The 115,343-nt window shown below is 42.0% G+C and carries 103 protein-coding genes and 1 other RNA gene (1 of these 104 running past the window's edge); 21 read left to right on the top strand and 83 right to left on the bottom strand.

Features of this window, described 5'->3' with window-relative positions; translation table 11 throughout:
- The 22 genes from DW121_RS12100 to DW121_RS11985 form a co-directional block, all read right to left on the bottom strand.
- On the bottom strand, positions 1-189 hold the start of the coding sequence (locus tag DW121_RS12100) for a DUF4783 domain-containing protein (RefSeq protein WP_118323903.1). 204 nt of this gene lie to the left of the window's left edge; the window shows 189 of its 393 coding nt (coding positions 1-189); it begins with the start codon at positions 187-189; its stop codon lies beyond the left edge, outside the window.
- 525 nt (positions 190-714) lie between these two features.
- A complete protein-coding gene (locus DW121_RS12095; RefSeq protein WP_118323902.1) occupies positions 715-2,025 on the bottom strand; it encodes a DegT/DnrJ/EryC1/StrS family aminotransferase in 1,311 nt (436 codons plus the stop codon).
- Positions 2,026-2,051: 26 nt separating this feature from the next.
- Positions 2,052-2,645, bottom strand: a complete 594-nt coding sequence (locus DW121_RS12090; RefSeq protein WP_118323901.1) for a sugar transferase — start codon at positions 2,643-2,645, stop codon at positions 2,052-2,054.
- Positions 2,646-2,649: 4 nt separating this feature from the next.
- Complete coding sequence (locus tag DW121_RS12085) at positions 2,650-3,426, bottom strand: glycosyltransferase family 2 protein (protein WP_118323900.1); 777 nt, start codon at positions 3,424-3,426, stop codon at positions 2,650-2,652.
- Positions 3,427-3,748: 322 nt separating this feature from the next.
- Entirely contained in the window at positions 3,749-4,828 is a 1,080-nt protein-coding gene (locus DW121_RS12080; protein WP_118323899.1) for a glycosyltransferase family 4 protein, read from the bottom strand.
- 415 nt (positions 4,829-5,243) lie between these two features.
- Positions 5,244-5,834 carry an acyltransferase family protein gene (locus DW121_RS12070; protein WP_118323897.1) on the bottom strand — a complete coding sequence of 197 codons (591 nt, stop codon included), beginning with the start codon at positions 5,832-5,834 and terminating at the stop codon, positions 5,244-5,246.
- The gene (locus DW121_RS12065; protein ID WP_118323896.1) at positions 5,831-6,865 is read right to left on the bottom strand and encodes a glycosyltransferase; all 1,035 of its coding nucleotides are present in this window, start codon (positions 6,863-6,865) and stop codon (positions 5,831-5,833) included. Before DW121_RS12065 ends, DW121_RS12070 begins: the two co-directional genes overlap by 4 nt.
- Before the next feature lie 2 nt (positions 6,866-6,867).
- Positions 6,868-7,779, bottom strand: coding sequence for a D-glucuronyl C5-epimerase family protein (locus tag DW121_RS12060; protein WP_118323895.1), 912 nt, complete (start codon positions 7,777-7,779; stop codon positions 6,868-6,870).
- Complete coding sequence (locus DW121_RS12055; protein WP_118323894.1) at positions 7,770-8,858, bottom strand: glycosyltransferase; 1,089 nt, start codon at positions 8,856-8,858, stop codon at positions 7,770-7,772. The genes DW121_RS12060 and DW121_RS12055 overlap by 10 nt, the downstream gene beginning before the upstream one ends.
- Positions 8,858-9,919, bottom strand: coding sequence for an EpsG family protein (locus DW121_RS12050; RefSeq protein ID WP_118323893.1), 1,062 nt, complete (start codon positions 9,917-9,919; stop codon positions 8,858-8,860). Before DW121_RS12050 ends, DW121_RS12055 begins: the two co-directional genes overlap by 1 nt.
- A gap of 2 nt (positions 9,920-9,921) precedes the next feature.
- A complete protein-coding gene (locus DW121_RS12045) occupies positions 9,922-11,109 on the bottom strand; it encodes a glycosyltransferase (protein WP_118323892.1) in 1,188 nt (395 codons plus the stop codon).
- Positions 11,106-12,107 carry a hypothetical protein gene (locus tag DW121_RS12040; protein WP_118323891.1) on the bottom strand — a complete coding sequence of 334 codons (1,002 nt, stop codon included), beginning with the start codon at positions 12,105-12,107 and terminating at the stop codon, positions 11,106-11,108. Before DW121_RS12040 ends, DW121_RS12045 begins: the two co-directional genes overlap by 4 nt.
- 542 nt (positions 12,108-12,649) lie before the next feature.
- Entirely contained in the window at positions 12,650-14,080 is a 1,431-nt protein-coding gene (locus DW121_RS12030) for a lipopolysaccharide biosynthesis protein (protein ID WP_117712310.1), read from the bottom strand.
- Positions 14,081-14,086: 6 nt separating this feature from the next.
- Complete coding sequence (locus DW121_RS12025) at positions 14,087-14,827, bottom strand: LicD family protein (RefSeq protein WP_118323890.1); 741 nt, start codon at positions 14,825-14,827, stop codon at positions 14,087-14,089.
- A gap of 8 nt (positions 14,828-14,835) precedes the next feature.
- Positions 14,836-15,969 carry a phosphonoacetaldehyde reductase gene (locus DW121_RS12020; RefSeq protein WP_117712306.1) on the bottom strand — a complete coding sequence of 378 codons (1,134 nt, stop codon included), beginning with the start codon at positions 15,967-15,969 and terminating at the stop codon, positions 14,836-14,838.
- Between the two features lie 12 nt (positions 15,970-15,981).
- On the bottom strand, positions 15,982-17,109 hold the full coding sequence (aepY, locus tag DW121_RS12015; RefSeq protein WP_117712304.1) for a phosphonopyruvate decarboxylase: 1,128 nt from the start codon (positions 17,107-17,109) through the stop codon (positions 15,982-15,984).
- Between the two features lie 9 nt (positions 17,110-17,118).
- Entirely contained in the window at positions 17,119-18,432 is a 1,314-nt protein-coding gene (gene aepX / locus DW121_RS12010) for a phosphoenolpyruvate mutase (RefSeq protein WP_117712302.1), read from the bottom strand.
- Positions 18,433-18,577: 145 nt separating this feature from the next.
- Complete coding sequence (wecB, locus tag DW121_RS12005) at positions 18,578-19,753, bottom strand: non-hydrolyzing UDP-N-acetylglucosamine 2-epimerase (RefSeq protein WP_117712300.1); 1,176 nt, start codon at positions 19,751-19,753, stop codon at positions 18,578-18,580.
- Between the two features lie 81 nt (positions 19,754-19,834).
- Complete coding sequence (locus DW121_RS12000; RefSeq protein ID WP_118323964.1) at positions 19,835-21,223, bottom strand: UDP binding domain-containing protein; 1,389 nt, start codon at positions 21,221-21,223, stop codon at positions 19,835-19,837.
- 604 nt (positions 21,224-21,827) lie between these two features.
- Positions 21,828-22,013, bottom strand: a complete 186-nt coding sequence (locus DW121_RS11995) for a hypothetical protein (protein WP_118323889.1) — start codon at positions 22,011-22,013, stop codon at positions 21,828-21,830.
- A 304-nt stretch (positions 22,014-22,317) separates the two neighbouring features.
- Positions 22,318-22,806, bottom strand: a complete 489-nt coding sequence (locus DW121_RS11990; protein WP_118323888.1) for a UpxZ family transcription anti-terminator antagonist — start codon at positions 22,804-22,806, stop codon at positions 22,318-22,320.
- A gap of 56 nt (positions 22,807-22,862) precedes the next feature.
- A complete protein-coding gene (locus tag DW121_RS11985; protein WP_118323887.1) occupies positions 22,863-23,399 on the bottom strand; it encodes a UpxY family transcription antiterminator in 537 nt (178 codons plus the stop codon).
- A gap of 787 nt (positions 23,400-24,186) precedes the next feature.
- Here DW121_RS11985 and rlmH point away from each other — a divergent pair.
- Positions 24,187-24,660 (top strand): 23S rRNA (pseudouridine(1915)-N(3))-methyltransferase RlmH, encoded by a 474-nt coding sequence (rlmH, locus tag DW121_RS11980; RefSeq protein ID WP_117713006.1) that lies wholly within the window; start codon positions 24,187-24,189, stop codon positions 24,658-24,660.
- Between the two features lie 14 nt (positions 24,661-24,674).
- Here rlmH and DW121_RS11975 read toward each other — a convergent pair whose 3' ends face one another.
- The 9 genes from DW121_RS11975 to DW121_RS11935 form a co-directional block, all read right to left on the bottom strand.
- Complete coding sequence (locus DW121_RS11975; RefSeq protein WP_118323886.1) at positions 24,675-25,022, bottom strand: MarR family winged helix-turn-helix transcriptional regulator; 348 nt, start codon at positions 25,020-25,022, stop codon at positions 24,675-24,677.
- A gap of 8 nt (positions 25,023-25,030) precedes the next feature.
- Complete coding sequence (locus tag DW121_RS11970; protein ID WP_118323885.1) at positions 25,031-27,487, bottom strand: FAD-dependent oxidoreductase; 2,457 nt, start codon at positions 27,485-27,487, stop codon at positions 25,031-25,033.
- A gap of 244 nt (positions 27,488-27,731) precedes the next feature.
- Positions 27,732-28,952, bottom strand: a complete 1,221-nt coding sequence (locus DW121_RS11965; protein ID WP_117713068.1) for a clostripain-related cysteine peptidase — start codon at positions 28,950-28,952, stop codon at positions 27,732-27,734.
- Positions 28,953-28,981: 29 nt separating this feature from the next.
- Positions 28,982-29,374, bottom strand: coding sequence for a hypothetical protein (locus DW121_RS11960; protein ID WP_117713009.1), 393 nt, complete (start codon positions 29,372-29,374; stop codon positions 28,982-28,984).
- Positions 29,375-29,486: 112 nt separating this feature from the next.
- Positions 29,487-30,347: an RNA polymerase sigma factor RpoD/SigA gene (locus DW121_RS11955; protein WP_002561589.1), complete on the bottom strand. Its 861-nt coding sequence runs from the start codon at positions 30,345-30,347 to the stop codon at positions 29,487-29,489.
- Between the two features lie 190 nt (positions 30,348-30,537).
- Positions 30,538-32,067 carry a Do family serine endopeptidase gene (locus tag DW121_RS11950; protein ID WP_118323884.1) on the bottom strand — a complete coding sequence of 510 codons (1,530 nt, stop codon included), beginning with the start codon at positions 32,065-32,067 and terminating at the stop codon, positions 30,538-30,540.
- A 308-nt stretch (positions 32,068-32,375) separates the two neighbouring features.
- Positions 32,376-33,710 carry a transglutaminase-like domain-containing protein gene (locus DW121_RS11945; protein ID WP_118323883.1) on the bottom strand — a complete coding sequence of 445 codons (1,335 nt, stop codon included), beginning with the start codon at positions 33,708-33,710 and terminating at the stop codon, positions 32,376-32,378.
- 27 nt (positions 33,711-33,737) lie between these two features.
- Entirely contained in the window at positions 33,738-34,904 is a 1,167-nt protein-coding gene (locus DW121_RS11940; RefSeq protein WP_117713011.1) for a dipeptide epimerase, read from the bottom strand.
- An 18-nt stretch (positions 34,905-34,922) separates the two neighbouring features.
- Entirely contained in the window at positions 34,923-36,125 is a 1,203-nt protein-coding gene (locus tag DW121_RS11935) for an SH3 domain-containing protein (protein WP_118323882.1), read from the bottom strand.
- A 172-nt stretch (positions 36,126-36,297) separates the two neighbouring features.
- Here DW121_RS11935 and rnpB point away from each other — a divergent pair.
- Together rnpB and DW121_RS11925 are read left to right on the top strand one after the other, a co-directional pair.
- Positions 36,298-36,681, top strand: an RNA gene (gene rnpB / locus DW121_RS11930) — RNase P RNA component class A.
- Positions 36,682-36,772: 91 nt separating this feature from the next.
- A complete protein-coding gene (locus DW121_RS11925; protein WP_117713013.1) occupies positions 36,773-38,092 on the top strand; it encodes a YihY/virulence factor BrkB family protein in 1,320 nt (439 codons plus the stop codon).
- A gap of 12 nt (positions 38,093-38,104) precedes the next feature.
- Here the strand turns inward: DW121_RS11925 and DW121_RS11920 are convergent, their stop codons facing one another.
- From DW121_RS11920 to DW121_RS11905, 4 genes are all read right to left on the bottom strand, one after another.
- Positions 38,105-38,644, bottom strand: coding sequence for a nitroreductase family protein (locus tag DW121_RS11920; RefSeq protein WP_117713070.1), 540 nt, complete (start codon positions 38,642-38,644; stop codon positions 38,105-38,107).
- Positions 38,645-38,654: 10 nt separating this feature from the next.
- Entirely contained in the window at positions 38,655-39,257 is a 603-nt protein-coding gene (locus tag DW121_RS11915; protein ID WP_117713014.1) for a riboflavin synthase, read from the bottom strand.
- Positions 39,258-39,366: 109 nt separating this feature from the next.
- Positions 39,367-43,515 (bottom strand): response regulator, encoded by a 4,149-nt coding sequence (locus DW121_RS11910; protein ID WP_118323963.1) that lies wholly within the window; start codon positions 43,513-43,515, stop codon positions 39,367-39,369.
- Positions 43,516-43,744: 229 nt separating this feature from the next.
- The gene (locus tag DW121_RS11905) at positions 43,745-44,374 is read right to left on the bottom strand and encodes a DUF5033 domain-containing protein (protein WP_117713015.1); all 630 of its coding nucleotides are present in this window, start codon (positions 44,372-44,374) and stop codon (positions 43,745-43,747) included.
- 447 nt (positions 44,375-44,821) lie between these two features.
- On the opposite strand from DW121_RS11905, the gene DW121_RS11900 reads away from it, so the two are divergent.
- The 7 genes from DW121_RS11900 to DW121_RS11870 all read left to right on the top strand — a co-directional run bounded on the left by DW121_RS11900 (position 44,822) and on the right by DW121_RS11870 (position 54,823).
- The gene (locus DW121_RS11900; RefSeq protein WP_117713016.1) at positions 44,822-45,391 is read left to right on the top strand and encodes a DUF3575 domain-containing protein; all 570 of its coding nucleotides are present in this window, start codon (positions 44,822-44,824) and stop codon (positions 45,389-45,391) included.
- 22 nt (positions 45,392-45,413) lie between these two features.
- Positions 45,414-46,859, top strand: coding sequence for a DUF3868 domain-containing protein (locus DW121_RS11895; RefSeq protein ID WP_117713017.1), 1,446 nt, complete (start codon positions 45,414-45,416; stop codon positions 46,857-46,859).
- A gap of 748 nt (positions 46,860-47,607) precedes the next feature.
- Positions 47,608-48,906 carry an Mfa1 family fimbria major subunit gene (locus DW121_RS11890; protein WP_117713018.1) on the top strand — a complete coding sequence of 433 codons (1,299 nt, stop codon included), beginning with the start codon at positions 47,608-47,610 and terminating at the stop codon, positions 48,904-48,906.
- A 152-nt stretch (positions 48,907-49,058) separates the two neighbouring features.
- On the top strand, positions 49,059-50,159 hold the full coding sequence (locus tag DW121_RS11885; RefSeq protein WP_118323881.1) for a FimB/Mfa2 family fimbrial subunit: 1,101 nt from the start codon (positions 49,059-49,061) through the stop codon (positions 50,157-50,159).
- A gap of 12 nt (positions 50,160-50,171) precedes the next feature.
- Complete coding sequence (locus tag DW121_RS11880; RefSeq protein ID WP_118323880.1) at positions 50,172-53,204, top strand: BACON domain-containing protein; 3,033 nt, start codon at positions 50,172-50,174, stop codon at positions 53,202-53,204.
- A gap of 37 nt (positions 53,205-53,241) precedes the next feature.
- A complete protein-coding gene (locus DW121_RS11875) occupies positions 53,242-54,531 on the top strand; it encodes a hypothetical protein (protein WP_118323879.1) in 1,290 nt (429 codons plus the stop codon).
- A gap of 40 nt (positions 54,532-54,571) precedes the next feature.
- The gene (locus DW121_RS11870) at positions 54,572-54,823 is read left to right on the top strand and encodes a hypothetical protein (protein ID WP_117713022.1); all 252 of its coding nucleotides are present in this window, start codon (positions 54,572-54,574) and stop codon (positions 54,821-54,823) included.
- A 455-nt stretch (positions 54,824-55,278) separates the two neighbouring features.
- Here the strand turns inward: DW121_RS11870 and phoU are convergent, their stop codons facing one another.
- The 4 genes from phoU to pstC form a co-directional block, all read right to left on the bottom strand.
- On the bottom strand, positions 55,279-55,974 hold the full coding sequence (gene phoU / locus DW121_RS11865; protein WP_118323878.1) for a phosphate signaling complex protein PhoU: 696 nt from the start codon (positions 55,972-55,974) through the stop codon (positions 55,279-55,281).
- A gap of 179 nt (positions 55,975-56,153) precedes the next feature.
- Positions 56,154-56,909 carry a phosphate ABC transporter ATP-binding protein PstB gene (pstB, locus tag DW121_RS11860; protein ID WP_410492041.1) on the bottom strand — a complete coding sequence of 252 codons (756 nt, stop codon included), beginning with the start codon at positions 56,907-56,909 and terminating at the stop codon, positions 56,154-56,156.
- A gap of 21 nt (positions 56,910-56,930) precedes the next feature.
- Positions 56,931-57,791 (bottom strand): phosphate ABC transporter permease PstA, encoded by an 861-nt coding sequence (pstA, locus tag DW121_RS11855; protein ID WP_117713024.1) that lies wholly within the window; start codon positions 57,789-57,791, stop codon positions 56,931-56,933.
- A 7-nt stretch (positions 57,792-57,798) separates the two neighbouring features.
- Positions 57,799-58,986 carry a phosphate ABC transporter permease subunit PstC gene (gene pstC, locus DW121_RS11850; protein WP_117713025.1) on the bottom strand — a complete coding sequence of 396 codons (1,188 nt, stop codon included), beginning with the start codon at positions 58,984-58,986 and terminating at the stop codon, positions 57,799-57,801.
- A 181-nt stretch (positions 58,987-59,167) separates the two neighbouring features.
- Between pstC and DW121_RS11845 the strand changes: the two genes are divergently transcribed.
- The 4 genes from DW121_RS11845 to DW121_RS11830 all read left to right on the top strand — a co-directional run bounded on the left by DW121_RS11845 (position 59,168) and on the right by DW121_RS11830 (position 64,106).
- Positions 59,168-59,986, top strand: a complete 819-nt coding sequence (locus DW121_RS11845; RefSeq protein WP_187120032.1) for a PstS family phosphate ABC transporter substrate-binding protein — start codon at positions 59,168-59,170, stop codon at positions 59,984-59,986.
- Positions 59,987-60,095: 109 nt separating this feature from the next.
- Positions 60,096-61,835, top strand: coding sequence for a glutamine--tRNA ligase/YqeY domain fusion protein (locus tag DW121_RS11840; RefSeq protein ID WP_118323877.1), 1,740 nt, complete (start codon positions 60,096-60,098; stop codon positions 61,833-61,835).
- A gap of 172 nt (positions 61,836-62,007) precedes the next feature.
- Positions 62,008-63,423, top strand: a complete 1,416-nt coding sequence (locus DW121_RS11835) for a tetratricopeptide repeat protein (RefSeq protein ID WP_118323876.1) — start codon at positions 62,008-62,010, stop codon at positions 63,421-63,423.
- A 35-nt stretch (positions 63,424-63,458) separates the two neighbouring features.
- Positions 63,459-64,106: a DedA family protein gene (locus DW121_RS11830; RefSeq protein ID WP_117713028.1), complete on the top strand. Its 648-nt coding sequence runs from the start codon at positions 63,459-63,461 to the stop codon at positions 64,104-64,106.
- A gap of 16 nt (positions 64,107-64,122) precedes the next feature.
- On the opposite strand, the gene tpx is transcribed toward DW121_RS11830, so the two are convergent.
- Positions 64,123-64,623, bottom strand: a complete 501-nt coding sequence (gene tpx, locus DW121_RS11825) for a thiol peroxidase (protein WP_117713029.1) — start codon at positions 64,621-64,623, stop codon at positions 64,123-64,125.
- A 125-nt stretch (positions 64,624-64,748) separates the two neighbouring features.
- On the opposite strand from tpx, the gene DW121_RS11820 reads away from it, so the two are divergent.
- The gene (locus tag DW121_RS11820) at positions 64,749-65,324 is read left to right on the top strand and encodes an HdeD family acid-resistance protein (RefSeq protein WP_117713030.1); all 576 of its coding nucleotides are present in this window, start codon (positions 64,749-64,751) and stop codon (positions 65,322-65,324) included.
- A gap of 131 nt (positions 65,325-65,455) precedes the next feature.
- Here the strand turns inward: DW121_RS11820 and DW121_RS11815 are convergent, their stop codons facing one another.
- From DW121_RS11815 to DW121_RS11695, 25 genes are all read right to left on the bottom strand, one after another.
- Complete coding sequence (locus DW121_RS11815) at positions 65,456-66,052, bottom strand: master DNA invertase Mpi family serine-type recombinase (protein WP_117713031.1); 597 nt, start codon at positions 66,050-66,052, stop codon at positions 65,456-65,458.
- A gap of 208 nt (positions 66,053-66,260) precedes the next feature.
- Entirely contained in the window at positions 66,261-67,505 is a 1,245-nt protein-coding gene (locus tag DW121_RS11810; RefSeq protein WP_118323875.1) for a DegT/DnrJ/EryC1/StrS family aminotransferase, read from the bottom strand.
- A gap of 117 nt (positions 67,506-67,622) precedes the next feature.
- The gene (locus DW121_RS11805; RefSeq protein WP_118323874.1) at positions 67,623-68,828 is read right to left on the bottom strand and encodes an acyl-CoA reductase; all 1,206 of its coding nucleotides are present in this window, start codon (positions 68,826-68,828) and stop codon (positions 67,623-67,625) included.
- Positions 68,812-69,897: an acyl-protein synthetase gene (locus DW121_RS11800; RefSeq protein ID WP_118323873.1), complete on the bottom strand. Its 1,086-nt coding sequence runs from the start codon at positions 69,895-69,897 to the stop codon at positions 68,812-68,814. Before DW121_RS11800 ends, DW121_RS11805 begins: the two co-directional genes overlap by 17 nt.
- The gene (locus tag DW121_RS11795) at positions 69,897-71,297 is read right to left on the bottom strand and encodes an AMP-binding protein (protein WP_199677369.1); all 1,401 of its coding nucleotides are present in this window, start codon (positions 71,295-71,297) and stop codon (positions 69,897-69,899) included. Before DW121_RS11795 ends, DW121_RS11800 begins: the two co-directional genes overlap by 1 nt.
- A complete protein-coding gene (locus DW121_RS11790) occupies positions 71,287-72,264 on the bottom strand; it encodes a transketolase family protein (RefSeq protein WP_118323872.1) in 978 nt (325 codons plus the stop codon). Before DW121_RS11790 ends, DW121_RS11795 begins: the two co-directional genes overlap by 11 nt.
- A gap of 3 nt (positions 72,265-72,267) precedes the next feature.
- Positions 72,268-73,092, bottom strand: coding sequence for a transketolase (locus DW121_RS11785; RefSeq protein WP_118323871.1), 825 nt, complete (start codon positions 73,090-73,092; stop codon positions 72,268-72,270).
- Positions 73,076-73,825: an SDR family NAD(P)-dependent oxidoreductase gene (locus tag DW121_RS11780; RefSeq protein WP_118323870.1), complete on the bottom strand. Its 750-nt coding sequence runs from the start codon at positions 73,823-73,825 to the stop codon at positions 73,076-73,078. Before DW121_RS11780 ends, DW121_RS11785 begins: the two co-directional genes overlap by 17 nt.
- Positions 73,825-74,565, bottom strand: coding sequence for an SDR family NAD(P)-dependent oxidoreductase (locus tag DW121_RS11775; RefSeq protein ID WP_199677367.1), 741 nt, complete (start codon positions 74,563-74,565; stop codon positions 73,825-73,827). Before DW121_RS11775 ends, DW121_RS11780 begins: the two co-directional genes overlap by 1 nt.
- 7 nt (positions 74,566-74,572) lie before the next feature.
- Entirely contained in the window at positions 74,573-74,812 is a 240-nt protein-coding gene (locus DW121_RS11770) for an acyl carrier protein (RefSeq protein ID WP_118323868.1), read from the bottom strand.
- A 37-nt stretch (positions 74,813-74,849) separates the two neighbouring features.
- Complete coding sequence (locus tag DW121_RS11765; protein WP_118323867.1) at positions 74,850-75,500, bottom strand: NeuD/PglB/VioB family sugar acetyltransferase; 651 nt, start codon at positions 75,498-75,500, stop codon at positions 74,850-74,852.
- A 13-nt stretch (positions 75,501-75,513) separates the two neighbouring features.
- Positions 75,514-76,122, bottom strand: coding sequence for a sugar transferase (locus DW121_RS11760; RefSeq protein ID WP_118323866.1), 609 nt, complete (start codon positions 76,120-76,122; stop codon positions 75,514-75,516).
- Between the two features lie 2 nt (positions 76,123-76,124).
- Positions 76,125-77,330, bottom strand: coding sequence for a glycosyltransferase family 4 protein (locus DW121_RS11755; RefSeq protein WP_117713179.1), 1,206 nt, complete (start codon positions 77,328-77,330; stop codon positions 76,125-76,127).
- 10 nt (positions 77,331-77,340) lie between these two features.
- Positions 77,341-78,525, bottom strand: a complete 1,185-nt coding sequence (wecB, locus tag DW121_RS11750) for a non-hydrolyzing UDP-N-acetylglucosamine 2-epimerase (protein WP_117713180.1) — start codon at positions 78,523-78,525, stop codon at positions 77,341-77,343.
- 3 nt (positions 78,526-78,528) lie between these two features.
- The gene (locus tag DW121_RS11745) at positions 78,529-79,677 is read right to left on the bottom strand and encodes a capsular polysaccharide biosynthesis protein CapF (RefSeq protein ID WP_118323865.1); all 1,149 of its coding nucleotides are present in this window, start codon (positions 79,675-79,677) and stop codon (positions 78,529-78,531) included.
- Between the two features lie 21 nt (positions 79,678-79,698).
- Positions 79,699-80,772 carry a polysaccharide biosynthesis protein gene (locus DW121_RS11740; protein ID WP_118323864.1) on the bottom strand — a complete coding sequence of 358 codons (1,074 nt, stop codon included), beginning with the start codon at positions 80,770-80,772 and terminating at the stop codon, positions 79,699-79,701.
- A 15-nt stretch (positions 80,773-80,787) separates the two neighbouring features.
- Complete coding sequence (locus DW121_RS11735; protein ID WP_118323863.1) at positions 80,788-81,549, bottom strand: glycosyltransferase; 762 nt, start codon at positions 81,547-81,549, stop codon at positions 80,788-80,790.
- Positions 81,539-82,735, bottom strand: a complete 1,197-nt coding sequence (locus tag DW121_RS11730; protein WP_118323862.1) for a hypothetical protein — start codon at positions 82,733-82,735, stop codon at positions 81,539-81,541. Before DW121_RS11730 ends, DW121_RS11735 begins: the two co-directional genes overlap by 11 nt.
- Positions 82,736-82,764: 29 nt before the next feature.
- A complete protein-coding gene (locus tag DW121_RS11725) occupies positions 82,765-83,469 on the bottom strand; it encodes a CDP-alcohol phosphatidyltransferase family protein (RefSeq protein WP_118323861.1) in 705 nt (234 codons plus the stop codon).
- A 243-nt stretch (positions 83,470-83,712) separates the two neighbouring features.
- Positions 83,713-85,230, bottom strand: a complete 1,518-nt coding sequence (locus DW121_RS11720; protein WP_118323860.1) for a hypothetical protein — start codon at positions 85,228-85,230, stop codon at positions 83,713-83,715.
- A 100-nt stretch (positions 85,231-85,330) separates the two neighbouring features.
- Positions 85,331-86,449: a 2-aminoethylphosphonate aminotransferase gene (locus DW121_RS11715; RefSeq protein ID WP_233555805.1), complete on the bottom strand. Its 1,119-nt coding sequence runs from the start codon at positions 86,447-86,449 to the stop codon at positions 85,331-85,333.
- 25 nt (positions 86,450-86,474) lie between these two features.
- Positions 86,475-87,605, bottom strand: coding sequence for a phosphonopyruvate decarboxylase (aepY, locus tag DW121_RS11710; protein WP_118323859.1), 1,131 nt, complete (start codon positions 87,603-87,605; stop codon positions 86,475-86,477).
- Between the two features lie 13 nt (positions 87,606-87,618).
- On the bottom strand, positions 87,619-88,920 hold the full coding sequence (gene aepX / locus DW121_RS11705; protein WP_118323858.1) for a phosphoenolpyruvate mutase: 1,302 nt from the start codon (positions 88,918-88,920) through the stop codon (positions 87,619-87,621).
- Between the two features lie 19 nt (positions 88,921-88,939).
- Positions 88,940-89,662 (bottom strand): phosphocholine cytidylyltransferase family protein, encoded by a 723-nt coding sequence (locus tag DW121_RS11700; RefSeq protein ID WP_118323857.1) that lies wholly within the window; start codon positions 89,660-89,662, stop codon positions 88,940-88,942.
- Positions 89,663-90,056: 394 nt separating this feature from the next.
- Entirely contained in the window at positions 90,057-90,572 is a 516-nt protein-coding gene (locus tag DW121_RS11695; protein WP_118323856.1) for a UpxY family transcription antiterminator, read from the bottom strand.
- 376 nt (positions 90,573-90,948) lie between these two features.
- On the opposite strand from DW121_RS11695, the gene DW121_RS11690 reads away from it, so the two are divergent.
- The 3 genes from DW121_RS11690 (at position 90,949) to DW121_RS11680 (ending at position 93,144) form a co-directional block, all read left to right on the top strand.
- On the top strand, positions 90,949-91,413 hold the full coding sequence (locus tag DW121_RS11690) for a DUF4494 domain-containing protein (protein ID WP_118323855.1): 465 nt from the start codon (positions 90,949-90,951) through the stop codon (positions 91,411-91,413).
- A gap of 66 nt (positions 91,414-91,479) precedes the next feature.
- Entirely contained in the window at positions 91,480-92,148 is a 669-nt protein-coding gene (locus tag DW121_RS11685; RefSeq protein ID WP_118323854.1) for a YggS family pyridoxal phosphate-dependent enzyme, read from the top strand.
- A gap of 18 nt (positions 92,149-92,166) precedes the next feature.
- A complete protein-coding gene (locus tag DW121_RS11680) occupies positions 92,167-93,144 on the top strand; it encodes a dihydroorotate dehydrogenase-like protein (RefSeq protein WP_117713047.1) in 978 nt (325 codons plus the stop codon).
- A 101-nt stretch (positions 93,145-93,245) separates the two neighbouring features.
- Here the strand turns inward: DW121_RS11680 and DW121_RS11675 are convergent, their stop codons facing one another.
- Complete coding sequence (locus tag DW121_RS11675) at positions 93,246-95,150, bottom strand: polysaccharide biosynthesis protein (RefSeq protein ID WP_117713048.1); 1,905 nt, start codon at positions 95,148-95,150, stop codon at positions 93,246-93,248.
- A 78-nt stretch (positions 95,151-95,228) separates the two neighbouring features.
- Positions 95,229-96,554 carry a PhoH family protein gene (locus DW121_RS11670; RefSeq protein WP_117713049.1) on the bottom strand — a complete coding sequence of 442 codons (1,326 nt, stop codon included), beginning with the start codon at positions 96,552-96,554 and terminating at the stop codon, positions 95,229-95,231.
- Positions 96,555-96,707: 153 nt separating this feature from the next.
- Here DW121_RS11670 and DW121_RS11665 point away from each other — a divergent pair, with 153 nt between their 5' ends.
- Positions 96,708-97,961 (top strand): bifunctional folylpolyglutamate synthase/dihydrofolate synthase, encoded by a 1,254-nt coding sequence (locus tag DW121_RS11665; protein WP_118323853.1) that lies wholly within the window; start codon positions 96,708-96,710, stop codon positions 97,959-97,961.
- On the opposite strand, the gene DW121_RS11660 is transcribed toward DW121_RS11665, so the two are convergent.
- The 7 genes from DW121_RS11660 to dnaN all read right to left on the bottom strand — a co-directional run bounded on the left by DW121_RS11660 (position 97,929) and on the right by dnaN (position 106,039).
- On the bottom strand, positions 97,929-98,303 hold the full coding sequence (locus DW121_RS11660) for a RidA family protein (protein ID WP_117713051.1): 375 nt from the start codon (positions 98,301-98,303) through the stop codon (positions 97,929-97,931). The two genes, DW121_RS11665 and DW121_RS11660, sit on opposite strands and share 33 nt — an antisense overlap.
- Positions 98,304-98,548: 245 nt before the next feature.
- Entirely contained in the window at positions 98,549-100,252 is a 1,704-nt protein-coding gene (locus DW121_RS11655) for a tetratricopeptide repeat protein (RefSeq protein WP_118323852.1), read from the bottom strand.
- 2 nt (positions 100,253-100,254) lie between these two features.
- Entirely contained in the window at positions 100,255-100,995 is a 741-nt protein-coding gene (rlmB, locus tag DW121_RS11650; RefSeq protein WP_118323851.1) for a 23S rRNA (guanosine(2251)-2'-O)-methyltransferase RlmB, read from the bottom strand.
- A 29-nt stretch (positions 100,996-101,024) separates the two neighbouring features.
- Positions 101,025-102,686, bottom strand: a complete 1,662-nt coding sequence (gene recN, locus DW121_RS11645; RefSeq protein WP_118323850.1) for a DNA repair protein RecN — start codon at positions 102,684-102,686, stop codon at positions 101,025-101,027.
- A 43-nt stretch (positions 102,687-102,729) separates the two neighbouring features.
- A complete protein-coding gene (coaBC, locus tag DW121_RS11640) occupies positions 102,730-103,950 on the bottom strand; it encodes a bifunctional phosphopantothenoylcysteine decarboxylase/phosphopantothenate--cysteine ligase CoaBC (RefSeq protein WP_118323849.1) in 1,221 nt (406 codons plus the stop codon).
- A gap of 37 nt (positions 103,951-103,987) precedes the next feature.
- A complete protein-coding gene (locus DW121_RS11635; RefSeq protein ID WP_117713056.1) occupies positions 103,988-104,758 on the bottom strand; it encodes a 3'-5' exonuclease in 771 nt (256 codons plus the stop codon).
- 156 nt (positions 104,759-104,914) lie between these two features.
- Positions 104,915-106,039: a DNA polymerase III subunit beta gene (dnaN, locus tag DW121_RS11630; RefSeq protein ID WP_117713074.1), complete on the bottom strand. Its 1,125-nt coding sequence runs from the start codon at positions 106,037-106,039 to the stop codon at positions 104,915-104,917.
- 164 nt (positions 106,040-106,203) lie between these two features.
- Between dnaN and DW121_RS11625 the strand changes: the two genes are divergently transcribed.
- Complete coding sequence (locus DW121_RS11625) at positions 106,204-106,572, top strand: DUF3127 domain-containing protein (RefSeq protein WP_117713057.1); 369 nt, start codon at positions 106,204-106,206, stop codon at positions 106,570-106,572.
- A gap of 53 nt (positions 106,573-106,625) precedes the next feature.
- On the opposite strand, the gene DW121_RS11620 is transcribed toward DW121_RS11625, so the two are convergent.
- The 5 genes from DW121_RS11620 to DW121_RS11600 all read right to left on the bottom strand — a co-directional run bounded on the left by DW121_RS11620 (position 106,626) and on the right by DW121_RS11600 (position 111,958).
- On the bottom strand, positions 106,626-108,281 hold the full coding sequence (locus DW121_RS11620; protein WP_117713058.1) for a DUF3352 domain-containing protein: 1,656 nt from the start codon (positions 108,279-108,281) through the stop codon (positions 106,626-106,628).
- Positions 108,282-108,353: 72 nt separating this feature from the next.
- Positions 108,354-109,118 (bottom strand): MBL fold metallo-hydrolase, encoded by a 765-nt coding sequence (locus tag DW121_RS11615; protein WP_118323848.1) that lies wholly within the window; start codon positions 109,116-109,118, stop codon positions 108,354-108,356.
- 25 nt (positions 109,119-109,143) lie between these two features.
- The gene (gene murB / locus DW121_RS11610; RefSeq protein ID WP_118323847.1) at positions 109,144-110,127 is read right to left on the bottom strand and encodes a UDP-N-acetylmuramate dehydrogenase; all 984 of its coding nucleotides are present in this window, start codon (positions 110,125-110,127) and stop codon (positions 109,144-109,146) included.
- Positions 110,128-110,132: 5 nt separating this feature from the next.
- Positions 110,133-110,981 carry a DUF4348 domain-containing protein gene (locus DW121_RS11605; protein WP_118323846.1) on the bottom strand — a complete coding sequence of 283 codons (849 nt, stop codon included), beginning with the start codon at positions 110,979-110,981 and terminating at the stop codon, positions 110,133-110,135.
- A gap of 20 nt (positions 110,982-111,001) precedes the next feature.
- Positions 111,002-111,958: an NAD-dependent epimerase/dehydratase family protein gene (locus DW121_RS11600; RefSeq protein WP_117713062.1), complete on the bottom strand. Its 957-nt coding sequence runs from the start codon at positions 111,956-111,958 to the stop codon at positions 111,002-111,004.
- Between the two features lie 156 nt (positions 111,959-112,114).
- Between DW121_RS11600 and kbl the strand changes: the two genes are divergently transcribed.
- Complete coding sequence (kbl, locus tag DW121_RS11595; protein WP_117713063.1) at positions 112,115-113,302, top strand: glycine C-acetyltransferase; 1,188 nt, start codon at positions 112,115-112,117, stop codon at positions 113,300-113,302.
- A 43-nt stretch (positions 113,303-113,345) separates the two neighbouring features.
- Here the strand turns inward: kbl and DW121_RS11590 are convergent, their stop codons facing one another.
- From DW121_RS11590 to DW121_RS11575, 4 genes are all read right to left on the bottom strand, one after another.
- Positions 113,346-113,756, bottom strand: coding sequence for a DUF2442 domain-containing protein (locus DW121_RS11590; protein ID WP_117713064.1), 411 nt, complete (start codon positions 113,754-113,756; stop codon positions 113,346-113,348).
- Positions 113,757-113,762: 6 nt separating this feature from the next.
- The gene (locus DW121_RS11585) at positions 113,763-114,002 is read right to left on the bottom strand and encodes a DUF4160 domain-containing protein (RefSeq protein ID WP_117713065.1); all 240 of its coding nucleotides are present in this window, start codon (positions 114,000-114,002) and stop codon (positions 113,763-113,765) included.
- A gap of 157 nt (positions 114,003-114,159) precedes the next feature.
- Positions 114,160-114,642, bottom strand: a complete 483-nt coding sequence (locus tag DW121_RS11580) for a ferritin (RefSeq protein WP_117713066.1) — start codon at positions 114,640-114,642, stop codon at positions 114,160-114,162.
- 121 nt (positions 114,643-114,763) lie between these two features.
- Entirely contained in the window at positions 114,764-115,258 is a 495-nt protein-coding gene (locus tag DW121_RS11575) for an HU family DNA-binding protein (protein WP_117713067.1), read from the bottom strand.
- Positions 115,259-115,343 lie beyond the last annotated feature (85 nt).

The following is a 115,343-nucleotide window of genomic DNA, read 5'->3' as shown; positions in this document are numbered from 1 at the left end:
CGCTTGACGGTCTACATTGACTGAGCGGTTCTCAAGAATCAGCTCTACCTTATCACTCAGATACCCGTTCAGCTCCTGAGAATTCCCTTTGTTAAAGGCCGTAACCACCCCTGTCGGCACATCCTGCGCCATGAGCGAAACCGCCCAAAACAAGAGACAGCCCCATAATATTACTACTCGTTTATTCATTTTCACAAGTATTAATGATAGGCAAAGGTAAGCAAATCTTGCAAATAACAAGAAAAAAAGACTACTTTCTTTAGTTACTATACAAATTCAAATATTATGGAAAAAATATTGGCATTAATATAAAGACATAATTTTTCTCCTTCACATTTTTAATTAAACTACTTTTTAAGTTCTCGTTTCGTTGACAACGATGTAAAGGTGAGAAGATAGGTCAGCATAAACAAAGAAAACAGCCCGGGGAAGGCTGTTTTCTGAGAATGATTTATAATAAGCTTATAGACTGTAAGTTATCAAACCATTGTTCTTCTTACGGTATAATAGTTACAATCTAATCAATTTTACTTTTCATCGTCTATGTCGATGACACCTTGTCTTATCCGACCTCTGAGACCAGAAAAAATAAGAAACAAATTGCCAAATGTTTTTTTAAAAGCTTTATCACTGTTTATTCATCTATCAATCGTTGTGGGGGAACACGTCCTAATATCCGCAGGTCAAACTTCATGCGTTAAAGGAAAGAATGTATTAAAGCGACTTAACAATGTCAACAAAGTTCTCCATTACATACTCAACATCTTCTTTTGTCATACGAGTGTTGAGAGGAAGAGTTATTTCATTCTCAAACAAATGATATGCGTTTGGATAGTTCTTGATGTCAAAGCCAAGCGCCTTGTATGCCGTCATCATTGGTAGTGGCTTGTAGTGCACATTGGTAGCAATACCGCGCTCGGCCATCTGCTCAATTACCTTGTTAGTCTCTTCACGGGTACAACCCCGAAGACGGACAAGATATAAATGATGAGATGAGCAATGATTCTCTGCCTTGTGGTTTAGATAAGCTACCTTATGGTCAGTATCAAGATTTGCGTTAAGGGTATCAATCTTCTTGTTCATGTATTCTACATACTCAGCACGTTTCTGGAGCATTACAGGATAACGGTCGAACTGAACGAGCCCCAAAGCTGCCATGATGTCGGTCATGTTGCACTTGTACCAGGGACCGATGATATCGTATTCCCAGGCACCAAGCTTTGTCTTTGCCAAAGCATCCTTGTTCTGACCATGGAGAGAAAATAACTGAGAGAGACGGTAAATGAACTCATTCCAAGTCTCACCCTCAATGAAAGGAACCGAGCTTCCACAATATACCTGCTGACGCTCTACTTTCTCATTACCAAAAGACAGATTCCAAGTCATCGCACCACCCTCTGCGGTAGTAAAGTTCTTAACAGCATGGAAACTGAATGAAGAGAAGTCTGCAATCTCACCCGCCATTTTACCATTACGAGAGGCACCAAACGAGTGGGCACAATCATTTGAAACAACGATACGTCCCATTAGCCTTTGGATATCGTTCTTTGGTGAATATTTTGCAAGAATCTCAGGACGATTCACTATCTCCTTAATCTTATCCACATCAGCACATATACCAGCGATATCCACAGGTACGATAACCTTTGTACGCTCAGTGATAGCTGCTGCCAACTTCTCATAGTCCATCTCCACATTATCCTTCTGTGAGTCCACCATCACTATGGTTGCCCCCATATGTTGAACAACAGAAGCAGAAGCGGTATAAGTGTATGCAGGCATGATCACCTCATCACCAGGTCCCACACCCAGTACATGGAGCACCATCTCCATGGCAGCAGTAGCCGAATTCAAGCACACAGTTTTCTCGGTGTGAACATATTCTGAAATAATCTGTTCCAGTTTTTTAGTGCGAGGACCAGTTGTAATCCATCCGGAGAGGATTGCATCCCTCACTTCATTTACCTCCGCCTCCGTCATGTCTGGTGGGCTAAAAGGTATATTTTTTTTCAAATCTATACTCATACTTAATCTTTGAATATATAATCGTTTTATCGTTCTGTTATAATCACTTTAAAAGTCAGGAAGACAAGTTTTATATCATACCAAAAAGATGCATTCTGTACGTACTCCAAATACAATTTAATCTTCTCTTGCATAATTACATTGATGTAGTAATCTTCAGGATCCTCTGCTTTTTCCATTAATTCGTTCTCATTGCGAAACTTGATAGAAGCAGGATCCGTAATACCAGGGCGAACATCCAATACATGCATCTGTTCCTCTGTCCAGAAATTTACATAGTGACGCACCTCAGGACGAGGACCAACAAGACTCATTTCACCCAAAAATACATTAATCAACTGGGGCAACTCATCCAATTTATATTTACGGATAAAATATCCAGAGCGAGTGATACGCGGGTCACGACCACCGATGGTTACAAGACTACCTTTATCTGCACCTACTCGCATTGAACGGAACTTAAAAATATGAAAATCCTTGTTGTTGCGTCCCACACGTACCTGACGGTAAAACACTGGACCTTCTGAGTCCATCTTGATCCATATTGCCATTACTAAGAAAACTGGAATCAACACTAACAATCCACATCCACTGGCAATAATGTCAAATAATCGTTTCATATATCTACTTGATTTTCTTCACATAAAAGATCTTTTTCATCGCATTGCCCACCACATTCATCAGCACCCAGAATGTAGCCTGCACTGGATTCATCTTCTCCGCCACACGAAACAATGGATAATGCGCCCAAATACGCATATAGATAGGTTTTGGTGTAATCGAAACTGTACGTCTACGGTAACGAGCCAAATTTTCCTCCAGCATATAGCAGGGAGCCTTCTTCACCACCTTCAACCACATCGCAGTATCGTTATTCTTGCGTATATCTTTTACTTGAATAAGACCAATCTTCTCTGCATCATACATCACAGACAAGCAACCAGGCCAGCAGCATGCATACATATCAAACTCTGAAACTTTCTTCTTTCCCGATACGAACACCCCTAGCTCCTTCCCATCCTCACTTATCTCCGTATACTCATGATAAGTGAACGCATAAGTATTCTTCACCATAAACTTCAACTGGTGCTCCAGTTTCTCAGGCAGCCAAAGGTCGTCCGAATCAAGGAATGCAATCCATCTACCTTTTGCACGACGAAGAGCATTGTTACGCGTAATAGCTGCACCAAAGTTCTTCTCGTTACATATATACTTGATACGAGTATCCTCACAAGCATAAGATTCCACTACTTTATCTGTATTGTCGGTAGAACAGTCATCCTGAATCAAGAGTTCCCAGTTCTGATATGTCTGAGCCTGTATACTCTTAATAGTTTCTCCTATAAATTTGGCACAAGCCCAAGTAGGAGTGATAATAGATACCAATCCGTAGTCTTGCATAAAATATGTTTTTCTAATTTATCTTATATGTACATTCCATCTGTCTCATCCAGATTTCTAGGCGGATTCTTACTATTGGTATATGCAAACAATCTATTATTCAAACATTCGAAATGCACGCATCTATCTTCGCCTGTAATAACTGATGAAGCAACTGAAAATCTACAGTCGGGAATACTGTTGGTGAGTTTATAGAAATAAATTAATATTCACGCTCCTTCGCAAAATATACCTGCAATATGTCATCTTTCCAAGGATTCGATCTAAGTTTAGCCGGAATATTATACTGATACCTGAATTAGTTCAAAAAGGATGTTTGTCATCAATCGAAAAGCTGATACCATTTCTTAGCGATTGCATCACCTGCAAAATCTTTTACAGATTCCACCGCTTTTAAACCCATCTTCTTTCTTTCCTCAGGGTGTTCAATCATGTAGCAAATAGCATCTGCCAATGCCTGCTTATTCTGGTTCTCAACTAATATGCCATTAATATCTGTCTTTACAATATCAGAAGGACCAGTAGGGCAATCAAAGCTAACAGCTGGTAAACCTTGGGTCATAGCTTCGGCTATCACCATCCCAAATCCTTCAAAACGAGATGAAAGTACAAACATTGAAGCTTCGCGCATTGCAATTGGCACATTATCAGTTCTTCCTTTCAGTATAACCACATCCTGCATTCCCTTTTCTTTGATGTAATTACCAATCTCGTCACGATAGTTTCCGTCACCATAGATATAGCACTTCCAGTCGGGATACTTCTCATTTACTAATACAAAAACATCTACGAGAGTATCAAAGCCCTTCTGGTACTGAATTCTTCCCATAGCAATAGCAATCTTATTGTCCAAAGAAGAGTGATAATACTCAGGCACAACTACTGGATTCGGGATTAAGACAGTATGCTCCAAAGCAAAGTGCTTATCATAGCACCCCTTATCCAATGAAGTTAGAACAGTAATCTTCTTACATCTCTTATATATATGAAGACGAATTTTCTTTATTAATGAATTATAATAATCGTAATATACATGTTCTGTTGCAATTACTCTACTCATATCCACTCCAGCTAAATAGAGCACAAATACATTAGGGAACGACTGGCCAATAATCACATCATAATGGTTCTCCTTAAAGAACTTTCGTACAGTGAAGACATTACTGAACATCTTAAGCATTCGCCTAAACGAATGAGGCTTTGCATCATAGTTCTTTTCGGACAAGAACTTGATTGCGCAATTATCAAAAGGATACCACAATTTTTCACCTGATTTGAATTGTGAAACAATCTCGATTTCAAGATCATTTCTGTCCTTTAAAAACTGTGATATAAGGTTTGATGTCACTCTTTCGATACCTCCAGTATGAGTGATGTCATCAATAAAGAAACAAATATTCATATCGTGTATTATTTAGGTTTACTACCAATAAGTAGTTGTGTTAATCTATATTGATTACAAATTATACTTAACAACCACGAACTAACGAATGTTGTAGAAAACAAGAAGAGTACTCCAAGATAGCAATTTGTCGTATCGAGCCAATCTTTTATAGCGGGCGTCATCATCAAGCATGCTACGATTATCTGGTGAAAAAGATAGATACCCATTGAATTGTCTGATATATTCTTAACCTGCAACTTTACTCCCACCGGAATAGCAAAGTTCGGAATTAACGTAACAACAATGATTACCAAAAAGCTTGCATACTCCTTTATCACCTTATCCATAAAAAGAGATTGAGGACACAAAGCAAACAACAATGCAAAAGATCCTATCAGACTCAACCAGAATTTCCAATCTTTATATGTCTCAGTCAGACCTCTTCGTGCAGGATATAGCCTAAAAGAAAAAATGGCAGGAAGTAGAATATTTTTGTTATCTCTAAGAAATTAATTTCCGCAAAAAACGGAAAAATCAAGAAACTTGCCGTAACTAAGCCTGTAGCCAATCGGTCACTTTTTACAGTTTCTAACAGATACCACAGACCTGGGGATAAAATAAACAAGCCAAACAACATCTGCAAAAACCACAAATGACAAATTCCATACAAAAGCTGTTCTATTCGATACAAATCACTGAATATCAACAAAACGCCACCCCCTATTACAAAATAAGGGACAAGCAGTCTCAAAGCTTTATTCTTGTAAAAAAGTAGAAGACTATCATAATGTCCCTTGTGCTTCAGCCCCCAGTACAAATAACCAGATATAAATACAAATACCGGCATATGGATGCCTCCCATCAATGTAGTCAGCACCTTCATAATAGAGTTATAAGGGCCCTCGCCAAAAGGCCATGTGGGACTTGCGTAATAACAAGTACAATGATAGAAAACCACCATTGTCATTGCAATAACTCTATATAATGTCAGGTTGTCTGACGAGATTTGATTACAGGTTTTCATTTGATACGATTGAACAATGGTTTAATCGCATTTTCTGGCAGAAAATTCTCTGCTTTTTTTATACAATTTTCTTTTAGTCTAATTATCTTGTTGGGGTTGTCGACAATTTTATCTAGGATGCTTTCAAATCCTGAATTGGTATTAAAGTCATAACCTAATCCCGTTTCATCTTCTATAACTACATCAGAATAACTCTTCCATTTTGCAGATATTACAGGTACACCAGCTGCATACGAATCAATGATTGTCCCTGGGATTCCCTCGGTGTAGTACTGAGTAGGAAAGAGTAGAGCGAAATAGTCTGAAAGAATCTCAACGCTTTTATCAAAAGGAACATTACCTTTGTAGCAGATTGAGTCATCAAAATGTTTCTTTAGTTCAGTGAACCAAGCTTCGTCCTCCCCTGGATCTACAGGACCATAGATATCAAGTAAATAAACCTTACGGCCATATTTCCTATTCAGTTTCATCACAAGTTCAACTGCAGTACCGATACCCTTCTTCTCTGTAACCCGTGAGAAGGTGGCCAACTTATATGGTTCTGAGTAAATTGTTGGCAAATCCTCCTTTTTTTCAATTTTCAGAGGCTTGCAGTTAGGCATCACACAAACATTATTAAATCCAAGTTTGTGCAATGCATTCATCATAGTTTGCGTTTCCACATAGATGCCAGAAAACTGATGGAGTGCTTTAATAACCTCTGTTTTTCCGGGGAGGAGATCTTGAAGCCAACCACCAATCACAGAATAATGTAGCCTACGGTGGAAGATTTTATTGAGTTTTGTCATCAGTTTAGCCAGAACCACCAATCCGTTATGCGCGGGAAGAATGACAATATCCGTACAAGTCATCATTGCCCACACTAATTGAAACGTCAGCAAAAATCTGCTATACTTTGCTAACGTGTCTATTCTATAAATCTTACCATATTTTGCTTCCAAAGCATCTGCCAAGATACAGGTCTTAACCTCTTGCCCACCCTTGGGAACACCCCACAGACGAAAGGCTCCACACACACATATTTTAGCCATAATTACTCTCTGATTTTTTGAATAGCTTTAACTATAAAAGCTAATGATTTGCAAAGAACATTTCTACATTGCTTCCTCCAACAATCTGCATATTCTTGAAATACTATATCTCCCGTTATATCATACATTGCTTGCATTTGAGCAATGTGCAAGTTATGATAAAACGGGGATGCAAATTTACCATTGAAGTCATACAAACTCCAGTATGAATTTTTGAATCGAGGAAGGACGGCTAATAAACTTCTTTGTGATTTATCGAGCTTTGCCTTATATAGCCCTTTGTCTTTAGTAGCTAAAACATAATCATAAAGCCCCCACCATGCAAAAATCCATCCATTCATTACGACAGGTTGGTTTGTGTACTCCCAGAAAACTACATTTTCACCAAAATATTCTGTGGTTCCTCCATCACGAAGGTCTGTAAGCATAAAGTCTATTGCTTTTTTTGCCGCTTCAAGGTATTTACTGTCTCCCGAATAGATATACGCTCTAACCAAAACAGAAGTTCCTTCTCCTTGTGCCATTGCTCCATAAGGAGCTTCTGGATAAACGTGTGAAAAATTGTCCCACCTTCCTTCATCATCCAATTTATTAAGAGCCCATTCAGCACATTGTATAAATTTGTCAATATAAACTTCATTATTCTCAATCAACCACAAATCATAACACCCCAAAGCATACTGAAATATAGCTACAGGAAAATGTATACTTTGTCCATCAAGTTGCTTAATCAAAGGAAGGTCGTTGTTATTAAGAAAGCTTTTGTCCATAGTTACCTTTCCGGTTAAGTCATTGTAATAGCCTTTTATTTCGTTTTTACTATACACCTTCCCGATACCTTGATTGACATGCTCAACACTTCTTCCTACGAGCATTTTTGTCCATCGTTGTATTTGTATAATATTTATTGCCATTTACTCATATAGATTTTGTCGTAACCTTCATACATCTGTTCAGCCGAGAATTGTTTCGATCTATTTCGAGCATTCTTTCCTATTTGCTCTCGAAGGACATCGTCAATAATCAATTTTTTGATTGCGGATACAAGATCAGTTGCTGTAGGTTGTATTAAAAGACCAGAAACACCATCCTCTATCATATCAGGAACGCCACCGACAAACGATGCAATAATGGGCATACCACACCCCATTGCCTCTACAAGTGTAATAGGCATGCCCTCATAAAAAGATGGTAATATAAAACAATCTGCCTCCTTGAGGAAAGGATATACATTACTCTGAATGCCAGAGAACTCAATCATATCGGTTAAATCTTTTTGCTTAACTTCCAATTTCCAGCTCTCTTCATTACCAGCGCCACCGATAAGATTAATATGGATATCAATTCCATCTTTTTTGAAAATTTCTGCAGCTTCAATTATTGCACCATGATTTTTCTGAGGATTAAACCGCCCAATATGCACAATCCTAAATGGCTTTGAAGCAACATAATCATTCTTAACAAAACAACGGTGTAAATCAGAACCATTATAAACGACAGGTGTCTGCGATTTTGTGATGTGATACTGCTCCACCACAGTATTTTGAATGAGTGGACTAATGCTTACAGGAACCACATTGTTGAATTTGTAAAACCAATAAGCCAATTTCTTACGATATCCTTCAACCTCCTTAGATGCTATATTATGAACTGTATGAATTCGAACCTTCACTCTTGCCAAAATAGCTGCAGGAATAGCATATTGCATTACATACCTATGGGTATGTACAATTTCAATACGATAATCCTTCATCACACGATATAACTTTTGTATGACGGAAAGATCCAATCCTTGTTTTTTTCCCAAATAGAGAATCTTAATACCTCTATCTTCCATCCTATCTGTAATAGAAGAATGGAAGTCGAACAAACTTACAACAACTACATTATATTTACCAGAAGCCTGTAGTTGATAACAAAGAGTCTCACACATTGTCTCTGCACCAGCAAGCCCAAATTCAGGCATTACTTGAAGGATGTTTACTTTATTCATTAGAATAATAGTTTAAAGTCTTTAATCCACTCAGACATCGAGCCACAAAAGATTGATATTGTATTAAGTAACAGGATTGCTCCGAAGAAACCGAATCTAAACACTTTATTTCGAATATTTTTCATAGCAATTGGAACCATAATCATAACTGCAGGAGTGAAATATCTTACCAGTCTTCCTAACAAACTAAATGAGGTTCCAAAGAATGCCAAAATTGTTGAAAACAACAAAATAACCAACAGGAGACGATTGATACCTTCTTCAAAGACCTTTCCTTTAAAGATGTAAACAAACGATATTAGGTAAGCAGATCTCATAATGAAGTCTGTCATGTTTGATAAACCAGACTTTGTACCAGTAATGTAATTATCATAAGAAAGACCTAAACTGTCATTTAACTGACCAAGATATCCAAAGACGAAAACACATGCTGCTACCATTAACAAAATAGTAATTGCAAGTTTCTTTTTATCCGACATTCCGTAAAGAAAGTATATAGGAAAAAATAAAACTGATGTCATATGCATTGAAAATGCAACCAAGCCAATTAAACAGAATCTTTTCAGATCTCTACTGATTATATACGGGTAAGCAAATAACCAAATAGCCATAGCAATATGCTGCCTCAACACAAAAAGAGACTGCGGAAATTCAGTAACTAGCAACAACAAGATAGGTACTACATAATACGGAGAATACCTTAAAAAGAACTTGTGATACGAAACTGCCCAAATTATTCCAATACTACAGAACAGTAGCTGATAATTATTAGATACTTCTAAACATAATTTATTAAGAATCAAATAACCATATTCACTAACAACAATTGCTTCACCCTTCAAAACTTCTGACCAAGTCAATTTTTGGGTAAATTCGAAAATTTGTAGATAAGTATCTAAATCTGGAAGGCTGTTCGGATCAACAAATGTTCTCAACACAAAGAAACCACTAAATGCTATCAGACAGTAAGCCTTTCTTTTAGTAACAAATTTACCAGGTAACCCAGAGATAATGAATGCAAGAAATATGCACCACACTAAATTCCATATAAGAATTTGCATAATTATTTCAGGCTGGAATACATTCGCACAATATTTTCAGAGTCGATTTCCAAAGAGAAACTATTTTTTGCATGTTGACGAATCTGTTCTCTATTGCAGTTCTTAACATTATCAACCAAAAGCTTCAGATTAAATCCTTTTTCAAAGCAAATGATTGTATTATCTTCAATCATTGACTGCTCCACCCAACAAGCAGCGACTTTTGAGCTAATTACAGGAAGACCACATGCCATATATTCTGCAAGTTTTGTAGGGGAAGCCACTTGGTTCATCACAACATTATCTCTAAGCAGGAAAGCCACATCTGCAGCATTCAAATAGTCCGATACCTTGTCAAATGGAGAAGACAAAGCAATTACATCATTTGATAAGTATTCCAGATTTAATTGCTTAAGTAGCAGCTTGAGTGTATCTACCTCTCGTGTCAGGATTAAGAACTTACAGTCATCAACGATTTTTTGAGTATCTGCAAATATCATCAACGACTCCTCAATTTTCTGCCACTTCATCAATCCGCCTACATATACAAATACAAAGCTATTATCCGAAATACCTAACTGCTTTCTTATCACAGATTTCTTATCCGCTTCTAGTTTGAACATATTTGTATTTACTCCACACTTATAAACAAATATTCGTTCCTTATTGACTGAGTATTTTTTGGCTATATGCCTCTTCATTTCCTCCGATTGGCAGATTATATAATCTGCCTTCTTCGAAGTCAATGTTTCCAAACGAGTAATATAGTCCAAACGCCATTGCACAATATTGGGATTGTTATATGCATACTCTTCAGGAAGAGCTCCATGCATATCGGCAATATACTTGCAATTCAACAAATTTTTCATTTTCATTGCCGAATAACTTGTCGAATATTCGCCAACAATCATTTCCGGCCTATGCCTTAAATATATAAACAGGATGGCAATCGAAGTCCACAAATCACAAATCCACTGAATAAAGCTTGAATTTCCTGTAAAGGGAAGGAGTGGTACGTAATATTTACGCACCACATTATCTGTAAGATTGAAACGCCAAGTTTTCTTAACCAGTTTTCTATCTCTTAATGAATAGAATTCTACCTCTATACACTTGGTTTTTGCGATATTGCAGATTTCATTGTCTATATTTCGAATTCTCCTTATCTCACCAGAGTTGGGATTTGGAGAATAATGAAAATGAATAATCATAATTCCAGTAAGTCTTTATAGGTTATTGAAGCACAGAGACTGTTCAACGCTTTGATACTCTTATTCGTCATACCTGTTTGATCTTTAGGATGTTGGATGAAGCACAACAAATCTCTATCTTTATACATATTAATAACGATTGGTATGCTGTACGGACTAAGGTAGAGCGAAAGCATTTTCAAATCATTATCCATCTTATAGCTTTCATCGCACGGATCGTTATCGTTGCTTCTATGATGTGTTCCGTCTGTAAGGTACTCGCAATTGTTAGTTAGCAACTGATACAATCTCTCAATAACTTTCACTACAAATGGGCGTTTCAAAGGTGTAATTGGAATCTCAAGGAATTCCCCAGCTGGATCTTCCTTACACACATCGTTGCTAAAATGGTAGATAGAAGAATCTGACATTACTCTAAAATCATAAAAAAAGTTGGTATGCTTTGCACAAAATCCTTTGCAAGGTGATGAGTCAATCTTGATTCCCGCTTTTTGGAATCCTTTCTTCAGTTTGTCAAAAGGTTGTACTGCCCATCCACCTGCTCTGAAGGCAACGATCTTGTACTCAGAATCAACCTCACGCGCAATGTTTGTGAGCAGATTTGTTCCCTCCACAAACATATCTACAATCTCCTTCTCAGAAAAGCTATTAAGACTGTAGTGACGAAATTCGGAAAAGTCCCATGTACCATCGCCATTATATTTGGCATCTACCCAATGAGGGTGAATATGCAATTCTATGCGGTGACCTCGGTAAACCATATCCTTGAGTTGATCAATTATGAGTTGATGGTCTGCTAAGGTACGTTCAGTATTCGCTTCTTTCAAATACTTTAGCATCTGCCAATCTACGAAAAAGTTACCCTTAAAGCTAACGGAATCCATTGCATCGAGCAGGAGGTTAGTAGGTTCTATCAAGGACCTCAAAACCGTCCCTGATCTATCGCCAAAGAACAGCTCGTAGTCGTATGAGAGGATGATTTCTTTCTTCTGAAACATAAATTATCTGTTACCTGTAAGAACAGGCATTATGGGTTTGAACAATTTATTTAGTACGTGGTAGTATACTACAGATATTCCATATACCATGAATGGACTCAACAAATACAATAAGCATAGTAGCCATTCATTCTGGAGAGAAAAACATTGCTCAAGCTTAATACAAATTGTAGTAGGAGCAATAAACAATCCGCATGCATGTATGGCATATACAAAGAACGAGCTTTTATCGATTATGCTAGGGATGGTAATGCTGTATCTTTCATTGATTGATTTTGCCAGCCATATCATCGCTATTGCCACTAGTATGGTTGTCATCTGCTGTATGTATCTTAATCCTTCCTGAGACTGTGGATACTGATATAGTCCAATGACAATAGATGTTACAGCCAAGAAAACAATAAGCCAATTGAGCCACTCTGAATTTATCAGGCAAAACTCCTTTTTGTCAACAGCCATATAGGCTCCCAAAGTAAAGAACAGAAATGGACGTAAGTTGGATATAACTGTCAGTTTGCTTGAGTTCATTATTGTTTGTGTTTTCAAAGTTTCTTTTTAACAATATCTATTATTTCTTTCAACGAATCATTTTTCGCTATTATTGACAGACCTACATAGCATACAAAAAACATAAATCCTCCAACAAAGAATTGCATGTACATATTATCAAAACTATAGACAGGAATTGAAGCAACGAGTACCCCTATGACACCCAATACCAAGCTAGGGGTGAAGTCTTTTATCTGTTCCCAGATAGATACTCCGATTAGTTTTTTTGTATATGCAGAGTTTAGCACCATAGCCAATAGCCCGTAGCTTGCCTTACCAACACAAAGGCCTATTAGGCCAAAAGGCACGGATACTATAAGAATCAGGAAGGCAGTAATCTTTTTAATCACCTCCAGTTTGAGGGCTAGATCTGCTCTACCTTTGACATAAATCAGATTGCGGTTTATGCTGCTAATATGTTCTAACAAAAAGCCACAGCAAAGAATTTGCATAAGCACAATGATATCTGCCCATTTTTCTGTAAGAAGAATTAGCACCAAAGGTTTTGCAAGAACGAGTAGACCAAGTAACAAGGGCATTATTATGTAGCTGGACAATGATATATATTTGCGATAAACAGAAACCAATTGGCGTTCATCGCTTATCTTGCTCATGATTGGAAACGTGACACGCGAAAAAACCTCAATGCAAGTGTATGCAGGCATCGAAGTAAACTGTTCGGCGCGTGAGTAGTAACCCAACTGAACTGGAGTGCAGAATTTTCCGATTATTATAGGATAGAGATTGGCGTAAATTCTATCAATGATATTGGCTACCATTAAGCGCATACCGAATGGAAACAAACGGCAAAATGATGATACATCAAAAAAGCATACTGGTTTCCACCTTTGAGTGATGGCATACATACCGGTCATCATAACTGCAGAAGTTAAATATTGTCCTACCAGAGCCCATACTCCGAACCCCTTATAAGCAAATATAATACCTACTACACCTGAGAATAATGCTGAAATGACAGTAACTTTAGCAACAGCCTTAAAGTTGACGTCAACAGTCATTCGCACTTTATGTATGGCAGAGAATGAAAATATTATAATTCCCAAACTCTGAATCCTCAGATATAATGTAACATCGTTATTGTAGAACAACGATATATAAGGAGCCGCAAAGAACAAAATAAAGTAACAGCATACAGACAGTAAAACATTGAACGTGAATATTGTCGAATAATCACGTTCAGTCTTATTCTTGTCCTGAATCAGTGCTGTAGCAAAGCCTCCGTCTATAAAGACTTGCGATATTGTGATAAACACAAAGATGATGGCAACGATACCATAATCCTCAGGCATAAGGAGGCGAGCCATTATGACACTAATCACAAATTGGACCACCTTTGTTGACGCAGACTCTACGAAGGACCATATTACTCCCTTTACAGATTTGCTTTTAAGATCTTCTGCCATATTAAGTTAGTATCTTCCCACTTTTATAATTTGTTCCCAAAAGTTACTTTCTTTACATAATTCTATAGGAATACTCCTGAAATTGCGTTCATAAAGCGGTGTCTGATAAACGTTAGGATCAGCATGCGCATTTTTTTTTGGCGTCATGAAATCCTCTCCATAGAGAGTTTTCAAGATTTCTACTGAGTTACATGGAATTTTAATTTTCTTATTTCTGAACTTCCAAGTCATAGTTGAAGTTTCATAGGGCACAACAACATCTTTTGCTCTAAAGAGATTCATACTGCTTGAAAACAACCAGTCATATCCCGTGATAGCCAATGGGAGAAAAATGTGCGTTTGTGACCCTACATCTATATATGAGAAATAAATATCACATGTTAACCCTTTGAACTTCATAGGAAGTTGGCATCCTTTAAAATCAGAAGCGACAAAAATATTACTGAACTCAAATCCGTGCTTTTTCAAAGAAATCAGAAGATTATCTGACAAGCTTCTGATATCAAGTGCCATATCAATATCATCATCATGAGGGATAAAATCATTATTTCTGTATATTCCCAACAAAGTTCCAAACATAGGAATAAAAGTGATACTAAGTTCGCTAGCTACATCGTAATAAGCTTGTAATGCTTCACCACCAACGTTCTGTAGTAATGTACACGCCTTTTTTATCTTTCTCTCTTTTTTTATCTTATCTATTCCTGTAAATTTTAAAATGGAACGAATTAATGTTTTTGCAATCATATCAATTATTACTTTACTATGATGTTATACAGTAGGCGTACAGTGTTTTTATCAAGCACAATAGGATTATTCTTAAGCCTTGTTGTGTTTATTGAGTTTGTCAGTATTTGTATTGAAGCATTGCGTTCGTTATCAACTGGATTTACTAATACTAATTTTGACAACATGTCCTTAAATTTACTTATTGCTTCTTGTGTTGTATCACAATTCATTGCCTTAGCTATATCATTGAATATACAAATAAGATGTTCTGTTCCTCTTGTATCTACACAATAGTTCTCGTGATACAAATTATCAAGCATATATTTCCATATAACAGGTAAACACACTGCTACTGCATGCCCATGAGGGAATCCATAAAGAGAAGTAATCTTGTAGCTCATGGCGTGAGCAGCTGTGGTTTGAGTGATGTTGATGGCGCGACCGCTGTAATTAGCTCCCAACATGATATTGGCAGCTGCCTGATCATCGTTCTCAAAGATATACTTCTCCCAGTTCTGCATGATGAGTTCAATCGTCTTACGACTGTACTCATAGCTTTCTTCAGTAGAGTTGACTGACCACCAAGATTCAATACCTTGACAAAAGGCATCCATCATAGTGCACTTCTTCTGATACTGAGGAAGCGATTTCAGAACAGATGGCTCCAAAAAGGCGTAATTTGGTAGAATACCATCGTTTGTGACGGTCTGTTTTGCTCCCTCGTAATACATAACAGCATTGTGTGTGCTTTCACTACCGGTTCCCGCAGTGGTTGGAATGGCGATGAAAGGAATCTTAGTGCCATCAATTTCTACACGTGTATTCACCAAAGGAGGAAGGATTGCGTCATTTCCCTCTTTAGCCAGTACTGCAAGTTTGATACATTTTGCCACATCTATCGGGCTACCGCCTCCGATAGCCAGAATACCATCGCAGGCCTCTGATTTGAATAGTTCAATACCTTTACTTATCTGTTCATACAACGGATTAGGCGTAAATTCGGTGAAATAAATCCTCTCGATATCCAGCAACTTAATCATATCCTTGAAATTGAGCGATTGATAAGAACGAGAACCGGTAACAATAAATAACTTCTTGCTACCACTCTCATTCAATATCAGAGGCAATTTATTGATTCCCTGAATGATATTCTGCTGCATAACTTAGTTCAATTACTTCTGAAGAAAGGCCATAAGAGCCTCTTTGTTTTGAATAGGAGTCGTAGTAGGACGACCGAGATCCTTGCGGTTGCCCTTCTTAACACAAATCTGCAGAAGTACAGGACCTTCTGCATTCTTTATTTCAGCAAGTTTTGCTTCGAGTTCCTCCATGGCCTCTACCGAATAGGTTACCGCATAACCCACTGCTTTAGCAACGGCACAAAGGTCAATCTTGAGACCAACAGTAGGCTGGCCACCTACAGAGTCGTGTGCACCATTATTGAATACTATATGCACATAGTTTTTACACTTCATGCTAGCAGTAATGGCCATATTACCCATATGCATGATGCTAGCACCATCTCCATCAAAGCAATATACTCTACGTTCAGGTTTCTGGAGTGCGATACCGAGAGCAATCTGTGAAGCGTGCCCCATAGAACCTACAGTAAGGAAATCACGCTCATGACCCTGGTTCCATGCGGTACGTGCCTCAAAAAGCTCGCGCGAAATCATACCGGTGGTTGATACGATGCAGGCGTTATCCTCGATGCTCGAAGTTACCTTCCGTATTGCTTCCTCGCGAGACATGGTGAGGTCGTTCACCTCAATATTCTGAAGTTTGTAGGCATCGAAGGTATCCTTCTCGATAACAAGCGCATAGCACTCGTTGGTAACCTTCATAAAGTCGACAGCAATCTTGATCTGCTTTGCAACACTCTCTTCGTCCTTAGGCAGGATAGCATAGTTGATACCCATGGTGTTTAACAGACCGGTAGTCACCTTACCTTGCTTTATATGCTGAGGCTCATCATGTACACCGGGGCGGCCTCTCCAACCGATAACGAGCAGTACAGGAATATTGTATACCTCCTTATCGGTAAGCGAAGCTAACGGATTGATTATGTTGCCCTCACCGGAGTTCTGCATATAAACTACAGGTACTTTGCCTGTTGCCAAATGATAACCAGCAGCAATACCCATAGCACCACCTTCGTTAGCAGTAATGATGTTCTGCTCAGCAGGAAGATTGTCGGTAATGTAGGCACAGATATTCTTGAGCAGTGAGTCAGGAACACCAGCATAGAAATCTATGCCGTGTTCCTTAAGCGTATTTACGAAAAATTCAGGTCTTATCATCGTCGCTGATTAGTTCTTAGTTCCAGGGATAAGTTCGAGAATCTCCTTGATAGGCATGCAGTACTCAGCAACAGCCTCCTTCGAACGAGAGTGCATAAGGATAGACTTGGCGCAGTTCATCATTGCAGGATAAGAAGCACGAAGCATATGGTTAGCATAGATTACTACATTGATACCCCAAGATGCGAGTTCCTCCTCGGTAAACTGGTTGTAAGTGGTAGGTACTACTACAATAGGTACATCGGCATACTTAGTACGGAACTGGTGACAAAACTCTTTGATGTCCTCACCAGTTTTCTCTTTCGAGTGAATCATGATGCCGTCAACACCAGCCTCAACATAGGCAAAGCAACGCTTGATAGCATCAGAAATAGGCTTGCCAGCGATGAGCGACTCACAACGAGCAATGATCATAAAGTCATCGGTGATCTGAGCGTTCTTACCAGCCTTGATCTTAGCACAAAAGCTTTCGATGGTATCCTGAGTTTGGACGGCATCTGTACCGAAGAGCGAATTCTGCTTCAGACCCACTTTATCCTCGATGATAACTGCCGATACACCAAGACGCTCAAGAGTACGTACGGTAAATACGAAGTGCTCGAGTTTGCCTCCGGTATCACCATCATAGATGAAAGGCTTGGTAGTTACCTCAAGAGCATCGTTCAGACCGTGGAGACGAGTAGTCAAATCAACAGCCTCGATATCAGGCTTTCCCTTAGAAGTAGAATCAGTGAGCGAAGAAGCCCACATACCATCAAACTCACGCCTTACGTTATTCACCTCTACGCAAGTATTCTCAGCGATCAGACCTGTAAGTCCAGAGTGCGACTCAAGTATGCGTACAACAGGTTTAGCAGCAATGAGACGGCGGAGACGTTTCATACGAACCTCAGGAGTAGTACCGATTTCCTTCAGACGCTGGTTAAGCATAGAGCTGGAGATACCTTGGGTGTAAGGAATGTCGATTACCTTACCACCCCACTGCGAGATGCAGTCTATAACGCGCTGGCGAGTTTTCTGCTGAACCCCCTGTTTCCAATCATCACCATGGAGTACGTAATCAGGACGTACCTTTTCAAGGTTAGGAACGTAATCAAGAGTAGTTTGAGGTATTACCTCATCAACACCCTTGAGATTAGCAACGATCTCACTTCTCTGCTCGTAAGTGAGGTAAGGCAGACGTTTATAGCTAGCGATAGCCTCATCAGTAAGGATACCTACCACCACACGACCAAGTTTCATTGCCTCGTGAATGATGTTCAAATGACCTGTATGAATGATGTCAGCAGACATACCAACATAGACTGTTTTTTTGTTGTCCATAATATTTGTTATTGTAAGTACTCTATTTAGGACACACCCCTTAATTAAGGCACTTTGAAGTGTCCTAATTAATGGGTATGTTAAATAATAAGTTTTGAAATTAACATTGCCTCATTGCCAAAGTGATTTAGTTGTTACTATTGAATTACACCTCATAACGGTCAGTGTCTTTGTCTGCGAGCACATCGGCTATGCGGCGGCAAGCTTGACCATCGCCATAGGGGTTGACAGAATGTGACATCTGTTTGTAGGCAGTTGCATCATCAAGGAGGGTGCTGACCTCACCCACGATCTTATCATAATCGGTGCCGACAAGGTGAACGGTACCCGAAGCAAGAGCCTCGGGACGTTCGGTGGTGTCACGCATAACAAGAACAGGTTTACCAAGCCCCGGGGCTTCTTCCTGAATTCCACCCGAGTCGGTAAGTACAATAGTAGCTTTAGCCATTAGATGTACGAACTCGAGATACTGCAAGGGCTCAATGAAGAAGAAGTTAGGACGGGTGAGATCTTCACCAAACACCTCGTGAATTGGCTTACGCACATTTGGGTTGAGGTGCATTGGATATACAAAGTCTACCTCTGGATACTTCTCACTGAGGTCCTTCATGGCGGTGACCATGCGGATGAAGCCGTCGCCGAAATTCTCACGTCGATGGCCGGTGATGAGGACGAGTTTCTTACTGCCATCAAGGCGGGTGACGTCATAACCGGTATTAAGCAGTACTTGGTTCTGCTCCTGAGCAAGAACGGCATCGGTGTTGAGTTTGTCAACGACCATGTGGAGGGCATCGATCACGGTATTGCCGGTGACATAGATATTGCCGTGGACTTTCTCCTCCTGCAGATTCTTCTCGGAGAGTGGGGTCGGCGAGAAGTTATAGGTGGCAATGCGTCCGGTGATTTGACGATTCATCTCCTCGGGCCACGGGCTGTAGATATTGTGCGTACGGAGACCAGCCTCAACGTGCCCCACAGGAATCTGTGCATAAAAAGCGGCCAAGGCTGCGACGGTGGAGGTAGTAGTATCGCCATGAACGAGGACTACATCGGGGCGGCATTCTTTGAACACGTCGCACATACCAGTGAGAATGCGTGAGGTGATGTCGGTGAGATTCTGACCTTGCTTCATGATGTTGAGGTCGTAATCGGGACGAACGTCAAAAATGGTGAGTACTTGGTCAAGCATTTCGCGATGCTGACCGGTGACGCACACGACGGTTTCAAACTCGGTACGGCGCTTCTGGAATTCCTTGACCAAGGGACACATCTTGATAGCTTCCGGTCGGGTTCCGAAGACCAGCATAATTTTCTTTGCCATATTAATAAGCAGTATTATCTAGTACTATTAGTGTTGGGGGTATTCAGTAAAAATTCAATTATGAGTATACTCCAATAATTTTTAATCTCTGCGGAAAACGTCGCGTGTGTATACTTTATCCTCTATATCTTTGAGGCAATCGTCAAAGCGGTTGGCGATGATTACATTCGACTGAGATTTGAACCGGGCGAGATTGTTGACTACCTTGCTTCCGAAAAAGAATTCGCCATCGGAAAGGGTGGGTTCGTAAATGATAATATTAGCACCTTTGGCTTTCACACGTTTCATGATGCCTTGAATAGCACTCTGACGGAAATTGTCTGAATTCGACTTCATGGTAAGGCGGAAGATACCGATGGTAACAGGTTCCTTCGAACCGTCGTACTGGTTGTTCTCGCTATAACTATACCAACCTGCCTTGCGGAGTACGGCATCAGCAATGTAGTCCTTACGGGTTCTGTTACTCTCCACGATAGCGGACATCATATTCTGAGGCACGTCTTGATAGTTAGCAAGGAGTTGTTTGGCGTCCTTTGGCAGACAGTAACCGCCATATCCGAAACTGGGGTTGTTGTAGTGTGTACCGATGCGTGGGTCAAGACCGATACCGTTAATGATGGCGGCAGAATCAAGACCTTTAACCTCGCTATAAGTGTCCAACTCATTGAAGTAGGATACACGAAGGGCAAGGTAAGTGTTGGCAAAGAGTTTCACAGCTTCCGCTTCTTTCAAACCCATATAGAGTACAGGAATATTCTTGGTGCCCCTGTATTGCTCCATAATAGGATTCTCGGCAGAAGGACCTTCTGCACTTTCCACAAGAAGTTGGGCAAATGTCTTGGCAGCCTCCTTCATGTGGTTGCCTTGAATCTGACGGATGGCTTCATTCTCCTCTTCCCATTCTGCTCCCATCATCTTGGGATAGCCTACAATGATGCGGCTTGGATGGAGATTATCGTAAAGAGCCTTACTCTCACGCAGGAACTCGGGAGAGAAAAGAAGTCGAAACTCACGACGTTTACCGCCCGCTAATGGTTCCATCTGTGCAAACGTCCGTGCGTATTTCACATACAATGAACGGCAATAACCCACAGGGATAGTTGACTTGATAACCATGGTTGCCTCAGGATTCACACTCAGTACAAGGTCGATGACATCCTCGATGTGGTGGGTATCGAAGAAGTTTTTCACAGGGTCATAGTTAGTGGGGGCGGCAATAACCACAAAATCGGCATCTTTATATGCTGCAGCACCATCAAGCGTAGCAGTAAGGTTCAGTTGTTTCTCTGCAAAGAACTTCTCAATATACTCGTCTTGAATAGGACTGATACGATGATTAATCTTCTCAACCTTCTCTGGAATTACATCTACAGCGACTACTTCATGGTGTTGCGAAAGCAATGCAGCCATGCTTAGACCAACATAACCAGTACCGGCTACGGCAATTTTTAATTCTTGGTATTCTCTCATCTTTGTAAGCACTCTATTACTTCTACCTTGCTTATTCTTAATAAAGTAGAAGATTAAAACTTCTTAAATTGATATGATTTTATTTCAGCATTTGTAAGCATTCTATTTGGACCATCCATTAGCATCCAACTTTAGCGTCACCCCAAGGAAAGCCGCTACAAGGCGGTTGCCTAATAAATAACGTCAAAAAGGACATTGGCTTTTAAGATTTATTAGAAGTTCTTGAAATAATCCAATACTGATACACACTGCATCTTACAGGTTGAGATTTTTGAGCACTAACTTTGTAAATATTTACATCTATTTTTATCAAAATTTGCTTACTAATCATAGGGTCTTGTGACACCCTGCCACCACTCTTGCGTAACTTTTCTTTCACGCCTACGCGCGCAGGAAGGAAAAAACATCTGAAACAAACAAACTCAGAACGTGTGTATTTCTGCACGTGCGCATAAAGGAAAAGTTGCGCAACTAAGGTGGCAGGGTGTCAAACGGCACTACCTGTTACAATAATCCAGCCGGAGACGTTCGCACAATTCCTTCAGTACAATCAGTAACGTCTCATCATCTTGCCGGAACTGGAGTTCGTCTATGTAGCAACGGATTACGGCATAGTACAGATAGAAGTCTGAATTGAAGCCCTTTTTAAGTTTACATAAGTTTTACTGCTCATACCGGTGCAGCGGCACACTGCGCGATCGGTCAGACGGACGCCGCATACCTCTATCGTTTCCTGCAACAAGACCAGGAAATCCCCCAATTCGGCATTGGGACCAAATTTACTCTTCATTGTCATTTCAAATTTAAACAGTTTTAATATTCGCGCGTAACAGCTCATGCCAATGAAGTTAAATTCATTTAAATATCCATGATTTGTTTTCCTTGTATAGAGGGAAAACAAGCAATTATAAAATGCGGGAAATTATCCCCAACTTTGCGGTATGTTTATAACGAAATATCACAAAAAACACTCAATAATGGAAAATCACTCAACAAGATCTGTCAGTCCAACATTCTGCATTGCAATTCTAAAGAGCCTCTTTACGATGCTAAAGTGCCACTCTACAACGCCAAAGTGCCACTCTACGAAAGCTCTATTCTTTCATTTCTTCCCACGGATAGGGATTATCCACTACATTCTGAAATTCATCGATGGCTTCCCGCTGCTCGGTGGTGAGCGATGCGGCATCCCAAGATGCAATAATCGCACGGGCAACATCCGCCAAAGGCTCATCGTAAACCTCACCATAGCAAGCCGTAAGTAAACGGAGTTTCAGCAACGAAGCGGGAAGAGCTTCAAGAATATCCCAACAGCGGTTCAAAATCTCCTGAATATGTTCCTGCTTTTCACCGTGGTCGATAAATGAAGCATTATAACCCATCAGAAGAGCAAGGCAGACATTAGCCTGTTCTTCGACGGTGGAACCTTTGGCAACGGAATGATACAAAGCTGTAGTCAGGCGGTAAACCTCACCGTTACGACGGGAAAGGTCATCGCTGTAGACGGGACTTCCGTCCATACCCAAATACATCAGGTCGTGCGCGGCACGCTGAAGGGCAAGAGTTTCTTCAGAAAGAGACATAATGAATTATAAATTATGAGTTATGAATTGACAACTGTAAAATTATCTACTATCAACTATTTGATGACTTCTATCAGTTCAGGGTGGATGGTAGCCATGGCAACGGCAATGACACCCTGAATCTCGATGACAACACGGCGGTCGCGCGCTCCTTTCACCTTCAGAAAGACACCCTCCTGACCTTCAAAGTCACCGCCGGTGATGCGAACCCTGGCACCTTTGGATAAATTCAACTCTTCAGGTTGGAAGTACAGGAGCTGGTCACTATAGCTACCGGCTACAGCGATGAAACGCCGCATCTCATTATCCGGGATGATGATTTTCTGACCGCTGCGGGTATCGGTGATATATTGCAAATAAGTGACTTTAGACTTTACACGTTTCAAATCAGAAGGACAGGCATGGACAAAAATCAGGTTGTGTATGACAGGAACCAGAATACGAACCTTCTTACCTTTCTTCACCGTTACCTTATACTGCATGGGGACGAAACAGTCCAGATTCTCCTTCTCAAGCAAGCGTACGGCATCAGGCTCTCTGCGGTAGGTGGCACGCATGGCATACCATAATTCGGTCTCTTTCTCTGTTTCCATTTATATGCCTGTTTCAGAAAAGGGCGTTCTCCCGGGGCTTTGAAACCCTTGCATATGCTTGAATTCCAATCAATTGCAGACACTCTATGTAGAATACGGCAAGTATTGTGTCCCTCTTACCTGTGGATTTTTTGTAGTTGTACATTAGTGACGGGTAAACTACTGTAAACAAACGGATTATAACACAAAAACTGTTTTTTAGACGTTCGTTTAAAAAACGTCAAAATTTCAGAAAGACATAGGGAAAGGAATACCTAAAAAATAGCAAAAAATAAAGATGAACAAGGAGTTAGTCAATAGATTGATAAACAATGTATTACTTATAGATTTTATGATTCATAAGAATATTTTTATTGAACATTTTGCTCATTTCAAAAACAACACGTATCTTTGCGCACATTAAACGAACGTTTAAAAAACACTTCTATTTTCAGCGCATATTCCCCTATATCACAACACATTACAAGGTTTTTTTTCGATAATATATTTTTCATTTTGTGCGTAGTTCGCCAGCAATGCACGCTCTTTTTTCATAAGGCGGGAATTCAAGTCAGCCGGTTTCGGCACCCGTGAAGGAAAAGAAGAAAACGGGAAGTTAACATCGTTACCGGAATGAAGTTAACTAAGTAAATGCTATCAAGTTAACTTAATAGATAGTAAGAAGTTAACTAATTACATACAGCTAAGTTAACTTCATTCCGGTAATAGTATAAGGTAATTGAATATGCTTAAAAAATGAAATTATCACAAGAAAAAACTATTTTTGCAAGAAAATAAAAAAATTCACATGAAAACGACTTTACTCGTTGTAGGACGAACCGTAGAACAGCACTTCATCACAGCCATCAATGACTATATACAACGCACGCGGCGCTATCTCTCATTTGATATGGAAGTTATCCCGGAGCTGAAAAACACCAAAAGCCTTTCCATGGAAATACAAAAAGAAAAAGAGGGAGAACTCATTCTAAAAGCTCTCCAACCGGGAGATGTAGTGGTATTGCTGGATGAAGGTGGAAAAGAAATGCGCTCCATAGAGTTTGCAGACTATATGAAGCGCAAAATGAACACCGTAAACAAACGGCTGGTTTTTATTATTGGAGGGCCTTACGGATTCTCTCCCAAAGTTTATGAAGCGGCACACGAGAAACTGTCTCTTTCGCGTATGACTTTTTCACATCAGATGATAAGACTTATCTTCGTGGAGCAGTTATACCGTGCCATGACGATATTAAACGGCGGACCGTACCACCACGAATAAACCGAGAAGTCTCTCTAAACAATCTCCTGCAACAGAACCGGAATTTCGGGAGTACTGTTTTTTATAACTGTAATACGGTGCTTCCCCTCCGGCGTTAGGGCAAAGTGCATCTGACGCTTATCCGTTTTTCCTACCAAGCGGGTTATCAGCTTCTTCTCCTCTACCGAACGAATAACTTTAGAAGCATTGGAAGCTGACAGTCCGAGTGTTTCCGCTATCTCGCTGGAAGTGAGTTTGGGAGTATTGAGCAGGGTACACAACAGCATACCCTCATTCAACGACAAGTCAAACTCTTGCATAAATTTTACTTCAAACTCGGCTATTGCCCGGTAAATATCACGGATTCTACATAAAGTTTCCATTATTCCTGTTATATAAATAAATTCACATTCGCTTTGTCCGCACGCTCCATATAAGTTGCCACACCACCTATGGTAACCTCGTCCAGCAATTCTTCGCGCTGAATTCCCATCATATCCATAGACATCTGACAAGCAATAAACTCGACACCTTGTGCTAATGCCTGAGAACGTAACGATTCCAAAGAATCTATACCTTTCCGTTTCATAAGAAAACGCATCATCCGGCTACCCAACCCCATCATATTCATCTTAGACAGTTTCAATTTCAATGAGCTGGACGGAAGCATCATACCGAACATCTTTCCGAAAACATCTTTCTCCGTCCGGGGCTTCTGCATTTTTTTCAATACATTCAATCCCCAAAAGGTAAAGAATATCGACACTTTCTGTCCGGTTGCCGCCGCACCGTTAGCGAGTACAAAAGTAGCTAAAGCCTTGTCTAAATCATCACTAAAAAGAATTAAAGTTTTTCCCCTTCCACCTGCTGCCGGAAGAGACGATGGACAAGCACAAGCCTCATCACCTTTCTCAAGCAACACTGTGTAACGCCCCTTTTCTTCTTTTTTCTCTATCAGCTTATTGCCCGTAGTAGCACACCAGGCAGAAGCGTCGCGTGCGAAACCCGCATCGGTCGCTACTATTTCCACCCGCTCACCCGGGGCAATGCTATCCATAGCTTTTTTTACTTGCATGATAGGTCCGGGACATTGTAATCCGCAAGCATTAACTTTCAAAGGCTCTTTTGTCACGCAATTCTGCATTGATTGAGACGAGACAGAAGCCGTAGACAGTGCTTCCGAGAATACTTCAGGGGTTGGAACTGGAGCCACCGCCGTTGAATAGGTTTTGTATCCACCTATCAAGTTAGCCGTATTACGATAACCGTGTCCTATCAGAATACGTTGCGCCAAATAGCCACGCAAGCCTACTGCACAAAAAAGTACAACGGGTTTATCCAGCGGTATTCTGGATAACTGATTACGCATCTCATCCAGTGGAATATTGACGGCTCCCGGAATAGTGCCAAATGAGAACTCCTCAGGTGTACGGGTATCTATCAGCATCACTTCACCTTTCTTTTCAGCCAGCTCACGCCATGAGATAACCGGCATTGCACCACTGATAATATTGGAAGCCACATATCCGGCTATGGCAATCGGATCCTTTGCCGATGAGAAAGGAGGTGCATAGGCATGTTCTGTCTCCATTAAATCATAAACAGTTCCTCCATGTTTAATTAATCCCGCTATCTGGTCAATGCGTTTATCTACTCCCTCATAACCTACACATTGCGCTCCATAAAGTTTTCCGGTTTTCGGATGAAAGGTCAGCTTCAGGGTCAAAGGCAGTGCATCGGGATAATAACCGGCATGAGAAGCGGAATGGGTCACCGAACTTTGATACTCCATTCCCCATTGTTTCAAACGCTTTGCAGCAAGCCCTGTAGAAGCCACTGTCATATCAAATACTTTGGCTATGGACGTACCGATAGCGCCTTCATAAGATGTGGTATTACCCAATGCCATATTGTCGGCAACAATACGTCCCTGACGATTGGCCGGATTAGCCAGATAGTTGAGCCACGGCTTTCCGGTCAGCGGATGAGGATACTCGATGGCATCACCCACAGCATAGATATCTTTAACAGAAGTTTCCAAGTGCTCATCTACCCAGATACCACCCATTTCACCCAACTTCAAACCTGCCTGTTGTGCCAATACAGTTGCCGGGCGCACACCGATAGAAAGTAATACCATGTCGGCAGGAATCGTTTTTCCGCTTTTCAGAAAAACAGTAATGCCTTGTTCTGTGCGCTGAAAATGTGTAACGCCTTCTTCCAAGTAAAGAGAAACTCCTTTTTGAATTAAATGCTGATGGATATACGCAGCCATGGAGAAGTCAATAGGAGCCATAACCTGATTACCCATTTCTACAACAGAAACCGCAATACCTGCATGATGAAGATTTTCCGCCATTTCAAGTCCGATAAAACCGGCTCCCACAACTACTGCACGTTTCACTCTTTTATCTGTGATATAAGCTTTGATTCGGTCAGTATCTTCCACATTGCGAAGCGTAAAGATACCTTCAGAATTAATTCCTTCCAAAGGAGGCTTTACGGGGTTAGCTCCCGGAGAAAGCAGAAGCTTATCATAAGTTTCTTCATATTCCTTTCCGTCAACTTTACGGATAGTCAGTGCTTTGCTTTCCGGATTAATAGCAATGACTTCATTCTCCACCCGCACATCAATGCGAAAGCGTTGACCGAAAGATTCGGGAGTCTGAACCAATAACTTCTCACGTTCAGCAATAACACCACCTATATAATAAGGCAATCCGCAATTGGCATACGAAATGTATTGCCCCTTTTCCAATAAAATGATTTCAGCTTGTTCGTCTACTCTTCTTAACCGGGCAGCAGCTGTGGCTCCACCTGCAACGCCACCAATAATTACATATTTCATACTTCTTTCTTTTAGTTCGATACTGCAAAGTAAGCAATAATTTCCAATACAAAATAGTTTCCGTAGGAAAATAATGTTAAATAGCCAAATTTTAAAGGAATAAAAGTGTTATACACAAACAAACGCAGTCTCCTATTCCTATATTGAAAGATACAAAAAAACACCTTTCTCTTTTTACAATATATGAGAGAAAGGCGTTATAATAATAATCTTTCAGGAGTTTGTGTACGATTACAGAAGTATATTACCACCCTATCTTATCAAGACCGGCAGCAGTATACCATGCAGTAGAACGATATGCAGCAGCTGCAGCAGAGGTAGTAGGGTATGGTATATAATGAGAGACGCCACAGGTAGTTTCCAACGGAAGCGGAAACATAGATTGTATAACACCTGAAAAGTTCTTCGGTGTTGATTTCCAATAAACGATAGCATCATCAGCTGCAGAAGTCCATGCACTTACATTGGCGGACAATTGTTGCATCAGCTGTTTCATATCATAATACCCTATATAATACGGACTGTATTTACTACGCTTATCATAATTAAATAAATCACTGTTTAAAAGTATATCCCACTCCACTTCGGTGAGAGTTTGTTTTGTTATGGATGCCAGATTTTCCAATGCGGCACAATTTATAACGGAAACAGAAGCACCACCAGTCCAATTATCATTACTGGTAGAATAGCCCGTGTATTTAGCTTCGTAAGGCTCATAATACGCTTTACCAACCTTTACTCCCACATTCTCTGAAGCGAACATAGCCGGTACAACTTTATCATAAGAAGCACCCGGTCCCGGTATTTCCGTCGGTGAACCGATAATATAACTAACATTATTACGCAGTTCATATGCCACTTCTATAGACTGTCCGAAACAAGCATCAAATAAGATAAAATCCAAATGACACCCTACTGCTTCAAATACAGAAACCATATCAGTTATATTCAAATAGTGCCCACCGTCTTGACCTATCCAACGCGTAGAAGCATTCTTTACAATCGGCAAAGGACTGGGTATCCATCCTTCTCCATGTGACCAAACAACCAACCCATAACTCTCTGCCGGATACTCTGTAAACGCACGCTTCATAACTTCCTGCATAACAGAAGGATCTGTCGATACTTGCTCCTTATATTCCCTTATAATTTCTTTTGTCACATTTCCTCTTTTATCTTTTGACAAACGATAGAGCGTAGGAAAACTATAAGATTGAGAATTCTCACTACTCGCATCATCCACATATACTAAAAGATTATATAACGATGCATCAACCGTCGACATACCTTTCATCATCTCATCAATATCAGATGATGCAAAACCAGACAAGCTATTATCTGCCATTATATACGCCAATACTGTCCGTGTAACTTTTTCCGCAGGTACAGGGTCATCATCTTGATTACAAGCTGTAAACAAAATGAGAAAAGATATACACAGCAAGGTATAGAACTTCAGTCTCATAATCATTGGTATAATTCCGGATTCAACAATTACTCTTCCGGCTTTTTAAAACTGAACTTACCCGATTCAATAGCTTGCAGCACCATTGTGCCCTTCTTATATTTCGCTTTTACTTTCACAGCTTCCTTTTCCAGTTTTTTCTTACTCTCACTGAAATAAACCATACATGTATAATCAGGCTTCTTCAAATCGTATTCCAAATAATTCTTCAACTGATAACTGTATAAATCACGTTTGGGCAGAAAACCATTCTTATCCAAAGCTGTACTATCCAAAACTTGAATCTCCGTACAATATACTATTGAGTCATTGAAAGACGCCGCTATACCAAAAGCATAAACAGGCTTATGACTTTTCATTGTAAATGCCGTACAGAGAGTAAATACGAACATTACTGCAAATACTATTTTTACGTACTTCATAACTTCTATATATTTATTTAATGTGGGCAAAGATAATAAAAAAACCGGCTATCCACATTGGACAAACCGGTTTTCTTAATTTCTTTTATTTGTCAGAAACTGATATTCTTATTTATCCCAAATAAGATTTGAGCAATTTACTACGATTACTTTGTCTTAATCTTCTGATTGCTTTTTCCTTAATCTGGCGGACGCGCTCACGTGTGAGCCCAAATTTGTCGCCGATTTCCTCTAATGTCATTTCCTGCTGTCCGATACCGAAAAACATCTGTATGATTTCTTTTTCTCTATCGGTTAACGTAGAAAGAGCTCTATCAATTTCCCTCGCAAGAGACTCGTTCACCAAAGAGCGGTCGGCCATAGGAGAGTCATCATTGACCAACACATCGAGCAAGCTGTTGTCTTCTCCTTCAACGAAAGGTGCGTCCACTGAAATATGGCGGCCCGAAACCTTCAACGTATCAGATATTTTATCAACAGGGATTTCCAGTTCATCAGCAAGTTCTTCGGGAGACGGACGACGTTCGTTTTCCTGCTCGAACTTAGAGAAAGCCTTACTGATTTTATTCAGCGAACCCACTTGGTTCAAGGGAAGACGTACAATACGCGACTGTTCTGCCAAAGCCTGCAAAATGGACTGACGTATCCACCATACTGCATAACTGATGAACTTGAAACCACGTGTTTCATCGAACTTCTCGGCAGCCTTAATCAGTCCTAAATTGCCTTCGTTAATCAAGTCGGGCAAACTCAAACCCTGGTTCTGGTACTGTTTGGCTACAGATACAACGAAACGCAGATTGGCACGTGTCAATTTCTCCAATGCAACACGGTCACCCTTGCGGATGCGCTGAGCGAGCTCTACCTCCTCCTCGACTGTAATGAGGTCTTCGCGACCGATTTCCTGCAAATACTTGTCAAGAGAAGCACTCTCTCTGTTAGTGATACTTTTGGTAATTTTTAATTGTCTCATTCTTATAATACAGATTTGGGTTGCAAAGTTACGACAAATTATTTGTTACAAACAAACTTGCCGGAACTTTTTCACCTTATTTATATCTTACCTATATAACAAAATAGGTGTCGACAAATATTTGCCGACACCCTCTTTTTCGTCTTTGTTTGCTAATATTACAATCTTCTTACCTATTTACCTTCTTTTGTTATTCTTGAGTTAAATCAACGGCATACATGGCTCGTTTTCCCGACGGGAACATACCGGTGATGAACAATCCTTGCTCCGGAGATTTTCTTGCCTCTTTCATTGTCTTCTCCAAATCATCCACCGTCTTCATCGGCACGCCATTAGCTTTCAGGATAATGAAACCCTTACGGATACCCGCATCGGCCATCTTACCATTGGTAACGCCGGTAACTTCCAGGCCATAGCCTAAATTCAACTGTTTCTTCAGTTCAGAAGACACAGGCTTGAAGGCTGCGCCCAAAATTTCCATTCCGGCATCTTTTACCACTTTCGTAGTTCCCTGTTCGTTCTTCAGAGTGATTTCAAATTCCTTTTCTTTCTTATCGCGAACAACAGTTACTTTCACCTTATCACCCGGACGATGCTTAGCCAAGATTTCCTGTAAATCCGAGAACTTATGAATCTTCTTGCCGTTCAACGCTACAATCACGTCATTTTCCTTCAATACACCTGCTGCTGAACCGCCTTCAACGACTTCGGCAACGAAAACGCCTTCTTTCACACCAAGTTCATCTGCTTTCTTCTTCAGCTCTTCAGTCCAACGTTCGTCCATCTGCAAGTCTGTGCTCAAGTCGCTACCCTTTATTCCAAGCAATGCGCGTTGCACTGTGCCAAACTGTTTCAAGTCGGCTACCACTTTTGTCATAATACTGGTAGGAATGGCAAAGCCATAACCGGAATAAGCGCCTGTAGGCGAATAAAGCATGGCGTTGATACCAACCAACTCACCTTTGGCATTCACCAGTGCACCTCCACTATTACCTTGATTGATGGCTGCATCTGTCTGGATAAAAGATTGGATGTTTGCAGCTTGTCCGTTAGAAGCGGTAGAACCTATAGAGCGAGCTTTTGCACTGACAATACCGGCTGTAACGGTAGAATTCAAATTGAACGGGTTACCTACTGCCAATACCCATTCACCTACCTTCAACTCATCGGAGTTGCCAACCGGAATAGTCGGGAAATCATCTCCTTCAATCTTAATCAGGGCCAAGTCCGTACTGGGATCGGTACCGATAATACGTCCTTTCAGTTCACGGTCATCATTCAATTTGACAGTAATTTCGTCAGCGCCTTCCACTACGTGATTGTTCGTCACAATATATCCATCTTTGGAAATAATAACTCCGGAACCAAAACCTACGCGTGGCTGGGTTTGTATCTGACGTTGACGTCCACGACCGTCTCCAAAGAAAAAGTCAAAAATATCCGGCTGGTCTTGTACCGTTTGTGTCTTGCTCAACTGTGTAGCACGTATATGTACCACAGCGTGCAGAGAACTCTCTGCAGCTTGTGTCAAATCCACAGGCTGGGCATCTGTTGCATGGAAAGCCGCCAATTGCAGATTATTCGGGTTCTGCTGGAACAACTCGCTAAATGTAGCAGGTTTTTCTTTATTCAGCATTCTATAGGTTGTAACACCAGCTACTCCTGAACTAAGAATTACAATAGCTGCAACTCCAAGGAAGTTTTTTGTTGTCTGTTTCATACTATTTTCTATTCTCTTTAATTGTTAATATTCAAATCTCGTTTAACATTCTGACGTTAAAATAACGACAAAAATCATTCAGTTATTCCGCTTGTCACTCTTTTTTGTTCTCTTTTAACAGTGAATATTTAGGACTTAACAGCGGTTAACGACAAAGACTGACAAATTAGCATTTATGTACGATTGCTATCTGTTAAAAGACTGACAGAGAAGATATATAAGAATGAGGAATGAAAAATGAAGAATGAAGAATTATGGCTGCGCAATGATACCGCAAGGCAAATTCTTCATTTTTCATTCTTCATTTATTAGTAATTCAGGTAGTCAATATCCATATGATAACTCCACTGTGGAAAATACAAGTTTCCACCCTCCCACTCTACTTCACCACGCTGAAAGTCCACGGTTTCACTACGTGGATATTTCTTTTCGGGCACCAACGGCATACCGTAATCACTATTCACAATCATACGCCAAGAGTCAATACCTCCAAAAAAGAAATACTCTTCATCGGCATTACGGGCAAAAGTCGGTATTCCAAATGACTGGTCAACCGGTATCCACCCCACACCCTCAAAGTATATTTCCGCCCAATCGTGCAGATTCCAGGCATACGGATGCATCATAAATCCACTTTGAAAATGCGCAGGAATACCGCTGATACGACATAATGTAATAAATAAAAGGCTGACTTGGCCACAATCACCGTGATGATTATCCAATACATATTCCGGAATATTTTCAATCGTGGAATACTCACGTGCAGATGCCCAAGGGAAATTATCGTTAATCCAACGGAAGATACGTTTTGCCTTTAAATAAGGATTCGTTTCGCCTGCTGTCAATTTGGCAGCCAACGCTCGCAAACGTGGAGAGAAGACAATGTGTTTCTCTCGTTCGGAAGTATATTCTTTATAAAAGGTAGTAGTAGTATCATAAGGCAAAACATCTTCAGCCTGTAAATTGCGCCATTCTCCACAAGATGTATATTCAAATGTTTCAGAGAATACGGTAGGCTCACCTTTCACTGCACGTTTTTCCATATAGAGCGTGCTATGCCGACACTCCTGAGGAGAAAACACACATTCCGGTTCACTGGCAGAAACAAACTTCACATCCAGTTGACGAGCCTGATCTTTACGAGGATAGGGCAACCAACAACGAATTAGTTTTCCGGCAGGCACTGCATTGGTATCTACAGTCAATGTGTAAGTAACACGCATGCGCTTAGGAGCGACAATAGTCTTGCCATCCTTCTTTACAGCGGCAATGATTTCGGGCAAGTTTTCTTTATTCACTTTCTCACTCCCACTCAATGCTGTACCCTCTTTGGCTATTTTTATATTATAACAAGCTGAGTCTACACGGAACAAATTAGGACCGGCATTACGGAAATAGCGTTTTTCACCATCCAAAATCATACACTCCAAAGCATCAGATGCTTCCCATTGCCGCATTTGCTCATCCGTTACATCAGGAATATATTTTCTGATATAGTCTCTAACCTGAGATTCAGTCAGACAAAAATCCGTAAGCAGCCGTTGGTGCAAGTCATCTTCCCAATTATAGGAAGTATTTTCCTGCTTTGTACTACAGGCAGAAGCAATGACAAACAAAAATACGATATATAACAGCTTCTTCATGATGAAAATCTATCGTTGATAATTCATTTAAATTCTTACAACTCCGATACCCGGTAAATCCGGTAATGTAACCTTCCCTTTTACAACTTCCATACCTTTGAAACGGTCATTGGCAATTAGCAAACTACCATCCAAATCGGCAAAGTCCACCGCAGGAGAAAATTGCGAGGCTGCAGAAATAGCACATGAAGTCTCAGTCATACACCCCACCATCACCTTCATACCCAAAGCTCGTGCCAACGTCACCATTTTCCATGCTTCACGCATACCGGTACATTTCATCAGTTTGATATTGATACCGCTAAAAGCATCTTTCAACCCTACTATATCTTTTAAGCGCTGGATGGACTCGTCCGCGAATATCGGCAACGGGCTTTGTCCGGTTACCCAAGCAATATCATCCAGCTGTTCTTTGGGCATGGGTTGTTCTATCATAACAATTCCTTTCTCCTTTAACCAATGAATCATATCAAGTGCATGGTACTTGTCTTTCCAACCCTGATTGGCATCGACAGCAATGGGAAGATCCGTCACAGAGCGAATGGTTTCAATCATTTCCTTATCATTATCACGCCCCAATTTCACTTTCAGTATGTTAAACTGTTCGGCACACTCCTTGGTCTTTTCACGTACCACATCAGCAGTATCAATACCGATGGTAAAGGTGGTAGATGGTGTCTTTTCTTTATCTAACCCCCATATTCTATACCATGGAGCCTGCAACATTTTACCCACCAAATCGTGTAAAGCAATATCCACAGCCGTCTTTGCAGCTGCATCTCCTGCAGAAAGACTATCTATATAGCCAAGAATATCTTCCAACCGGAAAGGATCGGAAAACTGTCCGATAACATCCTGCACCTTCTTCAGGAAAGCCATCACACTATCCATCGTACCCAATTCATGTTGCAAATAAGGAGGCATGGAAGCTTCGCCGTAGCCGATGATACCGTCATACTCCAATTCAACCTGTACATCAGGAGTAGTGGTACGCGAATAAGTAGCTACCGTAAACACATGGCGCAACTTCAATTCATACGGAAAGAAACGCAGTTTCATTTTAGGAGTAGCACCGCTTTTATTGATATTGAACACAGGCATCGCGCCTTCACCGGCCAATACACGATTAATAGCCATACCCGAACCCAAAGCGGCAAAGGCGGCAGTCTTTAAAAAATCCCTTCTGTTCTGCATATTATTAGGGTTTACACATCATTTATAATATTCATTCACTTCTGTTGTATTCAATCCCTCCTCCTTATTTATATAGGGTAACACGCGCGTAGCAAACAACAACCGCCCGAGGTTGTATTCATCAAACAATTCATCGGCCGGATTGAAACTACTGATATGTACATCTCCCTGAGAATGGATAAAGCGCTTGTCACCGATATACATTCCTACATGTACAACACGTTCTTTGCGCTCCGAAGTTGCTTTGCGACCAAAGAATATCAAATCACCCGGTTGCAGGTTAGAGAAATCAGGCGCAATATCGATATGCTCACCTACGTAAGCCTGCTGGGAAGCATCACGCGGAATGATAATATCATGCATAAAAAGTATAGTACGCATAAATCCGCTACAATCCACACCCTTTGATGAAGTACCCGCCCAAAGATAAGGTATTCCCATCATTGTATACGCAGTACGGATAATGCTGGCTGCATCCTGCTTTAAACCGGACCGCCATTTCTTTTCAGGCATTGCTATGGATTTGGAGATATATCCCTCACGACCGTCAGGATAAACCACTTTATAAAAAGCTCCTTTAGTTCCATCCCATTTCAAACGATTACCCGCTACAACGTCCGAAATCGTCTGTGAATTTTGACTCGGTTCGGAATAAACAAAACCGTAATGAGCAGTTACCACAATCTTTTCCGCATCATTCCATGTGGTCATTTCCTCTTTAGTGACAGGATATACACCTACACGATGTACCCATGCAATATAATCATCGGGGGTCTGAATACGTACCCAGCCATCACGCTGCAACACACGTACAGGCATTCCCATTAACCCTTGCGTCATCATCTCCGACGAAAAATCGGGAGCTACACGCAAGTTCGCCACAGATACGTTAATAATACCATATGTCTTACCTTCCATCCCCCCTTCGTCAGGAAGCACTTGAAGGCAGTCCATCACGATATATCCTTTCCTCGCCAGTTCCTTCAATAAAACCACTTTTGCTTTTGTCGAAGTAGTAACTCCACGCAACATTACGTTTTTACCCGCAAAAGAATAATCAACATCCAGCAAAGCCACACGTTTATCCGGTGCGAATTGTTGTTTCAGGCTGTCAGTGAGTTGAGCTATTTCTACCGGTATACTGCGGTCTCCAACTTCTGAAGCGACAGTAGGAAGAATGATTGAAAGAAATAAAAAAAAGAGCAAGGCTAACTTTTTCATGGACTATATAAATTGGGGAATTATTAATGTTAGCAAAGTTAATAATTTATTCTAAAAGAGATACATTTTTTCAGTGTTTTTAAGAAACCACGCAAATAAGCTGCTGAAAACAAACAAATCACCGATAACCAACCATCAATCACCAAAAAAATTCCTATCTTTGCAGCATAAAGCAGTTGGTCGGTTTGTCGCTTGCGCCTCGCGCGTATGAGGAAAGTCCGGGCAACACAGAGCATCCTACTTCCTAACAGAAAGCTGTCCGTGAGGGTAGAGTAACGTAGAAGAAAATAACCGCCATATTCTTTGGATTATGGTAAGGGTGAGAAGGTAGGGTAAGAGCCTACCAGTCTTGTGGCGACACAAGAGCTGTACGTCTTAGGAGTTGTAAGGTCATGTAAACCGACGTTATGAGAGTTGCTCGCTCCATGTCGGAGGGTAGACCGCTAAAGCTCGTATGGTAACATACGGCTCAGATAAATGACAGACACCTTGATTTAATTTTTATATTATGAATTCAATCGAGGAACAGAACCCGGCTTACAGACTGACTGTTTTTTTATTTTAAATTAAAAGTTGAGAATTGAGAAATAATGCTCTTTCGGCATACTGTCATTTTTCAATTCTCAACTCTCATTTTTCAATTTATCATGAACAAGCGTATCGCCACCCTTTGGAAATTCCTGACATACGACATTTGGCGTATAACGGAAGATGAAGTCACCAAAACGACTTTCTCTTTATACAATATCATTAAGACCATTTATCTTTGCATCAACCGCTTTACCAAAGACAGACTTGTAAATAAAGCATCCGCTTTGACGTATAGTACATTACTGGCGATTGTACCCATTCTGGCCATTGTATTTGCCATTGCACGCGGATTCGGTTTCGATAATTTAATGGAGAGCCAAATAGTCAACGGATTCGGCGGACCGTCGGAAACCACGGAAGTTATCTTCCAGTTTGTCAATTCCTATTTGTCGCAAACCAAAAGCGGCATATTCATCGGAGTGGGCTTAATCATGTTGTTGTGGACAGTACTCAACCTTATCAATAATATGGAAATCACGTTCAACCGCATTTGGCAGGTTAAGAAAGCAAGGAGTATGTACCGCAAAATCACAGACTATTTTTCCATGCTCTTGCTGATTCCTATTCTATTGGTAGTATCAGGCGGTCTTTCCATCTTCATGAGCACCATGCTGAAGAATGTAGCCGACTTCACCTTACTCGCCCCTATCGGCAAATTCCTAATCCGCCTTATACCGTTTGTATTGACGTGGTTCATGTTTACAGCGTTGTATGCCTTTATGCCCAATACGAAAGTAAAACTCAAACATGCGTTGATTTCGGGGATTCTGGCCGGTACGGCACATCAGGCTTTTCAGTTCCTCTACATCAGCAGCCAGTTGTGGGTATCCCGCTATAATGCCATTTATGGCAGTTTCGCAGCACTCCCCATGTTCCTGTTATGGTTGCAAATATCATGGACCATCTGCCTATTCGGGGCAGAATTGACTTATGCCGGACAAAACATACGGAATTTCAGCTTTGACAAGGATGCGCGCAATATCAGCCGCCGTTACCGTGACTTCATTTCTATTCTCATCATGTCCCTTGTAGCCAAGCGTTTTGAGAAGAATGAGCCACCCTACACAGCGGAAGATATATCCGAAGAGTGCCAAATCCCTATACGTCTGACTAATCAAACCCTTTATGAATTGCAGGAAATTAATCTTCTGCACGAAGTAGTGACCGATACCAAGAGTCAGGACATTGCCTACCAACCCTCCATGGACATCAACAAACTAAACGTTGCCCTTCTGTTGGACAAATTGGATACTCACGGTTCCGAAGACTTCAAGATAGATAAGGACAAAGAATTCCACGGACAATGGGAAACGCTGATGAAAGCACGGGAAGAATACTACAAGAGCGCAAGTGAAGTACTTCTGAAAGACTTATAATGCTTCTTTCTATTAATAATGGTTGTATGAAACGACCTTATCTTTAGACTTCCTCGATTTCTTCCGCTTATCTTTCGCCGGATAACCTATCGTTATATCAAGCAACAGACGCTTATTGGCAGGAATACCGGTAAGTTGCTTAATTTCCTTTTCATCAAACCAGCCCAAGATACATGAACCCAGTCCTTCGCTTTCTGCAGCCAGTGTGATATGTGCAGTAGCAATGCCAATATCTATCAATGGGAAATATTTATCCTTTATCTTGGCTCCTAAAAAAGAAGTGATATTCATTGATTCTTCCACTACCAGAATATGCACCGGAGCATCTTTGGCAAACTTATTCATCCCCAAACCGGCAGTAGCTTTACCTACTTTTACAGAAAGCTCCGGGTCAGTGACTACCACAAAACGCCACGGCTGGGCATTGCAAGCCGAAGGCGACAATCTGGCCGCTTCCAAAATACGTTCCAACTTCTCCGGCTCTACCGCACGGGACATATCATAAGCCCGGTCACTTTGACGCGAAGCAACCAATTGCAAAAAATCATTCATCATCTTTCATTCACTTATACTGTATCATTCTACTAATATACTTACCGATAATATCAAACTCAAGATTCACCACACTGCCTACCTTGAAAGCATGAAAATTAGTATGCTCAAAAGTATAAGGAATAATGGCTACCTGAAAAGTATCATCAGTAGGATTGCACACCGTCAGACTGACACCGTTAACTGTTACGGAGCCTTTATCTACTGTAATATAACCGCGCTTCGCCATTTCCTTATCGAACTCATACTGAAACGTAAAGTAATAGCTGCCTTCGGCATCCTTTATATCAATGCAAGTTGCGGTCTGGTCTACATGACCCTGTACAATGTGTCCGTCCAAACGGCCGTTCATCATCATGCTGCGCTCTACATTCACTTCATCACCCACACCTAATAAGCCGAGATTGGAACGGTCTAAAGTCTCCTTCATTGCCGTCACCGTATAGGTATCATCCGTCATACTGACTACCGTAAGACATACACCGTTATGAGATACACTTTGGTCTATCTTTAACTCATTCACGAATGAACACTTAAAAGTAAAGTGCACATTTTCTTGGTCTTTGACCATAGCCACCAGTGTGGCACATTCTTCTACTATTCCGGAAAACATATCAGTACTTACTATTTTACGTTTTACTATTTACAAATTCTTCATCGCAAAGATAGAAAAAAGGTTCTTATTATACTATGCACTTTAAAAGAAAATGGGAAATAGTAACTTATGTATTCTCCGAATTAGGATAGGTAGAAGGAGTCGTCCCGAATGTATCTACAAAGTGTTTGCGGAAAGTAGGAATATCATTATAGCCCACCATTTCGGCGACCTCTTGCACTGCATACATCTTCTGTTTCAGTAATACGGCAGCTTTGCGCATACGCACGCCGCGAATCAATTCTATAATGGTAAAGTCCGTACTTTGCTTCACCTTCCTGTAAAGGGTAGGCTGGCTCATGTTCAATTCCTGAGCCAGTTTCCTCACACTGAAATCGGCCTCACACATATTGTCCTCTATAATCTTCACTACAGAAGCTATAAACGGATCTTCTTTCTTCACTTTCTCTTCCACGTCATCCACTTCGCCGACATTATCTCCCGGAGGCATCAGCAAATTAGTGTACATCTGTTTCAGGCTCATGCGCGCGTTTATCTGGTTGCGCACCTTTGCCTGCAAAATACCCGGTGTGAAGGGCTTCAGTATATAGTCGTCCGCTCCCAATTCCAAACCATGAATTACATCTTCATCTTCTACTTTGGCAGTCAGCATGATGAAAGGTATATTACAAGTATCCAGATTCTCTTTCACTTCGCGGCAACATTCAAAACCGTCTTTCACAGGCATCATTATATCGCACAATATCAAGTCCGGAAGTTCTTTGATTGCCATGTCCACACCTTCCTGCCCGTTCGTAGCAATCAATAAATCATATTCTTTACCGAAAAGAATCTTCAAGTAAAGACGAATATCCTTGTGGTCTTCTATAATAAGAAGCGTTTTCCTCTCTTTACAGACAGGGGGTGTTGCCGACGGTTCGGATACCGATGCCATTCGTCTAACCGTATCTTCCGGCACGGGCACAGGCACTTCCTGTAATTGTTCGGGCGCTAACGAATCCTTTTCTTCTTGTACATCCTCAGCTTCCGGCTCTATAAACAGGATATTCGAATCATCCTGAAGAATTTCCTTAGTGGCAGGAAGTTCCACAATAACTTCCGTCCCTTCTCCTTCGGAGCTCTTCAAAGTAATAGCCCCATGATGAAGCTGAAGGATTTTTTCCATTACACCGTAGCCCAACTCAACATCCGCAAGGCCGGGGCGCAATCCTTTATCCACTGTACTCACCCGGCTTTTTCCATTATCTTCAACCGTGATTATGCAGTAGCGCACGCCGTCACGTACTATCTCCTGCAACAAGAGACGTACCACTCCCGAAAAGCGTATATGATTAAAAGCATTTGTCAGCAAGTTGCGTAACACAAAATTTATACGCTCGCGATCCACCCATACTTCCATGTCCTTTTTAATCCTCTTGTCACACTTAAAATCTATTCTGTTAATCCTCATCAACTCACTTACTGCAAATATAACCTTATCCACCAACCTGTCTACAGCATAGGGTGCAACTTTCAACTTATCAGACAGAGAGCCCTGAGTATAGATAGCCAGCAACTGGTCGCAAGCATCAAGCATACCTAATGAATTGCGATACGCCACATGCAATTTCGACAAAGTACCTGCGGGCAAATTCTGTTCTCTCGACATCTCCTTCAGAGGAGCCATAATCAAGGACAACGGAGTGCGTAATTCTTCCACAAACCTTCTGAGCAATTGATTTCTCATCATTTCTATTTCAGACTCTTTCTCCCGCCTTACTCGCACCAGATTCAGTTTCTCTCTCAACGCCCGCTCACGGGCACGGTGTATATTCCGTCTCTTTCCCTTGCGTACTATATAGTTATAGATGCCATACGACAGCAGCAATACACTAAGCGCACCAAACAACTTAATCCAGAAAGAATTCCACCAATAAGTCCTCACCGAAAAAGGGATTTCAGTTATTTCGCTTTCGCTGGCATCCGGGTAAATCAGCTTCACCTGCAACACATAATCATCAGGAGACAGATTTTTAAAAGAAACTCCATCTTCCAAGCGTCCTATCTTCCACTCTTCATCAGACTGCAAGCGATAGGCCTGCTTGCACTGCATGATGCCGTATTTTAAGTCCGAAAAATAAAAAGTAAACCGGTTACTCCCTGCGCCCAGCACAAAATCGTTCTGCCTGTTCGGGGTCACGGACAACACTACCCGTCCGTTCACTTTCTCTCCCACAGATACAGCTTCACCGTTTATCCATACCTCCGACAATTTCAGATTGCCATTATGTCTCTCCACCTTTACTACCTGCGGATCGAAAAGGCTCAGTCCCAAAGAACTTGCCCACAACAAAAGACCGTTGTGCAACCTGCAAACATCTTTGGAATAACCGAAAGAAGCATAGTTATAAAGTATATCCTGATCATTACGGATAGTCATCACCCCGGAGTTGCTCCCCACCCATGTATTTCCGTTGTTATCATCTACCATGCAAAACACATGACTGCTGGATAAACCATTAAGCAAGGTAAACACCTTTTCCACCTTATTCTTCTCACGTCCGTCAATGCGGACTACCTTATCTGTATAAGAAGCCAGTATCTGATTATAGCTGTTTACATAGATAGAATAGACCGGAGAGACTTCCAAACCGGCGCTTTGTTCATAATCGCCAAATAAATAGACAGCCTTTCCCACTACCTCCATACGCTTGAGTCCGATATCCGTTCCCAGCCAGATATTGCCTTCCTTATCTTCCTCTATTGAATTCACTTTCTTAATCTTCCGCCCTTCATATTCAAGGTGTACTATCCGGCTTTCATTCTTTTTATAATCAAAAAGAAGCAAACGAGATGCCGTAACCACCCACATACGATTCCGGGAGTCCAGACAGAAAGCATATACAGCTTCCGAAAAATCGGTTGCCTTTTGAGGGAGTAACGCAAAGACGGTCACTTCTTCCGTAAAAGGATTAATGCTTACCACACCGCCATGTGTATCACCCAACCACAAGATACCGTTCCTGTCTTTGTACATCCGATAAGTTTCATCCCGTTTCAATCCTTTAGTCCAAGGCAGAAAGGAAGTCTCTATCGTAATATTATTTGAGGTGCTCCTCAGCAATTCTCCCTTATCCGTCAATATCCATACGTATCCTTTCTGATCTTCCTCAATCCTCACAACCTCCGAGTTGAATGTTTTATCTAAAGAATAGAATGTTTTATCGTGTTTATACATTTTGAACAATCCGTTTCCGAACGTGCCTACCCACAACATTCCCCACTTTTCATTCCAAAGCAGATTTGTGATTTTCTGTTTCATTGGGTGGGGAGCCTGTTGATTCAGATAATCCAAAGAACAAGTGGCCCTGCCCAAGTCCGTCGACTTAAAGTTCAGTGAAAGCAGGCCGTTCCAAGTAGCCACAAAGTAATCACCTGTTCCGGAAGATACGACATCTGTTATACAAGTGCCTAACAGGAAGTTCCTGTACTCATCCGGCAATACGGGACGGTGAAATGACTTTTGCTTTAGATTATACAGTTCTATATCCGTATAGGAAAAGCAAATCCAAAGATAGTTGTCCCGCCAGTAAAGTTTAGAAATCTCTTGCCTTCCTCCGTTTTTAAGGTACTCGGCCTTTGCACTGCTGATATCGAAAGCCACTACCTTTGTACGATTCACACAAGCAAAGATGACCCCCTCTTCCGTAGAGGTCAATTGAGAAACCGCTCCTTTTACAGATTGTTCCTCAGACAAAGAGATAATAACCGAATCACCATTTTCATCCGGTCTCATTGTTCCCGAATATAGTCCGGTAGTAGTACCCAAATAGAACTGCCCCCGGCTGACCGGGCAGAAAGAAAGAAGTTCAAAATCATGCGATATTCCGTTAAAAGAAACCGGCAGAAACTTCTCTTTGACAGAATCGAAACAAACCATTCCCCCTTCCAAAAGCCGAAGATAAAACAGGCCGTCCGTTCCTTCCATAATTTCACATACGGCACGGGATACGGGAGTAAAGGCATCCCCGCCCTTAGAAGACATTAACGGGAAATTACGTATCCTGAACCCGTCATAACGGCTGATGCCCATGTCTGTAGCAAACCACACAAAGCCATCGGCAGAATAATGAATATCATAAACTGTATTATTGTTCAATCCATCTTTCATGGATACAGGTACCGAATATCCGGTAGCGGAATAAGTTTTGACTGAATACGAGGCTCCGAACAAGCAAAGTATCAACAGTATTTTTTTTATCAAGCCTCTCTTCATATAGTAGGTATTAGAACGCAATAGCCATATGGTTATCTGTAACAAAGATATAAAACTTTATTAATAATAATACAATTTTTATTAATAAATAAACAATTATATCCTAAAAAAACAGTGCCAAGATTTAAAGATAACAAAAAAAGAGCCGGGAAGCATTTGCCAGTCCCGACTCGCGTTTGTCTGTTTTTGTTGCATTCCTCATCTTTATACAGCCGAATATAATGCTGTATTATCTACTATATTTTAACAACTTGAAATAATATTGCCCTTGCTCTGTCCGAAAATTATAACTTCCCCTGAAGACAACCGGCACTCTTACAATAGTATCAGCCTCATCGCTCACCTTGAAATAAAGGAAAGTTTCCGACTCAAATTCATAAGTATAGCCATCAGCATCCTTTTGGGGAGAAAGAGACAAACCTTGTGCCGACCAGTCGAACAAACCGGAAGAATAAGAGTAATCCGTACCCCAGTAATATACCTGCCCTTTTTCAATACTGAACTTTAACGCCACACTCAATGCAAAATCCTCGTTGCCCGAAGAGCGGGTAACGGCTTGGTAAGTTCCGTTCATTATAACTTTCTCATAAGAATTGTCCGAAGTGCGGATGCAGTTCTGCTGCGTATTGCTATTCAGCCGCAAAGTCTCAAGCACGGCACACATATCTTCGGCAAGTATGGAAGGGATATTGTTTTTATCGGAGATATTATCCGAAGCATATTCTACTCCGTAAATATCCATTGCAGACCGGAATACAGAAGTTGTATCCGTTAGGTCTTCATCATTTTGGCTTGCAGTGCATGATGCCAATCCCGACATCATAACCATTGACAATATTAAAGAATAAATCTTCTTCATAAAGGGTCCTCCTAAAATGTTTGTTAGTTTGTTTAATCTAAAACCTGAAAATCGTTTTGTTTGTATTCCTCAGGGGACCGCTATTCATTATATATGCCGCAAACATAGGTATATTATTCAGATAATCAAACTTTTCCCAATGAATTTTGAACAAATCACCACTCTTTTTTGAATGAAACACGCACTATACAAGCGTTTATCACAAAATATACAACTTATCCAAATACCACCACCCGTATTTCATTCACCCATAAGGTGTAAATCCACCGCCGCCCCAGCCGGAATGATTTACCCTCTTTAAAAGAAAGAAACACCCACCATGCAAAATTCACCTATGTCATGAAATTACAATTGCAAGAATCACCAACGAATAAAGATGAATACGCCAACGAGCGGTTTCGGCTAATCAGGCTACCTTTAGGCTAAACAAAACAAAACCTCCTCGATATGGAAAATAGAAGAAAACTGTTAGTATCCGTTTGCTTGTTTGCCTCCACCTTATTATATGGGCAAGTGGTGGGAATAAAAACGAATGTTTTGATGGACATCACCAAAACCATCAATTTAGGAGCTGAGATAGGTTTAAGCAAGAAAACGACTCTGGATTTGTACCTCAACTACAATCCTTGGGAAAAGAACAATTACAAGATGTTCAAGATGTTTGCATTCCAACCCGAGTACAGGTATTGGTTTTGCGACCGCTTCAACGGGCATTTCGTGGGTATCCATGCCCATGGCGGCATTTATCAGGCGGCGGGCATCAAGATGCCTTTCGGACTCTGGAAAGAACTGGAAGACCACCGCTTCAAAGGGCACTTCTACGGCGCCGGCATTTCCTACGGCTATCAATGGATTCTGGGAAAACACTGGAACGTGGAACTGAATATCGGTGTGGGCTACGTCCGGGCCAAATACGAAAAATATCCCTGCGTGGATTGCGGAGACAAAATAGACGAGGGACATAAGAACTATTTAGGTCCCACCAAGGCAGCCGCCAGTCTCATCTATTTATTCTGAATAAACAAACTCTACAGACAATATGAAAAAAGTAATCTACCTTATATTATTAGCGACATTGCCGGGATTTAAATCCCAGGCGCAGTCCACCGTTGTATACAAAGACCAAGTACGCATCGAGAAAGAGTCCGTGACTCGTGGCAACGACAACCGTCTTACCATATCCATGGACATCATTATGCAGGAAAACATGAAGATTTCCTCCAACCGTGCCGCCACGCTCACCCCGATACTGGAACACGACGGACAGAGTAAACTACTTCCTCCGGTGGTGGTTTACGGACGGCGACGCGCGCTGGTGCAGGAACGCAATAACACAGTACCCCAAAACGCCTATGCTCTTATCCGCCGGAAACGCCACACCGAGCAACGGGTCAACTATTTGGTACAGATACCCTACGAGCGTTGGATGAAAAACGCCAATCTTGTAATGGATGCCGACCTTTGCGGTTGCCGGGACTTAGTGGAAGCCGAAAGTCTGGATCCCATCACCACGCTGAACCTCACCCCCGCCAAAGTACAGCCCGCCATTGCTTACATCACCCCAAAAGCGGAACCCGTGAAACGTCGTGCACTGGAAGGACGTGCCTTCCTGGACTACCCTGTGAACCAAACCATCATCTACCCCACCTACCGTAACAACAAAGTGGAATTGGAAAAAATACGCAGTACCATCGACACGGTCCGCTCCGACCGCAACATCGTCGTTACCGGCATCCGTATCGACGGATATGCTTCGCCCGAAGGCAGTTATGCCAACAATACCCGGCTGGCCCGAGGACGTACCCAAACTTTGCTGAACCATGTGCGGAGACACTACGACTTCCCCGACAAACAATTGTCCATGACTTCCACCCCCGAGGACTGGGCGGGCTTCCGCAAGTTCATTGAGAAGTCTTCCTTAGCGCAGAAGGATGAAATTCTGCAAATCATCGACCTCAAAGAAGACGACATGGATGCCAAAGAGCAACGTATCGCCCGCTTCGTAGGCGGCGAAAACTATCGTTTCCTATTAAGAGAATGTTATCCCGCCTTGCGTCATTCCGACTATATCATCTCCTATGAAGTACGCGGATTCGACGTGGACGAAACGCGTGAGATTATCAAAACCCGTCCGCAACAGCTGAGCCTGCAAGAGCTCTATAACTTGGCGCAGACCTGCGAACCGGGCAGTGAAGAATTCAACCATACTTTCCGGGTGGCAGTACTCATGTTCCCGGATGACGCTACCGCCAATCTCAATGCCGCAGCTATGGAACTGCAACGTGGCGGTGACCTTACGGCAGCCAAAAAGTATCTGGCTAAAGCCAATCCGAATCTGGCTGAAACAATCAACAATTTAGGGGTGGTGGCCATGCTGGAAGGCGATCCGGATACCGCCAAGCAATACTTCGACAAAGCCAAAGAAGCCGGACTGGCCGAAAAAGCCGACATTAATCTGGCAGAACTGGCAAAACTCAACTACTGATAGCACCCCTTTAACTTGAGGTTGAGGTCAAAATGTAAAAGTCCTATCAGTCTGTCATTCAGAGGAGCTTGCGACGAAGAATCTCCTCTCTTATGTATGCAGAGAAGAGATTCTTCACTACGTTCAGAATGACAGACTGATAGGACTTTTACATTTTGACACAACCTCATTTTTTTATTCCTACTGAAACGGATATGATATACATCAAACCGGATTATGATGTACATCATACAAGATTCCGATGTGCATCCTATCAGAATCTAATGTACACCATATCCGGTTCTCATTTCTTTCTCACACCGGCATTGAAAACACCACCCCCTGCAGCGGGCGAGCAATTGTGAATTATTCATCGTTGATTAAAATACCCACCCCGAAAAAACGGTTTTATTTTTTACAAAAACACCCTCTTTATTTGACCAGAACGCCAACGGGCACCAAATGTATTTGCGGCTATATTTGTAATACCCCAAAAGGAAAAACAAAACAATTGAAATAATAGAGTATATAACAAACAAAACCCGGACAATATCGAAAAAATAAAGAGACCACCACACGGAAGCCCTTGTTCTTATCAGATAAGACACTTCCATCCTACCACACCAATCCGGCAGAGACCCGCTCTCCATGAATTGCTCCACATTATTATATAATAAGTAATAATGTTCCCTCAGCAGAAGCCCGTAAATGCAAGGCTTCACAAGATAAAGACAAAGCATATAATTATCCAACTAAAAACTTATAGATTATGAAACTCAGAAGTTTATTTTTAGCGACACTGGCTGCAATGGCAATGATATCTTGCAGCAACGAGAACGACCCGATTGCAGACGGCGGCAACAATGCAGAAAAGAATGCGGTAATGCAATTCCGCTTTTCCTATCAGCCCTCCGGTGCAGCAACCAGAGCAACAGAAGCCGGGCTTGCCAAAGAGCAAACCTTCAGCCAGGCATTATTATTCGTGGCTTATACGAATGGCACAGACAAAGCCATAGCCAAAACGATAGCCAGAGATGAATTTGCTCCGGTATCATCAGAAGCAAACCCAAGCAGTGACGGTAAATACTACCAATCCACTCCGTTTGAAGTAGTTGCCGGCGAAGTCAAAGCATACGTCATCATGAATCCGGATGCAGCCGCATTAGCATTAATAGGCACTATCAATAATCAGGTTATGGCACCGGCAGCCGTAGAAGCAAAATTGAAGGAACTGACAAGCAGTGTTGTTCCTGACGCTGAGAACTCATTCATTATGTACGGTGAGACTCCGGCTGTAGCAAACTTAATAGAAAAGCAGACTACTACCGTAACCGTTACCGTAACCCGTATTGCCGCCAAACTGAAGGAAGAAACCGCTACCGCATCATGGGATGTTACCAAGCCTGCAACCAATGACAATGCCCTCGATAAAACAGTAAAAGTAAACTTCAAGGGTTACGCATTCACCAACCTTACCAGTGCTTCCAACATTGTTGAGCAAAGCGATAAGAAAGTCACTGAATTTATTGAAACATCTGTATTTACAGGTGAATTTAAAGCATTTGAATATCTCCCGATGAACGCTGTTGCAGACGACGCTCAAATCACTTACTGTTTTGAGAACTACAATGCAGACGTAAATCCGGCTAACGGCACAGGCATTACCTCTATCCTTTACAAAGCCCAGATTGTTGCTGACGGCATCAACGACACCGAAGCTGTCAAGGATGCCAATGTATATGTTTGGAACAACACCGTATATTCATTCGCAGGATTAAAAGAAGCTTTCGGCACAGGATTAAAATTAACCGATGATAGCAGCATTGCCGAGTTTGGCGGAATCAATATCTACAAATACGAAGGTGGTATGTGCTATTACAGACAGCCTATCTATACCGGAGCAGCAGGCAATAACGTTATCGTACGCAACAATGTTTATAAACTTGCGATTAACAGTGTAAGCAAGCTCGGTTTCCCCACTATTATTCCGGCGGCAGACAAGACCATGATGAAGTTGGATTTGATTATTGAGGAATGGACAGTCAACGACAATTCATTTGACCTCTAATTAAAGGAACTCTCTCTTATAATATATTCATAACCTTAATCCTTAAGAAACCGGTAGAAAGAAAGGGGTGGAATCCCCGCCCCTCTCTTTCTTTCCTCTGAAGATTGATACCAAACAAAACATTCTCTATCAAAGCCTTAAAAACAGAAAGCATGAAACGATTATTCACTACCATACAGAAATCAGCAAGAAGCATACTGCAACTTACAGTATTGGCTGGTGCAATGGCATCCTGCGACTCAATCCTGGATTACGACAAAGGCGATTGCAGCATCGAATACCAAGTAAAGTTCAAGTATGACTACAACATGAAGAAGGTGGACGCCTTCTCCAAAGAAGTGAAGACCGTGACGCTCTATGCTTTCAATGAAGACGGAACACTCGCTTACCAGAAAACGGAAGAAGGCGAGCGTCTCGCCTCCGGGGAGTATGCCATGACAGTAGACATGGAACCCGGCAATTACGACCTCATCACCTGGGCGGGACTGGACGACCAATCGTTCGCCGTACCCCTGCTCACCCCCGGCGTCTCCACCCGTGAAGACCTCACCGTACTGACACGCCGCAACATAGAAAACACCCGCGCCGAAGGCGAAGAAGGCGAATACATCGTGAAACGTGCACTGCCGTCTTTGTTCCACGACCGGATAGCCAACGTTACTTTCCCCGAACAAATAACCGCCACCACCCGCGCACGCCGGCAAGTGGTAGCCACCATGGATCTCGTAAAGAATACCAATACCATACGCATCGTCATAGCCCAAGTGAACAGCACCGACAAGCCCGTGACCCGCGCCATCAACAAGAGCCGCTTCAACTATGCCATCTACGATGACAACGGCCACATGAACTATGACAACTCCCTGCTGAATGACAACCTGCTGACCTACGAACCGTACGTCACCGAAGACTCCAGCATCAAAACCCGAGCCCTCAGTACCGACGGCTCCACCGAAACCGAATATCCCGCCGCCGTTGCCGAGATAAGCGTCGCCCGCCTGCTCACCACCCAGAATCCCCGACTCAAGATTGTGGACACCGAGACCGGCGAAGAACTGCTTCCAAGCAACAAGCTCATCGGCTACTTAGCCCTTCTGAAAGAGCAAGGCTTCATAGATATGCCCCTTTCCGAATACTTGGACCGCGAAGACAGTTTCGGGATGATATTTTTTGTAGACGGAAACCTGAGAATGATTAAGACCGTTATCCAAATTAACGACTGGATAGTACAGATTAACAACTTTGACCTCTAAAACAAACAGACAATGAAAACCTGGTTATACTACATAGCAGCACTCTTCCTGCTCCAGATGCAGCTTGCGTCTTGTGCAGACGACCAACTGGTGGACAATCCTGCCAACGGGCAGACCGGTCTTAGTTTAGTACTCAGCATCCCTACGGACAACGGTACAACCCGCGGGCTTATCTACGGTCCCGATGAAGCGGCGCACTCCGAATATGAGACTGCCATCAAAGACATATACGCACTGGCTTTCAATGCAGGCGGAACCTGTATCGAGAAGTTCGACAATTCACTGAGCAATGCCGGCACATTCATCGCCACCATCAACAAGGCAGAGGCCGTAAACACGGAAATCACCGTATTGATACTGGCCAACCTGCAAGAACAGGAGAACGGCTCCGACCTCATAAGCATCGTGAACTCCGCAGAAGGCAGAGACAAGAGCAACATCCTTCAAGACTTGGAATACGGATTCTCTTCTGCTTGGGACGTCAGCCGGCGTTCCATCCCCATGTGGGGTGAAATCACCATCGCCACCCAAGAGGGCAAGATTGTGAGCGGAGATGTAAAGTTGTACAGAGCCGTATCCAAAATCAACGTAACGGTGAACAAAGGACAAGGCGTAAAAGCCGAAGACCAAACAGACATCTTCAAGTTGAAGAGCGTACGCGTGTACTACGTACGCACCGGCGGACTGGCAGGCTCATTACACGCACCGCAACCCAACAGCGAAGGTTCGCCCACCATCATTGCGCCTTCCATACCGGCAAACGTATCTTATATGCCGCGATATAAAGACGGCCGGCCCAACGGAATAGTATTCAATGCCGATGCCGATTACAGCATTGAAAACAAGATATACGTACCCGAATCGGACAACACCGGCGAAGAACCGATGTGCCTCGTAGTAGGCGGCTACTATAAGGGCAGCGCTGCGGAGACTTACTACCGTGTGGACTTCAAGGAGAAGAACACAGGCAGCACCTACTACAACGCTATCCGTAACCACATCTACAACTTCGACATCACAGGCGTGACACGTCCCGGCACGGACGAACCGGACGAAGCGCTGGACCATGTAGTGGTAGGCATGGAAGTGACAATCACCGCATGGACCACCGAATTTATGCGCGGCATAGGCGGGCAGTACACACTGAAAGTAGATGCGGGCGGCGTGCTTATGGCAGCCAACAACCAAAGCGGAAACAGAATAAACGTAACCACCACCCATAACAACGGTTGGGATATAGAAACCGGCTCGCAAGCAGGCAGCTGGTACACCGTAGCCAAGACGGCAGACGGCAACGGAGTGCTCATTACTCCTCATGAGAACAAAGGCGGGCAACGCCGCGGCAGTTTCGTCATCACTTCCGGAAACCTGCGCAAAGTAATCATGGTACGCCAAAAAGGTAAAGGAACAGCCAATTGTTACGTCGTATCGGACGACGGCACGCACATCTGGCAAGACCTGCCCGTAACCGTAAAAGGAAATGGCGAGGACGGCATGATATCCGATGGCAAACCCTTGGCTGACCAAGAGCCCAACATAGCCCCTGCCGATGTGAAGATTATATGGGAAACCGCTGCCGGACTGGTGAAACTGGAAACGAAAAACGGAAAAACCAAGATTAGCGAAGATGGCATCGTAAGATACCAAATAGACCTCAGCAAGCGGAACAGCAACATAGCCGGCAGCAACCAACCCAATCTGAAAGGCGGAAACGCCCTGATAGGTGCATTCGACGCAAATGGCGTATTGCTATGGTCATGGCATCTGTGGATATGTCCGGATATGGATAATAATGGAAACGGTATCGTTGATGCCGCAGAAATAGCTTCCCATCTTGAATTATGGAGTACCGGCTACACCTTTATGGATCGTAACTTGGGAGCACTCAGCCCCAAACCGGGACTTGCCTCTTTGGGATTGCTCTATCAATGGGGGCGCAAAGACCCGTTCATCGGAGCAGGTGCGATAGCTGAGAATGCAAGCAGAATGACGACTTCCAATCTTAACGGATTCCCATGGGGGAGTAGAGCCTCCATGTCCGTAGAAGATGCCAAAAAAGCACCTACCACATTAAGCGGAAGCGCACTCACCGGTACAGATTATGCCCTCTTGTGGGGAACGGATAAAGGCTTTGATTCAAATGGTGAAAGAGATGCGGGAAACAAGACTATCTATGACCCGTGCCCGGTAGGATACAGAGTGCCACCGGTAGGTTCAGTGGTGTTTAAATCCGGAAGGTCCAGTAGCGAAAATACAAACTGGGATAAAAATAATGTATATTGGCCGAACAATGTCAACAACAAAAGCCCCAATTACATAAATCCATCTAATACAGACTCGTACGGTTTTTGGGTCAGCTTAGGCACTGGTAATGGAGGTGCTAAACCAACAGGAGTGCCAACTTACTATTATAGGTATTGGGGGGAATATTATGGTCAAAAGAATAATGCGGAATCAATATCCGGAGCCACTTGGCTGCCAATATCCGGTGTATACGACGGCAACATGAATAAATTTGCACACATTGACAATCAATATAGTATAACAGTCAACAGTATTGTATGGACCAATTCTTCCATCAATGCGAATGGTACCACCCGCCCGGGAGCCTTATTCTTGCATGGAGCGGAAGATACAAGTAAACCGAACAGCAGCAGTGGCAATGGACGCCATATACACAGATTGATAGAAAGCAGTAACAATTTGTACGCCAAGCCAAGCTACGCAGGCTCTGTACGCTGCATAAAGGATGAGAAATCGAGCATACAGAACGCCATCAAGGTTCCCGAATCCATCACCTTAGGAAATTATGCAGGAGCAACAATAACTGCAACCTTGGTATCTATCACAGAAACATGGGAAGTCATAGACCCGGGAGCATCTTGGTTCACCATGACACCGGACGAAGGCGGAACAGGAAGTGCGCAGACCATTACTTTCACCGCAGCCGAAAGAAATACAGGCGGAGCGCGCTCGGCAGTCTTGGTTATCAGATTCAGTGACGGAACGGAAAAGAGCATTACAGTAACTCAGCAACGCGGCTGATAAGGATAAATGGAACAAACTAAAAACAATAAGAACTATGAAGCATTTACGAAAAATAATATACAGTCTGCTCTTCATCGCCGGATTTGCCTCTTGTGTGACAGACGACATCGGAGATTGCTCTACCGCCGAAACAGCAAATGCACAAGTCATGCTTAGTTTGTCTGTCCCCAGCGCCCGGCTGCCTGAAGCTACACGAGCCATCGGCAATGATGAGACTATCAACTCTCTGCACTTGCTGGCATTTGAAAATGGTACGCTGGCCGAAATAACGGACATTACAAGCAAGTATCAGAATGCAAGTGAAGGAAAATTCTACGTTGCAGTGAAAGAAAGTACCGGACAAGTCGGCCTGGCACTGGTAGCCAATACAGACGTATCGGCACTGAGTACAGGAATGGCAAAAGACGCCGCCCTGCAAAGCCTCATCTTTACCGCAGCCGACCTGACCTATATGCCCATGTACGGCGAAACCCAAGAGTTCGACGGCATCAGCCGAAACCGCACTTACGACGTCAAGGTCAATCTGCTCCGCTCACTCGCCAAAGTAGAAGTGCAATACAACTCCACGCAGAGCAAGAGTGAATTTGAGTTCTTGGAGATTGAAGTGCTGAACACCCGCGCGCAAGGCTACGTAGCCGGTCAAGGCATTCCTGCGACCTCTCCTATCGTTGGCAGCATCAAGGTACCCCCTACCGTGAACAGCAGTGAACCCAATCGGCAGGAAATAGCTTCCGCTTATGTGGCGGAAACCGTGAACAACGCTTCGAACAAGATTTCGGTACTGATTCGCGGCAAATACTACGGTGCGGAAGGTTACTACCGGCTGGACATGATTAAAGCCGAACAGACTGATGAGATAGACCGGCTGACACGCAACTACAAATATGTATTTGCCCTGCAGAACGTAAATTATGCAGGAAGAACACGTCAGGCAGCCCTGAGCGGCGAAGCGGACAACCGGGCATTCAATGCCGTTGTCATGACACTAAGTGCAGACGAAAGCGACATTCTGGACATCACCACCGACGACCGGTTTTTCCTCGGTGTAAACTCCGCCACCATGCAGCTTGCCGACAACGGAAGAATCTGCTTTGCCAAACTGAAGATTCTTACCAACAACTACTCCGAAGGCTGGAAGATAGTGGACGCTCCGGCAGGCGTTACGTTCAGCCCCGGCACTACAGGTGGAAAAGCGACCTCCGATACCGACAGAAAAGTGTCGAGCGTATGGATATACATTGATACCGGAGTAGTGACGTCGGACTTTGACTTCTACGTGACCAGCGGGAAAATCAGAAAGACCATTACCGTAAGGTTGCCTTAATAACAACATAAGAAACAAATTCTCTTAAAACCAAATTATTATGAATATGCAGTACATCTTATCCCGCGAATCAGAAGACACGCAACGAATGTATATCTACGAAGAAGAAGGGCGTTGGTATGCCTACGGACGCTCCGCAGAAATCATAAAGCAACTGCAGAAAGGCTATGTGAAAGCCAAGCAATTTGTAAACAATACGTGCGAACGGGTGGAAGTGGACTTCAAGAAAGTGATAGAGAAGTTCAACATCATTCTTTGTTCGGATAGGGAGATTACACTGCAAATGCCTTGACCGGAAAAATAATGTCTTGAAAAAGATAGAAGAAAAATAATATCTTTTCTGAAAAAGATATTGTTTGTTTTGTTTGTATTCCTCACTCCACTTACAGGCCGTCTGCGAAGATAGCGGTAAGTGGGTGGGGATTTATTGTGGGAAGGAACCGTATATGAGCGGGGACGAATGGTTATAAAAGAAAAAAAGGAAGCTTTTCACAAAGCCTCCTTTTTCAGTTTTCAATAGGTATTAGTTTTTTTTTAAGGTAAAAAGATTGTTTTCAGGATAACGTTGCAAAGATAGCCGCTTTTCGAGATACTAACCAAATTAAAAAACATGTCATATAACATCTTTTCTAAAAATCTTTTGATTTTATTATCATTTCAAAGCACTTTTCTACATCTGCAATCGTTTTCAGTGGACAAATATAGGGTTATTTTCCATTAAACACTAAAAATATCCTAAAAAGTTATCTACTTCTTATCATCCGGATAGTTTTCGTCCGTACGCCCGCTGTGTTTCAGTACTTTTGCATCAATAAAGAATACAAGCTCTTCGGCGATATTCGTAATGTGGTCGCCGGAACGCTCCAGTTTGCGGAATACGCTAACCAGATTCAGACAAGAAAGTGCACTATCGGGATGCTTGCCTATATAATCGGCAAGAGCCGCAGTGGCATTCGCATTGATTTCGTCCAACAGGTTATCTTTGGCGAATACGGCTGTCGCCATTTCCTGACTTTCCTCCTGAAGGGCTTTCTTGGCAAGTTCGAGCATGGACAACACTTGGTTTATCATTTCCTCCAAACGCAATTCCTTTACCAGTTCGCCATCCAGCACCGGTTCCTTGCAATTGATGGCAAAGCGGGCTATCCCCTCGGCAAAGTCGCCCAGACGTTCCAAGTTCGTATTGATTTTGAGCATGGCAAGCACAAAACGCAAGTCGATGGCAACAGGATTATAAAGAGCGATGATATCTTCTATGTCACTGTCTATTTTGAGTTCAAAGGCATTAACGCGACGTTCGCGCACCAATACTTGTTGTGCCAATTCGCGGTCTAAGGTCAGTACGGCTTCTCCTGCACGGTCAAGCTGATTATACACTAAGGTCCACATTTCGTCTATTTCCTTTTTCAGCAAGACGAGCTCTGATTCGATAAACTTTACCATAATATTCCTTCTATTTAAAAATTATCAATTACATATCATATAAATTATTCCAACCGGGGAAACTGTTTGTACCAACGTAGGAAACTGCTCGTACCAACGTGCGAAACTGCTCGTACCAACGTAGGAAACTGCTTGTACCAACGTGCGAAACTGCTTGTACCAACGCACGGAACACGCCGCTATCCGAAACGTCCCGTTATGTAGTTCTGTGTCTCCACCTTATCGGGGTTGGTGAAAATCTTTTTAGTATCACCGAACTCCACCATTTCACCCATATAGAAGAAAGCCGTACTATCGCTTACACGGGCTGCCTGCTGCATATTATGGGTAACGATTACAATGGTATATTGCTTCTTCAGTTCGTGAATGAGCTCCTCTACCTTAGCCGTCGAAATGGGGTCGAGGGCGGATGCCGGCTCATCCATCAGCAAGACGGACGGAGACACTGCCATAGCACGTGCTATGCAAAGGCGCTGTTGCTGCCCGCCGGAAAGGGCGTAGGCGGATACTTTGAGCTTGTCTTTCACCTCATCCCAAAGGGCAGCCCCCTTCAGGGTCTCCTCCACCCGCCGGCGGATAAACGCACTGTCGGTAACACCGTTTACACGCAATCCGTAAGCCACGTTCTCAAAGATGCTTTTCGGAAAAGGATTGGGACGCTGAAATACCATACCTACATTTTTGCGGAGTTCGTCCACCTGTACACCTTTCTTATATATATCTTGCCCGTCGATAAGGATTTCCCCCGTCAGGCGAGTGTCGGGTATCAAATCGTTCATACGGTTCAGCAAGCGGAGAAAAGTGGATTTGCCGCAACCGGAAGGACCGATAAAAGCCACAACCGATTTCTCTGCAATATCCATGCTGATACCTTTCAGTGCATGGAAGTTGCCATACCAGAAATTTACATCACGCGTTTCTATTTTATTCATCATGCCATTCATGATTTTATTTATTTAGTTCGTTTTGATTTTCTTCTCGAAGTATTTCCGCAAAGCGTTTGCCAGAAGATTCACCAAGAGAATGATGATTATCAGCACCAAAGCCGTTCCGTAAGCAATGGGCAACTGGGCTTCCATATCCGTACCGCTGGTGGAGATGACATACAGATGATAGGGCAACGCCATACACTGGTCGAATATGCTGCCGGGCAGTTGCGGCAGGAAATAGGCGGCGCAGGTAAAGAGAATAGGCGCAGTCTCTCCTGACACGCGTCCCAAAGCAAGAATCAGGCCGGTGATAATATTGGGCATTCCCATCGGAAGAATTACGTGCCAAATGGTTTGCAGCTTGGTGGCTCCTAAGGCGCGGCTGCCCTCGCGCAAGCTGTCGGGTATCGCTTTCAAAGCCTCTTCGGTGGTGCGAATCACCAAAGGCAGGCTCAACAGTCCCAATGTGAGCGAACCCGCCAGAATGCTGTCGCCAAAATCCATATAGTTGACAAACAACGCCATACCGAAAAGTCCGAATACAATGGAAGGGATGCCGCTCAAATTATTCGTCATGACACGGATGAAACGTACAATCCATCCCTTAGACGCATATTCGTTCATATAGATGCCGCTCATCACCCCCACCGGAAAAGCGAACAACGCACTACCTGCCATCAGGCAAAAAGTACCGACAATGGCAGGCAGGATACCGCCTGAAGTCATACCGTCCGCAGGTGCGCTCGTCAGAAATTCCCAATTGATGACTCCTATACCTTTATATATAATGAAACCGAGAATGGCGAAGAGGATTCCTACCACACTCAGGCTCAGCAAACGGAACAATCCGAATGCAATGTTTTGCGAAAGATGTTTTCTGCTTATCATATCCTTTTTACTTTCTTTTGCCCGAAGATACAGCTTCTACCGTAAAGTTTATCAACAAGCTGATGAAAAATAATACAACTCCCAAGAGGAACAACGCCTCGTAATGCGCTCCGCCCGCCGGCGCTTCACCCAGTTCGGCGGCAATGGTGGCGGGAATCGTGCGCAAAGGTTCCAAAATGGTATGGGGAATTACAGCGGCATTTCCCGTCACCATCAGCACCGCCATGGTTTCACCGACTGCACGGCCGATGCCTAAAACAACTCCGGACGTAATGCCCGATATGGAATAAGGTATCACTACCTTATAAATGGTCTGCCACTGTGAAGCCCCAAGCGCCAGACTCGCCTCGCGCATGGCACGCGGACAGTTGCGCATGGCATCCTCCGTCACCGTAATAATGGTGGGCAACGCCATAATGGCAAGCACAATGCTTCCCGCCAATCCGCTTTCGCCGACAGGCAAGTCGAATACCTTCTGCAAGAAAGGCACTATTACAATCAACCCGAAAAAGCCGTAGACCACGGAAGGAATACCGCTCAACAGTTCTATCACCGGCTTCATCATGTTCCGTATCTTATGGTTCGCCACCTCGGACATATAAACCGCCACCGCCAGTCCGAACGGCAAGGCTATGAGGATTGCGAAAAGACTTACCCACAACGTACCCGTTATCAACGGCAAAAAGCCGAACTGCGGAGCCGGTGTCGCCGTAGGAAACCACTCGGCTCCCGCAAAGACATCCTTCAGCGAAATGGTATTGTCCTGCAGCAAATGAACGGAGTCGGGGCGGACAATGAACTGTTGCGGCACAAAAGCCACGATGCCCGGCGTACGTTCCACCAAATCCGTAATGCAAGCTCCTGCATTCTCATAAGACGCTCCCAACTGTTCTTCCGTATAGTACTGTGTAACATCCTCCAAACGAAAAAGCCGGATAGGGAGATTCTCCCCACCGACTTCCCGCCAGTTTGTTATCTCTTCATCAAACAAATCTTTTATCTGAACCGGAGTAAGTTCATTTACCTTATTGTCTTTATTTAATGCCAATACGTATCCTTCTTCGATTACCCGGCTATTGAACAGCCCCACCGCTTCGGAAAAGAGGAATAAGACGATAAGCACAATCGTAAGACTTGTTACAAAGCCGCTACAAGCCAATATGCCCTCTACTATCTTTTCAAAAACTTTTTTCATATTGCCTATTTTTTTCTGCGTACAAAGAAACGGGGTAGATATTAAGGCAGTGTGACTATCGTTTGAAAAAAATGTTTCAAACATATTACAAACGTGTTACAACGAACAAGAACCCGGTGTATGTAACAATATTGTAATATGCGTTGTTTTAATTTGCAGCAAGATAAAAAAAGCAACAATTATGATGAAGCATTTATTTCCGACTATCCTCGTGCTGGCACTTGCCGCCACCGACGTTCAAGGCCAGCGCATCAAAGGCAGCGACACCGTTCTCCCCATCGCGCAACAAACAGCCGAACGCTTTATGACATTGAATCCCAATGCACGCGTCACCGTCACCGGCGGCGGAACCGGAGTAGGCATTTCCGCCCTGCTGGATAAGACGACTGATATAGCAATGGCTTCCAGAAGCATCAAATTCAGTGAGAAAATGAAAGCGAAAGCCGCCGGTGAGGAACTGGTGGAAGTACCCATAGCCTACGATGCACTGGCGGTTGTAGTACATCCCTCCAACCCGGTAGAACAACTCACCCGCAAGCAGCTGGAAGATATTTTCCGTGGAAAAATCACCAACTGGAAGCAAGTAGGCGGAGACGACCGAAAGATAGTGGTCTACTCGCGCGAAACCTCTTCGGGCACATACGAATTCTTTAAGGAAAGCGTACTGAAAAACAAGAATTATATGAGCAGCAGCCTTTCTATGCCTGCCACCGGAGCCATCATACAGTCTGTCAGCCAAACGCGCGGAGCTATCGGATATGTAGGACTCGCCTACGTATCTCCCCGCATCAAGACCCTTGCTGTATCGTACGATGATAAACACTTTGCCACTCCCACGCTGGAAAACGCCATCAATAAAACCTATCCCATCGTGCGTCCGCTATACTATTATTACAATAAGAAAAACGCCGGTCTCACAGATCCGCTTTTACAGTTCGTATTGTCGCCCACTGGTCAAGAAATTATCAAAAAGAGCGGATACATTCCTGTAAATGAATAATGAAGAATGAAGAACGAAGAATAAGGGGTGAGAAATTCTTCATTCTTCATTATTCATTCTTCATTATTTTGCGCTATCTTTGCGCCACTATACGAATAACAATAGCATTATGGCAGAAATTAAGAGCGAAGAAACAAGCGAAAAGAAGAGCCTGAACTTCATTGAACAAATAGTAGAGAACGATTTGAAAGAAGGTAAAAATGACGGAAAAGTACAGACACGCTTCCCGCCGGAACCTAACGGTTACCTTCACATCGGACATGCCAAGGCCATTTGCCTGGACTTTGGCATCGCTGCCGCGCATGGCGGTATCTGCAACCTGCGTTTCGATGACACCAACCCTACCAAAGAAGATGTGGAGTACGTAGAAGCCATCAAGGAAGATATTCAATGGTTGGGCTACCGGTGGGGTAACGAATACTATGCCTCCGACTATTTCCAACAGTTGTGGGACTTCGCCATCCGCCTCATCAAAGAAGGCAAAGCCTATATCGACGAACAGACATCCGAACAGATTGCCGCTCAAAAGGGTACGCCTACCCAACCCGGTGTGGAAAGCCCATATCGCAACCGCCCCATTGAAGAGACTCTCGACTTGTTCCAAAAAATGAACACCGGAGAGATTGAAGAAGGCGCCATGGTGCTCCGTGCCAAGATTGACATGGCAAGCCCCAATATGCACTTCCGCGACCCTATCATCTATCGTGTAGTGAAACATCCGCACCACCGTACAGGCACTACATGGAAGGCTTACCCGATGTACGACTTCGCTCACGGACAGAGTGACTACTTTGAAGGTGTGACCCACTCTCTGTGCACGCTGGAGTTTGTCCCCCACCGTCCTTTGTACGACCTCTTCGTAGACTGGGTCAAAGAAGGAAAAGATTTGAACGACCACCGTCCTCATCAGTACGAATTCAATAAGCTCAATCTGAGCTATACGCTCATGAGCAAGCGCAACCTGCTGACTTTGGTAAAAGAAGGCCTTGTCAACGGTTGGGATGATCCCCGTATGCCGACTATCTGCGGTTTCCGCCGTCGCGGTTACTCACCGGAGTCCATTCATAAGTTCATTGATAAAATCGGTTACACCACTTATGACGCCCTCAACGAATTTGCGTTGCTGGAAAGCGCCGTACGCGAAGACCTGAACGCCCGTGCCACCCGTATATCCGCCGTACTGAATCCGGTGAAGCTCATCATCACCAACTATCCGGAAGGGCAGGTTGAGGAAATGGAAGCTGTCAACAACCCGGAACGTCCGGAAGAAGGCAGCCACAACATTGAGTTCAGCCGGGAGTTGTGGATAGAACGCGACGACTTCATGGAAGATGCTCCGAAGAAATACTTCCGCATGACACCCGGACAGGAAGTCCGCCTCAAGAGCGCATACATCGTGAAATGTACCGGTTGCAAGAAAAATGATGCCGGAGAAATCACAGAAGTATACTGCGAATATGATCCCGACAGCAAAAGCGGCATGCCCGGAGCAAGCCGTAAAGTAAAAGGCACAATTCACTGGGTGAGCTGCGCACACTGCCTGCAAGCCGAAGTCCGTCTGTACGACCGTTTGTGGAAAGTGGAAAATCCGCGTGACGAGTTGGCCGCTATTCGTGAAGAAAAGAACTGCGACGCACTGACAGCCATGAAGGAGATGATAAATCCGGATTCTCTGAACGTATTGCCATGCTGCTATATCGAAAAATATGCCGCCGGTATGAAGCCCCTCTCCTACTTGCAGTTCCAGCGCATCGGTTACTTCAATGTAGACCGCGACTCTACACCGGAGAAAATGGTATTCAACCGCACGGTAGGTTTGAAAGATACTTGGGGTAAAATCAACAAATAAGTGAATAAGTATAATCAGCTTATACCATCTGTCATTCAGAGCGTAGCGAAGAATCTCTTCTCCGCGTGTACATCAAGAGAGCAGATTCTTCGCTACGCTCTGAATGACAGATACTCTTGATATAAATTAAATTGCAACACTTACTTAAATATATAAGGAGTTAAAAGAATTAATGAGTAAAAAGAACCTGCTGTCCGGAAGAGACAAGGAGCTACAAGAACTTGCAGAACAATATGAGGCTGCGAAAGCTGACAACAAACCTATCTATCTGGACGCAGACGATTTAGCCGACCTCGCTGACTGGTATGCCATGCGTGGAAAAGACGAACAAGCTGTCGAAGTCGTAGAATACGGTCTAAACATACATCCCGACAGTACTCCTCTATTGGTGGAGCAAGCCTATCTCCTCATAGATGCGCAGGAGAGGGATAAAGCCAAGCAGATTATAGACCGAATCTCCGAAGATTATTCTTCGGAAGTAAAGGTGCTCAAAGCAAATATCCTTCTGGGTGAAGGTAAAACAGAGGAAGCCGAACAACTTCTCGACACCATAGAGGATAAAGAGGATTTGGCCAATATTGTAGATGTAGCCTATATGTATATTGATATGGGCTATCCGGACAAAGCGCTGTCATGGCTGGACACCGGATTGGAAAGGTATGCCGAAGAAGAAGCGTTTCTTGCCGCCACAGCCGACTGCTTTCATGCGCAAGGATTGAACGAGAAAGCCGAGACGTTCTATAATAAACTGATAGATAAAAATCCTTATTCAGCCCCTTATTGGTTCGGGTTGGCACGCTGCTATTTCGAGCAACAGCAATTTGATAAGGCTATCGAGGCCTGCGATTATGCAACCGTGGCAGATGAAGAGTTTGCCGATGCCTATATAATGAAAGGTCATGCTTTCTATCAGCTGGGCAACGAAGAGAGTGCGCTGGAAAACTACACTTTAGCCGAGAAATACAAGGCTATCAATCCCGAGTTCCTTCAGATGTTCATCGGGCTGAACGAGATATCCAAAGGACATTGGGCAGAAGGATACCAACATATTGAACTGGCCATACAAAGCAAAGATGCCGATTCTATGGTGCTGCCTTCTCTGTATGCACACGCCGCGTTGTGTCTCTACAAATTAGGAAAGAAGCGCAAAGCCGCTCAGTATTTCAAGAAATCCCACGAAATAGATCCGGAAGATATAGACCCGTATCTGATTGAAGGGCGTATGTATATGGAAGACGGCGATATTGACAAAGCCGTAAAGAAATGGGCCCTGGCTTTGGAGTATGCACCGTATGCCGATACTTGGAATGAGATTGGCATATATAGTTTGGAACTCGGGCAATTGAGTTATGCCCGACTGGCTTTTGAACACGTCAGCGAGTTAGATCCCCTGTTTGAGAACATCAACGAAAAGCTGGCCGCCCTGTATTTACTGCTTAAGGATAAAGAAAATTTCCAGAAATACAACCAACTCTGCAAACGTCCGTTCCAATTGGAAGATTTAAAGGAAATAGAGAAACTGCTGGAAAGTGAAGAACAAAAGGATTTGGCTAAAGCTATGAAGAATATCCTGAATGCACTACAATAAAAATGTAAACAAACCATTAATCACAAGTATAGAATATGGAATCATCAGCAGAGCTCATTAAATGGGTATTAGAGAATCTGAATTATTGGGTAGTCACTATCTTCATGACTATTGAAAGCTCGTTTATCCCATTCCCCTCGGAAGTCATAGTGCCACCGGCTGCATGGAAAGCAATGACCGATGACAGTATGAACATTTTTCTTGTCGTTATTTTCGCAACAATCGGTGCAGACCTCGGCGCACTTATCAATTATTACCTTGCACGCTGGTTAGGACGTCCCATCGTCTATAAATTTGCCAATAGCCGCTTCGGTCATATGTGCCTTATTGATGAAGAGAAAGTACACCACGCCGAAGAGTATTTTAGAAAGCATGGCGCTGCATCCACATTCTTCGGACGTCTCATTCCCGCAGTACGGCAGCTCATCAGTATTCCGGCAGGACTGGCAGGCATGAAGTTAGGACCATTCTTGCTTTATACCACACTGGGCGCCGGGATATGGAATACAATACTGGCTCTGCTGGGTTATTTTATATATCGGTTTACAGACATAAAGACCACCAATGATGTCTATGTATTAGCAACGAAATACAGCCATGAAATCGGTTATGTTATTATAGCGGTGGCAGTATTGATTATAGGTTTCCTCATCTATAAAGGAGTAAAACAGAAAAAGCGGTAAAGTAAGCCCAAAAGGCTTACTTTACCGCTGCAATTGCTTTATCATAATCCGGTTCTTGCGTAATTTCCGGAACAAGTTCTGTATAGGCAATCTTTCCATCCTTGCCGACAACTATCACTGCACGGGCCAACAAACCGCTCAATGGCCCGTCTGCCATACGTACACCATAGTTTTCATCGAAATCCGAGAAACGGAAATCGGACAATGGAATTACATTCTCAATACCTTCCGTCGTACAAAAACGTGCATGCGCAAAAGGCAAATCCTTTGAAATAGCCAATACTACCGTATCCGGCAAACCGGCAGCCAATTTATTGAATTTGCGCACGGAAGTAGCGCATACGCCGGTATCCAAACTTGGGAAAATATTAAGGATTACATTCTTGCCATTCAGCTCTTTCAATGCGAAAGAAGACAAATCAGTTTTTACTAACTCGAAATCCGGAGCAACTGCTCCCACCTTTATAAACTCACCGATCACTTTTACCGGTTGTCCTTTAAATTTTGTTGTAGCCATAGTTTTATCAATTTATATGGTATAGTAACAAACAGACCGCATAAAAAGTTCAATAAAACTTTTCAATCCGCAGATTGTTATCTCCCCAACGAACTTGTAATAATCATTTTTAAATTAAGATTCACATGAAAACAATTTTTGATGAACTGAAGCAGGAGGTAAAGAACTGGTGGATTTCACTTATTCTCGGTATCTTGTATGTTGTAGTGGCTTTAAGTTTAATGTTCTCTCCCTTTAGCGGATATGAGGCATTAAGTATCTTATTCAGTGTTTCTATGCTGGTTAGCGGTCTGTTGGAAATTTCCTTTGCGGTAAGTAACCGCCAAAGAGTATCCAGTTGGGGATGGTATCTCGCAGGAGGCATCATTGATATGATTTTAGGATTCTATCTGATAGCCTATCCGCTATTGAGTATGGAAGTCATCCCGTTTATCATTGCCTTCTGGCTGATGTTTAGGGGATTTTCATCGGCAGGTTACGCCATGGACCTAAAAAGGTATGGAACAAAGGATTGGGGCTGGTATATCGCATTCGGCATTCTTGCCATTATATGCTCGCTTATTATTCTGTGGCAGCCGGCAGTGGGGGCTATCTATGCAGTCTATATGATTTCATTTGCATTCCTCATTATAGGATTCTTCCGCATCATGCTGTCCTTTGAGCTAAGGAACTTGCACAAGCGGGGAATTCAAAACACATAATCCACAACAGATTACACAGATTTATGCAGACCATATATTCAGCACTATCATCAGTAGTCCTTAAATCGGTCTGTAGCAATCTGTGCAATCTGCGGTGGATTACAGTATATTCCGGTCAGGCAACTACCGACTTACCTTTTATGCTGCAAGAAGCGGAACATAGTTGTTCTGGACACTCCCATTTGCCGGGCGAGTTCAGAACAGGATGTTCCTCTTCTCCGCTTCTTCAACAATTCTCTCTTATTCTCGGCAAGTATTCTCATTTTGGGCATATATCCCTTTTTACGCCCCAACCGTTTTCCTTCCTGTTTTCTACGGGCTAATGCCTCCTTAGTCCGCATCGAAATCAAATTACGTTCAATCTCAGCCATCAAACCGAATGCGAATCCCAAGACTTTACTATTGATATCATTCTGAAACACATACCCCTCCTTCGTACTATACAATATCACTTCCTTTTTTATGCACGAATTAAGGATTGTCATAATTTCAAGTAATGTACGGCTCAGCCTTGATATTTCCGTAACAATCAAAGAATCACCGGGGCGCATTTTGTCCAAAAGCCCTGATAATTTACGTTCTTTACTACTTACACTCCCACTAACTGTTTCTGTGTACCACTTGTCAATACTCATACCGTTTCTCTCTGCGAAACGTGTAATTTCCTCTCTCTGGTTTTCCAAAAATTGCTTTTCTGTACTTACTCTTAAATAAGCTACTACTGCCATAAATTTTGTTGTTTTTTTATTGGTTTAACGTCGCCAAAGAACGGTTATTCCAATAAAATTGCCAACGTATCAATACATATCCTTTACAAAAGGATTGTAAAAGGAACAATAACTCTTTAATTATAATAATAGTATTTCTATAAATAAAAAACCGAAATCATTTTCTAAAGAACGATTTCGGCTATCTTTCATAAATACACTATTACATTCAGCCAACTATTCCCTCTTTCATCTTCGACACAATATACCGTACATCATCTTCAGTCACCATCGGTCCACTTGGCAAACATAAGCCTTGCTTGAACAAGCGTTCACTAACACCATTTGTATAGGCAGGATTATCCTTATACACAGGCTGTTTATGCATAGGCTTCCAAAGCGGACGGCTCTCAATACCCGCCATATCAAGCCACACACGCATGGCTTCCACATTGAGATTGGGCTCACAACCCGTATGTGTCGAAGAAGCCTCATGCGTCACACCCGCAGCGCCACCGACAGCACCCTGCACCTTCTCATCATAAGCACGTTCCTCACCTGCCACATGCAGGTCTTCAGCAAGCAAGACCGTATTCAACCAATAATTACTGTCATAATCCGCGGAGGGATTCGTATGCAACGTAATCCCCCGCACATCCTTCAGCAAATCCTGATAAAGCGAGCAAATCATCTTATGATGCTTTATATGGGCATCAGCCACAGTCATCTGGCCACGGCCGATACCCGCACAGATATTACTCATACGATAGTTATAGCCGATACGCTCGTGCTGATAATAGGGATATGCCTCACGTGCCTGCGTGGCATAGAACATGATTTCTTGCTTGGACTCAGCATCAGGACAGATCAATGCGCCCCCACCGGAAGTGGTAATCATCTTGTTACCATTGAAAGACAGTACGCCATATTTACCAAATGTACCGCATATCCGGCCCTTATACCGGCTGCCAAAGCCTTCGGCAGCATCCTCTATAACAGGAATATCATACTTGGCGGCAACAGCCATAATTTCATCCAATCGGGCAGGCATACCGTACAGATAAACCGGAACAATAGCTTTCGGCTTCTTACCTGTCTTGGCAATACGGTCCGCGATGGCCATATCAAGCAAGTGCGGGTCCATATTCCATGTATCCTCCTCAGAATCTACAAATACAGGAGTAGCACCCAGATAAGTCACAGGATGGGATGAAGCGCAGAATGTAAAGCTCTGTACCATCACCTCGTCACCGGCACCTACACCGCATGCTAAAAGTGACAAGTGTACTGCAGCCGTACCGGAGGACAAAGCCACCACGTGCTTATTCCCACCTACAAAAAACTCCAAATCCTGTTCAAAGCCGTTTACGTTCGGACCGAGTGGAACCACCCAGTTCGTATCGAAAGCTTCGCGTATGAAGTCCTGCTCCTTGCCGCTCATGTGAGCCAGGCAAAGATAAATTCGTTTGTTCATAGAATGTGTATGACTATTTTTTTGATTAAAGTGTAAATCAATGATTCATATTGCAATCCCCAATATCTGCAATATAAATCGTACCGTTTTCAATGTAGTAAATGTCAGCGTCTTATATTAAAGCACCGTCACTATTCTACTAAACATTTCTATCAGATTATTACCATCCCATATAAGTGAAAAAGCTGTTGTATCCCCCACCGGAACAATACGATCCAATCCGTACAAATGATTCTGTTTTACAAACCTCAACAACTCCTCACGTTCAAAACCATAATAAGCCAGTGTTTGATATTTACTTGTCACAATCGGTGCTATTTCATTCATATTCTCCATATCATACTCCGAAAAATAACCACCTGCACAACGAAAAGTATCAATATTTTTTGGTAACTCATGAAGTTGTACACGAATAATATAATTATCTGGCATTTTCTCTTTGACTGATGACATACAAGCAGCCTGACGGCAGAATGCCATCAACTTATCTACCGACAATACAGATTGCAGATCGTATTTCTTTATCACCAACCGATGTAAAGCCATCCAAAAACGCTTTTTTGCCTCATTCAAGCAATGCTCTTTTTGCCAAAAGAGTAAATGCGGAGCACTGCATGCATTTTGATCAAAAAGATAAGTATCATTATAAAAATTCTCTGCCAATTTTGATAATTCACTATCTGATGCCTCCATAACTGCTTTCGGTTGAAATATAGCAATAGAATATCGGTCTGCAAAACAAACATCAAATGATCGAGGAGGTATTTCATATTTACGAATAGCTGCGATTGTTGCATCTCCTCCCCATATTACACGCACATTGGCTATAGAAGAAAAAAATGCAGAAGCATCACTTGTTCGATCATATTTTACCAAGGCCAATCTCTTTGCAACTTCTGCGTAAGCCGAATGTTTCGCCAGTTTATGAATATGCTTAATAATCATATCCACTTGGGGGAATTCTTTAGATGATATGCGAACAATATTATTATTACCTGCCAATAAACCCGCTACAAACGTATAGCCAAAATTCACAGGTACATTACCTGGAGCAATATGAAATAAGATGCCACGACCTAAACGTACTTTATCATCAACAAGTTGCATCTTTAGCCTTTGCAGATTAGCCTTACGACAAAAAAAAGCAAAAGTAACAACATCAGGATAAAGACGGCTATCGCAATCCTTTAACAAGGATGATGACAAGGCGTTCAGATATTCTATTACACTATCAGAAAACGGTTCATCAACCTTTTGTTGTGCAAATTCTTCCCAATTTATCTGACTGGGGTATAATAAGATATAATTAGAATTTTGTTGCATACGTATCACTACATCCGCGAATTTCCGCATTTTTAATCCGACCTTCAATTTTAAAATATTTTCCTTTACGACCACAAGGACAATCATCCTCTCCTAAGATGTAACCTTCGTCTTCCGTCAACAACACGTGACCGGGATAACTTTGAGGTAATACCGATACCACTTCAATCAAACCTTTCTCACCAATTTCAGCCAAAGAAAAATCTTCAGGACGACGAATCAGTATGTCGCTGAAGCAGGAAGTATGGAGATGACCGTATTCGCACTCCATATAAATGGTTCCCGTCTGCTCCACCATACCATAATAATCGTGAACATTCTCTGGTAAAATACCACATACGCTATTTAATGCTTGTTTATAAGCATCAGGAGATACTTTTTCTGTAACCAACTTCTTCCACCCGCCGCCATGAATCAATACCCCTTTACTCAAATCAGGCCTATATCCACTTTCTAAAAGTTTCTTGTAAAAATGCTGCCAAATCATGAAAGTAAAACCAAACATAAATATAGTTTCTCCATGATGAACTTCAAGGAAACTTTTCAGACCTTCAATATCCAGTCCCATTTCTTCATTCAATGCGTAACAACGCTTGCTACCAAACATGGAGAATCCAAGAATACCTGCGCCACGAGCTGAAAACATATTGCGATTCTTCACTACTGCACTTGAGTCAAGTATCAGCATCGGTATGCGCTTTGTACCCAAAAAGGAAGATACAATTTTTGTCAGACATTTTGTTTGAATAGAAGAAGTTTCCCTATCAAGAAATATACGTGAAACTTGCTGTCCTGTAGTACCCGAAGAAGTCATAGTCTTTACTACATCCGACTTTTCACAACTGCGCATTTCAAACTCTTTGAATATACGAACCGGCAAAAAAGGAAGTTCCTCATAAGAAGGCAGATGATTCATATCCACCCCATAGGCCTCTACTATTCGCCTATACACCTCACACTTATCATAATGTAAATGTGTAAGTTCATGCAAACGACTATTTAGTAGCAGTTTCTTCTCTTCCTTTAAAACCGAATATGGTTCAATCATCAATATTTCGTTTATATCCATCAATTTATTAATTTTTGAAGTTCGGAGTAAAGTAATTTACCTGTAGGGCTCTTGGGAATAGCATTAATCACTTTTACAGTAAAAGCACGTATATTCAATCCTGTCTTTTCCGACAAAAAGTTTTTAATCTCCGTATCAAGGCCGGGCTCTGTCACAAATACGGTTATCAAATCATCTACTCCAACGCAAGCACAGTTTACAGTTATTGTCTTTACTAATTGCTCTATAGCATCAAGATTACATCGATTACCCCATATCTTCACAAACCGCTTCATGCGACCTGTGATATAGTAATAACCATCCACATCTCTATGACCTATGTCACCGGTATGCAATACACCATTGTTTTCATCCCCTTTAGACAAATCAGCAATACATTCAGCATAACCCATAGAAACATTGGAACCTTTATAAATCAATTCACCATCCACGTCAGGTTCTGTAATATCACCTCCATCACCATCAATCAACGAGAAACTACCTCCGGGAATAGCGATACCAATACTATCATATTTTTCAATAGCACGTTCTTGAGGTAAATAACTCATGCGAGCAGTTGCTTCCGTCTGTCCATACATCACAAAAAAACGCCTACCGGTCTCCTCAGCATTACGAATATATTCTTCAGCAATCTTTGCGTTCAGTTTGCCCCCAGCCTGAGTCATGGTTTTCAGAGAAGGCAAGTCCATACGGAAAATACGCAAACGACGCAACATTTCATAAGTATATGGTACCCCAGCTATTGAAGTAGCTTCCATTTCTTTGGCAAATGTCCAAAATTCTTTTTGAATCACAGTTTTATCAGTAAGCAGAATAGTAGCACCTTTTACCAAATGGCTATTAATTACACTCAAACCATAGCTATAGTACATGGGAAGGGAAGTTATAGGGCGTTCTTCGGAAGTAATATCGAGGTATTGAACAATAGAATCTGCATTGCTCTGCAAATTTTGCAAAGTAAGCTTCACTAACTTTGGGGAGCCCGTGCTCCCAGATGTTGTAAGAAGCAAGGCTATAGCAGGATGAATTTCATACTGTATAGTTTTTCGTTCTATCAATAAGTACCCATCTTGTTTTATCAAAGTTTTCCCCTCAAATTCAGAATCTCGATTTTCAGGAATCCATAAATACTGCGGCTGATATATATCAATAAGCCCATTGATTATTTCAATATCCTTTTCTCCATCAAGCATCACTGCCGGAACATGGTTCTGAATAAAGGAAAGATATCCAACTAAAGAACCAACTGTATTATTACATAGACAGAAAGCCAATCGACCTTGTTTTAACAGAACTGATAAGTTCTGCTGCATAGCATTCAACTCACCATAAGAATATCGCTCCCCCCTATCTGAAATGACAGCAGTAGAATCCTTATAGGCACATAAATTAAACAACATAATTACAAAAAACTTTTTTTATTTGATCAGCTATCTGTTCAGGAGTTAAACCATGTTGTCTGAGCAGATAATTATAATCTCCCACAGACGAAAAACAATCTTTTACTCCTAAACGAAGTAGATTGGGATGGTGTTGCTGATTAGCCAATATTTCAGAGATAGCGGTCCCAAGACCGCCATTTACATTATGTTCTTCAACAGATACCAATAATTTGCTATCTAATGTCCTCAGTACTCCGCCCTCATCTATAGGTTTCAAACAATGAATATCAAGTACTCTGCAACTAATACCCTGCGTAACTAATAATTCTGCAGCCTTTACACTATTATAAACCATACTTCCCGTAGCAAAAATAGTTACGTCATTTCCTGTATTTACAACCTCGGTCATGTGAAAAGGATCATATTCATAATCCTCTTTATACACAATGGGCATCATCAAGCCACCTGTCAATCGAATATAAGTAGGCTGATTCATTTCTATAGCTATTTCAAAGGCCTTCACAGCTGCACCTGCATCAGCTGGTGATAGCACCATCATGCCTGGTATAGAACGCATTAACGCCATATCTTCTATGGCATAGTGAGTATTACCAAAAAAAGTGAGTGCAAAACCTGAATTGATGCCAACTAATACCACACTATTATTCATATAGCCCAAATATTGTCTCACTTGTTCAAAAGCTCGCATAGTAATAAAAGCCGCTTGTGCCACAGCTACAACTTTATAACCTTCCGAAGCCAATCCGGCAGCAATGCCCACTAAATTCTGCTCTGCAATACCTACATTGTAAAAATCATTAGGAAACATTTTTTTAAACCGATCTAATCCTGCTGTCACCGACATGTCTGATGATAAGCACTTTAGCCGATAGTCTTCTCGCAAAGCCGGAGCAGCCACACCAAAGATTGCACCACTCTGTCCCAAACGAAAGAAAGAACGTGAATTATATTTTATAGCACTCATGTACTAAATTTTATTAAGTTCTGTAATAGCCCTATCAAACAGTTCTTTATTGACCACTCCATGATGCCAAGCGGCTTGATTCTCCATAAAAGTCACACCTTTACCTTTTATTGTATTGGCTATAATAGCTTTAGGTTTTCCCATATTAGCTGCAGCAAACGCTTCTGTTAATTGATCTATCGAATGTCCATCCACCTCATAGGTTGCAAAGCCAAAAGCATGGAACTTACTAGCCAAAGAACCTGTATCCATCACTTCATTTGTGAAACCATCTGATTGCAACCGGTTGCAGTCTACAATAACAGTCACATTGTCTAACTGATAATTAGCCATTGACATGACAGCCTCCCACAACAATCCCTCATTGCACTCTCCATCACCTACAATCACATAAATATGATTATTCAATTCTTTCGATTTACAAGCCAATGCCACACCGACAGCAAAAGAAATGCCTAATGAAAGGCTACCACCCGAAAATTCAATACCTTCATTGATATTACGTGAAGCATGGGCAAAATAATGTGTTCCATTAGTTTCAAATGTATCAGTTTGTTTGCAGGAAAGAAATCCATACCGTTCAAGAGTACAATATAATGCCAAAGCTCCATGCCCTTTGCTTAAAATAACCCGATTACGGTTATCACTAATAGTTACAGTATCTTTCTTTAAAAAATAGAGGGTGCTGAGAATTTCTACTAAAGATAAACAGCCACCTGTATGTGCACCATTTTTTCCAGCTTTAAAAGCTAATTCAATGATACGACGACGAATTGCAACAGCATTTGCAGCTACAATTGTAGTATCTATCTTATTGCAAACATCCATCTACTCTTAGAACCTGGCCTGTTATATATGAAGATAAGTCTGAAGCTAAAAACAGAGCAGCATTAGCGATATCCAGCGGCTCTCCCAAACGTTTCATATCAGTATTCCGTACAGTTTCCTGAATAACTTCATCTGTCATACTACTTAACATATCAGTTTGAGTGATACCCGGAGCAATCACATTAGCACGAATACCTTTATTACCTAATTCTTCTGATAAAGCTTGTGTAGCACAAATCACGGCTGCTTTACTTGCACCATAAACCGAACGACCTGAATTACCATCCTGCCCAGCACTTGAAGCAATATTTACGATGGAACCATGACCATGACGAAGCATCAATTTTACTATGTATTGTGTAAATAAAAAAGGAGCCACAAAATTTACTTCCAACGTATGATGTATCTGGTCAATAGTAGACATTTGAAACAAAGCATTATAAGTGATACCTGCATTATTTACCAATATATCAATAGGTTGTTTAAAAGACATAATTTGCTTTACAGCCAATTTCATAGCCTCTCCATCAGTCAATTCAAAATATATAGGAATGATATTTACCTGATGCTTCTCTGACAAATCTTTTACATTGTGTTCAAACTGTTCGGTTTGTTTACGAGCGCATACCCAAAGATTAGCACCATGCTCAGCAAATACCTCCATCATTTTATGTCCCATACCACGGGCACAGCCTGTGATTATGGCATTTTTACCTAATAACAGTTTCTCCATTATCTTATTCCTCCATCAATTCTAATCACTTGTCCGGTTATGTAAGCAGATAAATCAGACATCAAAAAGGCTATTGTGTTCGCTACTTCCAAAGGCTGACCTAAGCGCTTTATATCCATTTTTGCTACTTTTTCAGCAATCATTTCGGCAGGTACCACTTTATTCATATCCGTATCAATCACTCCGGGGGCTATTGCATTTACACGAATACCTTTAGAAGCCAGCTCTTTCGAGAGGGTACGAGTTGCACCGATCAAAGCTGCTTTACTGGAACTATATGCTAACTGTCCAATATTACCATCAAGTGCAGATATAGAGCTAACAAAAACAATGCTTCCATGTCCGTTCCGCAACATTAATTTTGAAATAAACTGAGTCAGATACATCTGAGAAAAGAAATTCACATCAAACACAAATTTCAGCGTATCCATTGAAACCATACTAAACAATGCATCTTTGGCGACACCAGCTATATTTATCAAGCCATCCACAGGCTGTTTTTCCGACTGTATTTTCTTTACTCCTATCCTTATTTCATCTTGTTGAAGAAGATTAAAATAGACCGGCTTTATCCAGATATTATATTGCTTGGCTAATTCGGTACAATATGCTTCAAAAGCATCATCTTGATGCAATGCACAAGCCCATATATTTGCTCCTTTCGACGCCAAACATTCCAAAGTGGCTTTACCGATGCCCTGCAAGGCACCGGTAAGAACTAAGTTTTTCCCTTTTAGCATAATTTAATCAGAATTCTACTTCATAATTTTTTGTCAGAATTTCCTTGCCTTTTTCAAAAGAGGAGAAGTCTATGATATCATCCGTTTCCATCATAATGTCAAAAGCATCCTCAAGATTAGCTATTAAAGTCATGTGACCTACAGAATCCCATAATTCTACACCTTGATACTTTAAGCCGTCCAGCTTATCTTCCGTAATTTGCAAAGTTTCACAGAAAACCTGTACATACTTTTCTAAATTTGTCATAATTGTACGAAATTTAAATTGATAAATTATTAATATTCTATGATTTAAACATTTTTACTACGTTTGCAGGATTCCCTACATACGTATATCCATCTTTTGTTCTTCTAAGAATCGTACTGTTGGCACCGATTACCGTATCATTTCCAATCTTAATTCGTTGCAGAACCACTGAAGCAACACCCAAGAAGTTACGACTGCCAATATTTACCTCTCCTGAAATTCTAACCGCAGGCATCACCGAATTAAAGTCTCCAAATGAAGTATCATGACCAATCGTTACAAACCCATTGAAAGTATTGAAATTACCAATCTTCACATTACAAGAAAACAAACATCCTGTACAAATGAGGTTTCCTCTACCAAAAAAGACATTGTTTTTATCCATAAAAATGGTATCAGGAGCGAAAATATTAGGGAAATCAATGTTGGGATTTTCTATTCTATTTACTATTTTTTCTATGACCTTCGGAGAACCAATTGCAATAATAATAGCCAATGGAGAATTCCAAGTATTTAACATATCCATTCCTCCTATCACCTTACCATATTCGTTAACCGCTCCTATCTCTTTCCCATCGTCAAAGAAACCAATCAAGTTCCATTGCGGCTCCACCTCATTAATTCGATTTAATAAGCAAGCCACTTCACGCCCAAAACCGCCTGCACCGTAAATTGCTATATCTTTCATTTATACTCAATATTTAATTATTTCCATTAAAGGCTTCCATTGTTACCGAAGTATCCGAACTGATACCCTCCCTTACAAATACCTTCTTTATCGTTAAAAGGATGATTTTCAAATCAAGTAGGAATGAGCAATGGTCAACATACCAAACATCCAATTCAAACTTTTTTGTCCAACTAATAGCATTACGCCCGTTCACCTGTGCCCAGCCTGTAATACCCGGACGAACTTCATGCCTACGCGCTTGTTCTTTATCATACAAAGGAAGATATTGGGGAAGCAAAGGGCGAGGGCCTATTAAAGCCATATCGCCTTTCAGTACATTTATTAATTGCGGTAATTCATCCATAGAAGTAGAACGGAGGAACTTACCTACATTTGTCAAACGTTTCTCGTCCGGTAATAAATCACCGTTCACATCACATTCATCAGTCATCGTTTTAAACTTGATAACTTTAAATATCTTACCTTTTTTCCCCGGACGTTGCTGCATAAAGAAAACTCCTGCTCCCTTATTAGCAAAATACAACCAAATGATTAAAAGTAACAGTATCGGCCAAATGATTGCCAACACACAGAATACAATTAGGAAATCCAATATGCGTTTCAGAAAATGAGAATACATAACTACTCAAAATGTTTCATTATTATCCGGTAACTATTTTGTACCGTATAGTTAGCACACAAATAAGAATAACCTTTCTTACCCATAATTTTCATCAAATTCTTATCCGATGCCAATTTATCAACCATCCTCCTAAATTCATTCAAGTTTCCGCTTTCAGTACACATCCCATAACCGTTGACTTCTGCTATGCGTCCAATATCCGTATTCAAATCTGTTGCAAACAATACCGGCATCTTGTGTTCAAGGTAAGAAAGCAAACGGGAAGGATAATTAGGAATTGTAAAACGTCTGTCTAAAAATATCAAACCCACATCGCACACTTTCACTAAGTCGTCATATTTCTTTTTGGGAAGAGAAGATATCAAACAAGAATTGCGAGGAGAATTGATTTCAAAAAACTGTTTTATCCGGTCATACTCAGTACCATTACCCACTATGACAAAATAAGTATCAGTCCTTGTCTCATTAGCGGCAATTACATCCATCAGAAAACCGATTCCTTGCGGACGCCCTAAATTACCACCATAGATAAACAAAAGTTTATCCGAGGGAATATTTAATTTATCAAGCAATGCTTTTCTATTTATCCGACACTCATTATCACCTTTCAATTCTATACTATTAGGACAAATTTCCACCTTGTCCGCATTTACCGAAGGATTGTGCTTCAATACATAATCCACATTTGCAGGAGACATACAACCTATGTAATCTGACAACTGATATAATTGTTCCTCTTTTCTACGAAACAGTTTGTAAAACAAGCTTTTCTTAGAAAACATACCCAAGTCAACTGCATTCTGAGGAAATATATCTTTCAATAGCAGATAGGTTTTCGCTCCACACCGTGTTTTCAAAGAAGTTATTACTTTATTGAAAGTAATCGGAGGAGTGGAATATAATATCAAATCAAATTTTACATCTTTCCAATATTTGTGTATCGCCCGTTGATATTGATACTCCAACAACAATGTTCCGACACCTTTCTCTATCAGATTTGTCTTTTGAATATTCAGAGTTTTAACTTTCAATATCTCAGCACCACAGTTTTTTTCCAATGCAGTCGGTTGATGAAGGCGTCTTTCGGCAGGGACTGCAATATACAAAGAATGTCCGTTACGAATAAATTCGCGCATCAAGTCTGTGTAAATGCCCCGTTCTGAAATATCAGAAATATAGCCCAATGTCAAAAATAAAATATTCATCCTAATCGAATCAATATTTTCTCCAAATCATCTTATTCACCACCCCTGTATAACTCTGTATCAGTTTCACCACCTTAGTTGATACATTCTCATCACAGTAAGTCGGAACCGGAATACCATAATCTCCGCCGGCATTCATTTCAACGGCAGTATCCACAGCCTGTAACAGCGATCTCTCATCAATACCCGCCAAAACAAAGACACCCTTATCCAAAGCCTCGGGACGCTCTGTACTAGTACGGATACATACCGCCGGGAAAGAATGCCCCACAGAAGTAAAGAAAGAGCTTTCCTCAGGAAGGGTACCGCTATCACTCACCACAGCATACGCGTTCATCTGCAAACAGTTATAATCATGGAAACCCAGAGGTTCGTGCTGCACCACACGGCTGTCAAGTTCAAAGCCGCTTGCATCCAGCCGCTTCCGGCTGCGGGGATGACAACTGTAGAGAACAGGCATGTCATACTTCCCTGCCATGGCGTTAACGGCATTAAACAACGAAAGAAAATTCTTTTCCGTATCAATATTCTCCTCCCTATGGGCAGACAGGAGAATATACCTGCCTTTTTGAAGTCCCAGCCGATGATGGATATCCGAAGATTCGATTGCCGCCAAGTTTTCATGTAGCACCTCAGCCATCGGAGAACCTGTTACATAAGTGCGTTCCTTTGCCACCCCCGAAGCGTTCAGGTATCTCCTTGCATGTTCAGAATAACAGAGGTTCACATCAGAAATTATATCCACAATACGACGGTTCGTTTCTTCCGGCAGGCATTCATCGAAGCATCGGTTGCCTGCCTCCATATGAAAAATCGGAATATGAAGCCGCTTGGCCCCTATTACACTGAGACAGGAATTGGTATCGCCCAACACCAGCACAGCATCCGGCTGCGTATGTACCATCAGCTTATAACCCGCATTGATGATATTGCCCATCGTAGCCCCCAAGTCATCGCCCACAGCATCCATGTACACATCAGGCTCCTGTAACTGAAGGTCACGGAAGAAAATGCCGTTCAAATTATAGTCATAGTTCTGACCCGTATGGGCCAAAAGACAGTCAAAATACTTCCGGCATTTATTGATGACCGCAGCCAGACGGATGATCTCGGGACGGGTACCCACAATAATCAAAAGTTTCAGGCGTCCGTTTTCCCGAAACTTGATATTAGAATAATCTGTTTTCACTTCCATTGTTTAAACTTTTTCAAAATACGTATCGGGCTTACGGGAATCAAAACATTCATTGCACCACATGACGGTCACCAAATTCTCCCTCTCGCTCAGGTTGATGATGTTATGCGTATAGCCTGGAATCATCTCCACGGCTTCCATCCTGTCACCGCTGACCTCAAACTCTATGATTTCTTCACTGCCTATCTTACGGAGTTGAATCAGACCGTGACCACTTACCACTACAAATTTCTCGTTCTTCGTATGATGCCAGTGCTGACCTTTGGTGACACCGGGCTTGGAGATATTCACAGAGAACTGCCCCCTGTCAGACGTGCGGATGATTTCGGTAAAACTCCCGCGTTCGTCCACATTCATCTTCAAGGGATAGATAAACTTCTCTTTCGGCAGATATGACAGATAAGTGGAATAAAGTTTTTTTGTAAATGCATCCCCCAAATCAGGTACGCTCAAATCGGTGTGCATATCCTTAAAACCGGTTATAAGCTCCACAATGCCGCCAAGAGTGATGGTATGCATTACCGGCACTTCGCAATAATCTCCTGTACGGTGTTCCTCCCCGTTCAATGCCGCAACCAGTTCATCAACCACATCATCCACATACACCAGATTCATTACCACATCAGGGTCGTTCACCTGAATGGGCAAATCACGGGCTATGTTATAACAGAAGGTAGCCACGGCACTGTTATAGTTGGGACGACACCACTTACCGAATACATTCGGAAAACGGTATACTAAAACTTTTGCCCCGGTCTCCCGGCCGTAATCAAACAGCAGCTGTTCCCCGGCACGTTTGGACTCGCCATACGGATTGTCCAAAGCCGCCTGTACAGAGGAAGAAATCATGACCGGACAAGTATTGTTATGTTTCTTCAATGCACTCAGCAATGTGGAAGCGAAACCAAAGTTACCTTCCATAAATTCCGTACGGTCTTTAGGACGGTTCACACCTGCCAGATTAAAGACAAAATCAGCCTGCCTGCAATAAGAATCAAGGTCGGAAAGGTCGCTATCAAGGTCATACTCAAAAACGGTCAGAGATTTCCCGGATAGCGCATGTTCCTTTGCCTTCCCACTACCGATATTATGCAGTTGGGATACAAGATTTCGGCCGACAAACCCTTTGGCGCCGGTTACTAGAATATTCATAATAAAAATTGGGAAAGTTATTTATTCACTTTTGATTTCCGAACTCTTCGCTTTTTCCTCCAGTCCAAGGTCCTCGCGAATGAAGCGCAACTTCAATAACAGTTTCTTCATGCCTTCCACATCCAGACGGGCGGTATTGTGAGAATGGTAGTCTTCTATCCGGGCAATGTTTTCGTTGCCCTCCGTAAAGAATTTGTCATAATTCAAATCCCGGGTATCGCAAGGAATGCGATAATAGTCACCCATGTCAATGGCCTTTGCCATTTCTTCACGCGTAACCAAAGTCTCATACAGTTTTTCACCATGACGGGTACCTATGGTTTTCACTTCCGTTCTGCCATAGGCAGGATTTATCTGTGCATATGTTTCCTTCAAGGCTCGGGCAAGGACATCCAAAGTAGCTGCAGGAGCTTTCTGAACGAACAGGTCACCGTTATGCCCGTGCTCAAACGCATAAATAACCAAATTCACGGCATCATCCAAAGTCATCATAAAACGGGTCATATTAGGATCCGTTATCGTAATAGACCTGCCGTTTTTTATCTGTTCTACCCAAAGAGGAATAACAGAACCACGGCTTGCCATGACATTCCCATAACGGGTACAGCAGATAGTGGTTTGTGCGCCATCGCCCAAAGCACGCCCCTTGGCTATTGCCACCTTTTCCATCATAGCCTTACTGATACCCATCGCATTGATGGGATAAGCCGCCTTGTCAGTGGAAAGCACCACCACATTCTTGACCCCGTGGGCTATGGCTGATTCCAGCACATTGTCCGTACCGACAACATTGGTCTGTACAGCCTGCAACGGAAAAAATTCACAACTCGGTACTTGCTTCAATGCGGCCGCACTGAACACATAGTCCACTCCCATCATCGCACCGTCCACACTCTGGCGGTCACGCACATTACCGATATAGAACTTTACTTTCGAATTCTGCAGGTGATGACGCATGTCATCCTGCTTCTTCTCGTCGCGACTGAAAATACGGATTTCCTTTATATCGGAATCGAGAAAACGACGTAGAACAGCATTACCGAAAGAACCTGTACCACCAGTGATTAATAAAACCTTATCTTTAAAAATAGACATATATTAAATTATTATCTAATAAAAAACTGAGTATATAGTCATCCTGCCCCATTTACACAAGTTTCGCAACAATATATTAATACACAAACCTTTTAATATATCACATCGATAGCTAAGCTTTTGAAACAAACTTAAGTTACTCCCTTTCAAAGTATTGGAAGTATTTGATTCATGCCTCCTAAATAAAATTAATTTATCATCAATAAAAAGAGTTTTTCCAATAGATTCTGCGACTAATCCTATCCATGTATCATGTGTTATTAATCCTTTAGGAAACGGCAAAGCTTTTTCACATATTTTTCTTCTAAAGGCCATACAACAACCTAAATAATGATTATGTATTAAGTTACGAATAAGTCCCTTTCTTTTCGTCGCAGTATTTGTATAAAATTCCCTTTGCAGTTTATTCAAATGACCATCAACAATATAACAGTTACTACATACTATATCATATTTTTCCAAATAAGCCTTCATTATAAAAACCTTATTTTCAACCCAAACATCATCTTGATCTGAAAGAAAGATCAAATCACCAGTAGCTTGTTTTAATGCAAATTCAAAATTTAGTATATGATTACGAAAATGATTACGAAATAATTTAATTAGCGGACTATTAATTCGTTCTATTATTTGAATTGTTTCATCAGTAGAACCATCATCTGATATGATAATCTCATCATCATCATTTAACTGTTTGATTATGGACTCTAATTGTTCCTCTATATACTTAGATCCATTATAACAGGCCATACAAACCGATACTTTTTTATTTTCCATTTTCTATTCTTAGAAGATATAATGTAAGGCAATTTAATATAACAAGACTCGGGTGCATCAATAAAGGATTACCTATTGATGGAAACATATATCCCAAAGAAGATAACGCAACCGAAGAGTAAAAAAGAGACTTTTTCTTTATCATGAAAAAAGCCAATTTTATAAACATATATATCCAATTAAAGAAAAGAACTAATGCAAAAACACCAAATTTATGCAGCAAATTTATATATGTTAATTCAAAACCATATGGTCCTTCTTCCGATCTTACAATACCTGGAACTGTTGCCCCTAATCCTTTACCCCAAAATGTTATATCTTTTAACATATAAGTCAATTGTTCATACCTTAAAGAATTAGATTCATCCTCTCTTGCAAACATCATTTCAATTATTGAGAAATAATCAAAATACAATAGAAAAGCTAAGATAATAAGAGCAATAACCAGTAAAATAAATAAAGCCTTATTTAACCGTCCAATCAATAAGCTTTTTACAGATATAAAAAATGGTAAATACAATATAATAAATAACGCTCCCAACAAAAAACCTTTTGATGAAGCAAAAAACATTATTGATGAAACGGTTAATATAAAATACAATAAAGCTAATGAAATTTTATCTATTCTTAGAATATCTATTTTTCTATATTGATAAAGCAATATAAAAAGAGAAGCCCCCAAAAGTGGATAGGCAGATGCCAAAGTAGTAAAATAAACTCTGACCTGCCCTGTACTCGACATACCAACTCCCTCACCAATTATGGAATTTACAATAGGATTACTAATATTGATAAAGAAACAAACAATTCGAAGAACAACAATTAGAGAAACACTCAAGCCACTAATAAAAACTATTTTTATTATTCTATTTTTATCCAGTTTCAATGTAGTAAATATGAAATACATTATATAACATATCATTCCTGCAAAATTTGCAACAATATAATTCATGTTATTTTCATGTAACATACCATTAATAATTCCATACCCCCATATCAAGACAAAGGACAATGCTATATAATCTTCATTTTGCGAGAATTTTATTTTTTTTCTATACTTAACAATCTGATATAAAGCTAATATAAAAACCAATATAAAAATTACATAATATATAAAAGTTGGTAAATTAGTACCCCATATTATCAATAAAAAGAATAATATGATTTCATTAACTTTAAATTTCACAACAAATAGTGTTTAAGTTACTTTTGTAGTTAGCTATAATAAAATTTTCTCAAGTTAAGATAAGTGCCTCTTATAACAGAAAGAAGAAATAAGAATAAGAATAAAAATAAAATTATTAGTGAATTGAAATTTAAAAAAAAGTCAAGCAAATAGAATATCGGAAAGAATAATATAAAATTAGGATATATACAAAATTGAACTATAATATACCGAAACAAGTTTGTATTCTTGTGCTTTGTATTATTATCTATTGCCTTATTGAGATAAGTATCAAATGAAATATAATTCCTGATTATCAATTCTAAAGATATAAAAACTATAAAAATCAAAGAAACATAAAAGATATTATATCTATTGAGTTGAGTGTAAGAAAGCCATAATGATAAATTCATAAGAGGATGACAAATTAAATGAGCCATATAATCCAACTCTTTACCATATTTAGAAAACTGTTTAGTAAAACGAGCTACTTCACCATCACTACAATCCATTATATACCATAAATAAAAAAAAGTAATTCCTAATATTTTAGGAATAATATAAGGCAGCGAAAAAAATATAGCACCCAATACCCCAAAAAGAATCATTAATATAGTTATAAAATTAGGTCGTACTTTTTTTTCTATAAAAAACATAGAAAAGAATGGAGAAACTAACATTCCTAAAAAATCAGCAATACATCTTTCGCCGAAACCTCCTATTGGAGATTTTTTTCTTATATCAACATACCTCATACTTTCCCTATTTAATACACAAAATAATATTTCGTTAAACTATTCATTCTTTTTAAAATATAATCTACTAATATAAACAACAGAATATGACACAATGGAAGAAGAAATAAGCAGTCATTAATTCTAAATCTAATAATATTTCATGAACTATGCTGACTTCTAACCGATACTATAATATATAATATTTTCCGATATAGAATATGTTCTCAACATAGTTCTATCAGTCATTACACATAAAGCATATCATATCTTATTTAATATGAACTGTTTAATGCGTAAACTTACATATGTCTTCTCCTGAGAAGTTAAACCAAAAACAAAAATCATTAGAGTGGTAATTACAGTTGACAGAAGAAATGTAGTTATTATATATTGCAAACACATAAAAGAATGACAGATATAGTATGTCACAAAGAATGCCATTACACCAATAATTAAATTAAAGAATAAGTTTTTGCAATATCTTCCTGCAGAAAAATCAAACAGTTTCCGTAAATACAGAAATTGCAAAAGAAAAAATAATAAGCTCAATACTATCCTATTGTATAAAACTGTAATTGGCGCAAGCCCTATTTTTAATAGAAAATAGGAGGATAAAAGAAAAAAGATAGATAATGATATTGTTAATATTTGATACACTTTAATTTTACCTGTCGCTTGGATTGTCATCCATAGTGGCCCACATACAGACTCTATCACAAAAGCCAATATCATAAGCTGAGAAAAAGAGACTGCACTTTGAGGATATTCTTTAAGCCATATATCCATCAGTTCCTTAGTTCGTATTAAAAAAGGTATTGCCAAATACAACATCAAAAACAAAGAAATTTTAGATGCTGTATTAATCAAACTATTTAATTCATCATTACATTTAGCCGAATAAAGCTTTACTATTTGCGGTCTAAAAGCCATTTGAAAACTCGATACCAAACCATAAACAGCATTCGTTACCTGATTAGCAATTCCCATAGCAGCATTTAAAACAACTCCACCAAATCCATTAATCAAAAGATTAATTCCTTGTGGCACTCCTATATCAGAAAGCATACTCAAAATATTCCAACCCGCAAATCTTGATATTTCAGTAACCCGGCCTTTTTCTACTTTCTTAAACATATGCACAATGCTACAATATCTTCTTCTACAATATAATATATAAGCTACTGTTATCAAGAAAGAAATTAGGCAAAGAGATAAAGCATAATATATGAGACTATTTTTATACACATAAGGATTTTTCAAAAACAAAACAAATATTAGTTTTAATAAAGCCTCTAAAACACTAATAACTGCAAAAGGAGACATATCCTCATAAGAAATAACTAAAGAAACAAAAGGAGTTCTAAGTGTAGAAAAAAAAACAGAAAGAACTGATATATGAAAAACTATTTTAGCAATCTCTAATTTAGACTCTGGGATAATCATTTTGTTATTAACATACCATAGTCCAACTGTTTCACAGATCAGAACAATAGCAAATGACAAAACAATAACTATAAAAAAACAAGCAGCAAAACATTGTGATACATTTCCACCTCTCCCCATTTCATAACTTAAGAAACGTTGGCTACTGGTTATCAAAGTGTTATTCAAAAAAGAGAGTAAAATTACTAATCCACCTACAACATTATATATACCAAAATCCTCTACACCTAATACCTCCAACACTACTCTAGATGTGTAAAAGGATATGCACATCAACAAAAACATTCGTAGATACAGATAAAATGCGTTATTTATAATTTTTTTATTTACTCCCATAAAGTACAACCTTGAAAATAAGGTCTTAATAAAGACTATTAATAGATTTTACCTCACATTTTACTCAAGTATAACGCACCACAAAAAATATTGCATTTTATCATTTATGTAATAACTCCATTACTTCTTTCAATATTCCAAAGAACCTCTCAATATCTTCTACATCAATAGCCCCCAATGCACAAAGCCGAAAAGTATTGGTCGTAGAGATCTTCCCGGGATAAATAGTAAATCCACGCTCATAACAATAATCATGAACCCGCTCAAAGCTAAAATTCGGGGTATCCGGATAAAGAACTGAAACAACCAAACCCGATTGCCACTCACGCTTGATCACATATTGAAGTCCAAGTTCTGCAACACCTTTATGGATAGCTTCAAAAACCCGTCTATGACGTGCAAACTTATTCTCCTCCCCTTCTTCAAAATATTCCTTCAAAGCCTGACGGGTGGCATAAATAGTTTGAACCGGAGGAGTAAAATGCATCTCGCCCGTCCTTTCAAAATAATCATATTGTAAATAAAGATTGCAATAGTAAGAACGTTTAGGATAATCTTTCGATTTCTTGATTATTTCTTCGTTGCCAATTATAAAAGACAAACCCGTCATTGCCATAAGTCCTTTCTGGGCAGAAGCCATACAAAAGTCCACATTATCCCGTTCCATATCAAAAGGAATCATACCTAAAGAAGAGGTGGTATCAACTACAAAAGTTGCACCATATTGATGCGCCAACTCTCCAATCTCACGGATAGGATTAAGCAATCCCGTACCTGTTTCATGATGTGTTGTATAAACTAAAGCAATATCAGGATTACTCTTCAATGCCTGCTCCACAACAATTAAGTCCGGACGTTCATAGACAGAAAAACTGAGATTAATGTGAGGAAGACCGTAATATTGACAAACCTCAACAGCCCGCGTACTGTAAGCTCCGTTATTAATTACCAACACTTTTTTCCCTTCAGGAAGAAGCGAGTTCAGACAAATGTCAATATTAATCGTACCGGAACCACAAAATAATACAGCTGTATGCTTGCCCGGAACGCCATGAGCAACCTTCAACAGATCAGAACGGAGGTCTTTCATCATACAGGCAAACTCCTTTTCACGGGGACAAATATCAGGAACAACCTGGGCCAGCTTAACTGTATCGGTAGTAGTGGCAGGACCGGGATTCAATAATATATTTCTTTTGATTGGTATCTCTTTATCCATTATCATATCTCTTTATTGGGAACAATTATTCATTCTTCAGAAATGCCATAAGACTTTCTTTATTCTCCACCGGGGTAGTAGTAGGACGCCCCAAGTCATTACGAGAAGCCACTTTCACTCGTAATTCAAGCAACACAGGACCCTCCAAAGAATCCAAGCGGTTCAAGGCCTCTTCTATTTCAGCCTCTGAAGTGGCGGAAAACGCCTCACGATATCCGCAGCTCTTTGCAATAGAAGGAAAGTCCAGCTGAAACCCCAACGTAGGCTGCTCGCCCACGGACTCATGGGAACCGTTGTTGAAAAGAATATGAAAATAATTTTTAGGAGAAAGACAGCCGATATTACTGATGGCACCCATATGCATGATAAAAGCGCCGTCACCGTCCAGGCAGTAAACCCTGCGATACGGTTGTTCCAAAGCGATGCCAAGAGCAATGGAGGAGCTGTGTCCCATAGAACCGACTGTGAGAAAATCATGCCCATGTCCCTCCCCTTTTATCTCTCGGTATTCAAACAGTTCACGGGAAAGTTTGCCTGTAGTGGAAACAACTGCATCCTTTTCTCCCAGGTGATCGACAACCAGTTTCAAAGCATCCTCACGGGAAAGAGGACAAATGTTTGCCTGTTCACTCTGAAGTTCATATCTCTCGAAAGTATCCTTACGGATTACAATAGCATGGGGAACAGATTTCTCACGGGCAGAAACAATAATTTCATGAAGTTGTTCCAACGCTTTATTATCATCTGTATCGAGAATAACATATGGAATACGCATGGCTTCCAACAGAGCCAAAGTTACCTCACCCTGTTTCTTATGTTGAGGTTCATCTTTTATACCGGGCTCACCGCGCCAGCCGATCATTAAAAGAACAGGAAGGCCGTAGACCTTCTCATCCGCCAAAGACAGAAGCGGATTCACAGTATTACCCAAACCAGAATTCTGCATATACACCAAAGGCAATTTACCGGAAGCCATGTAGTAGCCGGAAGCTATACCCACGGCAGCGCCTTCATTCGCGGCAATGATATGTTTCTCCGACGGAGTGTGGTCCGTAATATAAGCACAAATATTCTTCAGTAAGGAATCGGGAACTCCGGTAAAGAAATCCACACCGTGAGACAGGAAAGTATTATAAACTTTTGCAACATTCAGCATACTGGCAATTCTTTTATTTGGTACCGGGAATCAGTTCAAGAATCTCTTTAATAGGCATGCACAAATCACGGACTTCCTGAGCACGCTCATTCTCCAGAATCGTACGTGCAACCTGCATCATTGCCGGGTAAGCGGCACGAAGCATATGATTGGCATAAATTACCACATTCACACCCCATTCATGGAGTTCGCTTTCATGAATATGGTCATATGTAGTAGGAACAACGACAATAGGAATATGGGCATACCTCTGACGGAAAGCAAGACAGAATTCCTTGATATCTTCACCGGACTTATTCTTGCTGTGAATCATTATACCGTCAGCACCCGCTTCAACGTAAGCATAGGCACGCTCTAAGGCGTCACTCATAGGCTTGCCGGCAATAAGGCTCTCAATACGGGCGATAATCATAAAATCTTGGGTAACCCGGGCTTCCTTACCGGCCTTTATCTTCTGACAGAAACCCTCAATCGTATCTTGGGTCTGAACAGCATCAGTACCAAAAAGAGAATTCTTTTTCAGTCCCACCTTGTCCTCAATAATAACTGCGGAAATACCGTGACGTTCAAGTGTGCGGACTGTGAATACGAAATGCTCTATTTTACCGCCTGTATCACCGTCAAAAATAATAGGTTTGGTAGTACATTCAAGAATGTTATTCAAATCCTGCATACGGGTAGTCAGGTCTACCGCTTCAATATCCGGTTTGCCCTTACTCGTGGAATCCGTAAGACTGCTGGACCACATACCGTCAAAAACTTCACGCTTGTCACCTTTCTGGACTTCAAGATTCTCAATGATAAGACCGCAAAGACCGTCATGCGCTTCGAGAATACGAACTATCGGTTTGGCATTGATCAGACGGCGAAGAGTCTTCATACGAACATCGGGGGTAGTACCGATAGACTTGATGTCTTTATCAAGAGAAGAGGAATTAATCCCCTTTGTATAAGGAATTTCTATAACTTTACCGCCTTGCTCATTCATAACGTCAAAGACCTGTTCGCGTATTTCACGCAAAGGACCGGTTTTCCAATCATCACCGTGAATGATATAGTCAGGCTTGATACGTTTCAGATTATCCACGTAACTCCATTCATCCTGGGGAACCACCTCGGAAACACCTTTGATATTCTCCACCACTTCTTTACGCTGTTCATAGGTCAGGTAAGGAAGACGCTTGTGTTCGGCAATGGCTTTGTCAGTCAGAAGGCCAATTATTACATCACCGTATCGGGTAGCCTCATTTATAATATGGATCAGACCGGGATGCATAATATCGGCGGTCATACCGATATAGATTTTCTTGTTCATAGTTTTATATAATTATTTATTAGCGACAATAAGGAAGAATGTGCCTTTCCGCATAGAAAAGGTCACTCTCGTCATCTATCTCATACCACTTCAGACCAGGAATATTCAACACATAAACAGGAGATACGGAACGTGACATACGAAGAAGTTCGTATTCATAACCCAGTTTAGGCTGTTCGGAAAGGATAACCTCGTAATCACTGCACATCTTCTCATAAAAAGCATGGGATAACTTGTGAATACCCACAAGTTCACCTTTCACATCAACATCACTCCGATTGACAGAACAATTGGTTAAAGCATGCTCCGAGTCATATTCCACATAATACTGGTCTTGAAACTTGGTTACAGGAGTTATCAGCATCACATCAGAAAAATCACAGTCAAGCAGGCTGCGGATTGCCTTCGGTTCAAATATCAGATCGGATTCAAGCAACAAAAAATCATCGTCTCCTAAAATCTCTCGTGTATTGTAGAGCGTATACATGCTGTTCGTTTCAGCATAAAGAGGACTGAAACAAGTTTCTATCATTGGGTAGTCCTTCTTCAGTTCTTCGTATACCTCACATTTATATCCCGTACCGATAACAATGCGGTTGATGCCGCAAGAAAGAAGAACTTCTATACTACGTAATATCATTGGCTTGCCGCCGATTGAAACAAAACCTTTTGGAACAAGGTCTGTGTAGCGACCAAAGCGCGTACCCATGCCCGCAGCCATTATCATTGCTGTATTAACCATTTGTATGAGGTATTAAGTCTATAGAATTGAGTTGTTTACAGGAATAACAATAAATGAGAATAGACCTACAATAAAAAGTTTGCGAAAGGCATAGGTATAAAACAGAAAAATCAAAATACTGGCATACAAGACCAAAAAGGAGAAAGTGGGAAAGATAACGTCTAAACATTAAAATATAACAGAATATTCAATAAACTCTATTAACTTATTACATCATATGTAAGTTAACTTTAACACAACGTTAAAGTTAACTTCTTGTTATCAATGAAGTTAACATCATAACTGCAAGAAATTAACTTCTTACAAATAGCATATTTATTACTTATTTTTTGCCTTAACATTGTCAAAGCAAAGAAAGATTTTATCTCCGGGTAATTTGAAATAAATTATGGCTTCATCCACGTCTCACATAGCTCACCGGCACACTAACCAATGCGCATCCCAATTCCTGCAATCTTACAGCTATGTAATATTTACTTTCGTATTTCACCATTTCGCCACGAATACCCTGCATACTTCCTTTTGCCACAGTTACCATAGTTCCCGGAGCAATCGGTTCATTGACCATTAATATAGAAGTATCGGAAAGGTCGACCATGAAGCGAAAATCCTCCATTTGTTGGTCGGGAATGATGAGAGGGGCATTAGTGCCACGTTTACTAAAGAAATGATGGACGTTGGGAGTATGTTCTACGATAGAAAGTTCTGGACGAGAAAGATGGACAAAGACCATACCGTTAATCACCGGTTTAGTGATTTTAATACGCTTTCCGGCATGCTCACGATAGACATCCTGCACAGGCAAATAAACTTCTATACCTTGCTCACGAAGCCACGATTCCACCTTGAATTCTGTATTGTGGCGAACATAAACAGCATGCCAATGCTTATGAACCGACGTAGTTAACAAATGCTAATAGTAGATTATTAATAGTTTAGTAATAAGCGTTTTATGATTTCACTAAGAATGAGCCTCTTTTACGGCTCCGCCGAACGTAGCTTTCACTACGCCTCTTATTTAAGAATGGAATTTACATCCACGAATAGTTCGTTTTGCGGGGACAAAGATAAACACTCCATATGGAACTACAAAATATTTAATAGATAAAAAGTTTTGAATTAACATAATCTTCTTTCATGTACATCGAACATTTCTCCCCTTTTTCGTTTATCTTTGTACACTCTTTCCAACGTAAAGAGGAAAGGTAATCTTCGGCAAGTCTCAGAAAGACAGGAAGAAGAAAGAACTTTTATTAATTAAAACACTAATTAAAAATCAGAAAATTATGGCAATGCATACATGGTTTGAGTGCAAAATCCGTTACGAAAAAACAATGGAAAACGGAATGAACAAGAAAGTAACTGAACCTTATCTGGTAGATGCACTCAGCTTTACAGAAGCGGAAGCACGTATCATCGAGGAAATCACACCGTTTATTTCGGGAGAATTTACCGTATCGGACATCAAACGGGCTAATTACAGTGAGTTGTTTCCATATGAAGAAGATACTGCCGATCGCTGGTTTAAATGCAAGCTGGTTTTCATCACACTGGATGAGAAAAGCGGTGCAGAAAAGAAAACATCCACTCAAGTATTGGTACAGGCTGCCGACTTACGCGACGCAGTGAAGAAGCTGGACGAAGGAATGAAAGGCACAATGGCCGATTATCAAATTGCGTCAGTAGCTGAAACTGCCATTATGGATGTATATCCGTACAGCGCGGAATCGAATGATAAGCCGGAAGTCTGAAATAAAGGAGTATTGAATATCAGAGATTGAAAGTTTTATTGTGTATACATTATTATATTATATACGATGAGCATTGCAGAAAACATAAAAAAAGTACTGAACGAACTGCCTCAAGGAGTACGACTGGTAGCTGTTTCTAAATTTCACCCCGACGAAGCGATAGAAGAAGCATATAGCGTAGGGCAACGTGTATTTGGAGAAAGCAAGGTGCAAGAGCTGACAGCCAAGTACGAAAGTCTGCCCAAAGATATCGAATGGCATTTCATCGGACATCTGCAGACTAATAAAATAAAATATATCGTGCCCTATGTAGCACTGATTCATGGCGTAGACTCTTACAAACTTCTTACTGAAATCGACAAGCAAGCTGCTAAGGCTGGACGTACTGTAAATTGCTTGCTGCAACTGCACATTGCACAGGAAGAGACTAAATTCGGCTTCAGCTTCGACGAATGTCGGGAAATGCTTGCCGCCGGTGAGTGGAAAAGACTTACAAATATCCGGATATGCGGATTGATGGGCATGGCTACAAACACAGACAATACCGAACAAATCAAAACTGAGTTTTGTTCATTAAGTAGCTTCTTCCAAGAAGTGAAAACCACGTGGTTTGCCGATGCAGAATGGTTCCGGGAGTTATCTATGGGAATGTCGCACGATTATCACGAAGCAATTATCGCCGGCAGTACTTTGGTACGTGTAGGAAGTAAAATATTTGGAGAAAGAATATATTAATAACTAATAACTATTATCATGGCAACATTAGAAACTACTTTTGCAGGATTAAAACTTAGAAATCCGATTATTATCAGCAGTTCAGGGCTTACCGACAGCGCTGCCAAAAACCAGAAGCTTTATGAAGCCGGTGCAGGAGCTATCGTACTCAAGTCTCTTTTTGAAGAACAAATCATGATGGAAGCCGACTGGCTGGGAGATCCTAATATGTATCCGGAAGGAAGTGATTATTTGGTAGGATATATACGCGAACACAAGTTGGGTGAATATTTGAATTTAATCAAAGAGAGCAAGCAAGTTTGTGACATACCTATCATCGCCAGCATCAACTGTTATCAGGATGCAGACTGGATTGAGTTTGCCAAAAAGATAGAAGAAGCCGGCGCGGATGCTTTGGAAATTAATATCCTTGCCCTGCAAACCGATGTACAATATACATATGGTGCTTTTGAGCAACGCCACATCGACATCTTGAGCCATATCAAGAAAACAGTTGGTATCCCTGTCATCATGAAATTAGGAGATAACCTTACCAATCCGATAGCTCTTATCGACCAGCTTTATGCTAACGGAGCAGCGGCAGTAGTAATGTTCAACCGCTTCTATCAACCGGATATTGACATTGAGAAAATAGCTCAAAGCGCCGGTAACGTGTTCAGCACAGATGCAGATTTATCCAAGTCTTTGCGCTGGATAGGCATTGCGTCTGCAGCAGTCAGCAAACTGGACTATGCAGCATCAGGCGGCATACATGCTCCTGAAGGAGTGGTGAAAGCTATTTTGGCAGGCGCCTCAGCTGTAGAAATATGCAGCGCACTTTATCAAAATTCTTATGCTATCGTTGGTGAGTACGTCCGCTTCCTGAACTTGTGGATGGATCGCAAAGGAATGGAAAACATCAATCAATTTAAAGGCATGCTGAATGTCAGCGACCTGAACGGTGTAAATACATTCGAACGTACACAATTCCTGAAATATTTTTCATCACACAAATAAGAAGAAGTTGTGAAGTATATAAAAAACGGATGATACATATAGAAATGTATCATCCGTTTTTTTATCATTAAACTTATGATTCTATTAAGGTTATCCTATCGTCACTTCTTCTTATCCAATACTTCGAAACAAGAATTCTTGCTGACAAATTCGGGAACAATGTCTTTCATGGCAGCTACAATTTTCATCTGGTCATAAGTGTAGCTGACGTCAATCAACTTCTGAATACGTTCATTCACTTCATCATAATCATACTCACGCACAGTGGCAATCATAATCTTCTCATGATAAGTCGGTTTGGTAAGTTCCTTTATATTAAGCAACTCCTCATACAACTTTTCACCATGGCGCAAACCTGTAAACTCAATCTTGACATCGGTGCGTCCTGACAGACTGATCATTCTCTTGGCAAGATCTACAATCCGAACCGGCTTACCCATATCAAAAATGTAAATTTCTCCCCCATTCCCCATGCTACCGGCTTCGAGCACCAAACGACAAGCTTCCGGAATAGTCATAAAGTAACGAATAATTTCGGGGTGCGTCACCGTCACAGGTCCACCACGCTGTATCTGATCACGGAAACGAGGAATAACCGATCCATTTGAGCCCAGTACATTTCCGAAACGGGTAGTGATAAATTGGGTAACATGCCCGCCTTCTGCCTGCAGTTTCTTTGCCAGCGACTGAACGTAGATTTCACAAATACGTTTGGAACACCCCATTACATTGGTAGGATTCACTGCTTTATCCGTGGAAATCATCACAAACTTCTCCGCGCCATACTTCACTGCCAAATCGGCAACCGTTCTTGTACCATAAACATTTATCTGAATGGATTCCGATACGTTGTCTTCCATCATCGGCACGTGTTTGTAAGCTGCCGCATGAAAAATATACTGTGGCTTGTAGTGTCTGAAAATCTCTTCCATACGCGTCGCATTGGATATATTGGCTATGATGGTTTCAGCATCGATGTCACGCCAACGATCCTGCAATTCCAAACGAATATCATGCAAAGGAGTTTCAGCCTGATCCACAAGAATCAGTTTATAAGGATTGAAAGAAGCTACCTGACGCATAATCTCACTACCGATAGAACCGGCAGCACCGGTAATCATCACCCGCTTGCCTTCCAGATGGGAAGCGACTTTATGAATATCTATTTCAATAGGATTACGTTGCAATAGGTCTTCAATCTGAATTTCCTTCAGTTGGGTACGATCCAGAAACTGACTGTTCCATTCACTCAACGGAGGAGCCGTCATCAACTTGATATTATGCGATAACAGGCGATCTGCCATATCAGACCGTTTGAGCGCCTCCATCTTGGCAGGGGAAATAATAATGGTATGTACATCCCGGTCATCCAAAATCTCAATCAAAGTATCATCATTAGGATAAACCTTGACTCCCATCATCACCTTATTAATAAGTTCCGGTTCATCCGCTATGAAACCACGCAGGCGGTAATGATTACGCAAATTGACGCGCAGTGCCTTTGCAATATTTACTCCGGCCTCTTTGGCACCGTAAATAAACACATTGGCACTATGCGAACCGTCAAAATTCAACGCTTCGAAGAATATCTTTACAACAACGCGGGAACACGCCATCATGGCAAAACTGATAATATAGGACATGAACAGCACCGCTATGGGAGCCACATTCATACCTGTACAACTTTTTACCACGATACTCGCTATCAGCAGCAATGAGTATGACACCGTCAACGATACGAAAATACGCATTATATCGACAAACGATGAAAAACGAAGGACATTGGAATATGTACGGAAGAACCTAAAGAATACAAGGTTGACAACCACTGTACATACAATCATTATATCTATGGACGATGACTCGGAAAAAAGACTCCGAAAATCATACCGCAGTGCGTAAGCCAACAGACTGGATACGACCACAATGAGGACATCTATCAATAGAACAGTCCATATCGGTAATACTTTTGCTGAAAGATACCGATGAAAAAAGTTTCGCTTCATCACGTTTGACAGTTTTTGTTTTAGGCACCGCAAAGATACACTATTTTTTATCAAAGCGAAGAAGAAAATGATAAAATGTTACATCAAGTTACTTGCCAATTCACTCAACTGGCTACGCTCTCCTTTCACTAAATTGACATGGGCAAACAAGTTTTGATCTCTCATACGGTCTATCATATAGACAAGTCCGTTGGATTGGTTATCCAAATAGGGCTGGTCAATTTGCTGAATATCACCTGTAAAGACCATCTTCGTCCCTTCTCCGGCACGTGTTATAATCGTTTTAATCTCATGAGGTGTCAAATTTTGCGCTTCATCAATAATACAATAAGTCTCGCTCAAACTACGTCCGCGAATAAAAGCCAAAGCTTCGATAACGAGTTGGTCGCTTTTCTGCATATCTTCCAACCGCTTTACTTCACTTGAATTGGAAGCGAACTGATGCTTGATAACATTCAGGTTATCAAACAAAGGTTGCATATAGGGAGCCACCTTTTCATTGGCATCCCCCGGAAGGAAGCCCAAGTCCTTATTGGATAACGCAACGATAGGACGCGCCAGTAAGATTTGCTTATAATCCGTCAGCTTACCCAAAGCCGCTGCCAGCGCCAACAGTGTTTTACCTGTTCCCGCCTTGCCTGTAAGGGCTACCAATTTGATATTCGGATCATTCAGAACTTCAAAAGCAAAACTCTGTTCTGCATTGCGCGGCTCGATTCCATAATTCTTTGTCTTGTTCACACGGCAAACAGAATGAGTAAAAGGGTTATAACGGGCAAGCACGCTGCTACGGTCGCTCTTCAATACAAAACATTCATTGGGATGAATGATATCTTTAAAATCAAACTCACTAATATCCAGTCCCTCTTTGGACGAATAGATACGATCTATCAAAGTCGGGTCAACACCCTCAAATACTTCGTTCGACTTCTCAAATATATCCACATTGATAACCTTGTCATTGATATAATCCTCGCACAACAATCCAATAGAGCGTGCTTTCATACGAAGATTGACGTCCTTGGTGACAAGAATTGATTTCATCTTCGGCTTCTTCTCTGTCAGCCAGTCAACAACGGACAATATCTGATGATCGGGAATACGTTCCGGGAAAGAGTCGTGTACACGAGGCGAATCCACCGAACCGGCTACTACAAACAAGCGCCCCAGTCCTTCACCCAGCGGAGCGCCTTTGGTAAAAAGACTGTCGTCGGTAATCAAATCGAGTTCCCGAACAAACTCACGGGCATTGAAATTTATCTGCTCGTTGCCTTTCTTGAATTTATCGAGCTCTTCAAGTACTACAATGGGAAGATAAATGTCGTTCTCTTGAAAATTCTTCAAACAGTTATAGTCGTGAAGGATAACATTAGTATCAATCACAAAATTCTTCTTAGCTCCCATACTCTTTAGATTTAAATTGTTTATACCACATACCGACAATATAAAATAAAGCAAGCATACACACTTAAATAAAAATTGCCTTATCTTTGCCGTTCCTAAAGATAACACTTTAATAGAGAGAAAGGATTGCTTTCCCGTTAATTTTTATAAAAGATGAACTATCAGAACACTTTAACTTACTTATATAACAGTGCACCCATGTTCCAGCAAGTGGGTGGCTCGGCATACAAAGAAGGACTGGAGAATACGCGCATATTGGATGAACACTTTGGAAATCCCCACTATTCATTTCGCACAATCCATGTGGCAGGAACCAACGGCAAGGGCTCTTGTTCGCACACGATAGCCGCCATACTGCAAGAAGCCGGGTATCGCGTAGGACTTTACACTTCTCCCCACTTGGTAGACTTCCGCGAACGAATCCGTATAAACGGCCGACCCATACCGGAAGAGTATGTGGTACATTTTGTAGAAAAAGAACGTAGTTTCTTCGAACCTTTACATCCTTCTTTTTTTGAGTTGACCACTGCCATGGCATTTTGTTATTTTGCTGACGAAAAAGTAGATGTGGCCGTTATAGAAGTGGGACTGGGCGGCCGACTGGACTGTACGAACATTATTCATCCGGACTTGTGTATCATTACCAATATCAGCTTTGACCATACTCAGTTTTTAGGCGATACACTGGCAAAAATAGCCGGAGAAAAAGCCGGTATCATCAAGAAAGACATTCCTGTTGTCATTGGAGAAACCACACCCGAAACCAAAGCGGTTTTCTTGCAAAGAGCCGAGGAAGTGAATGCTCCGATAATATTCGCGGAAAATACGACTAAAAATGATTATCCCAGAATGAGAACTGAACTGCAAGGGCTTTACCAGATAAAAAACACGCGTACTATCCTCACTGCCCTACCGTTGTTGAAGAAAGCCGGCTACCACATAGACGAGCAAAGCGTACGCAACGGTTTTGCCCATGTCTGCGAACTGACAGGACTAATGGGACGCTGGCAAAAACTTCAGGACACCCCCACTCTGATATGTGACACCGGGCATAACGTAGGAGGTATAACTTACATTGCAGAGCAACTGAAACAGCAGAATTACCGCCACCTTCATATTATAATAGGTATGGTAAATGACAAGGATGTCAGTGGAGTACTTGCCTTACTTCCCAAAGATGCCACCTACTATTTCACCAAAGCCAGTGTAAAACGGGCTCTCCCCGAAGAAGAGCTATGCAAACTCGCCGCTAAAGCCGGTCTGCAAGGAAGCTGTTATCCGAATGTCTCTGCCGCAGTAACTGCCGCACAAGAAAAAAGCCACCCGAAAGATTTTATCTTCGTAGGTGGCAGTAGCTTTATTGTTGCAGACCTGTTAGCGAACCGCGATGCACTCAATCTCCACTAAAGCATCTTTTGGAAGCGCCTTTACAGCAACAGCCGAACGGGCGGGAAAAGCTCCGTCAAAATATGTGGCATATACCTTGTTCATGTCGGCAAACAAGGACATATCCGCCAGAAAAACGGTAGTCTTTACAATATTCGCCATACCCAATCCTGCTTCTTCCAAGATATGCTTTACATTCTCCAACGACTGGCGGGCTTGAGCCTCTGCACCTTCTGCCATAACTCCGGTAGCTGCATCAATAGGCAACTGACCTGATACAAATACCATCCCGTTTGCTTCAATAGCTTGACTGTAAGGGCCTATTGCACCCGGAGCCTTTTGGCTACAAATTACTTTCTTCATAATTTTTATTCCTTTTTATCTGTTCATTATCAAGTATATAACATTTTATCTTGCAATATTCTCAAAAAAAGTCAAGAGACCCGTGCAGTATTTAAAAAAACAGTGCATTTACTATACGAATACACGAAAGAAAATTTCACTCATAACCTGTTAATACCTAGACTTAACTTTTATTTTAGCATGGGGAAGTTTTCCCATTCAAAGGCTCTGCTTGCGAAAGCAGGGCTTTTTCCTTATCGAAGCATCTATTTACAGTGTTTCTCAATCAGTTCATCCACATTCGGATCGCCTAACTCCTTCGCTTTAGCAAAGTTCTGGCATGCTTCCTGATTCTTTTTCATTTGCAACTGCGCAATTCCCATAAGACGATAGGCTTCGGCATACTTAGAATCGACCTTCAAAGCGTCTTGCAAAACTTTCAATGCCTCTTCATTGCGCCCCACGCGAATATTGACAACAGCAAGTTCCGCACGATAAGTAAGTTCTTTGGGATTTAATTCGATAGCCTTGTCCAAATCATCCAGTGCACGCTGGAACTGCTTGGCTTTCAAAGCTGCCTGTTCTCGATAGTAATAGAACACATCATTCACTTTTCCATTCACAGTCTTATAGTAAGCGTCATAGTCGAGCATGGCTGCACGTGCCTGATTTGCATTCATACGAGCTTGGGCACGTTCCAACAGATAAGGAGCGGCTTCTTCCGTGTACGGCTCACTGAAACGAGCCATACAACTGTCCATAAGCGCCAATATTTCCTCCGCAGGCGCTTTCATCAATTCTTTTGTCTTAGCTGCGCTAAAGAAAGTTGCTGCTGACGCCAGATTGGACTGATTGACCTTTTCGTAGCAAACCAAAGCTCCCGGGTAATCCTGTTTTGCAAACAAAATATCTCCCTCCGTCTGTATATACACCGGAAGTTCCTGAACAGCAATCGCCTTCCTGATTTCATCTACCGCTTTATCGTAAGACCAATCCTTATAAGGTTTCTCCGGATTGCCCAACATATAGTTATATATCAATTTGGCACGATTATAATATACGTCATCTTTCTTCTGAGTTACACTCAAAGCTTTATCCATATCAGCCACCACTTTTTCCATTGAAGCATCATCTTTAGACTGATACAACCAGTTAGCGGCACGACGCATATAACCGTCCGCACTATTCGGGTATTCGGCGATAAAATCATCCAACAGTTGTCCATACTTCTCCGGAGTTACCTGCGACGAAGCCATGAAAAGGAATACCAAAGCCTGCTCTTCCGTATCGGGCAATGCCTTCTTGATACCTATATTCTTTAAAGCCATATCGCTGAAAGAGAGTGCTGATACATTTTGAGCCATTACAAAGTTTGCGTCCACCGCATAGCAGATTGTGGCTGTATCTGCACCGGATGATTTCTGTGCAAGGGCAAAGACTTGTCCTTCTTCAGTCATAACCGGACAACTCACCATTTTATCTTTCAGATGCAGGTTAAGTGTGTAATAATAATATTTCTCGGAAAACTTATCTGCAGCCTTCACCTGTCCGGCAGTATAAGAACGGTCTTTTTGAGTGGAATAAGGCAATATATATACATTACCCCCCACTGCCGGAGCTACGGTTGCCGGATTCAATGCGGGAACTTTCTTGGTTGATATACCCACACGAAACTTGATTACATCGTACATATCATTTGCCCCCATAATGGAAACAACCGGCATTTGGACACCTTCCGAGTTCATTACTACCGCCCGTTGCGCTCCTTTGAACAAAGAATAGTCAGACAAGGCAACGCCATCTTCCGTTACGAAGAAACCGTTTCCGGTATTCAAAATTTTATCATTCTCATCATAAGTAACCACCGAGAATACGGCACGCTTAGCTTTCTCCACCCATTTGGGGGCTTGTGCTACACTCCACTGAGCCAAAAGGCACAGAGTGCAAAGCAGGAAAATCTTCTTTTTCATATTTAGTTGGTTCTTTGTTTTACAGCTTCGTAAATTAAGATACCGGCTGCAACAGATACGTTAAGAGACTCAATCGTACCCAGCATCGGAATCTTTACCCATTCGTCGCATAACGCGAGGTTGTCATAAGAAACTCCCTTGTCTTCAGCTCCCATGATTATACACATAGGGCCCGTATAATCGGCTTTTGTATAATCATAATCACCTTTTTCCGTAGCAGCCACAATATGGAAACCGCTATTTTTAAGGAACTGCAAAGTATCTTTCAAATTCTGTTCACGACATACGGGCAAAGTATGTAATGCACCTGCCGAAGTCTTTACCGCATCGGCATTTACCGTAACGCTGTTCTTGGCAGGAATAATAACAGCATCTACCGCCGCACACTCACAAGTACGGGCTATCGCTCCAAAGTTGCGTACATCCGTTATACCGTCCAGCATAACAAACAGAGGATTCTTGCCTTCCTCAAAAAGAAAAGGTACTAAATCTTCCGTTTTCTGATAAGTCACAGCCGAGACAAACGCTATCACGCCTTGATGATTTTTACGGGTAAAGCGGTTGATACGCTCTACCGGGACACGTTGTACGGGAATCAAAGTTCCCTTCAAAGCGGCAAACAACTCTTTGGACAAGTCGCTCTGAATATCTTTCTTTACCAGTATCTTGTCGATGTCCTTACCGGCCTGAATCGCTTCTATTACGGCACGAACGCCGAAAATCATTTCACTTTTATCTACCATTGTATCTTATTGTTTTTTATTTTTTATCTCTAAGCAGTACCAAGCAATGCTTTGGCATTATTGAGTGCAGCTTCCGTCAAGGTAGCGCCACTCAACATATGGGCTATTTCCTCTACCCTCTCCTTATCCGTCAAGCGGCGGATATGGCTATTGGTTTCCGTCTCATTATCCTGCTTATACACTTTATAATGAGCGCGTCCGCGAGCTGCAATCTGCGGCAAGTGGGTGATACTGATAACTTGGCGGTCACTATCGCCCATTTCCTGCATTATGTCTGCCATGCGGTCGGCTATCTCACCGGAAACTCCGGTATCTATTTCATCGAATACGATAGTGGGTAACTTTACAGCTCCGGCTATCATTGCTTTGATGGACAACATAACGCGAGCTATCTCACCACCCGAAGCTACCGAAGAGACATTCTGCAAAGTTCCGTTCTTATTGGCGGAGAAAAGGAAGTTTACCGTATCCGCACCATGTATACCCGGTTCCTTACGTGTACCGATTTCCACCAGAAAACGAACATTGGGCATTCCTAACGGTATCAGGCGGGCTGCCATCTGTTTCTCAACCTCACGAGCCGCAGCGGTACGCAACTTGGTAAGCACCGCAGCTTGTTTCTTCACCTTATTATATAAAACTTCGCTATGAGCTTTCAGTTCTTCAATCCGTTCATCCGATGAAGTGATATTGGAAAGTTTAGCGGCATAGTCATCTGTCAAAGCCAAAAGTTCATCCACCGTAGAGACGCGATGCTTCTGTTGGAGAGTATAAATCAGATTCAAGCGATCATTCACTTCTTCCAGCCGGGCGGGATTAAATTCAATTTCATCTTCCTTTCCTGAAATCTCCTGAGAAATATCTTTCAGTTCGATGTAGCTGCTTTCCAAACGTTCGGCAAGTTCTCCTGCGGAAGAATATACTTTCTGTAATCCCAACATTGTATTCAGGCATTCTTTCAGTGCGGAAAGCAGTCCGCCTTCATCGGAGTTCATCACCTGATTGGCACGGAACAACCCGGCTTTTATCTCTTCCGCATGGCTCAGCGTATCGGCTTCCTGTTCCAGTTCTTCCTGTTCTCCGGTAGTCAAGTGTGCATCTTCCAATTGTTCCAACTGAAACCGGATATAATCCTCATCAGCTTTATTCTGCTCTGCAAGGGCTGTTAGATTCTCCAACTCCTGCTGTACCCGCTTCCATTCCCGGTGAAGGGTTTGGTATTTAGCAAGCTCTTCTTCATCGTGCGCCAGTATATCCAGTACGTTTAATTGGAAGCCCTCTTTATTCAACAATAAATTCTGATGTTGCGAGTGCACGTCAATCAATTGTTCGCCAAGTTCTTTCATCTGTACCAATGAAGCGGGCGTATCATTTATGAACGCACGACTTTTACCCGAAGCATAGACTTCACGGCGAAGAATACACTCATCTTCGTATTCCAATTCATTTTCCTCAAAGAAAGGCTGCATACCATAACCGGCAATCTCAAAACGGGCTTCAATCACACATTTTGCAGCACCCTGCCTGATAGACTTCACATCGGCACGCTGCCCCAACAACAGACCGATAGCTCCTAATATAATGGATTTTCCGGCACCGGTCTCACCTGTAATCACCGAAAAACCGCTGCCGAGGTCTATATCAAGTTTCTCGATAAGCGCATAATTCTGTATGTATAGAGAACGCAACATTTTATTAAATAGAGAATTGAGAGTTGATAATTGAAAAATAAGGCTACTGTCTCATCACTTCCACTAAATGGTCAATAATATCCGCAGCCACTTCCACCTTAGACTTCAACGGATAATCCTTTTTACCATTCCTATCTATGATGCTGATTTTATTAGTATCGTAACGGAATCCGGCACCTTTGTCATTCAATGAATTAAGCACTATAAAGTCCAAATTCTTACGGTTTAGTTTATCTTCCGCATTATGCTGCTCATCGTTGGTTTCGAGGGCGAATCCCACCAGAACTTTACCGGGGTATTTCTTTTTCATTTCTCCCAAGTGAGCGGCAATATCCTGCGTCGGTTTCAGATTCAATGATATATCTCCGGTCTTTTCCCGTTTTATTTTTTTATCGGCAACCTGTTCCGGCGTATAGTCGGCAACGGCCGCAGCCATAATAACAGCATCCGCATTGTAAAACAAAGAAGTAGCAGCCTCAAACATCTGTCCGGCAGATTCTACATTAATATGCCGGTGCATAGAATAACGCGTTTGAAGCTGAACCGGTCCTGAAACCAGAATAACCTCCGCTCCTCTTGCCGCACATTCATCAGCGAGCGCATAACCCATTTTACCTGATGAATAATTGCCGATGAAACGTACGGGGTCAATTTTTTCATATGTCGGTCCGGTAGTTATCATTATTTTCTTTCCGGCCAAATCACCGTCTTTGGCAGCAAAGAACTCTTCCAAATGACGGATAATTACATCCGGTTCTTCCATTCTGCCCTTGCCCACCAAATGACTTGCCAGTTCACCTGTTCCCGGTTCTATAATATGATTGCCATAGGAACGGAGCGTCTCCAAATTCTTTTGGGTGGACGGATGGGCATACATATCCAAGTCCATTGCCGGAGCAACAAAAACAGGGGCTTTGGCAGACAGATAAGTGGTTATCAGCATATTGTCGGCAACACCATTCGCCATCTTGCCGATAGTGGAAGCTGTAGCCGGAGCTATCAGCATGGCATCCGCCCACAAGCCTAAATCCACGTGACTGTTCCAAGTACCGTCACGTTGTGCAAAAAACTCACTAATGACAGGCTTACCGGTAAGAGCTGACAAAGTAATGGGAGTTATAAATTCTTTTCCTGCAGGAGTTATAACGACTTGCACTTCCGCTCCTCGTTTTATAAGCCCGCGAATGATATAGCAGGCCTTATAGGCGGCAATACTTCCTGTAATGCCGAGTACTATTTTCTTTCCTTTCAGTGGATTTGCCATGAAATCAAGTTACTAATTACAAAATACAAGCAGAATATTACTTCTGGGTAATTTCACGCAGACGGATTTTAGTCAGCATAGCTTTGGTGTTCAGTGTAAAATCACTGTTCAGTATCCAGCTGTAATAGCCCGGATCACGCTTCAGCACATCCGCTACCGACATACCTTTATACTTGCCGAAGTTAAAGACTTCCACACCTTTATCATCGTAAACCATGCGTCCTGCAAAATCCACATTCTTGTTGAAGCTGGAATAATCCGACAAAAAAGCTACATCATTCTGCAACTCAGGATAGCGATCCAGTTGTGACATCAACACCTCATAGGTAGCGCGCGTATCAGCTTCCGCTGTATGAGCATCTTCCAGATTCTTATCACAATAGAACTTATAGGCGGCAGACAACGTACGTTGTTCCATTTTATGGAAAATAACCTGCACATCCACAAATTTGCGACGGCTCATATCAATATCCACATCCGCACGCAGAAATTCTTCTGCCAAAACAGGAATATCGAAACGGTTAGAGTTGAAACCGGCGAGATCACAACCTTCAATATCATTAGCGATATTACGTGCCACTTCTTTAAATGTGGGGCAATCCGCTACATCTTCATCATAAATGCCATGAACGGCAGAAGCTTCTGCAGGAATGTGCATTTCGGGATTGATACGCATGGTTTTGGTTTCTTCATTTCCGTTGGGATATACTTTAAGATAACAGATTTCCACTATGCGGTCGGAGTTGATATTTGTTCCCGTAGTCTCCAAATCAAAAAAGACAATCGGATTTTTCAGATTTAATTTCATGAAGTTTCGTATTTAGTTTTCATCCTACAAATAATCTGTCCCGAATTTATCTTTTAGGCACGGACTACACGGACTGACACGGTTTCTCTATAAACCCGAACCGTGAAATCCGCATAATCCGTGCCTAAATCAAAAAAACAACAGATTACTGTTTTATTAATCATTCAGCATCATCGGCATCAACAGCATCAGCAGATCTTCATTCTCTTCCTGCTCTACCGGAACAATAACACCGGCACGTGAAGGGTCAGCCAATTCGATAACCACTTCATCCGCTGATATATTATTCAGAATATCAATCAGGAAAGTAGACTTAAAGCCGATGCTCATCGGGTTGCCGGCATATTGGCATATCTGTGTTTCTTCTGCAGAAGTGGAAAAATCGATGTCCTGTGCGGAAATCACGATCTGGTTCTCCTGCATACGCAACTTGATAAGGCTGCTTGCCTGTGATGAGAAAATAGACACACGACGCAATGCACCGATAAGCTGTTGGCGGTCTACTGTTACCTTGTACGGATTGTTTTGCGGAATGACAGAGTTATAGTTCGGATAACGTCCCTCAATCAGACGGCACACCATACGATAGTTTTCTAAGGTGACAACAGCGTTGCGTTCATCAAATTCTATCGTTACCATGCCCTGTTCTTTCGGCAGCAAGTTCTTCATCAGGTTTGCGGGTTTCTTGGGGAGAATGAAAGCTGCACGTTCATTGCCTTTGGCAGCCAGCGTCTTGCAACGTACCAGTTTATGACCATCGGAAGCTACCATTGTTATATCTTCGGTAGTAATATCAAAATAGATACCGTTCATTACGGGTCGGAGTTCATCATCAGCGGTTGCAAACACTGCACGATTTATACCGCCCAACAACACCTGCGCATCCATTTCCACGCGAACAGCATTATCGCCTAACATAGCGGACTGGGGAAATTCATCCGCATTCTGACCCATCAGGCTATATTTACCGTTTTGATATTGTACCGTAATTTCCAAAGAGTCTGTATTGATGTCAAATGTCAGGGGTTGTTCGGGAATTTCCTTCAAAGCGTCCAACAAAGTCTTGGCAGTCACCGCAAAACGTCCGTCCGTATCACTTTCATTCACTTCGACTGTAGTAACCATAGTTGTTTCGCTATCAGAAACAGTTACAGACAGAGTTCCATCTTGTAGTTCAAAGAGGAAACAATCCAAAATAGGCAGCGCATTCTTCGAATTAATCACGCGGCTGATAGCCTGCAAATGGCTGGAGAGCGCAGTACTCGAAACGATAAATTTCATATATTCTGTATATTTAAGTTTTAATTTCAACCAACTTGTTAACTAACGGACAAAGTTAAAAAAAGAATTCCCTACGACAAAGAAATAGTAAGAAAAAACAGCTGTTTATTCGTCGCATATCCCTAAAAAATTGTAACTTCGCCGCATCATTTAAAAAGACAACAATGGAATTTACAGGAAAAATTATCGCTATACTCCAGCCCAGAGGCGGAGTTTCCAAGACAGGTAACGAGTGGAAGGCACAGGAATACGTAATCGAGGATCACGGACAATATCCCCGTAAGATGTGTTTTGACGTATTCGGAGCGGATAAAATAGAACAATTCAACATCCAGATGGGCGAAGAATTGACAGTTTCTTTCGATGTTGACGCACGTCAGTGGCAAGACCGCTGGTTCAACAGTATTCGTGCATGGAAAGTAGAACGCGTCAGCACAGCCGCACCTGCACCGGGCGCACCGGTTCCGCCGCCGGCTCCGTCTGCAGCACCGGAATTTTTGTCCGGAGACGCTAAAGACGATTTACCCTTCTAAAGTGAGAATTGAGAATTAAAAATTGAGAAATAAGAAAAGAGGTTTTTCAATTTTTAATTCTCAATTTCCTCCAACTCCTGCCCTTTATACAGTAAGACAAGATTCGGGTACACCACTCCATCCGTACAAGTAAATTGTATGCCAATTACGAAATGGCGGAAAAACTTGGATTGGCGGAAAAAGAAATTCGGTATCAGCCGTACATAGGTTTCCGGTTGATACATCATCTCCTCCATATCCACCATCATGGCAAAATTATAATAGGAAGAAAGGCTGCCCACCCCCTCCTCATATACCGAAGTACCATCCAACACTTCCTTATTCTCAACAGCATCTATATAAGCGGAAAGACTTTGCGCATCGGGAGCCAGCAACAACGCTCCTTTATAGAAACAAGCGTAGGTATGCAGTGCAGACTCTGTAATACCCGTCAGTTGCGTCAACATAGTATTTCGAGGTAACATATACTGACGATACTTTCGTGCACGCGGGTATTGCTTATAATTGGGAGATGTCTGCGGCACCATCGGAGCATCCTTTTCTTTGGGGGTAGCGTAGAGCATATGCTGCAAATAACGTTCCGCCCGCGCTTCATCCTTTACAAGGATGCTCATTACGGCACAAGGGTACTTGTCAGCAGTATCTTTGGACTGAAACAAGCAGGACATGATACTCTCTCCCGCATATTCTTTCATAAACATCATCCACTCTTCATCCCGCTTCTTGATATAATTGGAATAAGTCGCCTTGGCATATTCCTGCCGTGAAGTAAAGCCGAACATCGATTCCAAATCCGAAATAGCCCATTGGTCATAGAAAAAAGTCGATGAGGGAAGTCGTTCTCCCAAAAATCCCTTTATCGGCTTTTGTTTGCGTAATGCATTGATAAAGGTATGGGTGCTATCCGCTCCATGACTGATACCGGAACAATAAATGGCTTCCTCGTTGAACTTCATATCAAATTCCGCCCAGCTTCCCAAGCGCGTTTGCGAACGGATGCCGTCCGTATCCTTACCCATATCCACTTCCTTCATGCGTACATACACCGTTGCCGTCACATTATTGCGTTTGCCGGCATACATGGTACGAAAAGAGGGCACATCCATTAGCGAACGGTCAGCACGGCGAGCGTCAATCACCTGTTCTATCAAACGCTTCTGGAAACTGACAGCCAAGAAATCCGATGTGAAATAAGCCGCAAGAAAACGTCCGTCCTCCATGGGATAAATACGTATTTCCTCTCCGTTATAGTCAAAATATTTAGAAGGGAAAGTGCTGGAACAATACTTACGCACAAAAGACTCTACCAATTCGTAGTCTCCTGTCCCCAGGCTGCAATATAGCACTTGATTCAGAGGAGTATCCGGTTCATGGAAGCTGATAAGCATCTTGTTCATCTGCTTGCTCAATCCATGCGGCGTGTCACCCACCAACGTATTAAGATATTTCTTCAGGTAGACGAAAAGTTCAGATACATACAGGAAATGGTCGTCCTTGCTGCAATGCAGCCCGTTGATGTCTTCCATCAAATCCGCCATACGGTCTGTTTCAAGTACGGCTGTAGCATCCTGCGGCACTAATGTGAAAAGATTAAAATCCTGTTGGTTTTCCACTGCATTCATACGCAGAAACGAATATACGCCAAAGCCCGTACATAGCAAAACTATGGACACAATAACGGCTATTCTTATGAGGAGTCGGAGCTTCATGGCATAAATTCATCAACTGTTGGCAAAAATAGGTATTTCTACTAATAAAACAAAACAAATGTTTTAAAAAGTTTAGAAATATATTTCCATACCATCATAAGCAAAATGCATATGGGGCGGCAATTGACTGTCTATTCCGGCATGCAGTCCTGCATGATGACTCATATGGATAAAATAAGTTTCTTTTGCGCCAATACGTTCCGCAGCCGCCAACGCTTCCGATATGCTCTGGTGCGTAGGATGCGGCTGTGGTCGCAAAGCGTTTATTACCAGAACATCCAGTCCCCGCAATTGTTCATACGAAACATCCGGCATCGTGTGCATATCCGTTATATATCCCAAACGTCCGCCAATGCGATATCCCAAGATGGGCAGCCGTCCATGCATCACGGCAACCGGCAATATCTCTGTTTTCCGGATAGAAAAAGGCTTGCCGGCTTCCACTTCCTGCAAGTAGATGCGCGGTACACCCGGATACACCTTGTCCACAAAACAATATGGCATCCTCACCCTCAAATGGGTTGCAGTATAGGCATCTGAATAGATGGGTATTTCCGAGAAGCGGCAGAAAGGGCGCAAATCATCCAGTCCACCCACATGGTCGTAGTGTTCATGGGTAATCAGCACACCGTCAATCCGTTCGTAAATAGAAGCCCGCAACATCTGTGTCCTGAAATCGGGACCGCAATCTATCAGTATCGTCGCATCGTCCGTATGCAACAGGGCCGATGCCCGCAGGCGGTTATCCCGCGAATCAGCAGAAGTACAAACAGGGCACATACAACCTATTTCCGGCACCCCGGTAGATGTTCCGCTTCCTAATATAGTCAGTTTCATAACAGCGCAGCTCACTAATCGTTAATCACTCAATAAAGTTTACTTCCGGCCAAATTTCCACACCGAATTTCTCCTTAACCGAAGCCCTGACAGCATCCGACAGAGCAACCACATCTTTTCCGGTCGCGCCACCCAGATTCACAAGCACCAAAGCCTGTTTATCATGTACGGCTGCAGGTCCCAAGGCCTTGCCTTTCCAGCCGCATTGGTCTATCATCCATCCGGCAGGAATCTTCACCCGGTCGGCATCCACCTCATAGTGAGGCATAGAAGGATACTGATGCAGCAGCCTTTCAAAAAGCGCACGCGGCACAATGGGGTTCATGAAGAAACTTCCGGCATTGCCCAGCACTTTCGGATCGGGCAATTTACTGTTACGGATATCTATAATCACCTGACGCAGGGTAGCTAAATTCACCGCCGGATGCTTGGCAAGCTCCTGACGAATCGTGCCATAGTCTAATGTATAGCATTCTTTCTTGCCCAGTATGAAGTTTACGTAAGTCACAAAGACCGACTTCATTTCAGGCTTCTTAAAAAGGCTTTTCCGGTAGGCATATTCACATTCATCCTTTTGGTAAATGCGCTTCTCACCGCGAATATTTACCGTCTCCACGGACAAAATGAGGTCTTTTACCTCTACGCCATAAGCGCCGATGTTCTGTACAGCGCTTGCACCCGTTTCACCGGGGATTAGCGACAGATTCTCCGCACCATACCAACCCCGTTCCACGCAATAAGCCACAAAATCATCCCATATCACGCCCGCACCTACACGCACGCACACCTGTTCGTCATCTTCTGCAGTCACCTCCATTCCACCGATGCGCGAGTGCAGCACAATGCCGTCATAGTCTTTCACAAACAATAAATTACTGCCGCATCCCATATGTAGAAAAGGAGAAGTGATACGCCCTTCGGCTATCATTTTCTCCAGTTCCTCTACCGAGTCATATTCTGCATACAAGGCAGCTTTCACATCAAATCCGAATGTATTGGGTATTCTCATAAATTTCAAATGCTCGTATCCTCATATTTATACATCTCCCACTCTCCTCCCCGTCTCCGGAAGTAGAATACGTTGGAATATCCGTTGCCGATACCGTTCACTTTCAGTATCTTCGTATTAGAATTATCCTCATTCTTTTGTCCGTAGTTAATATTGGACAACTTGTCCACAGGCAGCGGCGGGCGGAAAGCGTACCATTGGTTCACATCAAGGGTCGTTTCCAATATGGCAAACTCATCGTCGGGGTCAATCGTGACAAACTGCAGCGGGTCGGCGATGTGCTTGCTTTGATACAAGCTGTCCGTCACAAAACGGGTGTAGAAATCCACAAAATTCTCGCCCTCACCTTCCTCTATATGGCGCAAATTAATGGCTTCCAACATCCACATACCCTCCTTACGCTCAAAGTAATACTTCTTCACCATGCGCGTTTTCAGGTAAATCCACTCCACCTGTACGGACTTCAACGCTGTGTCACCCACCATATCCATGTCACTCTCACGATCGAAAAGCAATGTGTAATAATTTTGCTTGGTAAACAGGTAGTCGTGCTTCCAGAAACGCTCCTCAATTTTTGAAGGGGTGTCCCGGTTGTAATAAGGCAAAGGAAACACCGTCCTCTCCCGTTGCAAAGCCTCGTCCGAAGCATAGTTGAAGATAAAATCATCAAACAGTTCGTCCGCTTCCAACGGTTTAGGTTCTTCCTCCACCTCAGCCTGCAGCAGCGTATCGGCCTTATGGTTTGCCGAATCCACCATTTCGGTAATGGTAGTAAAGGGATCCATCTTCGTCTTTCTGTTCCCGCATGAGAACAGAAAAATGAGTATGCAGAATCCCGTTAGTAATTGTTTCATTCTTTACTGACCCTCTACGGTCATTTATTTAATTTTGCTCTTAGCTTTTCAAGCATATCCACGGTCATGGACTCCAAATCGAATTGCGGCATCCAGTCCCATTCTTCACGGGCGCAGGAGTCATCCAAAGAGTCCGGCCAACTGTCGGCAATGGCCTGTTTCAAAGGGTCTACCTCGTAAACCATCTCAAAATCGGGCACATGCTTCTTGATAGCAGCGTAAATCATTTCCGGGTCGAAACTCATGGAAGCGATGTTGAACGCATTCCTGTGTTTCAAACGCGCCGGAGCGGCTTCCATCAGCGAGATAGCCGCATTGATGGCATCGGGCATATACATCATGTCCATAAATGTACCCGCCTTTACGGGACAGACGAACTTTTCGCCTTTCACAGCCGAATAGAAGATATCTACCGCATAGTCCGTCGTACCGCCACCCGGAGGCGTCACATTGGAGATAATGCCGGGGAAGCGTACCGCACGGGTATCCACCCCATATTTCGTATAATAATAATCACTTAACAATTCTGTCGTCACTTTTGTTACGCCGTACATGGTGCGCGGGCGTTGAATGGTGTCTTGCGGCGTCTTTACATGAGGAGTGTTTTCTCCGAACGAACCGATAGAACTCGGCGTAAATACGGCACAACCGTACTCACGGGCTACTTCCAGTACATTCCACAACCCGTCTATACCGATTTTCCACGCCATTGCCGGACGGCTTTCGGCGACTACCGACAACAAGGCAGCCAAATTATAAATTGTATCAATCTTGAATTGTCGTGCAACTACTTCAATAGACTGGCGGTCTGTCACATCAGCAATCGCCGATGGACCAGAGGCTTTTAACTCACCTTGCGGCATAGCGCTCGGAATGTATCCGGCCACAACATGGTCGTCACCATAACGCTTGCGCAACTCCAATGTCAACTCCGAGCCAATCTGTCCTGTGGCTCCAATTACCAAAATATTCTTCATACAACTTATTTATAAGGTATTCTTCACATTACCGATGCGCAAATATACGTACTTTTTTTTCATTTTTCTATCAAAAAGATATTGTTTATTCCAAGAAAAATGATGTCCTTTGTAGAGCTTCAGATTACGATGTCTCACTTATTAAAATAAAAAGCTATGTATGGTAAAATGAAAGACCATCTCAGCAAAACTCTTGCTGAAATTAAAGAAGCTGGACTCTACAAAGAGGAACGCCTGATTGAGAGTGCGCAACAAGCTGCCATCACCGTGAAAGGCAAGGAAGTGCTGAACTTCTGCGCCAACAATTATCTGGGATTGTCCAATCATCCCCGCCTGATAGCCGCAGCTCAGAAAATAATGGAACGACGCGGTTACGGAATGTCGTCCGTCCGTTTTATCTGCGGAACACAGGATATTCACAAAGAATTGGAAGCCGCCATTTCCGATTACTTCAAGACGGAAGACACGATTCTTTACGCTGCCTGTTTTGACGCCAACGGCGGTGTGTTCGAGCCTCTCTTCACCGAAGAGGATGCCATTATCTCCGACTCCTTGAACCACGCTTCCATTATCGACGGTGTGCGTCTCTGCAAGGCAAAGCGCTACCGTTATGCCAACGCCGACATGACCGAACTTGAGAAATGCCTGCAAGAAGCCCAAGCGCAACGCTTCCGCATCGTCGTAACGGACGGTGTATTCTCTATGGACGGCAACGTGGCTCCTATGGATAAGATATGCGACCTTGCCGAGAAGTACGACGCGTTGGTTATGGTAGACGAATCTCACTCTGCCGGCGTGGTAGGCGCTACGGGTCATGGCGTGAGCGAACAGTACAATACCTACGGGCGTGTGGATATTTACACCGGCACGTTGGGCAAAGCCTTTGGGGGCGCTTTGGGTGGTTTCACCACAGGCCGCAAGGAGATTATCGACTTATTGCGCCAGCGCAGCCGCCCGTACCTGTTCTCCAACTCGCTCGCTCCGGGCATCATCGGTGCAAGTCTTGAAGTGTTCAAAATACTGAAAGAAAGTAATGCCCTGCACGACAAGTTAGTAGAAAATGTAAACTACTTCCGCGACAAGATGACCGCTGCCGGCTTTGACATCAAGCCTACTCAAAGCGCCATTTGCGCAGTAATGCTATACGATGCCAAGCTGTCTCAAATTTATGCTGCCCGTATGCAGGAAGAAGGTATCTATGTAACCGGATTCTATTATCCTGTTGTGCCGAAGGGTCAGGCACGCATCCGTGTGCAAATCTCCGCCGGACACGACAAGGAGCATTTGGATAAATGTATCGCAGCGTTTATAAAAGTAGGAAAGGAATTGGGAGTACTGAAATAAAAAAGGTGATAGGGTGGTAAAGCCTATCACCCTACCACTTCTTTCATGCGGGTACAGCTATTAGCTCACGCCCTATTTCACGTATAACTTCTATTATTTCATCAAAACGTTGTTTCGACGGTTTCTTTGCCCCACTCACATATTGGGCAAACAAACTTTGTGACAAGCCCAAACGGCGGGCTACTGCAGAGGCGTTCAGTTCGGGATGGGCAATAAACAAATCATATAAAGGATTCGATTTCTTTTCTTGAAAAAAACCTTCAAAACTTAAATCTTCATCCAATTCTTTCCAATGAATACCATATTCACCCACTTCAAAATTCGCACGCTGTTCAGGAGTGGCAAACTTTAATCTTTGATAATTTGCAAATTCTTCACAGGCTTCCTTACCGTCAATTGTACGTATCCATACAGCTGTATCGGTCAACCATACTTTTTCTACTACGTCTTTCATAACCGTTCATTTTGCTTTGTTAAAGAATTTATTCCAATGCTCTGCTATTACCTCTTGATTTTCTTCAATTATAGATTCTACAAGCTTCAACTCAGAAGATTTCAAGCCATTGTTTTTTACTAACATGACAGGGAATAATATAAATTTCGCACTAACATTCCCCTTTATTACATGAACATGAATAGGTTCGTGGTCGTTAGCATAAAACATAAAACGAAAACCAAACAAGATAAATATTGTAGGCATAACTATTTCTTTTTCTTCTTATTACAAAGATAGGTAATTATTTAATTACCCACAAGAAGAAACATGAAATAATATAAAAAAAGTGGTAGGGTGATAAAAAAGCAATAGGGTGGTAAAGCCTATCACCCTACCACCCTATCATTATCACTTTTTTCTATTATTTTCTTTCACCCAGTTTCGCATCAATAAAGAAGATTCCGGAAGCACCGGCTTTCTTTATCATGTCTACGATGCCGGAAGCGGTAGCTTCTTCTTCTACCTGTTCGCGAACGAATCCCCACAAGAAGTCTTGAGAAGCCTTGTCTTTTTCGGCTGCGGCTACGTCCACCAGAGCATCAATCATCTTCGATACGCGGCATTCGTGTTCGTAAACCTGTTCGAATACTTCCAGCGGAGTACCGAAATCGTTGGGAACAACATCAATTTTATCTAATTTAGCCTTACCGCCGCGTTTGATGATGTACGATGCCAATTCACAAGCATGTCCGTGTTCCTCGAAAGATTGCTTCTTCAACCAAGAAGCCATTCCGCAATAACCCTCTTTCTCCATATAGAAAGACATTGCTAAATAAAGGTTAGATGACCACATCTCAGCCGTAATCTGCTCGTTAATTGCATTCTGTAATTTTTCTGTTATCATAATTGTATTTATTAAGTAAATTGAAATGATTACAAATATAACAAGACTGCATGGATATTGTTCATCTCAATAACATTATTTAGTAAAAAAGACAAAATACAATCTCATGATATCATGTTTACTATCCGAGCGGATTGTCCTTATCCCCCTCGTCGGGAATCACGCCGCCGCCATTGCCACCGCCACCGGAGTTTTCACCGTCTATCGCTGCCTGCACATCGAGGAATTCAATCTTCTCCCCGGCACGTGTGGAAGTAAGGTTCGGCTTTACGCTACTCGATGCGCGGAAGTTTATCTTCACCGTCCGGATATTCTTGGACGTGCAATCCTTCACATCCGCCACACCCGCAGAGCGGGCGGAAAGGCTGAACACGCCGAAATCCTGAATATTCACCGAGTGCCCGTTGTACAGCGCCGTACGCATCGCTTCCACGAAGTTCGTCAGCACGCTCTTGATGTCGCCGTAGGAAAGGGAACTCTTCTCTTTCATCTCGTACGCAATGCTGTCCAGCGTCATGGTCTGGCCCATGGTCACAAGGCGCGGATGAAAAACTATCTCGGAATCTTTGTTTTTGGGGTCTTTCCGATAACCCACTTTCTTAAATGGTACTGCCATGTTAATTGAGAATTTAGAATTAAAAAATAAGGGGAGAAGGGAGGAGATTCTTCGTCGCAAGCTCCTCTGAATGACAGGATGATTT

The organism is Bacteroides sp. AM10-21B (genome assembly GCF_003472565.1).
Lineage (GTDB): Bacteria > Bacteroidota > Bacteroidia > Bacteroidales > Bacteroidaceae > Bacteroides > Bacteroides propionicigenes.
This window is presented reverse-complemented; position numbering and strand designations above follow the sequence as displayed.

Bases quoted from the DNA above. Each gene is read 5' to 3' on its own strand.
- aepY (WP_117712304.1), bottom strand. From the start codon at position 17,109: ATGATAAGACCTGAATTTTTCGTAAATACGCTTAAGGAACACGGCATA.
- DW121_RS11575 (WP_117713067.1), bottom strand. From the start codon at position 115,258: ATGGCAGTACCATTTAAGAAAGTGGGTTATCGGAAAGACCCCAAAAAC.
- DW121_RS11745 (WP_118323865.1), bottom strand. From the start codon at position 79,677: ATGAATATTCTAGTAACCGGCGCCAAAGGGTTTGTCGGCCGAAATCTT.
- wecB (WP_117713180.1), bottom strand. From the start codon at position 78,525: ATGGAAGTGAAAACAGATTATTCTAATATCAAGTTTCGGGAAAACGGA.
- DW121_RS11590 (WP_117713064.1), bottom strand. From the start codon at position 113,756: ATGAAAGACGTAGTAGAAAAAGTATGGTTGACCGATACAGCTGTATGG.
- DW121_RS11820 (WP_117713030.1), top strand. From the start codon at position 64,749: ATGAAAACAATTTTTGATGAACTGAAGCAGGAGGTAAAGAACTGGTGG.
- DW121_RS11925 (WP_117713013.1), top strand. From the start codon at position 36,773: ATGAACAAGCGTATCGCCACCCTTTGGAAATTCCTGACATACGACATT.
- DW121_RS12030 (WP_117712310.1), bottom strand. From the start codon at position 14,080: ATGGCAGAAGATCTTAAAAGCAAATCTGTAAAGGGAGTAATATGGTCC.
- DW121_RS12000 (WP_118323964.1), bottom strand. From the start codon at position 21,223: ATGAGAGAATACCAAGAATTAAAAATTGCCGTAGCCGGTACTGGTTAT.
- pstB (WP_410492041.1), bottom strand. From the start codon at position 56,909: ATGATGAATAAAATAGAAACGCGTGATGTAAATTTCTGGTATGGCAAC.
- recN (WP_118323850.1), bottom strand. From the start codon at position 102,686: ATGTTGCGTTCTCTATACATACAGAATTATGCGCTTATCGAGAAACTT.
- DW121_RS11660 (WP_117713051.1), bottom strand. From the start codon at position 98,303: ATGAAGAAAGTAATTTGTAGCCAAAAGGCTCCGGGTGCAATAGGCCCT.
- DW121_RS11625 (WP_117713057.1), top strand. From the start codon at position 106,204: ATGGAATTTACAGGAAAAATTATCGCTATACTCCAGCCCAGAGGCGGA.
- DW121_RS11990 (WP_118323888.1), bottom strand. From the start codon at position 22,806: ATGTCTCTTTCTGAAGAAACTCTTGCCCTTCAGCGTGCCGCGCACGAC.
- DW121_RS11960 (WP_117713009.1), bottom strand. From the start codon at position 29,374: ATGAAGTACGTAAAAATAGTATTTGCAGTAATGTTCGTATTTACTCTC.
- DW121_RS11620 (WP_117713058.1), bottom strand. From the start codon at position 108,281: ATGAAGCTCCGACTCCTCATAAGAATAGCCGTTATTGTGTCCATAGTT.
- DW121_RS11735 (WP_118323863.1), bottom strand. From the start codon at position 81,549: ATGGAAAATAAAAAAGTATCGGTTTGTATGGCCTGTTATAATGGATCT.
- DW121_RS12020 (WP_117712306.1), bottom strand. From the start codon at position 15,969: ATGCAGCAGAATATCATTCAGGGAATCAATAAATTGCCTCTGATATTG.
- coaBC (WP_118323849.1), bottom strand. From the start codon at position 103,950: ATGGCAAATCCACTGAAAGGAAAGAAAATAGTACTCGGCATTACAGGA.
- DW121_RS11765 (WP_118323867.1), bottom strand. From the start codon at position 75,500: ATGAAAGATATAGCAATTTACGGTGCAGGCGGTTTTGGGCGTGAAGTG.
- DW121_RS11940 (WP_117713011.1), bottom strand. From the start codon at position 34,904: ATGCAGAACAGAAGGGATTTTTTAAAGACTGCCGCCTTTGCCGCTTTG.
- DW121_RS11655 (WP_118323852.1), bottom strand. From the start codon at position 100,252: ATGAAAAAGAAGATTTTCCTGCTTTGCACTCTGTGCCTTTTGGCTCAG.
- DW121_RS11975 (WP_118323886.1), bottom strand. From the start codon at position 25,022: ATGGAAACTTTATGTAGAATCCGTGATATTTACCGGGCAATAGCCGAG.
- aepY (WP_118323859.1), bottom strand. From the start codon at position 87,605: ATGCTGAATGTTGCAAAAGTTTATAATACTTTCCTGTCTCACGGTGTG.
- DW121_RS11815 (WP_117713031.1), bottom strand. From the start codon at position 66,052: ATGGCAGTAGTAGCTTATTTAAGAGTAAGTACAGAAAAGCAATTTTTG.
- DW121_RS11920 (WP_117713070.1), bottom strand. From the start codon at position 38,644: ATGAATGATTTTTTGCAATTGGTTGCTTCGCGTCAAAGTGACCGGGCT.
- DW121_RS11685 (WP_118323854.1), top strand. From the start codon at position 91,480: ATGAGCATTGCAGAAAACATAAAAAAAGTACTGAACGAACTGCCTCAA.
- DW121_RS11615 (WP_118323848.1), bottom strand. From the start codon at position 109,118: ATGAAACTGACTATATTAGGAAGCGGAACATCTACCGGGGTGCCGGAA.
- murB (WP_118323847.1), bottom strand. From the start codon at position 110,127: ATGAGAATACCCAATACATTCGGATTTGATGTGAAAGCTGCCTTGTAT.
- DW121_RS11965 (WP_117713068.1), bottom strand. From the start codon at position 28,952: ATGAGACTGAAGTTCTATACCTTGCTGTGTATATCTTTTCTCATTTTG.
- pstC (WP_117713025.1), bottom strand. From the start codon at position 58,986: ATGAAAAAAGTTTTTGAAAAGATAGTAGAGGGCATATTGGCTTGTAGC.
- kbl (WP_117713063.1), top strand. From the start codon at position 112,115: ATGTATGGTAAAATGAAAGACCATCTCAGCAAAACTCTTGCTGAAATT.
- DW121_RS11585 (WP_117713065.1), bottom strand. From the start codon at position 114,002: ATGCCTACAATATTTATCTTGTTTGGTTTTCGTTTTATGTTTTATGCT.
- DW121_RS11795 (WP_199677369.1), bottom strand. From the start codon at position 71,297: ATGTTGTTTAATTTATGTGCCTATAAGGATTCTACTGCTGTCATTTCA.
- DW121_RS11780 (WP_118323870.1), bottom strand. From the start codon at position 73,825: ATGGAGAAACTGTTATTAGGTAAAAATGCCATAATCACAGGCTGTGCC.
- DW121_RS11790 (WP_118323872.1), bottom strand. From the start codon at position 72,264: ATGAGTGCTATAAAATATAATTCACGTTCTTTCTTTCGTTTGGGACAG.
- pstA (WP_117713024.1), bottom strand. From the start codon at position 57,791: ATGATAAGCAGAAAACATCTTTCGCAAAACATTGCATTCGGATTGTTC.
- DW121_RS11635 (WP_117713056.1), bottom strand. From the start codon at position 104,758: ATGAAATTAAATCTGAAAAATCCGATTGTCTTTTTTGATTTGGAGACT.
- DW121_RS12065 (WP_118323896.1), bottom strand. From the start codon at position 6,865: ATGGCTAAAATATGTGTGTGTGGAGCCTTTCGTCTGTGGGGTGTTCCC.
- DW121_RS11670 (WP_117713049.1), bottom strand. From the start codon at position 96,554: ATGGGAGCTAAGAAGAATTTTGTGATTGATACTAATGTTATCCTTCAC.
- DW121_RS11910 (WP_118323963.1), bottom strand. From the start codon at position 43,515: ATGAAGAGAGGCTTGATAAAAAAAATACTGTTGATACTTTGCTTGTTC.
- DW121_RS11905 (WP_117713015.1), bottom strand. From the start codon at position 44,374: ATGAAGAAGATTTATTCTTTAATATTGTCAATGGTTATGATGTCGGGA.
- DW121_RS11995 (WP_118323889.1), bottom strand. From the start codon at position 22,013: ATGAAGAGTAAATTTGGTCCCAATGCCGAATTGGGGGATTTCCTGGTC.
- DW121_RS12050 (WP_118323893.1), bottom strand. From the start codon at position 9,919: ATGCAAATTCTTATATGGAATTTAGTGTGGTGCATATTTCTTGCATTC.
- DW121_RS11890 (WP_117713018.1), top strand. From the start codon at position 47,608: ATGAAACTCAGAAGTTTATTTTTAGCGACACTGGCTGCAATGGCAATG.
- DW121_RS11760 (WP_118323866.1), bottom strand. From the start codon at position 76,122: ATGTATTCTCATTTTCTGAAACGCATATTGGATTTCCTAATTGTATTC.
- DW121_RS11915 (WP_117713014.1), bottom strand. From the start codon at position 39,257: ATGTTTTCCGGAATAGTAGAAGAATGTGCCACACTGGTGGCTATGGTC.
- DW121_RS12090 (WP_118323901.1), bottom strand. From the start codon at position 2,645: ATGAAACGATTATTTGACATTATTGCCAGTGGATGTGGATTGTTAGTG.
- DW121_RS11605 (WP_118323846.1), bottom strand. From the start codon at position 110,981: ATGAAACAATTACTAACGGGATTCTGCATACTCATTTTTCTGTTCTCA.
- DW121_RS11955 (WP_002561589.1), bottom strand. From the start codon at position 30,347: ATGAGACAATTAAAAATTACCAAAAGTATCACTAACAGAGAGAGTGCT.
- DW121_RS11715 (WP_233555805.1), bottom strand. From the start codon at position 86,449: ATGGATAAAGAGATACCAATCAAAAGAAATATATTATTGAATCCCGGT.
- DW121_RS11675 (WP_117713048.1), bottom strand. From the start codon at position 95,150: ATGAAGCGAAACTTTTTTCATCGGTATCTTTCAGCAAAAGTATTACCG.
- DW121_RS11680 (WP_117713047.1), top strand. From the start codon at position 92,167: ATGGCAACATTAGAAACTACTTTTGCAGGATTAAAACTTAGAAATCCG.
- DW121_RS11830 (WP_117713028.1), top strand. From the start codon at position 63,459: ATGGAATCATCAGCAGAGCTCATTAAATGGGTATTAGAGAATCTGAAT.
- DW121_RS11810 (WP_118323875.1), bottom strand. From the start codon at position 67,505: ATGAACAAACGAATTTATCTTTGCCTGGCTCACATGAGCGGCAAGGAG.
- rlmB (WP_118323851.1), bottom strand. From the start codon at position 100,995: ATGGTAGATAAAAGTGAAATGATTTTCGGCGTTCGTGCCGTAATAGAA.
- DW121_RS11720 (WP_118323860.1), bottom strand. From the start codon at position 85,230: ATGGGAGTAAATAAAAAAATTATAAATAACGCATTTTATCTGTATCTA.
- DW121_RS11880 (WP_118323880.1), top strand. From the start codon at position 50,172: ATGAAAACCTGGTTATACTACATAGCAGCACTCTTCCTGCTCCAGATG.
- DW121_RS11600 (WP_117713062.1), bottom strand. From the start codon at position 111,958: ATGAAGAATATTTTGGTAATTGGAGCCACAGGACAGATTGGCTCGGAG.
- rlmH (WP_117713006.1), top strand. From the start codon at position 24,187: ATGAAAACGACTTTACTCGTTGTAGGACGAACCGTAGAACAGCACTTC.
- DW121_RS11770 (WP_118323868.1), bottom strand. From the start codon at position 74,812: ATGACAAATTTAGAAAAGTATGTACAGGTTTTCTGTGAAACTTTGCAA.
- DW121_RS12025 (WP_118323890.1), bottom strand. From the start codon at position 14,827: ATGATTGCAAAAACATTAATTCGTTCCATTTTAAAATTTACAGGAATA.
- DW121_RS11840 (WP_118323877.1), top strand. From the start codon at position 60,096: ATGGCAGAAATTAAGAGCGAAGAAACAAGCGAAAAGAAGAGCCTGAAC.
- DW121_RS11985 (WP_118323887.1), bottom strand. From the start codon at position 23,399: ATGGAAACAGAGAAAGAGACCGAATTATGGTATGCCATGCGTGCCACC.
- dnaN (WP_117713074.1), bottom strand. From the start codon at position 106,039: ATGAAATTTATCGTTTCGAGTACTGCGCTCTCCAGCCATTTGCAGGCT.
- DW121_RS12060 (WP_118323895.1), bottom strand. From the start codon at position 7,779: ATGGCAATAAATATTATACAAATACAACGATGGACAAAAATGCTCGTA.
- DW121_RS11800 (WP_118323873.1), bottom strand. From the start codon at position 69,897: ATGGATATAAACGAAATATTGATGATTGAACCATATTCGGTTTTAAAG.
- DW121_RS11775 (WP_199677367.1), bottom strand. From the start codon at position 74,565: ATGCTAAAAGGGAAAAACTTAGTTCTTACCGGTGCCTTGCAGGGCATC.
- DW121_RS11845 (WP_187120032.1), top strand. From the start codon at position 59,168: ATGATGAAGCATTTATTTCCGACTATCCTCGTGCTGGCACTTGCCGCC.
- DW121_RS11740 (WP_118323864.1), bottom strand. From the start codon at position 80,772: ATGTCTATTTTTAAAGATAAGGTTTTATTAATCACTGGTGGTACAGGT.
- DW121_RS11755 (WP_117713179.1), bottom strand. From the start codon at position 77,330: ATGAATATTTTATTTTTGACATTGGGCTATATTTCTGATATTTCAGAA.
- wecB (WP_117712300.1), bottom strand. From the start codon at position 19,753: ATGGCAAAGAAAATTATGCTGGTCTTCGGAACCCGACCGGAAGCTATC.
- DW121_RS11935 (WP_118323882.1), bottom strand. From the start codon at position 36,125: ATGAAAAAGTTAGCCTTGCTCTTTTTTTTATTTCTTTCAATCATTCTT.
- DW121_RS11870 (WP_117713022.1), top strand. From the start codon at position 54,572: ATGAATATGCAGTACATCTTATCCCGCGAATCAGAAGACACGCAACGA.
- DW121_RS11690 (WP_118323855.1), top strand. From the start codon at position 90,949: ATGGCAATGCATACATGGTTTGAGTGCAAAATCCGTTACGAAAAAACA.
- DW121_RS11950 (WP_118323884.1), bottom strand. From the start codon at position 32,067: ATGAAACAGACAACAAAAAACTTCCTTGGAGTTGCAGCTATTGTAATT.
- DW121_RS12045 (WP_118323892.1), bottom strand. From the start codon at position 11,109: ATGATTATTCATTTTCATTATTCTCCAAATCCCAACTCTGGTGAGATA.
- DW121_RS11725 (WP_118323861.1), bottom strand. From the start codon at position 83,469: ATGAGGTATGTTGATATAAGAAAAAAATCTCCAATAGGAGGTTTCGGC.
- DW121_RS12080 (WP_118323899.1), bottom strand. From the start codon at position 4,828: ATGAATATTTGTTTCTTTATTGATGACATCACTCATACTGGAGGTATC.
- DW121_RS11875 (WP_118323879.1), top strand. From the start codon at position 53,242: ATGAAGCATTTACGAAAAATAATATACAGTCTGCTCTTCATCGCCGGA.
- DW121_RS12085 (WP_118323900.1), bottom strand. From the start codon at position 3,426: ATGCAAGACTACGGATTGGTATCTATTATCACTCCTACTTGGGCTTGT.
- DW121_RS12095 (WP_118323902.1), bottom strand. From the start codon at position 2,025: ATGAGTATAGATTTGAAAAAAAATATACCTTTTAGCCCACCAGACATG.
- DW121_RS11945 (WP_118323883.1), bottom strand. From the start codon at position 33,710: ATGAAGAAGCTGTTATATATCGTATTTTTGTTTGTCATTGCTTCTGCC.
- DW121_RS11805 (WP_118323874.1), bottom strand. From the start codon at position 68,828: ATGCAACAAAATTCTAATTATATCTTATTATACCCCAGTCAGATAAAT.
- aepX (WP_118323858.1), bottom strand. From the start codon at position 88,920: ATGAACAAGAAAATCTATATCGGTATGACCGCCGATATTATGCATCCC.
- aepX (WP_117712302.1), bottom strand. From the start codon at position 18,432: ATGGACAACAAAAAAACAGTCTATGTTGGTATGTCTGCTGACATCATT.
- DW121_RS11700 (WP_118323857.1), bottom strand. From the start codon at position 89,662: ATGGTTAATACAGCAATGATAATGGCTGCGGGCATGGGTACGCGCTTT.
- DW121_RS12070 (WP_118323897.1), bottom strand. From the start codon at position 5,834: ATGAAAACCTGTAATCAAATCTCGTCAGACAACCTGACATTATATAGA.
- tpx (WP_117713029.1), bottom strand. From the start codon at position 64,623: ATGGCTACAACAAAATTTAAAGGACAACCGGTAAAAGTGATCGGTGAG.
- DW121_RS11900 (WP_117713016.1), top strand. From the start codon at position 44,822: ATGGAAAATAGAAGAAAACTGTTAGTATCCGTTTGCTTGTTTGCCTCC.
- DW121_RS11785 (WP_118323871.1), bottom strand. From the start codon at position 73,092: ATGGATGTTTGCAATAAGATAGATACTACAATTGTAGCTGCAAATGCT.
- DW121_RS12055 (WP_118323894.1), bottom strand. From the start codon at position 8,858: ATGAATAAAGTAAACATCCTTCAAGTAATGCCTGAATTTGGGCTTGCT.
- DW121_RS12040 (WP_118323891.1), bottom strand. From the start codon at position 12,107: ATGTTTCAGAAGAAAGAAATCATCCTCTCATACGACTACGAGCTGTTC.
- DW121_RS11895 (WP_117713017.1), top strand. From the start codon at position 45,414: ATGAAAAAAGTAATCTACCTTATATTATTAGCGACATTGCCGGGATTT.
- DW121_RS11970 (WP_118323885.1), bottom strand. From the start codon at position 27,487: ATGAAATATGTAATTATTGGTGGCGTTGCAGGTGGAGCCACAGCTGCT.
- DW121_RS11580 (WP_117713066.1), bottom strand. From the start codon at position 114,642: ATGATAACAGAAAAATTACAGAATGCAATTAACGAGCAGATTACGGCT.
- DW121_RS11835 (WP_118323876.1), top strand. From the start codon at position 62,008: ATGAGTAAAAAGAACCTGCTGTCCGGAAGAGACAAGGAGCTACAAGAA.
- DW121_RS11665 (WP_118323853.1), top strand. From the start codon at position 96,708: ATGAACTATCAGAACACTTTAACTTACTTATATAACAGTGCACCCATG.
- phoU (WP_118323878.1), bottom strand. From the start codon at position 55,974: ATGGTAAAGTTTATCGAATCAGAGCTCGTCTTGCTGAAAAAGGAAATA.
- DW121_RS11885 (WP_118323881.1), top strand. From the start codon at position 49,059: ATGAAACGATTATTCACTACCATACAGAAATCAGCAAGAAGCATACTG.